Below are 113614 nucleotides of genomic sequence, written 5' to 3' on the forward strand. Positions count from 1 at the left end.
GCTGGAGGTCGCGGCGACCGAGGCGCTGGAGACCGTGCCGGAACCGCCGCATGCGGTCACTGAGCCGGCGACGGCGGAAGCCGCCCGGCAGGCGGCGGCGCAGTGAGGCTGGAGGAGGAGCGGGCGCGTCGTCCCGGCGTCGGTCTGACATCGCTGATCGATGTGATCTTCCTGCTGATCGTCTTCTTCATGCTGGTCTCCAGCTTCGACCGGCTGCAGCTGTTGCCCCTTGCGACCGGCGGGTCGGCGGAAAGCGCACCCCAGGCCGAACCGTTGATCCTGCGCCTTGCCGCCGATGGTGGGTTCGCTGGCGGGGCCGAAGATGAGGCGCGGATCGCGGCGGCGATTGCGGCCGAGCGGCCGATTGTCCTGCGGATCGGCACTGGCGTAGCCGTGCAGCAGGGGCTGGATGCGCTGGATCGGTTGCGTGAGGCCGGGGCGGCGAGCGCCGCGCTGCAGCCGGAGGCCAGACAATGAAGATCGCGCCGGAGGTGCGGCGGCGCCCGGTGGAGCCCCTGCTGCCACTGATCAATGTGGTCTTCCTGCTCTTGATTTTCCTGCTCTTGATGGGCCGTGTGGAGGAGCGGGCGAAGATCAGCGTGACGCCGGGCGAGGCCGCGCACACCGAACCGGCCGGGGCGGTGCTGCGCCTGCAGGTGGATGCCGCCGGTGCGGTCGGCTTTGGCGAGATCCTGGGCGAGGAGGCGGTGTTGGCGGCGCTGGCAGTGGCTCTTGCTGATGATGACCCGGGCGAAGGGGACCCAGCGCGCCCGGTGGCCATTCGGGCCGATGCCGGGGCGGATCTGGCTCAGGTGTTGCGGCTGGCCCGTGCCGTGCGCCGTGTGGGGGCCAGTGCCGTCATGCTGGAGGTGCGGGCAAGATGAAGGAGGCGCTGACCTGGGGCGCGGGGCTGGTGTTGGCCTTGCTGCTGCATCTGGGCATCGGGTTGGCGGTATTCTGGCTGACGACCGATGACGGCACCGGCCAGACGGACAGTGGCGGCACGCTCTCCGGTGAGATGACGGTGCTGGTTCTGGAGGACGCCGGGGAGGGCGCGGCCGGTGCCGATGCGGACCGCACCGCCGGGACGGAGACCGGCAAGGAGAAGCCGGTGGAGCCCCGGGCCGAGCCAGCGCGGCAGCCGCAGCCCAAGCAAACCCCGCCGCCAGATCCCGCGCCTTCCGAACCTCCTTCTGAAGCTGAGATATCACCGGAACCGGAAGCGCAACGCGCGCCTGAGCCCGTGCCGGAACCGGAGCTCGCGCCCGCGTCCGTGCCTGAGGCGCAACAGGTGCCGGAAGTTCCTTCAGAACCTGCAACGGACGCGCTGCCCGACCCTGCCGCAACGCCAGTTGCGCAGATGGCGCAGGCCTCCACACCTCCTCAGGTGGCGCCCCTGCCGCGTCCCGCGCCCGAGCGTCCGGCACGTAAGCCGGTCCGCGAAACCAAGAAGGCGCCGCCGCGCAAGACGACCACCCGTGCCAGCACCTCCCGGCGCGGCGATGCGCAGGTCTCCACCCGCAAGGGCAACGTGGGGACCGGCAGGCGCGCGGCGGCCGGGGGCAAGAAAGGCGAGCGGGCGTCCTATGCGCTGAAGCTGCGGCGCCGGGTGGAGCGCTACAAGCGCTACCCGCCCGGTGCAACGCCGGGGGCCTTGCGCGGTGTCGGCAAACTGAAGATCACCATTGACCGCAAGGGGCGGGTGAAGCGGGCGAGCCTGGTGCGCAAGACCGGGGTTGCCGCCCTTGATCGCGAATTGCGCAAGCTTGCCCGTCGCGCCTCGCCCTTTCCTGCCGTCCCTGAGAGTATTGCTGGCCCGACCCTGACCTTCACCGTGCCCGTGCGGTTCGGGAAGAGAAAGTAGCGCGACGTGCGGGCGCATTTGCGTCACAACCGTCCGCTAGAAAGACACTGGAAGCCCCCGCCGGTGGCCGGCAGGAACGAACATCCGATGGAGAGCCCGATGCTTCACCCCTCTACCCTCGCCGTGGTCTTGTCCTTGCCCATGCTGATCGCCGGGGCGGCTTTGCCGGCTCAGGCCGAGGGGGGGCCGTCTTTCGATTGCGCCAAAGCCGGAAGCTCGGCGGAAAAGCTGGTGTGCGAGGATACGGCGCTGGCAAGCCTCGACCGCCGGCTGGCGGAGCGCTACGCGGCGGCCGTGACGGCGGTGAAGGCCTATGACGCCGGGGCGGACGAGGCGCTCAAGCTCTTGAAGGCGACCCAGCGGGGCTGGGTCAAGGGACGCGACGAGTGCTGGAAGGCGGACGATCTGCGGTCTTGCGTGGAGGATGCTTATAGCCGCCGCGAAGGGGAATTGGTCGCCGGCTACATGCTGGAGAAACCGACCGCGGTCACCTCCTGGACCTGTGGCGGCAATCCGGCGAATGAGATCGTCACCAGCTTCTTCGACACGGAGCGGCCGAGCGTGCGCATGGAGCGCGGCGACCGCACCGTCGCTGGCGTGTTGACCAGAAGTGCGTCGGGCGCACGCTACGAAGCCCCGTTCGGCATCGTCTTCTGGACCAAGGGCAAGGACGCGTTGCTGACCTGGCAGCCGGATGAGGATCTTGCCTGCGTGGCCGCGCAATAACGTCCCATCTGCGGTCTTTCCGCCGTTCGGCCCTCGACGGCAGGGGGGCGCATGTGCATGCTTTGCGGCATCACTTGCATCTGAGTCTGTCCCTGGTGCGCCAATGGCCTGCCGGGGCACGGCCTGTTTCGGGATCTTTGCCGACCATGAGCCCTACGCGTTGCGGCGCCCGGCGCCGACAGTCATGAGCACGACCAATTCGCTGGCGCCGCAGCGCGCCGAACCGAGCTTCGCCGAGTTTTTCACCCCCAAGCTGATCACCGTCCTGCGCGAAGGCTACACGCTGGGAAACCTGCGCGCCGATGCCATTGCCGGATTGACGGTGGCCATTGTCGCTCTTCCCCTGTCCATGGCGATTGCCATCGCTTCGGGGGCGCCCCCTGCCGCCGGTCTTTATACTGCGATCATCGGCGGCTTTCTGGTCTCGGCGCTGGGCGGCAGCCGGTTCCAGATCGGCGGACCGGCCGGGGCGTTTATCGTGCTGGTCGCCACCACCGTGCAACTGCACGGTCTGGACGGGCTGATCCTGGCGACCATCCTCTCCGGTCTGATCCTCATCGCGGTCGGGTTCCTGCGGCTTGGCACCTACATCAAATTCATTCCCTATCCGGTGACCGTCGGGTTTACCGCCGGCATCGCGGTGATCATCGCCGCCAGCCAGATCAAGGAATTTTTCGGCCTGACGCTGGCCGGTCCCGAACCGGGGCCGTTTTTGGAGAAACTGCCGGTGCTGTGGCAGGCGCTGCCCAGCCTCGACCCGGCCAGCCTCGGGCTGGCATTGGCGACCATGGCGGTGATCCTCGGGCTGAAACGGCTGTCCCCCAATGCGCCGGGCATGCTGGTTGCCGTGGTTGGTGCCGGCGCCGCCGTTGCCCTGTTCGACCTGCCGGTGGCCACCATCGGCAGCCGGTTCGGCGGCATTCCCGACAGCCTGCCGCTGCCCTCGCTTCCCGCTCCGGACTTGGCCAAGGTCATGGCCGTGTTGCCGAGCGCGGTCGCTTTCGCCCTGCTGGGGTCGATTGAATCGCTGCTCTCGGCGGTGGTCGCCGATGGCATGACCGGGCGCCGGCACCGTTCGAATTGCGAACTGGTCGGCCAGGGGGTGGCCAATATCGCATCCGGTCTGTTCGGCGGCTTCTGTGTCACCGGCACCATTGCCCGCACGGCGACCAATGTGCGCGCCGGCGCCCATGGGCCGGTTGCCGGCATGCTGCATTCCCTGTTCCTCCTGCTGTTCGTGCTGGTCGCCGCGCCGCTCGCCCGTTTCATTCCGCTCGCCTGTCTCGCCGGCGTGCTCTTGGTGGTGGCCTGGAACATGTTCGAACGGCAGGCTTTCGCCACCTTGCTGCGGGTCTCGCGCGGCGATGCGGCGGTGCTGCTGGCCACCTTCCTGCTGACGGTGTTCCGCGATCTGACCGAGGCGATCATCGTCGGCTTCGCATTGGGCTCGGTGCTGTTCATCCACCGCATGTCGAAGACCACGGCCATCGATACCCACACGCCGTTTGTCGCCGAGGACCGGGCGGACGACGCCAATGGCGAACGTCAGCCCTATGACGAGGCGGATGCGGCAGATCCCAATGTGGTGGTCTACCGGATTTCCGGGGTGTTCTTCTTCGGTGCGGCGGCCTCGATCGGCGCGGTGCTCGATCGGATTTCCGACACGCATCGGGCGCTGGTGATCGACTTCGCGGCGGTGCCTTTCGTCGATTCCACCGCTGCCCATACCATTGAGGGGCTGGTGCGCAAGGCGACAAGGCGCGGGGTGCGGGTGTTCCTGACCGGCACCTCGCATGATCTGCGCAAGGACCTCTTCGCCCACGGCATCAAGCCGCCGCTGGTGCGCTACGAGGAGACCATTGCCCGCGCCCTGGCAATGGTCAATCAGCCGGCGTGATCGGCTGAAGAGGAGATGTCCGGCGGCGGAGCGCGCCGCCGGCAGGGGTATCGCGCGTCAGCGGAACATCAAGACCGGTGTCTTGCACGAGCGCACCATCTCTGAGGTGGTTGAGCCGATGATCAGCGTGCGGATCCGGGAGTGCCCATAGGCACCCATGATCAGAAGGTCGATGTCCTCTTTTTCCACGGTCTGGGTGATCACCGCTTCGGGCTGCCCGGGGGTGAGCGTCGCGGTCACCGACAGGCCGCCGCCTTCCAGCGTCGCCCGGGCGGCATCGAGCTTGGCCCGCGCCTCGGCAGTCTCGGCGCCGACCATCAAGAGGTGACAGTCGAGCCCGGCGAACAGCGGGCTGCGGGCGACATAGTCCACCGCCTTCAGCGCGCTCGGGCCGCCGTCGAAGGCGATCAGGAAGCGCTCGATCGGCTGGAACGCGCGGGAGGTGACGAACACCGGCTTGTGGCTGGAGCGAACGATCCGCTCCAGGTTCGAGCCCAGATGCAGCCGGGCGAAATCCGCCGCCTCGCCCCGCTTGCCGATGACGATCAGCGCCGCGTCGGCCTCGCTTTCGGCTACGGTCTCGACGATGTCGCCGGCGCGCAGCCGGGTGGTGACCGTCTCGGCGCCCGCCGCCTCGACCACCGCCTTGGCATCCTCCAGGATCGCCCGACCCTGTTTCTGCGCCAGCTTGGCCATCTGTTCATCGAGGCTGGACAACTCCTGCAGGAGCGCGGAACGCGCGCCAAGGGCGATGTTGCCCGACAGGTTGGCCTCGCCCTCGGCCGCCTGCCGGGGGCTGAGCACATGCAGGATTTCCACCGCCGCGCCGGTGCGTCCTGCGATCCAGGCGGCATGGTCGCACACGCTGTGCGAATAGACCGATCCGTCGACCAGGGCGATGAGTTTGGTCATTGTCTGTCCTCTTGGGCGGCCTGTCGCCCGGTTGTCGTCAGTCTTGTGAACGGCCCGCTTCAGGGGAAGCGGGCGCGAAAATTCGGTCTCAGTGGCCCATCAGCCGTTCGAGCGCGCCGGGCTTGTCGTGGATGGCGAGCTTGTCGACGATGGTTTCGCTCGCCTCGTTGATGCCGACGATCTCCACCTCGGCGCCCTCGCGGCGGAATTTCAGCACGATCATGTCGAGCGCGGCAACGCTGGAAATGTCCCAGATATGCGCGCGGCTGACGTCGATGGTCACCTTCTCCAGCACTTCCCGGAAGTCGAAGGCGGCGGTGAACGCATCCGCCGAGGCGAAGAACACCTGGCCTTCCACCACATAGGTGCGGGCGCGCCCGTCCTCCGACAGGGTCGAGGTGACGCGGAAGATCTGGGCGATCTTCCAGGCGAAGAAGATGCTCGACAGGAGCACGCCGACCAGAACGCCGATGGCAAGGTTGTGGGTGACGACGACGCAGATCACCGTCGCCAGCATGACGATGGAGGAGGAGCGCGGGTGGTCCTTCAGATCGCGGATCGAGGACCAGCTGAACGTGCCGATCGACACCATGATCATGATCGCCACCAGCGCGGCCATCGGGATCTGCCGCACCCAGTCGCCGAGCACGACGATCAGGAACAGGAGGATCACGCCGGCGGCAAAGGTGGAGAGCCGGCCCCGGCCGCCCGATTTCACGTTGATCATCGACTGGCCGATCATGGCGCAGCCGGCCATGCCGCCGATGAAGCCGGTGGCCGTGTTGGCGATGCCCTGGCCGATGCACTCCTGGTTCTTGTCGCTGGGGGTGTCGGTGAGGTCGTCGACGATGCTCGCGGTCATCAGCGATTCCAAGAGGCCGACGGCGGCGACGCCCGCCGAATAGGGCAGGATGATCAGCAGCGTCTCAAGGGTGAGCGGAATGTCGGGGATCAGGAAGATCGGCAGGGTGGAGGGCAATTCGCCCATGTCGCCGACCGTGCGCACGTCGAGGCCGAAGCCGATCGCCACCGCCGTGAGGATCAGGATGCAGATCAGCGGCGAGGGCACCGCCTTGGTCAGGCGCGGGAACAGGTAGATGATGGCAAGGCCGGCGGCGACCATCACGTAGGTCAGCCACGGCACGCCGATCAGCTCCGGCAACTGCGCCATGAAGATCAGGATGGCAAGCGCGTTGACGAAACCGGTCATCACCGAGCGGGAGACGAAGCGCATCACGTCGCCGAGGCGCAGCAGCCCGGCGCCGATCTGCAGGAGCCCGGCCAGCACCGTGGCGGCGAGCAGGTACTGCAGCCCGTGGTCCTTGACCAGCGTCACCATCAGGACGGCGGTGGCCGCCGTCGCCGCCGAGATCATGCCCGGGCGCCCGCCGGTGATCGCGGTGATCACGGCGATGGAAAAGGAAGCGTAGAGGCCGACCTTCGGGTCGACACCGGCGATGATCGAAAAGGCGATGGCTTCGGGAATGAGCGCCAGCGCCACGACCAGGCCGGACAGGAGGTCGCGGCGGACGTTGCCGGTCCACTGGTCGCGATAGGCAAAGGCTGAGGTCATGCGGTTCGGGGCTTTCCTGTTCGCATGCGGCGGGCCTGCCGGCCGACGTCCGCATGCGAGGGTCTCAAGGGTCTGGAGAATGTGTTGCCCGTTCGATAGGGGAGTTTGTTTTGCGATGCAACAACAGGGGCAGAGAAAGCAGGCGATGCGGTAGCCTTGCGGTGTGTCGGCGCGCCACTTATATAGCGGTCACGTTCTGCTGCGGCGCTGCATTGGATGCAGGCGTTCGCGGGGACAAGTCACGCGTATCGAAAAGGGGCCGGCCCGATGCCACAACGGGTCTGACCGGTCTGCTGGAAAGAGAGGACAATATGGCAAAGGTCATTGGTATCGACCTCGGCACGACCAACTCGTGCATCGCCGTGATGGACGGCAAGGAACCCAAGGTCGTCGAGAACGCCGAAGGCGCGCGCACCACGCCGTCGATGGTGGCGTTCTCCGACGATGGCGAGCGGCTGGTCGGCCAGCCGGCGAAGCGCCAGGCGGTGACCAACCCGACCGGCACGCTGTTCGCGGTCAAGCGCCTGATCGGACGGCGCTATGACGACCCGACCGTTGCCAAGGACAAGGGGCTCGTTCCCTATGAGATCGTCAAGGCCGACAATGGCGATGCCTGGGTCGAGGCGAACGGCCAGAAGTATTCGCCCTCGCAGGCTTCCGCCTTCATCCTGCAGAAGATGAAGGAAACCGCCGAGAGCTATCTTGGCGAGAGCGTCACCCAGGCGGTGATCACCGTTCCGGCCTATTTCAACGACGCCCAGCGTCAGGCCACCAAGGATGCGGGCAAGATCGCCGGCCTTGAGGTGCTGCGCATCATCAACGAGCCGACGGCGGCCGCGCTCGCCTATGGTCTCGACAAGAACGACGGCAAGACCATCGCGGTCTATGACCTTGGCGGCGGCACCTTCGACGTGTCGGTGCTGGAGATCGGCGACGGCGTGTTCGAGGTGAAGTCGACCAATGGTGACACCTTCCTCGGCGGTGAAGACTTCGACATGCGTCTGGTCGACTACTTCGCCTCCGAGTTCAAGAAGGATCAGGGCATCGACCTGAAGTCCGACAAGCTCGCCCTGCAGCGTCTGAAGGAAGCTGCCGAGAAGGCCAAGATCGAGCTGTCGTCCTCCTCGCAGACCGAGATCAACCTGCCGTTCATCACGGCCGACGCCTCCGGTCCGAAGCACCTGACCATGAAGCTGACGCGGGCGAAGTTCGAATCGCTCGTCGACGATCTGGTCCAGCGCACCATCGAGCCGTGCAAGGCAGCGCTCAAGGACGCCGGCATCGCCGCCGGTCAGATCGACGAGGTGGTTCTCGTCGGCGGCATGACCCGCATGCCCAAGATCCAGGAAGTGGTCAGCGCCTTCTTCGGCAAGGAGCCGCACAAGGGCGTCAACCCGGATGAGGTCGTGGCCATGGGCGCGGCGATCCAGGCCGGTGTGCTTCAGGGCGACGTCAAGGACGTCTTGCTGCTCGACGTGACGCCGCTGTCGCTCGGCATCGAGACGCTGGGCGGTGTCTTCACCCGTCTGATCGACCGCAACACGACGATCCCGACCAAGAAGGCTCAGACCTTCTCGACCGCGGAAGACAACCAGACCGCCGTGACCATCCGGGTGTTCCAGGGTGAGCGCGAGATGGCCGCGGACAACAAGCTGCTCGGTCAGTTCGATCTGGTCGGCATCCCGCCGGCACCGCGCGGCGTGCCGCAGGTCGAGGTCGCCTTCGACATCGACGCCAACGGCATCGTCAACGTGTCGGCCAAGGACAAGGGCACCGGCAAGGAGCAGCAGATCCGCATCCAGGCGTCCGGTGGTCTCAGCGATGCCGACATCGAGAAGATGGTCAAGGACGCCGAAGCCCATGCGGACGAAGACAAGAGGCGCAAGGAACTGGTCGAGGCCCGCAACCAGGGCGAGGCTCTGGTGCACTCCACCGAAAAGTCGCTGAAGGACTATGGCGACAAGGTTTCGGCGGAGGATAAGGGCGCGATCGAGACCGCCATTGCCGATCTGAAGTCCGCGCTCGAGGGCGAAGACCTTGAGGACATCAAGGCCAAGACCCAGGCGCTCGCCGAGGTGTCGATGAAGCTTGGCGAAGCCATGTATCAGGCTGCCCAGGCCGAGGAAGGTGCCGAAGCCGGCGCCGCCGACGAGCCGAAGGCGGATGACGATGTGGTCGACGCCGACTTCGAGGAAGTCCGCGACGACGACGACAAGAAGTCGGCCTGATCGGGTCCCCTGATCTGGCGCGGCGCCTTCCCGGCGCCGCGCCAGTTCGCGTTTCGACGAAAGGTTTGGGCCGGATCATGACCGCGCGTTCGCTCGATCCCCCTTTCGGGACCTGTGCCCTTCCCGGGCCGCTTGAGGCCCTGCGCCGCCGCGCCGCCGCCATGCCGGTGAACCGCATCGGCCGGATTGGCGTTTCCCTCATCCGCAAGCTCTGCGTCGGCAGCCGCCCCGGCCCCTTCGATGTCGAGGTGTATCCGACCGTCTTCGCCCGATTGCATCCGCAGTCCAATCGCTGTGAAAAGCGGGCGCTGGCCGGCGTGCAGTTCTTCGATCGTGAGGAGCGGCTGGCCCTCGGCGAGGCGCTTGCCGCATCGCGGTCCGATCCCTTCGTCTTTGTCGATCTTGGCGCCAATGTCGGGCTGTACAGCCTGTGGCTGGTGTCCGCAGCCCGCGCTCTGGGGCGCAAGGTGGAGGTGCTGGCGGTGGAGCCGGATCCGGTCACCCGTGCCCGGCTGGAGGCCAATCTTGCCGCGTCTTCCGCGGATATGGTCGCGGTCTCCCCTTGCGCGGTCAGCGAGACCGCCGGTTTCGGGGCGATGGTCGAACATGACGGCAATCGCGGTGAAAACCGGGTGCAGACCAGTGACGATGCCGAGGGTGCGGGCGTCGAGATCCTGCCGATCGGCGAGATCTGCCGGCGCAACGGCATTTCCCGCATCGACGCAATGAAGATCGATCTTGAGGGCCATGACGAAGCGGCGCTGCGCGGCATGTTCGCCGCCGCGCCGGAGACGCTCTGGCCGGACCTGATCGTGGTGGAAGTGGGCAAGGGGGCGGAGTTGCCGCCGGCCGTGCGCCTGTGCCTCGATCATGGGTATTCGCTCGACCAGCGCACGCGGCTGAACGCGCTGCTCCGGCGGGGCCCCTCGACAGCCGCTTCGCATGACGGGAGCCGCGATGCTCCCGCCGGAGCCGTATGACGACAAACGGTCGGAGCGGATCTTCGTTTCCCGTGAGACGAGGATCACGTTCCGTGAGCAGGTGAAAGCTGGATGGAAAAACGCGATTACTACGACGTGCTCGGAGTGGCGCGCGATGCCGACGAAAAGGCGCTGAAAAGCGCCTATCGCAAGCTGGCCATGAAATACCACCCGGACCGCAATCCGGGCGATGCGGAAGCCGAGGCCCGGTTCAAGGATGTCAGCGAAGCCTATGACACCCTGAAGGACGGTCAGAAGCGGGCGGCCTATGACCGCTTCGGTCATGCGGCCTTCGAAAATGGCGGCTTTAGCGCCCAGGGCGGCCATCCGGGTGATTTCGCCTCCGCCATGTCGGACATCTTCGACGAGTTCTTCGGCATGGGTGGCGGTGGCCGCCGGTCGGCCGGCCGCGATCGCGGCGCGGACCTGCGCTACAATCTGGAAATCTCGCTGGAAGAGGCCTTCACCGGCAAGTCGGTGGAAATCGAGGTGCCGACCTCGGTGTCCTGCGAAAGCTGCTCCGGTTCCGGTGCCAAGCCCGGCAGCGCCCCCGTCACCTGCCGCACCTGTGGCGGCTCGGGCCGGGTGCGCGCCTCCCAGGGCTTCTTCACGCTGGAGCGCGCCTGCGCCGCTTGTCAGGGGCGGGGCCAGGTGATTTCCGATCCTTGCGAGGACTGCGGCGGCAATGGCCGCAAGACCGTCAACCGCACCCTGTCGGTCAACATTCCGGCCGGCATTGAGGATGGCACCCGCATCCGCCTCGGCGGCGAGGGAGAAGCGGGCGTGCGCGGCGGTCCGTCCGGGGATCTTTATATCTTCCTGTCGATCCGCCCTCATGCCTTCTTCCAGCGCGATGGCGCGGATCTTTACAGCCGGGTGCCGATTTCGATGACCACCGCCGCGCTTGGCGGCCAGATCGAAGTGCCGACCCTGAGCGGCGACACCGCCCGGGTGAAGATCCCGGAGGGCACCCAGACCGGCAAGCAGTTCCGCCTGCGCGGCAAGGGCATGCCGGTGATGCGCTCGCAGCAGTTCGGCGACATCTACATTCAGGTGACGGTCGAAACCCCGGCCAATCTCACCAAGCGGCAGCGTGAGCTGCTCGCCGAGTTCGAACAGGAATCCTCCGGCGCGACCCATCCGGAATCGCACGGGTTTTTCTCCAAGGTGAAGGATTTTCTGGACAATTTGAGCGGATAACCGGAAACGAATGCGAGCGGACGGGGCGGGCGCCTTGAATTCGCCATCGCCCGCTCGCATTTTCAGGTCTACGCTCCAACCTGGGATAAACGATGCTCGAGGTCTCCACCCGCAAGGTCCGTGGATTCACCGCCAAGATGGCCGATGAAATCCGCTTCATCCGTAGCTGGGCGGAAAACCCCCTGACCACCGGGGCGGTGAGCCCCTCCGGGCCGGACCTCACCCGGCGGATGGCCGCCTACATCGAGCCCGAGCGTCCCGGTCAAGTGCTGGAAATCGGGCCGGGCACCGGTGTCGTGACCCATTCGATCCTGGAACGGGGCATCGGCCCGGACCGGGTGATCGCACTGGAATACAACGACAATTTCTGCCGTCTTCTGCGCCGGCGCTATCCGGATATGCAGGTGGTGGAAGGGGATGCCTATCGGCTGCGCGAGACGCTGGCCGATGTACCCGCCGGCTCGCTCGCCAGCATCGTCTCGTCGATGCCGCTGTTTTCCCGGCCGAAGGAGGAACGGCGCAGCCTGTTGTCTCAGGCGTTCGAGCTGTTGCAGCCGGGCGCGCCCTTCATCCAGTTTTCCTATGCCATGGTTGCGCCGATCGCGCTGGAGCCCGGCGTCTTTACCGTCGAGCGCAGCGGCTGGATCCTGAAGAACCTGCCGCCCGCCCGCGTCTGGGTCTATCGCAAGACCGCTTGACCACCGCTTCTGCCCCGGGCAACCGTTTTGCCGCCCGGGTGGGTCCTGAGTGTCGGATATCGGGGCGCCGCTCCAGAACGGCCCCCTCAGAGCGCCCCCGCTTAGATCGGCCCCCTCAGATCGGATTGACCAGCCGCACGGGCCGTCCCGGCGCGATTTCGGAGGCGGCGGCGACGATGGCGTCCGTGTCGATCCCGTAGTGATGGTAGAGATCGGCGACCGTGCCGGTCTGGCCGAAGTGCTCCACCCCGAGCGCCGCCGTGCGATGGCCAGCCACCCCGCCGAGCCAGGCCAGGGTTGCCGGATGGCCGTCGAGCACGGTGATCAGCGTGCAATGGGCGGGCAGGCCGCCGAGCAGCCGTTCGATATGGCTGCGGGCGCCGCGATGGCCGCGCTTGCGCATGCGCATTGCCGCGTGCCAGCCGGCGTTGAGCCGGTCTGCGGAGGTGACCGCGAGCACGCCGATGTCGCGCCGGTCGGTGCCGATCCGCCCCGCCGCTTCGATTGCCTCCGGCGCCACCGCCCCCTGATAGGCGATCACCAGCTCGCAGTTCGGTCCCGGTTCGCGCAGCCAGTAGGCGCCGTCGATCACCCCTTGGCGGAAGGCATCGTCCTCGCGCCGCGCCGGCTGTTCCAATGAGCGGGTGGACAGGCGCAGGTAGACCGAACCGCCGGTCTCGTCGCGCAGCCAGGTGCGTTCGTCCGGATCGCTGTCGCCATCCCGCTGCAGATAGTCGAAGCTCCAGTCCATCAGCACCGACAGTTCATCGAGCCACGCCGGCTCGAACGCGGCCAGCCCATCCTGGCTCATGCCGATCAGCGGCGTGGCAACCGACTGATGCGCGCCGCCCTCCGGCGCCAGCGTCACCCCGGACGGGGTGGCCACCACCATGAAGCGGGCGTCCTGATAGCAGGCGTAGTTCAGCGCATCGAGCCCGCGCGAGATGAACGGATCGTAGAGCGTGCCGACCGGGATCAGCCGTTCGCCGAACAGCGAATGGGAAAGGCCGGCGGCGCCCAGGAGCAGGAACAGGTTCATTTCGGCGATGCCCAGTTCGATATGCTGCCCGGTCGGCGAAAACGCCCATTTCTGCGCGGAGGGGATGCGCTGGTCGCGGAATGTGTCGGCCAGCATGTCGCGGGCGAACAGGCCGCGCCGGTTGACGAACGGGCCGAGATTGGTCGAGACCGTGACATCCGGCGAAGTGGTCAGGATCCGGTCGGCCAGAGGGTGATCCGATTTGGCGAGCTGGTCGAGGATCTTGCCAAAGCCGGCCTGCGTCGACAGCGTCCGGTCGTCGAGCAGCACCGGACCGGGGGTGGCGACCGGCGCGGCCTGGTGGTGGCGGCGGCCGGCGGCGAAGAACGGGGTTTCGGCGACGAGGCGCGACAGGGTGCCCGCGTCGAGGTCGAGCCCCTCCGCCGGGTCCCATTCATGCCCCTCGCGCACGCCCATCTGGATGCGGAAGGCCTCCATCTGCGCCGGGGTCATCAGCCCGGCGTGATTGTCCTTGTGCCCGGCGAGCGGGGTGTTCCAGCCCTTGATCGTGTAGGCGACGAAGGCGACCGGCCGGTCATGCCGGGCCTGTTCGGCGAAGGTGTCGGCCAGGGTTTCAAGGCAGTGGCCGCCCAGATTGCTCATCAACTCCTGCAACTCATCGTCGGAGCGGCTTTCAATCAGACGGGTGACCGCGCCCTGGTCGCCGATGTCATCAAGCAGCCGCTTGCGCCAGGCCGCGCCGCCCTGGAAGGAAAGCGCCGAGTAGAGCGCGTTCGGGCATGTGTCGATCCAGTCGCGCAAGGCCTCGCCGCCCGGTTCGGTGAAGGCGGCCCGCTGCAACGCGCCGTATTTGATCCGCACCACATCCCAGCCGAAGGCGCCGAAGATCGCCTCGATCCGACCGGCCAGCCCCTCGCGCACGACCCCGTCGAGGCTCTGGCGGTTGTAGTCGATGATCCACCAGGTGTTGCGCAGATCGTGTTTCCAGCCCTCCTGCAGGGCCTCGTAGACATTGCCCTCGTCCAGCTCCGCATCGCCGACCAGGGCGATCATCCGCCCGTCCGGGCGATCTGCGGCGAAGGGCTTGGCTTTCAGATAGTCCTGGATCATCGAGGCGAAGGCAGTGATCGCCACGCCGAGGCCGACCGAGCCGGTGGAGAAATCCACGTCATCGATGTCCTTGGTGCGGCTGGGGTAGGACTGGGCGCCGCCATAGGCGCGGAAGGCCTCCAGCTTTTCCCGGGTCTGGTTGCCAGCAAGATACTGCATGGCATGGAACACCGGCGAGGCGTGCGGCTTGACCGCCACCCGGTCCTCAGGCCGCAGGATGTGGAAATAGAGCGCCGTCATGATCGACACCATCGAGGCACAGGAGGCCTGATGGCCGCCGACCTTCATGCCGTCGGTCTTCTCGCGCAGGTGGTTGGCATTGTGCACCGTCCAGCAGGCGAGCCAGAGCAGCTTCTGTTCAATGGCTTTCAGGTCGGCCTTGCGGGAGGTGTCCATCATGCTCCTCATCCTGTCGGTTCGTGGGGCCTGGGGCCGGAGGCTTGGAGGCCGGCATCGCCGGACCCCGTGACGATAGGCAGGGGCGGCGGCATTTTCAGATCGTTCTGAACGGAAAACGCCGCCGATATGCAAAAAGATACCGCTGAAGCGGCAGGGTCGGAAAGAATATTTCGCGCGTCCCTCAGGCCGCCGCGCGGGAGGTGTCCGGCAGGGCGGCCACAAGATCGGCGATCACGTCCTCAGGCGTTTCCAGACCGACCGACAGGCGGATCAGCCCGTCGGAGATGTCATGGGCCTGCCGCTCCTCCGCCGTGTAGGTGGAGTGGGTCATGCTGGCCGGATGTTGTATCAGGGTTTCCGCATCGCCGAGGCTGACCGCCCGCTTGATCAGGCTCAGCCGGTTGAGGAAGTCGATGCCGGCCGCCATGCCGCCGGTCAGTTCGAAGGCGATCATGCCGCCGAAGCCGGGCATCTGTTGCTGTGCCAGCGCGTGCTGCGCGAAGCTCGCAAGGCCCGGGTAGTCGACCCGGGCGACCGCCGGATGCGCTTCCAGCATCTCCGCCACCGCCTGGGCGCTGGAGCAATGGCGCTGCATCCGCAATTCCAGCGTCTTCAGCCCGCGCAGGATCAGATGGGCGTTGAGCGGGGCCAGCACCGCGCCGGTCATGTCCTTCAGCCCGACAACGCGCACCTCTTGCATGTCCTCGGCACTGCCGACGGCGATGCCGGCGAGCAGATCGCCGTGACCGCCCAGATACTTGGTCGCCGAGTGGACGACGATGTCCGCTCCGAGCGTCAACGGCCGGGTCAGCACCGGGGTGGCATAGGTGTTGTCGACGATCACCCTGGCGCCATGCCGATGGGCAATTTCGGAGACAGCTGCAATGTCCACCAGCCGCATGTTCGGGTTCGCTGGCGTTTCGAAATAGACGATCTTGGTGCGCGGGGTGATTGCCGCCGCCACGTTCTGCGGATCGCGCATGTCCACATGGGTGATGGTGATGCCGAATTTCGCCAGCCCGTGCCGGAAGAAGGCGAAGGTGCAGCCGTAAAGGGTCTTGTCGACGAGGATTTCGTCGCCGGGGGAGAGGAAGGTCCACATCACTGCGGTGATGGCGCCCATGCCGGAGCCGAAGCTGATCGCCGCCTCGCCCTCTTCCAGCAGCGCCATTCGTGCTTCCAGCAGCTCGAGCGTCGGGTTGGAAATGCGCGAATAGACATGGCCGGACCGCTCGCCGGCGAAGATCTCGCCGCCCTGCTCGGCGGTCTCGAAGGCAAAGGTGGAGGTGAGATGCAAGGGCGGCGTCAGCGCGCCCTCATGGTCGGCGGGCTGGTAGCCATGATGGATGGCGCGGGTGGCGAAACCAAGCTTTCCGGTGATGCTGGTGCTCATGATGCGGATCCTCGATCGAAGGGGCCACGCCGGAAATACCGGGGCGGCGGATGGATCGACGATAGCGGTTGGCACATGCGCAAATCTGGCTTATTTTGCCAATTAGCCGAACAATATTGGTAGAATCTGCCAATCATAATGACAAAATTGGACGAAACGGACCGCAAGATCATTCGCGCCCTGCAGCGCGAGGGGCGGCTGAGCAATCAGCACCTGTCGCAGCGGGTCAACCTGTCGCCCTCGCCCTGTCTGCGCCGGGTGCGCAATCTGGAGCGCGCCGGGGTGATCGACGGCTATGCGGCGATCGTTGACCAGGAAGCCTATGGCCTGCCGGTCACGGTCTTTCTGCAAGTTCGCCTCGACCGGCATTCCCAGGACACCGTCACTGCCTTCGAGACCGCGGTGGCCGGGATCGATGAGATCATGGAATGTTATCTGATGGCCGGTGACCGGGATTATCTGCTCAGGGTGGTGGTCGCCTCTCTGGCCGACTACGAGGAGTTCATCCGCCGGCGGATCCACAAGATCCCGGGCATTGCCTCGCTCGATTCCAGCTTCGCCTTCGGCGTGGTCAAGCGCAGTCAGGTGCTGCCCGGCTAGGCTTGCCCGTTGTCGCCTTGCGTGCCGCGCTCTTGACCGGAAGGCCGAGTTCCGCCCGCTGGGCGCGGGTCAGCTTGCCGGCGATGATCTCATGCGCGGCGGTGATATGCGCGCGGATATCCTCATCATCCAGCGCCTCGCCGGTCTCCACCAGCACCCATTTCGCCCGGGCCAGATAGGGCGCGGGCGAAATCCCCGGCAGGTCGGTGAGGATCCGGTAGCTGAGGTCGCTGCATTTGAAGCTGATCCGGTCCGCTTCCCCGGCGCGCCAGCGGGAGCAGATGGCGAAGATCTTGCCGCCGACCTTCCACACCGAGGCCCCGCCCCACTGGATCACATGGGTGGCTCCGGTGAGGGTCTGGCAGAAGGCGTCGAATTCGGCTCGGGTCACGGCAAGACTCTTTCGGGACGGGCAGCGGATCGGCTATGCCAGAGGGGCAAGGCCCGCTGGTTGCGGATGGAGCGGGCAATATATCACCCTCCACCGGGATGGGGCGAGGGGCACGGTTGTCCCCGGTCCCGTCGTCTCCCCATGAAAGGTGCACCATGCAGGACGTTCGCATTCTGGTCATGTCCGGCTCGATCCGGGCCGGTTCACTGAACACCCGGCTTGCCGGGCTGGTTGCCAAATCTCTGGCGCTGGCCGATGCCGAGGTCACCCGGGTCTCGCTGGCCGACTATCCGATGCCGATCTACGATGGCGATCTGGAGCGGGAAAAGGGCGTGCCGGACAGCGCGCGGCGGCTGAAGGCCTTGATGCACAAGCACAATGGGGTCTTCATCGCCAGCCCGGAGTATAACACCGCCGTCACCCCGCTCTTGAAGAACACGATCGACTGGGTGTCGCGCCGGTCGGACGAGGGCGAAGTGCCGGGCTCCGTGTTCAAGGACCGGGTGTTCGCGCTCGGCGCCGCCTCCCCCGGCCAGTTCGGTGGCATGCGCGGCCTGATGGGCTTGCGGACGATCCTGGAGGTCGGTCTTGGCGCGCTGGTGATTCCCGATATGGCGGTGGTGCCATCGGCGGCGCATGCCTTCGATGAGCGCGGCGAGTTGAAGAACGAGCGCTCCGCCGAGCTGTTGCAGGTGATGGTGCGCCGCCTGATTGAAGAGGTTCGGCTGCGGCGATGACGCGCGCCCTGTTGGCAATCCACCGTCAACCGCCTACATAGGCGAGACCCGCCGCACGCGGCCGTTCCTATGCTGGGGGCCAGGCGGCGGACACGAAATGACAGATGTTGAGAGGCGGAATGAGCGCGCAGAACGATCCGACCGGCTGGCATGGAACGACGATCCTCGGTGTTCGTAAGGGCGGACGTGTGGTGATCGCCGGCGACGGCCAGGTCTCCCTCGGTCAGACGGTGATCAAGAACACCGCCCGCAAGGTCCGCCCGCTCGCCAAGGGCGATGTCATCGGCGGCTTCGCAGGGGCGACCGCCGATGCCTTTACCCTGTTCGAACGGCTCGAGGCCAAGCTGGAGCAGTATCCGGATCAGTTGATGCGCGCCTGTGTCGAACTGGCCAAGGAATGGCGCACCGACCGCTATCTGCGCCGGCTGGAGGCGATGATGCTGGTGGCCGACCGTTCGGTCTCATTGGTCCTGACCGGAACCGGTGACGTGCTGGAGCCGGAAGGCGGGGTGATGGCCATCGGCTCCGGCGGCAACTACGCGCTGGCCGCCGCCCGGGCGATGATCGACAGCGACCTCGACGCCGAGGCGGTGGCGCGCAAGGCAATGGCCATCGCCGCCGATATCTGCGTCTACACCAATGGCAACCTGACAGTGGAAACGCTGGAGTGCGACGACTGACCGCCGGTCGGCCGCATAGCATCCGTTTTCGATTTCTGATCCCGTCAACCGAGGGGCCAACTTTCCATGACCAATCTGTCTCCGCGCGAGATTGTCTCTGAACTCGACCGCCACATCATCGGTCAGAAGGATGCCAAGCGCGCGGTCGCCATCGCCCTGCGCAATCGCTGGCGCCGGCAGCAGCTCGACGAGAGCCTGCGCGAGGAGGTGATGCCGAAGAACATCCTGATGATCGGCCCGACCGGCGTCGGCAAGACGGAGATTTCCCGCCGTCTCGCCAAGCTCGCCAATGCGCCCTTCGTCAAGGTCGAGGCGACCAAGTTCACCGAGGTGGGCTATGTCGGCCGGGATGTGGAACAGATCGTGCGCGATCTGGTCGAGGCCGGGATCCTGCTGGTGCGCACCGCCAAGCGCAAGTCGGTCGAGGCCAAGGCCCATCTTCAGGCCGAAGAGCGCGTGCTGGAAGCGCTGGTGGGCAAGAGCGCCAGCCCCTCCACCAAGGAGAGCTTTCGCAAGAAGCTGCGCGAGGGCGACCTGGACGACAAGGAAATCGACATCGAGGTGCGGGCGCAGCCGCAGATGCCCAGCTTCGACATGCCGGGCATGCCCGGTGGCAGCATCGGCGTGATGAACCTGTCCGACATGCTCGGCAAGGCGCTGGGCGGGGCCACCAAGACCCGCCGCACCACCGTGCGCGACAGCTACCAGATCCTGATCGAACAGGAGGCTGACAGCCTGCTGGACGAGGACAAGGTGGTGGAAGAGGCGATCCATCTGGTGGAAAACGCCGGCATCGTCTTTCTCGACGAGATCGACAAGATCTGCGTGCGGTCCGAGCGTCAGGGCGGGGACGTGTCGCGCGAGGGTGTGCAGCGCGATCTGCTGCCGCTGATCGAGGGCACGGTGGTCTCCACCAAGCACGGTCCGGTCAACACCGACCACATCCTGTTCATCGCCTCCGGCGCCTTCCATGTCGCCAAGCCTTCGGATCTTCTGCCCGAGCTTCAAGGGCGTCTGCCGATCCGGGTTGAGCTGAAGGCGCTGACCAAGGACGACTTCCGGGCGATCCTCACCGACACCGAGGCCAGCCTGATCAAGCAGTATGTCGCTCTGTTGGGAACCGAGGACGTCACCCTCGAATTCACCGACGATGCCATCGATGAAATTGCCTCGATTGCCGTCGATCTCAACGCGACCATCGAGAACATCGGTGCGCGCCGACTGCAGACGGTGATGGAGCGGGTGCTGGACGAGGTGTCCTTCTCGGCGCCGGACATGTTCAACGAAACGCGGGTCATCGACGCGGAGTATGTGCGCAAGAACATTGGCGAGTTGGCGAAGAACGTCGACCTGTCGCGCTTCATTCTGTAACCCGATGCGCCGCGCGGACACTGCGGCGCCTTGCCGCTTGCCGGCCGGCCAAGCCGATGGCAGCATGTGATCATGGTCGCTATACGAAAAAGTTTCGAGGTCGGGCATCGACGGAAATTCCTGGTCGTCGTCGATGAGACGGCGGAATGCGATCGGGCCATCGTCTATGCCGCCAAGCGGGCGGAGCGCACCAATGGTGTGGTTATCATGCTCTATGTCATTGCCCCCGGCGATTTCCAGCATTGGCTGGGGGTGGAGAACATCATGCGGGCGGAAGCGCGCGAGGACGCGGACAATTGCCTGGCGCGCGCCGCCGACCGGGTACGCTCGGTCGCCCGCACCGATCCCGAACTGGTGGTGCGGGAAGGAAACCGCGCCGAGGAGATCGTCAACCTGATCGAGGAAGACGCCGACATCGCCATCCTGGTGCTGGCGGCGGGAAACAGCACGGAAGGCCCGGGGCCGCTGGTCACCGCGATTGCCGGCAAGGCTGCCGCCAGTTTTCCCATCCCGGTGACCATCGTCCCCGGAACGCTCGATGACGAGGCAATCGCGGCGCTGGCCTGACCGGGCAGTGGCCGTCGCTACTCTGGAACAATTCCAATCTGGTGCAGGCCGCCTCCTGCCTGTATACTGGGGTCAACACCGATCGCGGGCCGGGACCATGCAAGGTTGCCCGCCGCGCGACAAGAGGACAAGAGTGATGTTCATTCAGACCGAGGCAACGCCGAACCCCGCGACCCTCAAGTTCCTGCCCGGCCGGATTGTGCTGCCGGAAGGCACCATGGATTTTCGCAAGAGCGAGGATGCGGCGGCTTCGCCGCTGGCGGAGAAATTGTTTGAGGTCGAGGGGGTCGAGGGGATCTTCTTCGGTCACGACTTCATCTCCGTGACCAAAGGCGATGCCGACTGGCAGCATATCAAGCCGGCGATTCTCGGTGCCATCATGGAGCATTTCATGTCTGGCGCGCCGGTGACCCGGATGGACACCGAGGCGGCGGGCGATGAGGAGTTCTTCGAGGCCGATGACGCCGAAACGGTCGAGACCATCAAGGAGCTGATCGAGACCCGGGTGCGCCCGGCGGTGGCTCAGGACGGTGGCGACATCACCTTCCGGGGCTTCCGCGACGGTGTCGTCTATCTGTCCATGCGCGGTGCCTGCTCCGGTTGCCCGTCTTCGACGGCAACCCTGAAGCATGGCATCCAGAACCTGTTGCGTCATTTCGTCCCCGAAGTGGAGGAAGTGCGCGCGCTCTGACGCGGCATCGCCAGAAACAGGGACCGGCCCGGTCATCGACCGGGCCGTTTCGCGTGGCGGAGGCAGATGCTGGCTCCGCCGCCCGGGTGCTTGCTTCGCTCCGGTCCGGCTGTTAGCCGAAAGGGCAAGTCGACCTTTCTTCTCCCGCACGGTTTAGTCTCTTCATGCGCCTGCTTGCCATTGATACTGCCCTTGAGGCCTGCTCGGTCGCCGTTCTTGACGGAGAGGGGGAGGGCGCGCGCCTGACCGCTGCCAGCGAATTGCTGAAACGCGGCCATGCGGAGCGGCTGATGGACATGATCGGCGAGGTGATGGCCGAGGCGGGGCTGGCTTTTTCCGAGCTTGACCGGATTGCCGTCACCATCGGGCCGGGGAGCTTCACCGGATTGCGGGTCGGCCTGTCCGCCGCGCGCGGGCTGGCGCTGGTGATCGGCAGGCCGGCGGTGGGCATCTCCACGCTGGAGGCGATTGCCGAGGCTGCGCGCCGGACCGGAGCGGAGGCTGCGGCGGACGCTTCGATCTGCGCCGTCATCGATGCGCGCGGGCCGGATGTCTATGCCCAGAGCTTTTCCGCCGATGGCTCGGCCCTGACCCCGCCGCGGGTGGTGGGGGTGGAGGAACTCGCCGCCGAATTGCCTGCCGGAACCCTGCTTGCCGGCAGCGGCGCCGATAAGCTGGCGGCGGCGATCACCGGTCCGGCGCCGGTGATCCTGGATCGGGCCGGGTTCCCCGAGATCGGCGCGGTGGCCCGTCTTGGTGCCCGGGCGGAAAGCGCGGAGAATGCGCCGGAGCCGCTTTACCTGCGCCCGCCCGACGCCAAGCCGGCGGTGCGCGCTCCGGGGCTTTTGGCATGACCTTCTGGTGGTTCTGGGCACCGCCCCCGGTGGTGGAGGAGGCGACGGCGGAAGATCTCGACCGGCTCGCCGAGATCCATGCCCGTTCCTTCGACGGTGTATGGAGCAGTGAGGAACTGGCGGCGCTGCGGGCGCAGACCGGGGTGGTGATTCTGCTGGCTCGCCGCGCCAATGCCCTCGGCAGCCGCAATCCGCTGGGCTTCGTGATCCTGCGCGCCGTGGCCGACGAGGCAGAGATCCTGACCCTGGCGGTCGATCCGCGCCAGCGCGGCCGGGGCATTGGGGTGCAGCTGATGCGCGCGGCCATGAGCCGGCTTTACGCGGAGCGCACGAAGATGCTGTTCCTGGAAGTCGATGAGGCCAACGAGCCCGCATTGCGGCTCTATCGCGGGCTCGGGTTTCGCAAGGTCGGCGAGCGGCGCGGTTACTATCAGGCCGGGGATGGCGGCGGCGGTGCGCTTGTCATGCGCGCCGATCTGGCGTAATCGGCCGCCTATCAGGCATTAGGGGCCAGACCCTAGCGCGGCTCGCTTCGCAAGGAGGGACAAGGCGAAATGACCCAACACGACAGCCCCCAGTCGCTGGAGGACATCTGCGTCGCGAAGGGCATGCGCATGACCGAGCAGCGGCGCATCATCGCCCGGGTGATCGAGGGGGCCAGCGACCATCCCGATGTGGAAGAGCTCTACCGCCGCGCGGTGGAGAACGATCCGCGTATCTCCATTTCCACCGTCTACCGAACGGTCAAGCTGTTCGAGGATGCGGGCATCATCGAGCGCCACGATTTCCGCGACGGGCGCGCCCGTTACGAAACCGTGCCGGAAGAGCATCACGACCACCTGATTGACCTGAAGAGCGGCCGGGTGATCGAATTCCGCAACGAGGAAATCGAGCAGTTGCAGGAGGCGATCGCCCGCAAGCTCGGATACCGGCTGGTCGACCATCGACTGGAACTCTATGGCATTCCGCTCGGCGGACAGCCCGTGGATACGGACAGCGAGCCCTGTGCGGACACTGACGGGGAGGCCGGCTAGGCATGTCCCGCGCCCGGGCCGCGATCGTTCTTCTGGCCCTGACGGCGGTGACCCTGCCGCTCATTCCGCTGCAGTGGCTGGCCCTGCGCGGCAAGGGCAACCTGAAGCGCCGCCTGCCGGTGGTCTGGCATCGGATCGCCTGCCGCATGGTCGGCATCAAGGTGCATGAGGTGGGCCGGCCCGCGGCCGAGCGGCCGCTGCTGATCACCGCAAATCATGCCTCCTGGATCGACATCACCGTGCTCGGGAGCCGCACGCCCCTGTCCTTCATCGCCAAGACCGAGGTGGCAAACTGGCCGGTGTTCGGCCTTTTCGCCAAGCTGCAGCGTTCGGTGTTCGTCGACCGGCAGCGGCGCAGCGCCACCGCCCGCACCGCCGAGGAGATCGGCACGCGCATGGCCTCCGGCGATGCGATGGTGCTGTTCGCCGAAGGCACCTCCAACAGCGGCAACTACGTGTTGCCGTTCCGCTCCGCGCTGATCGGCGCGGCGCGTCACGCGGTCGCCGGCGAGGAGGGCGAGGTCTGGATCCAGCCGCTGGCGATCGCCTATACCGGCCTGCACGGCCTGCCGATGGGGCGCCAGTTCCGCCCGCATGTGGCCTGGTATGGCGACATGGAGATGGTGCCGCACTTCATGGAAGTGGTGAAGCAGGGGGCGATCGACGTCTGGGTCGTCTGGGGCGAACCGGTGAAGGTGCCCGCCGATGCCGACCGCAAGGCGCTGACCCGGCAGCTGGAGGAGACGGTGCGCGCCTTGTCCGCCGAAGCGCTGGCGGGACGGGCGGCGGCATCCGCGCTATTCTCAAACCGGTGAAAAACCGTTAAAGCAATCGCGATCCGGCCCGTGACGGCCGGCGGACGGCATCAGGCGCCGTCGGCGAGATCCGAGGAATTCATGAGCAACGAGACCAGAATGGCGCGCGGCGAGACGCGCCCGGCAGCAGCGGCAGCGCGCAGGCGGCGGGTGTTCGTCAAGACCTATGGCTGTCAGATGAACGTTTATGACAGCGACCGGATGACCGATGCGCTCGCCCCGGACGGCTTTGAGGCGGTGACCTCGCCGGACGAGGCGGATCTGGTCATTCTCAACACCTGCCACATCCGCGAAAAGGCTGCGGAGAAGGTCTATTCGGAGCTGGGACGGCTGCGCAAGCTGAAGGACGCGCGCGCCGCCGAGGGCGAGGAGATGATGATCGGCGTCGCCGGTTGCGTCGCCCAGGCGGAGGGCGAGGAGATCGCCCGCCGGGCGCCGGTGGTCGATCTGGTGTTCGGCCCGCAGACCTATCACCGGCTGCCGGAGCTGGTGAAACAGGCCGCCACCGGCGCGACGGTGGTGGAGACCGAATTCGAGATCGAGGACAAGTTCCGCCATCTGGCGACCCCCTCGCCGGCCGGTATCCGGTCCCGTGGCGTCACCGCCTTCCTTACCGTGCAGGAGGGCTGCGACAAGTTCTGCACCTTCTGCGTGGTGCCCTATACCCGGGGCGCGGAGGTCTCGCGCCCGGTCGAGCAGATCGTCGCCGAGGCGCGCCGGCTTGCCGATGAGGGCGTGCGCGAGGTCACCCTGCTTGGCCAGAACGTCAACGGCTGGCACGGCGAGGGGGCCGATGGCCGCGCCTGGGGCCTGGGCGAGCTGCTGTTTCGCCTGGCGGAAATCGACGGCCTCGACCGGCTGCGCTACACGACGAGCCATCCGCGCGACATGGACGATGCGCTGATTGCCGCGCACCGCGACCTGCCGCAGCTCATGCCCTATCTGCATCTGCCGGTGCAGTCCGGCTCGGACCGGATCCTCAAGGCGATGAACCGCAAGCATACCCGCGAGGAGTATTTCCGGCTGGTGGACCGAATCCGCGCGGCGCGTCCCGATCTCGCCCTTTCCTGCGATTTCATCGTCGGCTTTCCCGGCGAGAGCGATGCGGATTTCCGCGACACGCTGGATCTGGTGGAGCGGGTCGGCTTCGCCTCCGCCTTCACCTTCAAGTACAGCCCGCGCCCGGGAACGCCCGGCGCGCTGCTCGAAGATCAGGTCGCGGAAGAGGTGATGTCCGAGCGTCTGGCGGAGCTGCAGGTGCTGATCACCCGCCAGCAGCGGGCGTTCAACACGGCCATGGTCGGCCGGCGTTGTGACGTGCTTCTGGAAAAGCGCGGGCGCAATCCGGGGCAGGTGACCGGTCGCTCGCCCTGGCTGCAGCCGGTGCAGATCGAGGCGCCCGAAACCTTGATCGGCGAGATCGTGCCGGTGGAAATCACCGACACCGGTACGAATTCCCTGTTCGCCCGGCGGATCGCAGGGCAAGATGAGAAGACCGCGCGGAACGGGCGGATGGGTGCGGCCTGACATGGCGCGCCGACCGGCGTGGCTCCGCTGCGGCGGAACTGCGGTGTCTGACAATCTGGTGCCCGCCCGGTGGTGGGGCCAGCAACCACGGTGCCGGCGAGGGGCGCCAGGAGAGGCGATGCCAGGAGAATCCGTTTGACGGGTGACAGCCGGACCCAGCCGCGAGGAGGGCGCCGCGCGGCGGTCCCCGCCTCGGACATGACCCATGTGGTTCTGGCCTTCGATGACAATCGCCTGGTCGGCGATCTGTTCGGCCAGTTCGACCAGAACCTTGCCCTGATCGAGCAGCGGCTGTCCGTCGATGCAGTGGCGCGTGGCAATCAGGTGATCATCAAGGGGCCGCATTCGGCCTGCGAACAGGCGCGGCGGGCGCTGGAGGCGCTGTATATCCGCCTGCAGCAGGGGCATGAGCTTCACCCGGGCGATGTGGAAGGGGCGCTGCGCATGGCGGTGGCCGAAGAGGCGCAACTCGACCTGCCGACCATCGAGCCGAAATCCCATTTGGCCTTCGCCCAGATTTCCACCCGCCGCAAGACGGTGCTGGCGCGCACGCCCGCGCAGGATGCCTATATCCGGGCGATGGACCGCTCGGACCTGACCTTCGGCACCGGCCCGGCCGGCACCGGCAAGACCTTTCTCGCGGTTGCCTATGCGGCGGCGCTGCTGGAGCGCGGCGACGTCACCCGGCTGATCCTGTCGCGTCCGGCGGTGGAGGCGGGCGAGCGGCTCGGCTTCCTGCCCGGCGACATGAAGGAGAAGGTCGATCCCTACCTGCGTCCGCTCTATGACGCGCTTTACGAGATGATGCCGGCGGAGAAGGTCGATCGCGGCCTGCAATCGGGCATGATCGAGGTGGCGCCGCTCGCCTTCATGCGCGGACGAACCCTCTCCAATGCGGTGGTGATCCTCGATGAGGCGCAGAACACCACCACCATGCAGATGAAGATGTTCCTGACCCGTCTGGGCGAGAACTCCCGCATGATCGTCACCGGCGATCCGAGCCAGATCGACCTCCCCGCCGGCCAGCAATCGGGCCTGCGCGAGGCGCTGGCCCTGTTGCAGGAGGTGGAGGGGGTCGCCCATGTGGCCTTCACCGAGGTCGATGTGGTGCGGCACGAACTGGTGGCGCGCATCGTCAAGGCCTATGACGATGCCGCGCGCGAAGCTTCGCAGGAGCGCGAGGCGCTAGCGGCAACTGCGCCCGGGCGCGCCAAGGCGGACCGGGTCCGATGAGCGACACGGTGACCCGGCCCGAACTCGATCTGTCGATCGAGGCGGGCAACTGGCCCGGCGAGACGGAGCTGCACGAGCTGGTCGAGCGGGTGGTGGGCATGGCCTGCGATCATCTCGATCTGGAGCTTGTGCCGGGAACGGAGCTGTCGCTGGTGTTTACCGACGACGCCCATGTACGCGAATTGAACGGCGAATGGCGCGGCAAGGACACCGCGACCAACGTCCTGTCTTTCCCCGGCGGCGACGAGACCGAGCCGCCGTTCGGGCCCCTGCTCGGCGATCTGGTGTTTGCCGAGGAGACGGTCACCCGCGAGGCGGGGGATCTGGAAATTGCATTTTCCGATCATCTTTCTCATCTTGTCGTTCACGGTTTTCTTCACCTTCTGGGCTACGATCACCAAATGGAGGACGAGGCCGAGGAGATGGAGGAGACCGAGCGTCGGATTCTGTCGCAGCTCGGGATTGCGGACCCCTATCGGGAGCCGCCCTTGACCAATGGCAATACGGAGAGCAACACGCCCGTCTGAGATGGGCGCAAAACAGATATGAACGATTCCGAGGATCGAAGTCCCGAACGGCAGCCCGCATCCGATGCGAGCGCCGTGGGCGAACATGACGACCAGCCGCCGATACCACAGCGATCCCTTTTCGGGTGGGGGGTGCGGCAGGTAAAGCGGCTCGCCGGCCTGCGTCGGTCCGGCGCGATGTCGCTGCGCCAGAATCTCCAGGATGAACTTGCCCGCGACGCGGATGAGGGGGCGAGCTTTACCCCCGAAGAGCGTGTTCTGCTGTCGAACATCCTGCGCCTGCGCGAGGTGCGGGTCGACGATGTCATGGTGCCGCGCGCCGATATCGACGCCATCGAGGACACGGTCGCGCTTGGCCGGCTGATGGAGGTGTTCCGCGAATCCGGCCATTCCCGCATGCCTGTCTACCATGAAGGTCTCGATGACCCGCGCGGCATGGTGCACATCAAGGATCTGATGGCCTATTTCGCGGTTAAGGCAGGCGCGAACGAGGACGCCGCCGGAGGCGCAGAAGAGGAGGCGGAGGCCACGCACCTGTCCAATCTGGACGCCGATCTCGATCTGTCGCGGGTCGATCTGTCGCTGCCGCTGCATGAGGCCGGCATCATTCGTCCGGTGCTGTTCGTGCCGCCGTCCATGCCGGCGGCGGACCTGATGGCGAAGATGCAGGCGGACCGGATGCAGATGGCGCTGGTGATCGACGAATATGGGGGGACCGACGGCCTGGTCTCGCTGGAGGATGTGGTCGAGACCGTGGTCGGCGATATCGAGGACGAGCACGACGAGGACGAGGAGGCGATGATCTCCAAGGTCTCCGAAGGCAACTGGACCGCCGATCCCCGGGTTCCGCTGGAGGATGTGGAGCAGGCTCTGGGCACCGGTTTCCAGATCGGCGAGTTGGGCGAGGAAGTCGATACCCTTGGCGGTCTTGTGTTCACGCTGGTGGGGCGGGTGCCGGTGCGCGGCGAGCTGATCGCCGCCCGCGAACTGCCAGGTTACGAATTCGAGGTTCTGGACGCCGATCCGCGGCGCATCAAGCGGCTGCGGATCCGGGCCAAGCGTACCGATCCGCGGCATGGTGACGCGCGGCGCCGGCTTCGCCGGCCCGAGGCGGCGCCGTCCTCGGAAGGGTAGGGCATGGCTTGCTTGACCGGTCGCGCCGCAGCGGGGAACGTCGGCGCATGGGCGGGACGATTCGCACCTCTGGTGCGGGGCATTCGAAAAGGCCGGTAGAGCGGAGCGGTGATCTTGCAGCGACTGTCCCATGTGTTTCTGCTGGCCTTTGGCTGGCAGCGCTGGCTGCTTGCGGCGCTCGGCGGAGCGCTTGCCGCACTGGCGATGCCGCCTTTCGGCTGGTTTCCGGTGCTCGCCCTCTCCTTCCCCGCGCTGGTCTGGCTGCTCGATGGGGCGATTGCGCCGGGCGCGCGGCTGGCGGCGCGGCTGCGCGCTGGCTTTGTCCTTGGCTGGTGGTTTGGCTTCGGTTTTCATCTGGCCGGCCTGTGGTGGATCGGCCGGGCCTTTCTGGTCGATGCCCAGCTGCATGCCTGGATGATCCCGCTCGCCGTGCTGCTGCTGCCGGCCGGACTGGCCATCTTCACCGGGCTCGGCGTTGCGCTCGCCGCCGCCGTCTGGCGCGACGGCTGGGGGCGGCTGCTGGCCCTGGCGCTGGCGCTCGCCGGTGCCGATGCCCTGCGCGGCAAAGTTCTGTCGGGCTTTCCGTGGAACACCTGGGGCTATGCGTTCGGCGACATGCTCTGGTTGGCCCAGCCTGCCGCGCTGGTCGGCGTCTATGGTCTTGGGCTGTTGGTCACCCTGATGTTCTGCAGCCTGGCTGGCTTCGCCGAACCGGGTGGCGGGCGCCGCGCCGGGGTGGCCGGCGTCCTGCTTTTTCTCGCAGTCGGGGGCTTTGGCGCTCTTCGGTTGACGCAGGCCGGTCCGCCGACCTCCGAGCCGCTGGCTCTCAGGCTGGTGCAGCCCTCGGTGCCGCAGGAGGAAAAGTGGAAGCCGGAGAACCGTTCCCGGGTCTTCGCCACCTATCTTGAAATGAGTACCCAGCCCTGGATGGATGCCGGCGGCGGCGATCTGCCCCGGGTGGTGATCTGGCCGGAATCCGCCGTGCCCTTTCTGCTGACGAACGAACCGGGCGCCCTGTCGGCGATTGCCCGGATGCTTGGCCCGGAAGACACGCTGGTCACTGGCGCGGTGCGCCAGGGCGAGGTGGCCGGATCGTTCTACAACAGCGTTTTCGTGGTGGATGGCGAGGGGACCATCCGCGATGCCTATGACAAGGTGCGCCTGGTGCCCTTTGGCGAGTTCCTGCCCTTCGGCGACTGGCTGGAGGCCATCGGCTTGACCAAGCTCGTTGCGACGCCGGGGGAATTCCGCGCCGGCTATCGCCATCGGTTGCTGACACCGGTGACCGGCCCGGCGATGCTGCCGCTGATCTGTTACGAGGCGATCTTCCCCGAAGCCGCGACTTCCGCCGACGGGCGCCCGGGCTGGATCCTCAATGTCACCAACGATGCCTGGTTCGGCGATACCCCTGGGCCCGTCCAGCATTTCGTCCAGGCGCGGATGCGGGCGATTGAGCAGGGCGTGCCGGTGGTGCGGGTGGCGAACACCGGAATCAGCGCCGTGGTCGACGCCCAGGGGCGGGTGCGGGCGCGGCTCGGACTCGGCCAACAGGGGGTGATCGACCTGCGCTTGCCCTCAAGTGCTCCTCCGACGGTTTATTCACGGGCGGGTGTGCTCATCTTGAGCTTGCTTGTTACGGTTTTGCTTGGCCTCCTTCTGGTATCGCGTTACGTAGGGTATGCGCGTAAAGATTGACGCCGGGTCCTGTCGCACGGCATCATGACAAGCGTGTCCGCTGGTCGTGTTCGGCGGGTTGAAAAAAAACCGGGAAATGGCAAGGTGCCGGCTCGATGGATGACTGTTCCGGGGCGAAACGGAGCAACATTCGATGAGGTGGTGAAAAAGCCTCCGGAGAATAAATGAAGTGGTCACAGCAACCGATAGGCGAGAAAGAAGATCAAAAATGCCCAGCAAGAAAGCACCGAACCCCATCGATGTGCATGTCGGAAGCCGCGTGCGGCTACGGCGAATGATGCTTGGAATGAGCCAGGAAAAACTTGGTGAGAGTCTCGGGATTACATTCCAGCAGATCCAGAAATATGAGAAGGGCACCAATCGGATCGGAGCGAGCCGTTTGCAGCATATCGCGACGGTCTTGAAGGTCCCGGTTGCGTTCTTCTTTGAAGATGCCCCTGGGACACCGGATGAGGCGACTGGCTTCGGTGAAGCAAAGCCGGCATCCTATGTCGTCGATTTCCTGTCCTCTTCGGAGGGGCTTTCGCTCAACAAGGCCTTTGTCCGCATCGAGGATGCGAAGGTCCGTCGTCGGGTGGTCGAACTCGTCCGCGCTCTGGCGGGCGAGGAAGCCGACAAGGGCTGACGGGCCGAATGGCTTGACGCGCTCCGCAAAACACTGTCTTTAGTCAGCCGAAGCGGCGGGATTTCCCGCCGCTTCTTACTGTTTTCTTCCCAGAAGGACGATTGCTCGTGGCGCGTCAAAACTATCTCTTTACCTCTGAATCCGTGTCGGAAGGTCATCCGGACAAGGTTTGTGACCGGATCTCCGATGCCGTGGTCGATGCGTTTCTCGGCGAAATGCCGGAAGCGCGGGTGGCATGCGAAACGCTGGCCACCACCAACAGGGTCGTGATTGCGGGCGAAACCCGTGGTCCCTCGCACATCACCCATGACTACATCGCCCATCTTGCCCGGCTGGCGATGAAGGACATCGGCTATGAGCAGGAAGGGTTCCATTGGGAAACCTGCGATGTCCAGGTTCACCTGCACGACCAGTCCGCGCATATCGCCCAGGGCGTCGACGCGGCGGACAACAAGGACGAGGGCGCGGGCGATCAGGGCATCATGTTCGGCTACGCCTGCCGCGAGACCCCGGAGCTGATGCCGGCGCCGATCTACTACTCGCACAAGATCCTGCGGCTCTTGGCCGAGGCGCGCAAGACTGGCCGGGAGCCGGTGCTTGGCCCGGACGCCAAGAGCCAGGTTACAGTGCGTTACGAGAATGGTGTGCCGGTGGGGGTGACCTCCATCGTGCTGTCGACCCAGCATCTCGACCCGGCGCTGACCTCCGACGACATCCGCTCGATCGTCGAGCCCTACATCATTTCCGCCGTTCCTGGCGGCTGGATCACCGACGAGACGGTCTGGCACGTCAACCCGACCGGTGCCTTCGTCATCGGTGGTCCGGACGGCGATTGTGGCCTGACCGGCCGCAAGATCATCGTCGACACCTATGGCGGTGCCGCGCCCCATGGCGGCGGCGCGTTCTCGGGCAAGGATCCGACCAAGGTCGACCGCTCGGCGGCCTATGCGGCGCGTTACCTGGCCAAGAACGTGGTGGCGGCGGATCTCGCCGACCGCTGCACCATTCAGCTCTCCTACGCCATCGGCGTTGCCGAGCCCCTGTCGGTCTATGTCGACCTGCATGGCACCGGCAAGGTAGATGAGGCCAAGCTCGAGAAGGGGATCCGCAACGTCATGAACCTGACGCCGCGCGGTATCCGTGAGCACCTGCAGCTCAACCGCCCGATCTATGCCCGCACCGCGGCCTACGGCCACTTCGGTCGGGAGCCGGAGGCCGATGGTGGCTTCTCCTGGGAAAAGATCGACCTGGTCCACGCCCTGCGCGACGTCGCGGGCTGATCCGGGGCTTCAGACCAACGAGCAGCGCCGCCGGAGCCTTCCGGCGGCGTTGTCATGTCCGCTGCCCTTCGGCAGCCGGAAATTTGCCCGCGCGCGGGACGTGCCGCGCCGGCGGGATGGAAGAATGCGATGACGGATCACACCAAGGGTTCCTTTTTCGGCCGGCGCGTGGGCAAGCCGCTGCGCAAGGGGCGGCAGGAGCAGTTCGACACAGCGTTGCAGCGGTTGCAGCCGGATCTCTCGGTGCCGGCGCCCGAAGACGTGGCGACCCTGTTCGCCCGGCCGGTGAGCTCGGTCTGGATGGAGGTCGGCTTCGGCGGCGGCGAGCATCTGTTGCATGAGGCGCGGCGCCTGCCGGATGTGGGCTTCATCGGGGTCGAGCCCTTCGTCAGCAGCCTGGCCAAGGCGGTGGCCGAGGTCGACAGCGACGGGCTTGAGAACGTCCGGGTCTATGGCGACGACGCGATCAAGCTGCTGGACTGGTTGCCGCCGGCCTGCCTCGACGGAGTCTACCAGCTCTACCCGGATCCCTGGCCGAAGCGGCGCCACTGGAAGCGCCGTTTCATCAACCCGGTCAATCTCGACCGCTACGCCCGGGTGCTGAAGCCGGGCGCGTTGCTGCGTTTTGCCAGCGACATCGATACCTATGTGGATTGGACGCTGCGGCACCTTCGCGATCATCCGGCGTTCGAATGGACCGCCGAGCGGGCCGATGACTGGCGCCGTCCCTGGGCGCCCTGGTCCGGCACACGCTATGAGCGCAAGGCCGTGCGCGAGGGGCGCGTGGGGCGCTATCTGGAGTTCCGCCGCCTGTGAATCCGCTTGCCTTGGCCAGCGATTTGACTATAGTGATCGTCAAATATTCTCTGGCGGCTCATCAAGGGCAGTTTGAGAGTGGGCCCCTCCGGGACCCGCTCTTTTTGTTTTAGGGGTGCCGCCAGGCGCGCGGCGGGTGTCGCTGGCCGGCAAAGGCGCCGGAGTGACGCGTGGCGGTTTCGATGGATCCGTCGCCCGCATGCCGCACCCAGGGAAATGAGGATTTCGTGCAGGACAGTGAACCAAGACTTGTCCGCGAGGCCGGACTGGAGGCGAGGATCGCCGCCATCGTCGAGCCCGTCATCGAGGATCTCGGCTTCCGCCTCGTGCGGGTCAAGCTCTCCGGTGTCGATGGGCTGACGTTGCAGGTGATGGCCGAGCGCCCCGACGGCACCATGACCATCGATGATTGTGAGACGGTCAGCCGTGGCATCACGCCGGTGCTCGACGTCGAGGATCCGATCGATCGCGAATACAATCTCGAACTGTCCTCGCCCGGGGTTGACCGGCCGCTGGTGCGCGCTGGCGATTTCAGCCGCTGGCTCGGTCATCTGGCGAAGATCGAACTTTCGGTGCCGCTCGATGGACGCAAGCGCTTTCGCGGCGTGCTGATCGCCGCCGACGCGGACACGGTGACGCTGCGGCTCGAGGAAGAACTGCCCAACGGCCAGCGGGACGTTGAGCTGGCGCTGGCCGACGTCGGCGATGCTCGCCTGGTCCTGACCGACCTTCTGATCGAGGCGGCGCTGAAGGCCGAAAAAGCCGCGCGCCAGGCTGAGAAGGCGGCGCGTCAGGCGGAACGGGCCGCGCGCCGGGGGCGGGGCAAGGGGCCTCGCGCCGGGGCTGCGACAGCAACTGACGCGGATCGCGGATCCGGCCGCGGGCCGGGCGAATAGTGAACATCCGGAGCGCCGGCCAAGCGTTCCTTCAGGAAGACAGAGGGCGCGCCGAGATTTCCGGCGCCAGAGGAGTTGAGCGAGATGGCAATCAGTGCGAACCGGCTTGAACTTCTGCAGATCGCCGATGCGGTGGCGCGGGAGAAGTCGATCGACCGTCAGATCGTGATCGCGGCGATGGAGGACGCGATCCAGAAGGCGGCGCGTTCCCGCTACGGATCCGAGACCGAGGTCCGGGCCGAGATCAATCCGCGCACCGGCGAGATCAAGCTTCAGCGGCTTCTTCTGGTCGCCGAGGAGGTGGAGAATGTAGCCACCGAGATCGGGCTTGAGGAGGCGCTGCGGCGCAACCCGCTGGCGCAGATCGGCGATTTCATCGCCGAGCCGCTGCCGCCGCTCGATTTCGGCCGCATCGCCGCCCAGTCGGCCAAACAGGTGATCGTGCAGAAGGTTCGCGAGGCCGAGCGCGATCGCCAGTATGACGAGTTCAAGGACCGCATCGGCGAGGTCATCAACGGCGTTGTCAAGCGCGTGGAATACGGCAATGTGGTCGTTGATCTCGGTCGCGGCGAGGCCGTGGTCCGGCGCGACGAACTGATCCCGCGCGAAATGTTCCGCACCGGCGACCGCATCCGCGCCTATATCTACGACGTGCGCCGCGAGCAGCGCGGTCCGCAGGTGTTCCTGTCGCGCACCCATCCGCAGTTCATGGCCAAGCTGTTCGCGCAGGAAGTGCCGGAAATCTACGACGGCATCATCGAGATCCGCGCCGTCGCCCGCGATCCGGGCTCGCGCGCCAAGATCGCGGTGATCTCCAAGGATTCCTCGATCGATCCGGTTGGCGCCTGCGTCGGCATGCGCGGCAGCCGCGTGCAGGCGGTGGTTGGCGAGTTGCAGGGCGAGAAGATCGACATCATCCCCTGGAACCCGGATGCGGCCACCTTCATCGTCAACGCCCTGCAGCCGGCCGAGGTCGCCAAGGTGGTGCTCGACGAGGATGCGGAGCGGATCGAGGTCGTGGTTCCGGACGAGCAATTGTCGCTGGCCATCGGCCGGCGCGGTCAGAATGTGCGCCTTGCCTCGCAGCTGACCGGCTGGGCAATCGACATCATGACCGAGCATGATGAATCGGAGCGCCGTCAGCGTGAATTCGCTGAACGGACGCAGCTTTTCGTCGATGCGCTCAATGTGGACGAGGTCGTCGGCCAGCTTCTTGCCTCCGAAGGATTTGCCTCGGTGGAGGAAGTGGCGTATGTCGAGCGGGACGAAGTCGCGACCATTGAGGGCTTCGACGAGGAAACCGCCGACGAAATTCAGGCGCGTGCCCGCGAATATCTCGAAGAGGTCGAGACGAAGCTGGACGAAGAGCGCAAGGCGCTTGGGGTTGCCGACGACCTGCGTGCGGTTCCAGGCGTGACCACCGCGATGATGGTTGCGCTCGGCAAGGACGAGGTTCGGTCCGTCGAGGATCTGGCCGGCTGCGCCACCGATGACCTGGTCGGCTGGACCGAGCGGTCGGCGGGCGAGACGGTGCGCCACGAGGGCGCGTTGTCCGGGTTCGATCTCAGTCGCGCCGAGGCCGAGGAGATGATCATGGCCGCGCGCGTCGAGGCTGGATGGGTCAGCGCCGAGGAGCTTCAGGCCGCGGCCGAGGACGAAGAGGCCGGCGAGGCCGACGAGACGGGGGACGAGGAGGCCGAAGCGCCGGCGTCCGAGGAAGTTGTCGCGACGGGTGTCGTGCACGAGGTGTGACGTCCCGACGCGCCTGATCCGCCAGAGGCGGGGCGCGTGGGGATCGGCGGAGTAAAAACGTGCCGAGACGGAACGAGCCGCTGGAGCGGTGCTGCGCCCTGACCCGCGAGACCCGGCCGGTGACGGAACTGATCCGGTTTGTCGCGGACCCTGACGGGAAGATCGTTCCTGATCTCAAGCGTCAGCTGCCCGGGCGCGGTGTGTGGGTGAGTGCGACACATGCGGCGGTTGCCGCCGCGCAGAAGAAACGGGTGTTCGCCCGCTCGCTCAAGGAGCAGGTGACCGCCGATGAGGACTTGGCAGAGCGTGTGGACGCTCTGCTGGAACGTGCGGCACTGAATTCGGTGTCGCTGGCACGCAAGGCGGGGCAGGTCCTTGCTGGGTTTGCCAAGGTCGAAGCGGCTTTGAAGAGCGCGGATGTGATCGCGCTTCTCCTGGCGGCGGACGCGGGCGAGGACGGTGTCAGAAAGTTGTCGGCGATCGCGAAGGCGCGATTCGCCGGGTCCGGCGGGTGCCGGACGGTACGGAGTTTTGCGTCGACTCAATTGGATTTGGCATTGGGTCGGTCAAATGTGATACATGCTGCACTGCTCGCGGGATCCGCGAGCGAAAATGCGCTGATGCGGATAGACGCATTGGAGCGTTTCCGAGCCAACCCGGATGAGCAATCCGGCGGCGTTGCGGGCGGTGCGGCGACCCAGGACTGAAGGCGATATGAGCGAAACGAAAAATCCCGGCGACAAGACAATCAGCGTTGAACGCAAGACGCTTGGACTGAAGCGGCCCGGCGTGGAGCAGGGCACCGTGCGTCAGAGCTTCTCGCATGGGCGCAGCAAGGCTGTCGTCGTCGAGAAGAAGAAGCGCCGGGTCGTCGTGCCGGGGCAGGAAGGCAAGCCGGAGGCGGAAGCGCCGGCTCCGCGCGCGCCCGCTCAGCAGCAGCGCGAGCGTCGCCCCGACATCGAAAAGGGCGGTTCGGTCAAGGCCGATACCGCAGCGGCGCGCCGTGCGGCCTCCGGCCAGCGGCCGCGTGGCGGCAATATTTTGCGCACGCTGACCAGCGAGGAAGCGGCCGCACGTCAGGCCGCCCTGCGCGAGGCGCAGCTGCGTGAGGTCGAGGACCGCAAGCGCCGCGAGGAAGAAGAACGCCGCCGCATCGCGGAAGAGGCCCGCCGCAAGGCCGAGGCCGAGGAGCGCGCCAAGCGCGAGGCCGAAGAGGCCGCCAAGCGGGCCGCCGAGGAGGCGGAACGTGCCAAGCGCGAGGCCGCGGAAGCGGCTGCCAAGCCGGCGCCGAAGCCCGCGCCGGCCAAGCCTGCGGCGACGCCCGCCCCGGCGCGCCGGCCCGAGGCGGCCGCACCTGCCGACGAAGGCGAGGCACGCAAGAGCCTGAAGGCGGTCAAGCGCCCGAAGGCGGCGCCGCCGGCCCGTACTCCGGCCCGCAGTGGCGACGACCGTCGCCGGTCCAAGCTGACCATTTCCTCGGCCACGGGGGATGGCGAGGGCCGGAGCCGTTCGCTCGCCTCGCTGCGCCGTCGCCGCGAGAAGGAAAAGCGCGCCGGCCAGCAGGTGGTGCGTGAGAAGATTTCGCGTGAAGTGGTACTGCCCGAGGCGATCACCATTCAGGACCTGGCGAACCGCATGGCGGAGCGCGCGGTGGATGTGATCAAGCTTCTGATGAAGCAGGGGCAGATGCTCAAGATCAACGACGTGATCGACGCCGATACGGCGGAGCTGATCGCCGAGGAGATGGGCCACACCGTCAAGCGCGTGTCCGAAGCCGATGTCGAGGACGGTCTGTTCTCCGACGAGGTGGAGGCGGATGAGCTGCTGCAGCCCCGTCCCCCGGTGGTCACCATCATGGGCCATGTCGATCACGGCAAGACCTCGTTGCTCGACGCGCTGCGCCGCTCCAACGTGGTGTCCGGCGAGTCCGGTGGCATCACCCAGCACATCGGCGCCTATCAGGTCGAGCAGGGCGGTCACAAGATCACCTTCATCGATACACCGGGCCACGCCGCCTTCACGCAGATGCGTGCCCGCGGCGCCAAGTCGACGGATATTGTCATTCTGGTGGTGGCTGCCGACGATGGCGTGATGCCGCAGACCCGGGAAGCGATCTCCCACGCCAAGGCGGCCGGTGTGCCGATGATCGTCGCGATCAACAAGATGGACAAGCCGGCGGCCGATCCGACCCGGGTGCGCACCGAACTGCTCCAGGACGAGATCGTCGTGGAATCCATGGGCGGTGACGTGATCGAGGTCGAGGTCTCCGCGCTCAAGGGCACCAATCTCGACAAGCTGCTGGAGATGATCCTGCTGCAGGCCGAGGTGCTGGAGCTGAAGGCCAATCCGGATCGCACCGCCGAAGGCACCGTGATCGAGGCACAGCTCGACAAGGGCCGTGGCCCGGTGGCGACCGTGCTGGTGCAGAAGGGGACGCTCAAGGTTGGCGACATTCTGGTGGCCGGGTCCGAGTGGGGCCGCGTGCGCGCCATGCTCGACGAGAACAGCGAGCAGGTGAAGGAGGCGGGTCCCTCCAAGCCGGTCGAGGTTCTGGGCTTCCAGGGCACGCCGGAAGCCGGCGACATGGTGGCCGTGGTCGAGAACGAGGCCCGCGCCCGTGAGATCGTCGACTATCGCCAGCGTCAGAAGCGCGAGAAGGCAACCCTGCGGGACATCGGTTCGCGTGGCTCGCTCGAGCAGATGATGAACCGGCTGCAGGAAAACGGCGCCAAGGAAACGCCGCTGTTGATCAAGGGCGACGTGCAGGGCTCGGTCGAGGCAATCGCCGGCGCGCTGGAGGAACTGGGCACCGACGAGGTCAAGGCCCGGGTGCTGCATGCGGGCGTTGGCGGCATCACCGAGAGCGATGTCACCCTGGCCGCCGCCTCCAATGCGCCGATCATCGGCTTCAACGTGCGTGCCAACAAGCAGGCGCGGGAAGCCGCCGAACGCGAGGGCATCGAGATCCGCTACTACAACATCATCTACAACCTGGTGGATGACGTGAAGGCGGCGATGTCGGGCCTCTTGTCGCCGGAACGGCGCGAGACCTTCCTCGGCAATGCGGAGATCCGCGAGATCTTCAACATTTCCAAGGTCGGCAAGGTCGCTGGCTGCCTGGTCACCGAGGGCATCGTGGAGCGCGGCGCGCAGGTGCGCCTGATCCGCGACAATGTGGTGATCCACGAGGGCAAGCTCGGCACCCTGAAGCGCTTCAAGGACGAGGTGAAGGAAGTTCAGTCCGGTCAGGAATGCGGCATGAACTTCGAGAACTATCAGGACATGCGTCCTGGCGACGTCATCGAGTGTTACCGGGTCGAGGAAGTGGCCCGCTCGCTCTAAGAGCCGCCGCGTGGCGAAATGGGGACGCCGGTGGAGCTCATCCGCCGGCGTTTGCCTTTTCGCGAGCGTGTTGCGTGAAACTGTCTGGATCTGAACATGGCGCCAACGAACAGGCCGCAGGCCGGAATGCCGTCGCAACGTCAGTTGCGCGTGGGGGAACTGGTGCGCAAGGAGGTCTCCGACATCCTGTCGCGCGGCCATCTGGCCGATCCGGCGCTGGAGGGCGTGATCGTCAGCGTGCCCGAGGTGCGGATGACGCCGGACCTGCGTCTGGCCAGTTGCCTGGTCATGCCGCTTGGCGGACAGAACGCGGACAAGGTGGTGGATGCGCTGAACCGCAGCTCTCGCTTCATCCGCCGCGAATTGTCGCGGGGCTGGACGATGAAATACCTGCCGGACGTGCGGTTCGTGCTGGATACCCGGTTCGACGACGATGACCGCATCACGCAGTTGCTGAACCGGGACGATGTCCGCCGCGATACCGCCCACACCGACAGCGACGACGACGAGTAAGCCGATGAGCCGGCAGCGGAAGAAGCCGCGCAACCGCATCGACGGTTGGCTGGTGCTCGACAAGCCGGTCGGGCTCTCCTCCAACGATGCGCTGACGCGGATCAAGAAGATTTTGCACCCGGAGAAAGTCGGCCACGCCGGCACGCTCGACCCGCTGGCCTCCGGCTGCCTGCCGCTGGCCTTTGGCGAGGCGACCAAGACCGTGCCCTTCGCCATGGACGGGCGCAAGGTCTACCGGTTCACCGTGCGCTGGGGCATCGAGACGGCGACCGACGACACCGAGGGCGAGACGGTCGCGGTCAGCGATGTGCGCCCGGAGCCGGACGACATCGCGGCGGTCTTGCCGGAGTTTACCGGCACCATCTCGCAGGTGCCGCCGAAATTCTCCGCGATCAAGGTGGAGGGCGCCCGCGCCTATGATCTGGCGCGCAGCGGCGAGGCGGTGGAGCTCGAAGCCCGTCCGGTCGACATCCATCGGCTGTGGCTGGTCGAGTGTCCGAGCGCCGACGAAGCGGTGTTCGAGGTCGAATGCGGCAAGGGCACCTATGTCCGGGCGCTGGCCCGGGACCTGGGGCGCCGGCTTGGCACCTGCGGCCATGTCACCGCGCTGCGCCGGCTCCTGGTGGGGCCCTTCGCGGAAGAGGACATGATTCCGCTGGAAACTCTGGAAGACTTGGGGCAATGTGCGCCCGGCATGGGCCTCGATGAGGCGCATGCATCTGTCATTTTGCCTGTAGCGACCGCGCTGGACGACATCCCGGCGCTGGCCGTCTCCCGGCAGGATGCCGCCCGCCTGAGAAATGGGCAGGGCGTTTTGCTACGCGGGCGGGACGCGCCGGCGTTCAAGGGTCTGGTCAGTGTCACCGCTCATGGCGAGTTGGTGGCGCTTGGCGAGATCGAACGCGGGGAACTCCGGCCACGGCGTGTTTTCAATATCGCTCCGGTCATGACCGGGGCGACTGTCATCGAAAGGAACTGACCGATGTCGATTACCGCAGAACGCAAGGCGGAACTGATCAAGGAATACGCGATCAAGGAAGGTGACACCGGCTCTGCCGACGTGCAGGTCGCCATTCTCACCGAGCGGATCGTCAACCTGACGGAACATTTCAAGGGCCATGGCAAGGACAACCACTCCCGCCGCGGCCTGTTGAAGATGGTGAGCCAGCGCCGGTCGCTTCTCGACTACCTGAAGAAGACCGACATGGAACGCTACCAGAACCTGATCAAGCGGTTGGGTCTGCGCCGCTAACACGGCAATGCGAAGGCGCGGTGCCCAGTGGGCGCCGCGTTTTCAAATCCGGTCCCCCATGGACCCGGCAAGCAAATGACGGTCATGGGGCAGGATAGCAAGCGGCTTGGCCGACAGCGGAGCTTACCGTTCCGAACCGCTTGCTGTCTTGCCCGTGGCACGTCCCAGGAAGGGCCGGCGCGGCAGAGTGCCTGTGCCGGGCCTTCAAAGACCGCGCCGCGCCGCCTCGTTTCGGAGGTGGACGGGCGACTGAACGCTAGGAAAGAAATATGTTCGATATTCATCGTGTAGAGGTCGAGTGGGCCGGACGCCCGCTGACGCTGGAAACCGGCAAGATCGCCCGTCAGGCCGACGGCGCCGTGCTGGCCACCTACGGCGAGACCAAGGTGCTGGCGACCGTGGTCGCCGCCAAGGCCCCCAAGCCGGGTCAGGACTTTTTCCCGCTGACCGTGAACTACCAGGAAAAGGCGTTCGCCGCCGGCAAGATCCCCGGTGGCTTCTTCAAGCGCGAGGGCCGTCCCTCCGAGCATGAGACGCTGACCTCGCGCCTGATCGACCGGCCGATCCGTCCGCTGTTCGTCGACGGCTTCAAGTGCGACACCCAGGTGGTGATCACCGTCCTGTCCCATGACATGGAAAACGCGCCGGACATGCTGGCCATGGTCGCGGCTTCCGCGGCTCTGACCATCTCCGGCATCCCCTTCATGGGCCCGATCGGCGGCGCTCGCGTCGGCTACATCAACGGCGAGTATGTGCTCAACCCGCTGATCGACGACATGCCGGAATCCTCGCTCGACCTGATCGTGGCGGGCACCGGCGACGCCGTGCTGATGGTCGAGTCCGAAGCCAAGGAGCTGACCGAGGAGCTGATGCTCGGTGCGGTGATGTTCGGCTTCAAGGGCTTCCAGCCGGTGATCGACGCCATCGTCAAGCTGGCCGAGACCGCCGCGCGCGAGCCGCGCGAGCTGAACCTGCCGGATCATTCCGAGCTGGCGGCCCGGGTCAAGGCGCTTGCCGCCGAGGAACTGACCGCCGCCTATGCGATCCGCGAGAAGACCGAGCGCAAGAACGCGGTCGATGCGGTCAAGGCCAAGGTGATCGAGACCCTCACCGCCGAAGCCGGCGAGGAGGGCATCGACACGGTGGTGGTCGGCGGCCTGTTCAAGGAAGCCGAAGCAGCGATCGTCCGCGGCGCGATCCTCGACAACGGCCAGCGGATCGACGGGCGTGACCTGAAGACCGTGCGTCCGATCGTCTCCGAAGCCGGCATCCTGCCGCGCGCACACGGGTCGGCGCTGTTCACCCGCGGCGAAACCCAGGCGCTGGTCGTGGCGACCCTCGGCACCAACGACGACGAGCAGTTCGTCGATGCGCTGGAGGGGACCTACAAGTCGACCTTCATGCTGCACTACAACTTCCCGCCGTATTCGGTCGGCGAGACCGGTCGCATGGGCTCGCCCGGCCGTCGCGAGATCGGCCATGGCAAGCTGGCCTGGCGGGCGGTCCATCCGCTGCTGCCGCCGCACCACGAGTTTCCGTACACGCTGCGCGTGGTGTCCGAGGTCACCGAATCCAACGGCTCCTCGTCGATGGCAACGGTCTGCGGCACCTCGCTGGCCCTGATGGATGCCGGCGTTCCGCTGAAGGCTCCGGTGGCGGGTATCGCCATGGGACTGATCAAGGAAGACGACCGCTTCGCCGTCCTGTCCGACATTCTCGGTGACGAGGATCATCTCGGCGACATGGACTTCAAGGTGGCCGGCACCGCCGAAGGCGTGACCTCCCTGCAGATGGACATCAAGATCGATGGCATCACCGAGGAGATCATGAAGGTGGCGCTGGAGCAGGCCCGCGACGGCCGCATTCACATCCTTGGCGAGATGAGCTCGGCGCTTTCCGAAGCGCGTGCCGAACTGGGCGAGCACGCTCCGCGCATCGAGGTGATGAAGATCCCGGTCGACAAGATCCGTGAAGTGATCGGGTCGGGCGGCAAGGTGATCCGCGAGATCGTCGAGAAGACCGGTGCCAAGGTCAACATCGAGGACGACGGCACCGTCAAGATCGCGTCCGCCGACGGCAAGGCGATCAAGGCCGCCGTCAACTGGATCAACTCGATCGCGGCAGAGCCCGAGGTCGGCGTGATTTACGAAGGCCGGGTTGTGAAGACCGTCGATTTCGGCGCCTTCGTCAACTTCTTCGGCGCCAAGGACGGTCTGGTCCACATCTCGCAGCTCGCACCGCAGAAGGTTGCCAAGACCACCGATGTGGTCAAGGAAGGCGACAAGGTCTGGGTCAAGCTGATGGGCTTCGACGAGCGCGGCAAGGTTCGCCTGTCGATGAAGGTGGTCGATCAGGAGACCGGCAAGGACGTCGCCGCCGACGCGTAATTCCAGGCTCGGCACGGGGCGGCGCGGGTTATCCTCCGCGCCTTTCCGGATGCCGGCAGGACGCGACAAGAACAAGGGCCGGGGACGCCAATCCCCGGCCCTTCTTCATGGATCACAGAGCATTCTGAGCAACGTCTTCCCGGACGCTACCAGGCGGCGGACAGGCCCTTTCGCCCTTCGCTCGCACCCACCCCTTGCCGGTTTCGAAACCGCTCCTCAGGCGGCCCCTACATGAAGCCGACCGGCATGGTCGGGCTGGTCCAGATAGGCAAGAAAATCGGCCTCCGGCATTGGCCGGCCGAGGTGATAGCCCTGGATCTGGCGGCAGCCGAGCGCCAGCAGGGTCTGGCACTGGCCTTGCGTTTCGGCGCCTTCGGCGATGACATTGATGCCGAGGCTGGCGGCCATGGCAATAATCGCTTTCACCAGCGCCCGGTTTTCCGGGTCGGTTTCCAGATCCCGAACGAAGGACTGGTCAATCTTCAGGGTGTCGATCGGGAAGCGCTTGAGGTTGCTCAGCGAGGAATACCCGGTGCCGAAGTCATCGAGCGACAGGCGCACGCCGAGATCGCGAATGGCGTTCAGCGTCTCGATCGGGCTGGCCCCGGTCTCGTCGAACATGACGCTCTCGGTGATTTCCAGATGTAGGCAGCGGGCGGGCATTCGGGTGCGTTTCAGGGTACCGCGCACCATGTCGACGAAGGTTTCATCCCTGCATTGGCGCGGAGAGACATTGACGCTGATTACCGGCAGCGACAGTCCCTTTTGCGCGCAGGCGCGCTGAAAGCGGCAGGCTTCCTCCAGAACCCAGGCGCCCAGCGGGACGATCAGGCCAGTGTCTTCGGCGATCGGGATGAAGTCCGCCGGCGGGATCGGCCCCTTTTCCGGATGGTTCCAGCGGACCAGCGCCTCGCAGCCGATCACGTGACCTTTGGCGACATCGACGAAGGGCTGGTAATGCAGGCGCAGCTCCTGGGTCTCCAGCGCCCGGCGCAGGGAGCTTTCGATCTCCATGGAACGGGCCAGATGGTCGTTCATGCTGGAGGAGAAAAAGCGCAGCTTGTTCCCGCCCTCCGCCTTGGCGTGATACATCGCCGTGTCGGCTTGGCGCAGCAGCACCTCGTCATCGTCGCCATCGTCCGGCGACACGGTGATGCCGATGCTGGCGGTGGAAAATACCTCGGTGTTGCCATTGACCATCACCGGGCGGGCGAGCTGTTCGAGAATGTGCGCCGATTGCGTTTCGATTTCCCAGACATTGCGAGCATTGGCGAGGATGATGGCGAATTCGTCGCCGCCCAGCCGCGCGACCGTATCGTGATCGTCGAGCACGCAACTGATCCGTTCGGCCGCAGCCTTGATCAGCATGTCGCCAGCGCTGTGACCAAGGCTGTCATTGATGTTCTTGAAACGGTCGAGGTCAACGAACAGCAGGGCGAAAACGCCACCGTTCCACTGGGTCCGGGCAATCGACTGCAGCAGCCTGTCGCGAAACAGGGTGCGGTTCGGCAAGCCGGTGAGCATGTCGAAATTCGCTTGCCGGATGATCAGCTCTTCCTGCCGCTTGCGTTCGGAAATGTCGGTGATGGTGACGTAATGGGCGTCGCGGTCATCCCAGCGGGCGGGGCGCACATGCAACTCGATCCAGAGCCGCTCGCCGGTCTTGCTCAGGCCCTTGGCCTCGAACACGCCGGGCGCCGAGGCGCCCTGTTTTCGGGCGCGCAGATAGGATTTCATCCGGTCGTGCTCTTCCGGCGCAACGAGCGCCAGAACGCCGCGCGAGACAAGGTCTGCCCGGTCGGACGGGGTATAGCCGAGGATGTTCAGCAGTGACCTGTTGAGGTAAAGGACTTCCAGGTCGGCGTGAATGCAAACCCCCTGGAAGGAGCCGTCGATCAACTCACGGAACTGCCGGTCCGTATCCCGCAGATCGGTGAAGGCGTGCTCCAGATTGCGGCCGAGATCGTTGAACTCCTTCACCGCGCCGGGGTGATAGGTGAGATCAGAGCTGTCCCGGCGAATGCGCGAGGCATAGGCAAGCAGACGCTGCAGCGCGGGGCTGGTAAAGCGATGCAGCACATAGGCGGCGACCAGCGCGGCGGCGAGGATGTAAAGCAAGAATGGGCCGAACAGCTCCACATAGGTGGAGCGAATGTTCTCGATCGCCTCGCTCGGGCGCTCGGTGACCACGTAGAGAGGGTGGCCGTGCCGGTCGACCTTCAGTTCGCTGCGGACCAGAAGCTGGTCTCCGGTCAGCATATGAGCATCTTCGGTCAGGGTCGCACGGGTGTCCGGATCGAGGGGAGACGAGCCCAGATGGCCGACGCTGGCGATGGCGGTGGTGTCGTGAAACAGGGCAAGGCTGTCGGTCTCAAGGGCGCGGGACAGCTCGCCCAGCAACGCGATGGTGTCATTGAGGACAAAACCGCCGACCAGGTGACCCAGCACCTTGCCGCTGCGCTCATCCACCACCGGGATGGCTTCGGCGGCGACCAGGGTGCCATCGGGGCGTGTTTCGTCGGCCAGGATCATCCAGCTGCCGAGCGGCAGTGATTTGCGCCGGTCCGCCGGCAACACGCGGTGAAGGTCGAAGATCGAGAAGCTGGCATCTGCCCAGTCCGGTGCCTCCGGCCGGTCGAGCAGCAGCATCTCGAATTGCGCCCCCAGGGGAGTGTCTGTCGCGGTGCCGAGAATGCGGGTTGCGGCCGCCTTGTCGCCGATCCGCAGCGCCTGTTTCAGTTTGGTATCCTTCGACAGGGCCCGGAGGTAGGTGTCGAGGCGGGAGAGATTTTGCTCGAATACCAGCCGGGCGAGGGTCTGTTCGCGCTTGGCGAAGCGCTCCAGCTCGTGATCGACAATGGCGAGGCTGCCGACATAGCTGATGGAAAACAGCGCGGCCGAGGTCGCCAGCAGAGCTACCAGAAACAGGCCGAGCACAAACCGGTTGAAGCTGAAGTCGCGCCTGTCTTTCATTGCGAATACCGGAAGGCTTTGCGTTTCAAGGTCTCGATGCGCTGTGGGTCGTCCCGGGACGTGATCAGCGCGAAGTCTCCCGAATAGACCTGGGGCACCTCATGCCCGCGCCCCTGAAGGTCGAGCGAAATCGCCTCGGCCATGGCCACCCCGTTGTCGTCGTTCATGCGCATGACGGTGGCTTCCAGCGCGCCCTTGGCGATCTGTTCCAGCTCGGCGCTGCCACCGCCCCAGCCATTTGTGTGAACCTGACCTTCGCGTCCCAGCTCGCGGATGGCATCGAGCACACCGAGCGCGATGTCGGTGGAGCAGGAGAAGATGTAGGAGAGCTCCGGATCCTCCAGCAGCAGGGTTCGGGCGGTGGCGTGGGCGCTTTCCCGATCGAAGCCGACGAAATAGGAGGTGGAGAGGGTCTTGGAAGGGTGCCCGGCCATCGCCAGACGGAAGGTTTCGCCACGGGCGTGGCTGACATAGCCGCGCGAGCCATAAAAGATGGCATAGCGCTCCGCCTCTGGGTGGTGGGCGAGATAGTGCTGCACCAGGGTTCTGGTGCCGGTGGCATGGTCGAAGCCAACATAAAGAAACGGCTGGTTCCGGGACCAGGCGCGCAGCGGCGTGGTGATGTTCTGCAGGATGACCTTGGGTCGGCCTCGGGCGATCAGCCGTTCGATGATGCTGCGATGGCGGAACGCGTCGAGCGTGAACACAAGGTAGTCGGGGTCTGATTTCAACGCCTCGCCAATATACTGCATCTGCAGGCGGACTTCGGTCGCCGGCGCGGTGAAGTGGGAGTCCAGCTCGTAGCGAAGGCCGATTTCATCGAGACGGGCGGTGAATGATTCGATGCTGCGGCGCCAATAGTCCGACGCCTGTTTCCCCGGATACACCGCCGCGATACGCACCGGCGGCAGGCTCTGCGTCACGCGCTGGCCAGGCCCCTGAACCCGGTCGTGGAAACGGGAAGCAATCTCAGGTTGTTCAGGTCTGGTGGCGAGAAAATCCTCAAGGTCCCAGTATTCGGCCCGTGGGCCGGTGCCTGCCTGGGTTGGGAGCGGGAGGGAAAGCACAAGGAATGCAATCGCAAGTAATGCATGCTGGAGATGGGGCCGGCATTGTTTCATGTTGCTTTCCAGGTTTTACGCCTTCACCGCAAGTCTGAATCAGGGAAGATTCTCATTCAAGTATCAACACCGCATTGAAGAAGCGTGAAGATTGGCGGTGGCGGCGATAAATTCAGGGAAGAGAAAGAAGGACTGGTCGAGTACTTGGCAATTGTTGCAATGAAACGCGTTTCTCCGAAAGAGTCGCTTTTGGCGCGGCCCCTTTCTGACGTCGCGGCCGCGGGGAGTGATTGCCCTTGTGTTGCGCGGGGCGGGCAAGCTGCTATACCGCCTTGCATGGTCTGGGGTTGGAGAAACACATGAGCGATATGCGTCTTGCCGTTGTTGGCGCCGCCGGGCGAATGGGGCGGGCGTTGATACGCGCGCTACACGAGATGGATGGGGTCTGTCTGGGCGGCGCCATCGAACGTCCGGGCGTGCCGGAGCTTGGCGAGGACGCCGGGGTGCTCGCCGGGGTGGGGCCGCTGGGGGTGCCGGTGAGCGATGACCCGCTCTCGGTGATTGCCGCGACGGAAGGGGTGCTTGACTTCACCGCGCCGGCGGCGACCCGGCATTTCGCGGAGCTGACGGCGCAGGCGCGGGTCGTGCATGTGATCGGCACCACCGGCATGAGCGAGGCCGATCTGGCCGAGATCCGCCCGGCCGGTCGTCATGCCCGCATCGTGCGCTCCGGCAACATGAGCCTTGGCGTCAATCTCCTGGCCGCGCTTGTCCGGCAGGCGGCGGCGGCGCTGGACGCCGACTTCGATATCGAGATTCTGGACGCGCATCACCGCAACAAGGTCGATGCCCCCTCTGGAACCGCGCTGCTTCTGGGCGAAGCGGCGGCCGAGGGACGGGGCATCCCGCTGGCGGAAAACGAGCTGCGTGACCGCGACGGCATCACCGGGGTGCGTCCGCGTGGCAAGATCGGCTACGCGGCCCTGCGCGGCGGCACGGTGATCGGTGATCATTCGGTGATGTTCGCCGGGCCGCTGGAAACGCTCACCCTGTCGCACCATGCCCAGGATCGTCAGATCTTTGCCCATGGCGCGGTCAAGGCCGCGCTTTGGGCGCGCGATCAGAAGCCCGGGTTCTATTCGATGGCCGATGTTCTCGGATTGGCCGACTGATCCTCCTCCTCCCTCCCTCCCTACCTACCCCAAGCTGGAGCACGCTATAAATGGAACGCCTGCTGGTACTCGTTCGTCATGGCCAGAGCGAGTGGAATCTCAAGAACCTCTTCACCGGGTGGAAGGACCCGGACCTGACCGAACGGGGCGTGGCCGAAGCCCGCGCGGCGGGCGGCAAGCTGAAGGATCTGAAGCTGACCTTTGACGTCGCCTACACCTCGGCGCTGAGCCGGGCGCAGCGCACCCTGGCGCTGCTTCTGGAGGAGCTCGGCCAGCCGGATCTGGAGACGATCCGCGACGAGGCGCTGAACGAGCGCGACTATGGCGACCTGACCGGCATGAACAAGGATGAGGCGCGGGAGAAGTTCGGCGAGGAGCAGGTGCATGTCTGGCGCCGCTCGTTCGACGTGCCCCCTCCAGGCGGTGAAAGCCTGGAGATGACCGCCGAGCGGGTCCTGCCCTACTACCGGTCGGAAATTCTGCCGCGGGTGATCGCCGGCGAGCGGGTGATCGTTGCCGCCCATGGCAACTCGCTGCGGGCGCTGATCATGGATCTGGAAGGGCTTTCCCCGGAGGAGATCCTGAAGCGGGAACTGGGCACCGGCGCGCCGATCGTCTACCGGCTCAGCGACGATGGCAGCATCGCCTCGGTGCAGGACCTGAAGGACTGACCAGGACCTGAAACCCGGGGCATGGCGGCGCGTGTTGCGCCGCCGCCCCCATGCGGACAAGAAAACGGCCGGAGCCTGAAAGGGCGTCCGGCCGTTTTGCGTTCTTCGTGTGCCGTGGGCTCAGACGGCGAAGCCCTGCTGCAGCGCGGCCTGCTTTAGCGGCTTCTCCGGCCGGGCGCCCACATGGGCGATCACCTGCGCCGCGCACAGGCAGCCCAGTTCCAGCGACGTGGTCAGGTCGAACTCGCGGGAGCGACCGAACAGGAAGCCGGAGGCGAACAGGTCGCCCGCCCCGGTCAGGTCGACCACATCGGCGACCTCTTCCGCCGCCACATGCACCGTTTCGCCGCGCGAGATCGCCATTGCGCCCTTCTCGCCGAGGGTCAGCGCGGTCAGCGCGCAATCCTCGCGCACAGCGGCAATCGCGGTGTCCAGGTCGGCAGTCTCATAGAGCGCCTTCAGCTCGTGCTCATTGGCGAACAGGAGATCAATGGTGCCGGCCCGCATCATCGACAGGAACTCGTCGCGGTAGCGATCGACGCAGAAGGAATCGGACAGGGTCAGGCTCACCTGGCGGCGATGGGCATGGGCGATCTCTGCGGCCTTGAGGAAGGCGTCCTTGGCTGCGGGCGGATCCCACAGGTAGCCTTCCATGTAGGTGATCGCCGAGCGAGAGACGACGTCCGCATCAATGTCGCCCGGCGACAGCTCGGTGCAGGCGCCCAGATAGGTGTTCATCGTCCGCTCGCCATCGGGCGTGATCAGGATCATCGAGCGCGCGGTGGGAAGCCCGTCGGCCAGCGCCGGGGTCTCGAAATGAACGCCGGTGCCGCGCATGTCGTGGCGATAGGCGGTGCCCAGCTCATCGGCGGCCACCTTGCCGAAATAGGCCGACTGGCCACCGAGCGCGGCGATGCCGGCGGCGGTGTTGCCCGCGCTGCCGCCGGACATGCGGGTGGTCTGGCCCATCTTGTCGTAGAGCCGCACCGCCTCGTCGGTGTCGATGAGCCGCATGGCTCCCTTGATCAGGTTTTCCCGAACCAGGAAGTCTTCCTCGACATGGGCGAAGACGTCGCAAATGGCATTGCCAATGCAAAGGGTGCTGAAGGTCATGGTGCCTCGTGGGTGTGGTCGTCGTCAGATGCCGGGTGTCGGGCGCAGCGCCCGATTGGCCTCCGGCTCGCGGATCTTTTCGCGGAACGGGTCCGCACGGTAGACGCCAAGCATCTTCAGCTCGGCGGAGTAGAACTGCAGCTCCTCCAGCGCCAGCGCGACGGAGCGCTCATCCGGATGCCCCTCCACATCGGCATAGAACATGGAGGCGAAGAACTGGCCTTCGAGCTGGTAGGATTCCAGCTTGGTCATGTTGACGCCATTGGTGGCGAAGCCGCCGAGCGCCTTGTAGAGCGCGGCCGGCACGTTGCGCACCCGGAAGATGAAGGTGGTGATCACCGGCTGGCCGTTGTTGGCCGCCCGCAGGGAATCGCGCGACAGGATCAGGAAGCGGGTGGTGTTGTGCGCCTCGTCTTCCACGTTGGTGCGCAGGATGTCGAGCCCATAGGCGTCGGCCGCCATCTGCGGCGCCAGCGCCGCCGCGCTGAGGTCGCCCTTTTCGGCAACCTGACGGGCGGAGCCGGCGGTATCGGCGCCGGTGATCGGCGTCAGGCCAAGCTCGCGGATGATCTTGCGGCATTGGCCGAGCGCCATCACATGGCTCTGCACCGAGCGCAGGCCCTCAAGGGTTGCCCCGCGTGGCGCCATCAGCTGGAACCGGATCGGCAGGAAATACTCACCGATGATATGCAGGCTGGAGCGCGGCAAGAGGTGATGGATATCGGCGACCCGTCCGGCCACCGAATTCTCCACCGGGATCATGCCGAGATCGGCCTCACCGCTTTCCAGCACCGAGAAGCAATCCTCGAAGGTGGCGCAAGGGATCGGCTGGTAATCCGGGTAGACATTGCGGCAGGCGGTGTGGGAGTTGGCGCCCAGCTCACCTTGAAAGACGATTTTCTTCTGTTCGGACATGGGATCTTCGGGACCGGTTGGGAGGATCAGGAGTGCGGCAGCGCCGAGGCCGTGCGCGAGGCGGCGCCGCGTCTTGTCAGGACGGCCCGCACCGCTTCGATGTCTTCCGGGGTGTTCACATCCATCGGCACGCTGTCGATCAGGCTGACGTCGATGCGCATGCCCGCTTCCAGTGCGCGCAGCTGCTCCAGCCGCTCGCGAATTTCCAGCGGCGAGGGCGGCAGCGCGACGAACGCCTCAAGGGCGGCCCGGCGAAAGGCATAAAGACCGATGTGCTGATAGAGCGGACCGGGGCCGGTGGGGGCCGTCGCCCGGGTGAAATAGAGCGCGCGCAGGCGCTTGGCGCCGGTCGGCGTGCCGACGGTCTTGACCGCGCCGGGATCGTCGCGCAACGCCGGGTCGCGGATTTCCGTGGCGATGGTGCCGATGTCGACCGCTGGATCGGACAGGGGGGCGAAGGCGGCACGGATCGCCGCCGGATCGATCAGCGGCACGTCTCCTTGCAGGTTGAGCACCACCGGGAAGCGCCCATCGGGATCGACGGCGTTGGCGGCGACCCGCACCCGGTCGGAGCCGCTGGCCAGATCCGGATCGGTGAGCACCGCCTCGCCCCCGGCCGCCTCGACCGCCGCCTTGATGCGCGTGTCGTCGCAGGCGACCACCACAGGGCCGATATCCGCCGCGCGGGCCTGCTCCAGCACATGCACGATCATCGGCTGTCCGGCGATGTCGAGGAGCGGTTTGTCGGGCAGGCGGGTGGAGGCCATGCGCGCGGGAATGACGACGAGAGCGCCGCTCATCGTTGTATCTCCGCCTGCGGGCGGGTGCGCGCGCAGGGTGCGGCTGCGGAATTGGTCGACTGGAACATGGATTGCTCTTTTATACCTATGGACACGGGCGTCAAAAACTTTGTAGTTTCCGGCGACTTTTTCACGATGCGCAATGTTGCGCGGGGCCGCGCCCGACGCAACCCGAAGCAACCGACGAGTTGGAGCCCGCAGGAATGAACTCCTCCAAGCTAAACACGATTGCCGGCGCCGTCCTGTTCGCACTGTTGGTGACGATGGGTCTTGGCATCTTGTCGGACATCATCTTCTCCAAAGCTCCGCCGGAGACGCCCGGCTACGAGATCGTTGTCGCCGATGGGGAAGGCGAGGCCGAGGAGACAGTGGCGGAAGAGCCGCAGATCGAGCCGATCGCCGTTCGCCTTGCCAGCGCTTCCGCCGAGAATGGCCAGAAGCTCACCCGCGCCTGCGCCGCCTGTCACGACTTCACCAAGGGCGGCAAGAACAAGGTCGGCCCCGCTCTGTGGGGTGTGGTCGGGCGCAAGCCGGCCTCCCATGAAGGGTTCAAGTATTCCGGCTCCATGACGGAATACGCCGAGGGCACCGATGCCTGGCTCTACGAGAACCTCGACGTGTTCCTGACCAAGCCGAAGGACCTCGTTGCCAAGACCTCGATGAGCTACAACGGCATGAAGAAGCCGGAGCAGCGCGCCGACGTGATCGCCTATCTGCGCTCGCTCGCCGATGAGCCGATGCCGCTGCCGAGCCCGGAAGCCGCAGCCGAAAGCAGCACGGAAAGCACCACGGAAGCCGCGACCGAGGCCGTCGAGGGGGCTGCCGAAGCCGTGACCGAGACCGCGACGGAGGCGACTGAAACGGTAACCGAAGCTGCCGACAGCGCCGCGGAGACCGTGACCGAAGCGGCCGACAGCGCGAAGGAGACCGTGACCGAAGCGGCCGAGAGCGCTGGGGAGACCGTGACGGACGCCGCCGAGACGGCGACCGACGCTGCTGAAAGTGCTGCCGAGACGGTCAAGGATGCCGCAGACAGTGCCGCGGAAACGGCCTCCGATGCGGCCGAGAAGGTTAAGGACGCGGTTGTTGGCGAGGAAGCGCCGGCGGCTGACACCGCTCAGTAAGGTCCGGTCCCACGCGGGCTTCGGTCCGGAAAAGCGAAGGCAAGGCCGGGTTCGTCCCGGCCTTGTTGCGTTTCGGGAACGGAACCCTGGGTGGGTGGTCTCTCTCGATCCTTTTCAGTAACTTGATCGGTAGCTTTCCCCCTGCCCGGCGGTTCAGCAACAAGGAAAATGCGATCGGCGCGAAACGCTCCCGTCCATCGGGAGGCGGTGGGGGCTGGTCGGCACCCGGTGGCGGTATCCGATTGAAGGAGTATGGCGTGTTGGCGTGGCGCGGTGGAGATGCTCGGAAGATGACTGGCAATCGCCGCTGGACAGTTGAAGGGGAGGCTGCGGATATTGAGTGCCGGCCCCGTTCGGGCGGTGGCCGATGACGACGGAAGGCGTGCCTGGGCACGTGTTGAACCGCTGGAGACGTCGCGCCCTGGTAGGTGCCGTGGTGGTGCTGGTCATGCTGCTGGGACTCGGTTTGACCTCCTATGTCGTGCGCCTTTTGGAGCAGAATGCGCGGGAGAGCCAGCAGGGGGAAAGCCTCGCCCGTCTTTCCGAGGTTCGGGCGCGGATCGAGGGGGAGCTGAATGGCACGCTCTACATCGCGCAAGGATTGCTCGGTTTCGTGGCGGTGCAGTCCGACCTGACCGACGACCAGTTCCGCAGCTTTGTCAGTGAAATCACACGGGTCGATCAGAACATTCGCATCATCGCGCTCGCCCCGGGCAACGTGGTCCGCTTCATCCATCCGCTGAAGGGCAATGAAGCGGTGGTTGGCCTCGACTACAGCAAGAGCGAGCAGCAATGGTCCGGCGTTCGCCGGGCGATGCAGTATCTCAGTCCGGTGGTCGCCGGCCCGGTCGATCTGGTGCAGGGCGGTCGGGCCTTGATTGCCCGTATTCCGGTGCTGGTGCCCACCGGCGGGGGCGGGCATGGGCTGGAGCGTGGCTATTGGGGCATGGCCTCGATCGTCATCGACAGTGACCGGCTGTTCACGCGTGCCGGCTTGCAGCCCGAGGTGGATGGACATCTTTTTGCGCTTCGTGGCGTCGATGGCGCCGGCGCCCAGGGAGGGACAATTCTCGGTGATTCGGCCCTGTTCGAAGGAGACGCGGTGACCCTGCCGGTGACGCTGCCGGACGGGTCATGGCAGCTTGCCAGCCGACCGGTCGGCGGTTGGGATGGAACCTCGCACGAGGCGCGGGTCGCCCTGGCGATCGGTATTGTGGTGAGCATGGTGGTGGCGGCCCTGTCGGCGCTGGTGGTGTCCGCCCAGCAGCGATCCCGGTCGATGGCGCTGCACGATCCGCTGACCGGGTTGCCGAACCGCCGGTTGCTTGTCGGCCGGATGGAGCAGCTTGCGGACATGTCCGATCGCACCGGGTTGGGCTTTCAGGTCTTTTTCGTCGACCTCAATGGCTTCAAGCCGATCAACGACACCTATGGCCATGCGGCCGGAGATGCGGTGCTGCAGGAGGTGGGGGCCCGGCTGCAGCGGGAAACCCGGGACGTGGACACCATTGCCCGGATCGGAGGGGACGAGTTCGTGGTGGTGGTGCCCGGAGGCATCAGCCAGACCACGGTTCGTGCCATTGTCGAACGGCTGCGTGAGGCGGTGTGCGCGCCGGTGCAGGTGGGCGAGCATCGGATCGTTATCCGGGCAAGCATCGGCTACGCCTTCTATCCGGACGACGCGGCCACCATCCCCGAACTGCTCGAGCTTGCCGATCAGCGCATGTATCGCGCCAAGGTCGAGGTGCCGGCCTGACGACGCTTGCGCAAGGGAACGGGCGACGACCGGGCAAGGGCGACGCGCAGCCCTGCTGGAGGGGGCGGCGTCCGTTTTGCCAGGAATTTCAATTAAACTTTGGTCATGAAGCGTTTCACCGCTGTCGGGATTCCCTTGAAGCTCCTAATATAAGACAAATTACCAAGGTACCGCGTTGCGCCTGCAGGCGCGCCTTGAGGGTGCCGACGAGGGAAACAGGGAGCCGCTATTTCGTCATGTCGCAGCCATACACGCCATTGTCGACCATTCGCCGGGCCGCGCTTGCCTGCGTGGCCGCGCTTGTTCTGGCCGGACATCCGGTGCGCGCCGAGGAGCCGGCCTGGACCCATGGCACTGCGCTGACGGGCGAGCCCACCTATCAGCAAGGCTTTACCCATTTCGACTATGTCGACCCGCAGGCGCCGAAGGGCGGCACGGTGCGTCTTGCCGTCTCCACCGGCTTCGACACCTTCAATCCGATCCTTTCCAAGGGCAATCCGGCGCCGGGCCTTGGCCTTCTTTACGATCAGTTGATGGAAAGCTCGCTGGATGAGCTCGACACCAGCAGCACCTATGGCCTGGTCGCCGAGGCGGTGCGCTCGCCCGCCGATCATGCCTGGGTCGAATACCGGCTCGATCCCGCCGCGCGCTGGCATGACGGCACGCCGATCACCGCCGAGGATGTCATCTGGAGCTTCGAGAAGCTGCGTGAGGTCAATCCGAGCCAGGGCTTTTACTATCGCCACGTGGTCAAGGCGGAAAAGGTCGGCGAGCGAACCGTGCGTTTCACCTTCGATGCGCCGGGCAACCGCGAGTTGCCGCATATCGTCGGCCAGGTGCCGGTGCTGCCCAAGGCCTGGTGGGAAGGCACGGATGCCAACGGCGTCAAGCGCGACATCGCCAAGGGCACGCTCGAGCCGCCGCTCGGCTCCGGTCCCTACCGGATCAAGTCGTTCGAGCCGGGCCGCCACATCGTCTATGAGCGGGTGGAGGACTATTGGGCCAAGGACCACCCGGTGCGGGTTGGCACCAACAACTTCGGTGAGATCCGCTACGACGTCTTTCTCGATTCCGCTGTCGAGCTGGAGGCATTCAAGGGCGACCAGTACGATTTCCGCGAGGAGCTGAGCGCCAATGTCTGGTCCAAGGCTTATGACTTTCCGGCGGTGAAGGACGGGCGCGTGGTGCTGGAGGAGTTTCCCTCGCGCGCCTCCGGCCGGATGCAGGCCTATGTGCCCAACCTGCGCCGGGAAAAGTTTCAGGATCCGCGCGTGCGCCGGGCGTTGAACCTTGCCTATGACTTCGAGACCACCAACCAGGTGGTGTCCGCCGGGCTGCACAAACGGATCGGCTCCTATTTCGCCGGGACGGATCTGGCGGCCTCCGGCCTGCCGGAAGGGCTGGAGCTGGAAATCCTGGAGACCGTGCGCGATGAGGTGCCGCCGGAGGTGTTCACCACCCCTTACGAGAATCCGGTCGGCGGGTCGCCGAAAAAGGTGCGCGACAACCTGCGTCAGGCGGTGAAGCTGTTCCGCGAGGCAGGCTACAAGCTCGATGGCCGGCGCATGGTCGACGCCAACACCGGCGAGCAGTTCACCATCGAGTTCATCTACTTCGACCGTTCCGCCGAGCGCGGGTTGCTGCCCTACACGAAGAACCTGGAGAACATCGGCGTCAAGACCGTGCTGCGGCTGATCGACGTGCCGCAATACATCAACCGGGTGCAGAGCCGCGATTTCGACATGGCGACGCTGGTCTGGGGGCAGTCGCTGTCGCCGGGCAACGAACAGCGCGACTTCTGGGGCTCGGAGGCCGCCGACCGTCCCCAGTCGCGCAACTACGCCGGCATCAAGGATCCGGCGGTCGACAAGCTGATCGAGCGGATCATCTACGCCAAGGACCGGGAAGAGCTGGTCGCCGCCACCCACGCGCTCGACCGGGTGCTGTTGTGGAACCACTTCGTGGTGCCGCAGTTCTATTCCGATGTCGACCGCACCGCCCGCTGGGACCGGTTCGGCCGTCCGCAAACCCTGCCGGAGTTCTCCCACGGCTTCCCGACGATCTGGTGGTGGGACAAGGACAAGGCCGCGCGGGTCGGAGGCCGGGGATGAAGAAGCCCATGGAGACAAGCCGCCGGACGCTGCTTCAGGGTGTTGCCGCGTTTTCCGCAGCAAACCTGTTGCCGCTCTCCGTCTCTCGAGCACAGACACAAGACGCGCAAGCGCCGGCCGCCGCGACCCCGGCGGACGGCACCGGGCCGCGCCATGGCCTGTCGGTGTTCGGCGATCTGAAATACCCGGCGGATTTCCAGGCGTTCGACTATGTGGATGCGGATGCGCCGAAGGGCGGGCGCATGTCCTTTTCCGCGCCCTCCTGGGGGTACAATCAGAACGCACAGACCTTCAACAGCTTCAACACGTTCATTCTCAAGGGCGATGCACCGCCGCGCATGGAACTGTGCTTCGACAGCCTGATGGTGCGTGCGCTCGATGAGCCGGATGCGGTCTATGGCCTTGTCGCCGAGACGGTGGAGGTCTCCGCCGATGGCAACACCTATACCTTCAATCTGCGGCCCGAAGCCCGGTTCCATGACGACAGCCCGCTGACCGCCGAGGATGTCGCCTTCTCGCTGATGACGCTGAAGGAGGAGGGGCATCCCTCCATCCGCCAGATCATGGGAGAACTGGCCGAGGCGGTGGTCCTGGCGCCGCACCGGCTGGCCGTGCGCTTTACCGGCCGGCAGACCCGCAAGGTGCCGTTGCTGGTCACCGGCCTGCCGATCCTCTCCAAGGCCTATTATACCCGCTACGATTTCGCCCAGACGACCCTGACTCCGCCGCTCTCCTCCGGCCCCTACAAGGTCGGCCGCCATGAGGTCGGCCGCTATGTGGAATACCAGCGGGTGGAAGACTGGTGGGCAAAGGACCTGCCGGCGGTGCGCGGCATGTTCAATTTCGACCGGGTCCGGCTGGAGTTCTTCCGCGACCGCCAGGTCGGCTTCGAGGCTTTCAAGAAAGGGGTGATGACCTTCCAGGAGGAATTCACCGCGCGGGTTTGGGCGACCGAATACAATTTCCCCGCCGTCCTCGACGGGCGTGTGGTGCGGCGCGAATTCCCTGACAGACGTCCCGCCGGCGGGCAGGGCTGGTTCATGAACACCCGCCGTGCGCTCTTCGCCGATCCGCTGGTGCGCCGGGCGATCGGCTACGGTTTCGATTTCGAGTGGTCGAACAAGGCGCTGTTCTTCGGTGCCTACCATCGCACCCAGTCCTTCTTCCAGAATTCGCCGATGCTGGCGACCGGCCTGCCGACCCCGGCGGAGCTGGCCCTTCTGGAGCCCTTGCGAGCGCAACTGCCGGAAGCCGCCTTTGGCGAGGCGGTGCTGGCGCCGGTCTCCGATGGCTCCGGCCAGGACCGCGCCATGCTGCGCGAAGCGAACCGGCTGCTGCGCGCCGCCGGCTGCACCCGTGATGGCAAGGTGCTGCTGCGCCCTGACGGGGAGCCCTTTACCTTCGAGATCATGTCGAACTCGCCGTCCTTCGAGCGGGTGGCGCTGCCTTTCGTGAAGAACCTGGAGCGGCTCGGCATCGCCGCCACCTTCCGGGTGGTCGATCCGGCGCAGTATCAGGCGCGGCTCAACGACTACGATTTCGATATGGCTTCGCGGCGCTTCGCCCTGTCCCCGACCCTTGGCGAGGAGATCCGCGAGATGTGGAGCTCGGCGGCGGCGGATATCCCGGGCAGCGGCAATCTGGCCGGCATCAGCTCGCCGGCCGTCGATGCCTTGATCGAGGCGGTGTTGCAGGCGACAAGCCGGGAAGAGATGACCACCGCCGCCCGTGCGCTCGACCGGGTGCTACGCGCCGGCTACTACTGGGTGCCGCACTGGTACAAGCCCGTGCACACGGTGGCGCTCTGGGATGTGTTCGGCATGCCGGAGGCGTCGCCCGCCTATGACTTCCGGCCCGAACTGCACTGGTGGTTCGACAAGGAGAAGGCCGAGCGGATCGGCGTTCGCGGCTGAGGCGGACGTCCGGCGGGGCTGCCCGAACGAGACTGAAGGATTTCCGCCGCCCCAGGCCCATCCCAGGATGGCGGGCGGCCTTGAAACAAGGACGAAGACCACGATGGGCGCCTATATTCTGCGGCGACTGCTGCTGATCGTGCCGACCCTGGTCGGCATCATGGCCATCAACTTCGTGATCATCCAGTTCGCGCCCGGCGGGCCGGTCGAACGGGTGATCGCCCAGTTGCAGGGCACGGATGTGTCCGCCACGGCCCGGATCAGCGGAGGCGGCGGCGATTTCAGCGGCGCCGGGGCCAGTACGGGCGCCGATGCCACCACCTCCAAATACCGGGGCGCGCAGGGGCTCGACCCGGAATTCATCAAAGACCTGGAGCGCCAGTTCGGCTTCGACAAGCCACCGCTGGAGCGCTTCACCTCGATGCTGTGGGACTATGCGCGGTTCGATTTCGGCGACAGCTATTTCCGTGATATCGCCGTGCTCGATCTGGTCCTGGAAAAGATGCCGGTGTCGATTTCCCTCGGCCTGTGGATGACGTTGATTTCCTACGCCATTTCCATTCCGCTGGGCATTCGCAAGGCGGTGAACGACGGCTCGCGCTTCGATGTCTGGACCTCGGCGGTGATCGTCGTCGGCTATGCGATCCCCGGCTTCCTGTTCGCCGTGCTCTTGATCGTCCTGTTCGCCGGCGGTTCCTTCCTCGATCTGTTCCCCTTGCGCGGGCTCACCTCGGACAATTGGGAGCAGCTTTCCTGGCCGGCGCGGATCCTCGACTATTTCTGGCACCTGGCGCTGCCGCTCACCGCCATGGTGCTTTCGGCCTTTGCCACCGTGACCCTGCTCACCAAGAATTCCTTCCTCGACGAGATCCGCAAGCAATACGTCCAGACCGCGCGGGCCAAGGGCCTGAGCGAGCGCCAGGTGCTCTATGGCCATGTGTTTCGCAATGCCATGCTGATCGTCATCGCCGGCTTCCCGGGCGCGTTCATTTCCTCGTTCTTTGCCGGCTCGCTGCTGATCGAGACGATCTTCTCGCTCGATGGCCTCGGGCTGCTCGGCTTCGAGGCGGTGATCAACCGCGACTACGCGGTGGTCTTCGCCACCCTTTACATCTTCTCGCTGCTGGGCCTTTTGGTGAATCTCATCTCCGACCTGACCTACACCTGGATCGATCCGCGTATCGATTTCGAAAGCCGGGAGGTCTGAGGGATGGAACATCGCTTGACCGAAAACGGCTCCGCTGCCTCCGCAAGCCGCGCTGACAACCCGCCGCCGCGCCGAGGCTGGCTGTCGCCGATCAACCGGCGGCGGCTGACGAATTTCGCCGCCAACCGGCGCGGCTTCTGGTCGCTGTGGATCTTTCTCGTTCTGTTCGGCCTGTCGCTGGTCTCGGAGCTGCTGGTCAACGACCGGCCGATCATCGCCGTCTACAAGGGCGAGGTGCTGGCGCCGGTGCTGTTCGATTATCCGGAGGAGAAATTCGGCGGCTTCCTGGCGGTGACCGACTACCGCGATCCGTTCATTCAGGAAGAGATCAACGCCAATGGCTGGATGCTCTGGCCGCCGGTGCGCTATTCCTACCGCACGGTGAACAACGAAATCCCGGTGCCGGCGCCGGCCCCGCCCTCCTGGATGCTGGACAAGCAGGAGCGCTGCGTTCGCTATCCGCTCGGGGCCGAAGATCCCAATTGCGTGATGGGCAACTGGAACTGGCTCGGCACCGACGATCAGGGCCGCGACGTGGTCGCCCGGCTGGTCTATGGTTTCCGCATCTCCGTGTTGTTCGGTCTGGCGCTGACCTTGGCCTCCTCCGTGGTCGGCATCGCCGCCGGCGCGGTGCAGGGCTATTACGGCGGCTGGGTCGACCTGCTGTTTCAGCGTTTCATCGAGATCTGGACGGCGATCCCCACGCTCTACCTGATCCTGATTGTCTCCTCGGTGCTGATCCCCGGTTTCTGGACCCTGTTCACCATCCTGCTGGCCTTCTCTTGGGTGGCGCTGGTCGGGGTGGTGCGGGCGGAGTTCCTGCGCGCCCGCAATTTCGAATACGTGACGGCGGCGCGCGCGCTTGGCGTTGGCAACCGCACCATCATGTGGCGGCACATGCTGCCCAATGCGATGGTGGCGACGCTCACTTTCATGCCCTTCATCCTCAACGGCTCGATCTCGACCCTGACGGCGCTCGATTTCCTCGGCTTCGGCCTGCCGCCCGGATCGGCCTCGCTTGGCGAATTGCTGGCGCAGGGCAAGAACAACCTGCAGGCCCCCTGGCTCGGCATCACTGGTTTCATCGTGATCTCGACCATGCTCAGCCTGCTGATCTTCATCGGCGAGGCGGTGCGTGACGCCTTCGATCCCCGCAAGAGCTTTGCCTGAGGCGTCCATGACGAAGACCGATACCGCTCACACCGCCGCCGCCCGCGCAGAGGCTGCCCCGTTGCTGGAAGCGCGCGATCTCTCCGTTGCCTTCACCCAGAACGGCGTGACGCAAACCGCCGTCGACCGGATTTCCTTTCAGATCGCCCCCGGCGAGACGCTGGCGCTGGTCGGCGAAAGCGGCTCCGGCAAGTCCGTCTCCGCCCTGTCGGCGGTGAAGCTGCTGCCCTATCCGGCGGCCTCGCACCCCTCCGGCGAAATCCTGTTCAAGGGCGAGAATGTGCTGACCGCCGATGAAAAGGCACTGCGGCGTATTCGCGGCAACGAGATCTCGATGATCTTCCAGGAGCCGATGACCTCGCTCAATCCGCTGCACACAGTGGAGCGGCAGGTGGCGGAGATGCTGAAGATCCACCGCGGCATGAGCGACAGCGCTGCCCGGGCGCGGGTGCTGGAGTTGCTCCATCAGGTCGGCATTCGCGAGCCGGAGCAGCGGCTGCAAAGCTATCCGCACCAGCTCTCCGGCGGACAGCGTCAGCGGGTGATGATCGCCATGGCGCTGGCCAACGAGCCGGATCTTCTGATCGCCGACGAGCCGACCACCGCGCTCGATGTCACCGTTCAGGCGCAGATCCTGCAATTGCTCAAGGATCTGCAACGCGAGACCGGCATGGCGATGCTGTTCATCACCCATGACCTGGGCATTGTCCGCAAGATCGCTGACCGGGTCTGCGTCATGACCGGCGGCAAGATCGTCGAGACCGGCCCGGTGGCCGAGATCTTCGACAATCCGCAGCACAGCTACACCCGCCACCTTCTGGCGGCCGAGCCGAAGGGCGCGCCGCCGGTCTCCGACACCTCGCGGCCGGTGGTTGTCGAGGCGGAAGACGTCAAGGTGTGGTTTCCGGTCAAGCGCGGCTTTCTGCGCCGCACCGTCGATCACATCAAGGCGGTGGACGGCATCGACGTGACCGTGCGCGAGGGGCAGACCCTCGGCATCGTCGGCGAAAGCGGCTCGGGCAAGACAACGCTTGGGCTGGCCCTCTTGCGGATGATTTCCTCGACCGGGCGGATTCGCTTCGAGGGCAATGAGATCCAGGATCGCTCCTGGCGCGACATGCGCCCGCTGCGCCGGGATATGCAGGTGGTGTTTCAGGATCCGTTCGGCTCGCTCAGCCCGCGCATGTCGGTCGCCGATATCGTTGGTGAGGGTCTGGGCGTTCATTTCCCGGGCCTGTCGCTTGACGAGCGCGACCGCAAGGTGGCGGCGGCGCTGGAGGAGGTGGGGCTCGATGCGACGACCCGCTTCCGCTATCCGCATGAGTTTTCCGGCGGCCAGCGCCAGCGCATTTCCATCGCCCGGGCGATGGTGCTGGAGCCGAAATTCGTCATGCTCGACGAGCCGACCTCGGCGCTGGACATGAGCGTGCAGGCGCAGGTGGTCGATCTCCTGCGCGATCTGCAGAAGCGGCATGGGCTGGCCTATCTCTTTATTTCTCATGATCTGAAGGTGGTGCGGGCGCTGGCCAATGATGTGATCGTCATGCGCGCCGGCAAGGTGGTGGAGGCCGGCTCCGCCGATGCGGTGTTCGATGCGCCGGAGACCGAGTACACAAAGGCGCTGATGGCCGCCGCCTTCCGGCTGGAAACGGTGGATGCGGGGGTGGTCAGCGAGTGACCGCGTCGAGTTGGCGAGGAGGATCGACGCGACAGGGTAAAGCGCTATGATCGAAGCGGCCTGAGCTGCGATGGGGGAGAACGACATGACTGCAAAGCCGGCGCTCTTGATCGCTTCCCTGACGCTTATTGCGGCCATCGGCCTTTGGGGCGTATTCGATTCCGACGGTCTCGTCGCCATCGCCTCGGTGATCGTCGACGAGTATTTCCGCAGCCGTGGCTGGTTCCTGATGCTCACTGTTACGGGGATGCTGGTCTTCTGTTTCTGGCTGGCGTTTTCCCGGTTTGGCGATATTCGCCTCGGCGCCGATGACGACCGGCCCGAGTTTTCCACCCCGTCCTGGATTGCCATGCTGTTCGCCGCCGGCATGGGCGTCGGCCTTCTGTTCTGGGCCGTGGCCGAGCCGCTGACCCATTTCGAATTCGCGCAAGGCGCCTTGGGCGGACCGGTGGCAGCCGAGCAGGCGCTGGTGACGACGATTTTTCACTGGGGCATTCACGCCTGGGCGATCTACGGAACCACCGCGCTGATCATCGCCTATTTCGCCTTTCGGCGCGGCACGCCGATGCTGGTGAGCGCGCCGATCACCTATCTCTTCCCGCAGGAGCGCTGGGCGCGGCTCCTCGGCTGGATGTCGGATTTCCTGGCCATCGTCGCCATTGCCATCGGCGTTGGCGGCTCGATTGCCATGGGCGTGTTTCAGGTCGCCGACGGCATTGATGTGCTCGCTGGCGGTAACGGCGCCGGGGCGGCGCTGGTCGGTATCGTGTTCGTTGCCATGGTGGCCTGCTATCTCCCGGCGCTGATGACGGACCTGGGCAGCGGCATGTCGAAGCTGTCCAACCTCGCCATGCTGCTGGCAATCGGCCTTGTGGTGTTCGTGGTGATCTTTGGCCCGACGGAAGTGCTCCTGAACTCGGTACTCGGCAGCTTCGGCCAGTATCTGACCAATGCGATCCCGCGCGGCTTTCAGACCTTCACCTTCTTCGACAATGAGGTCGCGTCCTGGTTCAAGAGCTGGACGCTGACCTACATGGTCTGGTGGATCGCCTGGGGGCCGTTTGTCGGCGTCTTCGTCGCCCGGATTTCGAAAGGCCGCACCATCCGGGAGTTCGTGCTTGGGGTGCTGATCGGGCCGACGCTGTTTTCGGTGATCTGGTTCGGCGTGTTCGGTGGTATCGGCCTTTATGAAGCGCTGCAGGGCGCGGGCGAACTGGCGACCGTGGCGGCCACCAACGCGGAGCGGGCGACCTTCGCGCTGCTGGAGCGCATGCCCTTTCCGGTGGTCACGACCCTCGGGACCATCGTTGCCGCCTTCCTCTTCATCGTCACCAGCGTGGTCAGTGCCGCCTTCGTGCTCGGCACCTTTTCCACCGGCGGCGATCCCGATCCCAAACCGCGCATTCGCCTGATCTGGGGCGTTCTGCTTGGCGTCGTCGGCTACGCCATGATCCTGTCGGGATCGATGGACGCGGTGAAGAAGCTGATCGCGCTCGGCGCCCTGCCCTTCGTCTTCATCACCGTGGTGCTGATGATCTGCCTTGTCCGCGCGCTTGCCGAGGAGACCGCGACATGATTACCGGCGATCTCCTTGATACGGTTCTCAACCTTGGAACCTTCGTCTTTATCGGCTTCGCCGGCTGGCTGCTGGTGCGCAAGCTGCCGAACCGGGATGATACGCCCGATTGAGGGCTTCGCCCCCCCTCACTCCAGCCAGCAGGTGGCGGGTTTGCCGGCCTTCTCCTGTGCGGCGCCGAGCGAGCGGCGGGTCTTGAAGCCGATCAGCCCGTCGGCTCCGCCCACGTCATGGCCTCTGGCCTCCAGCTGGAGCTGGATCTTGCGCACCGCGCCGCGCGAGCGGGTTTTGATCGGCCGCCAGTCCTGCACGAAGCCGGTGTTGTTGCCGTAGCGGTCGGCGAGATGGCCGACGAACAGGGCGTAGACGTCGGATTCATTGTAGGATTTCAGCACATAGAAATTGTCGGTGGCGATGAAGGCCGGGCCGAAGCGGCCCGCCGGCATCAGCAGGAAGCCGGGCTGTGGGACCTCATGGGCGGGAAACGGCCGCTCCTTCACCCGTCGCACGCCCTCGGCCGTCCAGGCACTGATCGGCTGGCCGCGATCCGGCCCCTCGCGGGTGCAGGAAACGGAGGCCGGAACGACGGCCTCATAGCCCCAGTCGCGCCCCTTTACCCAGCCGTACCAGTTGAGATAGGCGGCGATCGAGGCGAGCGTGTCGGGCGCTGAATTCCAGATGTCGCGTTTGCCATCGCCATCGAAATCGACCGCATGACGCAGGAAGCTGGAGGGCAGGAATTGCGGCTGGCCGAGCGCGCCGCCCCAGGAGCTTTTCATGTCCTGTCGCCGGATATGGCCATCGGCGAGGATCTGCAGCGCGGCGACGGTCTCTTTTGCGAAGAAGTCGCGCCGCTGGCCCATATAAGCGCGGGTGGCCAGGGTGCGCAGCGCATCCTTGGGGATCCGCGCGGCGCCATAGCCCGATTCGCGCGCCCAGATTGCCAGCACGATCCGGCCCGGCACCCCGTAGCGCTGTTCGATCCGCTGCAGCGTCGATGCGTGTCGGCGAGCAAGGGTGCGCCCCTTGGCCACCAGCCCGTTGAACTGGCTGTCGCGGAAATAGCCGCCGGGGGCGCGAAACTCCGCCTGGTAATTCACCGGCGGCGGGGCGCCCTTGCCGCCCGGCTTGCCGAGTCCGGGCAGGGAGGTGTCCGGCGTCATACCGGCAAGCTCGCGCGCAATCACCGCCGCCGGAACCCCGGCTTCGCGGGCCGCGGGCGCAATGGTTCCGTCGAGAAAGGCGCGAAAGCCGGCATCGTAAGGGCCGGCGCTCGCCGGCGCGGCCAGCAGTGACAGGGCGGCGGCAAGGAGAAGCGGAACGCGGCGCATGGCATGTCTCCGGTGGCGCGACGGGAGGCTCGGGGCAACCCTAGCAAACCCCGGCGGGCCGGCGAAACAGGCAAGCGGGGAAGGGGCGTCAGAACTGGGTGCGGGCCTTCATCGCCTGCGCCAGCGTGCCCTCATCGAGATAGTCGAGCTCGCCGCCGACCGGCACGCCATGGGCCAGCCGGGTAACGGAGACATCAAGGCCACGCAGCCGGTCGGTGATGTAATGGGCCGTGGTCTGGCCCTCCACCGTGGCGTTGACCGCCAGCACGATCTCGCGGATGCCGCCGGCGGCGACCCGTTCGAGCAGCGCGGTAATGGTCAGGTCGTCCGGGCCGATGCCATCGAGCGGCGACAGGGTGCCGCCGAGCACGTGATAGCGGCAGTTGAGCGCCCCGGCCCGCTCCAGCGCCCACAAATCGGCCACATCCTCGACGACGACGATGGTGCCGGTGTCGCGGCGCGGGTCCGAGCAGATGGTGCATGGGTCGGTGGTGTCGACCGTGCCGCAGGTGGAACAGACGCCGATGCTGTCGACCGCAACGCCCATGGCCCGGGCGAGCGGGATCAGCAACTGATCCTTCTTCTTGATCAGATGCAGCGCCGCGCGCCGGGCCGAGCGGGGCCCGAGCCCGGGCAGCTTGGCCAGCAGCTGGATCAGCTTTTCGATTTCCGGCCCGGCGACCGCCCGGTTCGACATGGGGTCCGTCCGCCTTCGCGCGCCGTCAGAACGGCAGCTTCATGCCGGCGGGCAGGCCAAGGCCGCCCATCAGCTCCTGGGTCTTTTCCTGCATGGCGGCTTCCGCCTTGCCCTTGGCGTCCTGATGCGCGGCGAGAATGAGGTCCTCCAGGATCTCGATCTCGTCGGCCTTGGCCAGCGACGGGTCGATCTTCAGGCCCTTCAATTCGCCCTTGCCGGACATGGTGACCTGCACCAGCCCACCGCCGGAGCTGCCTTCGACTTCCAACTCGGCGAGCTTTTCCTGCAGCGAGCCCATCTGCTCCTGCATCTGCTTCGCCTGCTTCATCATCTTCAAGAAATCCATCTGCGGTCTCCATCGCGTGAGTGGGGCGGCTTGCGCGGCCCGTGTGTCCAGAATGAGCCGGCCGCCGGGAGGGCCACCGGTCCGGTCCGGCGGTCCCGGTTCAGGGTGCCGGGATCGGCGTGTCAAAGGTCAAGGTGCCGGGTTCTCGCTGTCGATGTCGTCCTCGACCGGCGGCATGTCAAGCGCTTCGTCGGGCGCCTGCATCCTGACGTCGACCACCTTGGCGCCGGGAAAGGCCTCCAGCAGCGCGGCAACCGCCGGCTCGGACTTCGCGTCTGAGAGGAGCTGGCGTTGGTTGGCCTCCCGCTCCTCATGCAGGGTCGGGCGCCCTTGCGTCCGGCTGACCGAGACGATCCAGCGCCGCCCGGTCCATTCGCCAAGCTTGCGGCCGAAGCGCCCGGCCAGATCCGGATCGGCCTCCGGCACCGGTTGGATCTCGATCCGGCCAGGCTCGAAACGCACCAACCGCATCTGCCGTTCGATCTCCACCTTCAGGCGGATGTCGCGCTTTTCCGCAGCCAGCGCCGCGCAATCGGCCAGCGATCTGAGCGGAACCGCATCCGTTTGCGGTTCGGCATGACCCGGGGTCGGGGCATTCTCGGCTTGGGGGACGGGCTGGGCCGCAGCGGCCGGACCGCCGGCGGCACGACCGCCGGCCAGCGCCTGAAGTCGTGGCTCGCCGCCAACCGGGGCAGAGGAGGGCGCCGCGGCTTGTTGCGGCTGGGAAACCGCTGGCGCAGCCATCTGCGGCGCCGAAGAGGCGTTCGGTCCGCCCGCTGGCGCCCCGCCGGAGGGGCCGGTCTGCGGCGCGCCCGGCGTGGGCGCGGCCACGGGCAGCGGCTGACCGCTTTTCAGCAGCTTCAGCGCCTCTTCCGGGTCCGGCAGGTCGGCGGCATAGGCAATGCGCACCAGCACCATGTCCGCCGCCAGATGCGGCTTCGGCGCGGCCTGCACCTCGGCAACGCCCTTCAGCAGGATCTGCCAGGTGCGCGACAGGATGCGCAGCGACAGGGTATCGGCCAATTCGCGCCCGCGTCGCCGTTCCGCCTCGGTGACGGAGGCTTCGTCGCCGGCGCTCGGCACGATCTTCAGCCGGGTGACCAGATGGGTGAATTCGGCAAGGTCCGAGAGCACCACCACCGGATCGGCGCCGCTGTCGTACTGCGCCCGGAACTCGGCCATGGCGGCGCCAGCGTCGCCCTTCATCAAGTGCTGAAACAGGTCGATGACCCGCGCCCGGTCGGCAAGGCCGAGCATGTCGCGCACATCCTCGGCGGCGACGGGGCCTTGTCCATGGGCGATCGCCTGATCGAGCAGTGACAGGGAATCGCGGGCCGAGCCCTCGCCGGCCCGGGCGATCAGCGCCAGCGCCTCGTCGCTGATCTCGACCGATTCGGCGGCGGAGATCCGGCGCAGCAGCCCCACCAGCTTGTCGGCGTCGATGCGGCGCAGGTCGAAGCGCTGGCAGCGCGACAGCACCGTCACCGGCACCTTGCGGATCTCGGTGGTGGCGAAGATGAACTTCACATGCTCCGGCGGCTCTTCCAGCGTCTTCAACAGGCCGTTGAACGCGGCCTTGGAGAGCATGTGCACTTCGTCGATGATGTAGACCTTGTAGCGCGCCGACGCCGGACGGTAGCGCGCCGCCTCGGTGATCTCGCGAATGTCGTCGATGCCGGTGTGCGAGGCGGCGTCCATCTCGATGACATCCACATGGCGCCCGTCCATGATGGCTTCGCAGTGGATGCCCATCTTGTCGAGCTGCACCGTGGGACGGCTGCTTTCGCCGGGAATTTCGTGATTGAGCCCGCGCGCCAGGATCCGCGCCGTCGTCGTCTTGCCGACGCCGCGCACGCCGGTCAGCATCCAGGCCTGGGCGATCCGGCCGGTCTCGAAGGCGTTCTGCAGGGTCCGCACCATCGCCTCCTGCCCGACGAGATCGTCGAAGCTGCGGGGGCGATACTTGCGCGCCAGAACGCGATAGCCGCCGGCTTCAAGGCTGGAAGCCGGATGTGCCGGGTCGTGCCCGTCATCGGGGCCGAGGTCTGTGTCGGTGTGCGAAGGTCCGTCCATGTCGTCCAACTTAACGGCGCTTGGCCGCAATGTAGAGGGCTATCCGTGCCAAAGGCGGATTTGTCCATGACAGATCGCGCGCAAGGCGATCACCGAAGATGATGCCGGAAACATGCACATCGGTGCTCCCGCGAGCGGGAAGCGGAGACTGGAGGGGGGTTAAGCTGAGGTGGGAGGCTGGCACGATGACCCGTGCCGCGACTCGTTGGGGCTGCTTCCTTCCGGACCTGACCCGGTTGGCGAGTGGCTCGTCCACCACCAACCTCCCGGGCGCATATATCGGCGTTCATCGCCCCGTTTGCAAGGGGAAATCCGGACAAATACGCCTCGGCTGTCCCGATTCGCCGTCCGTGCACAGCCTTGTCCCCATTGCAGGGGGTGGATCAGGGCGCATGCGTGGCCTCATCCTCCGCCTGCCGGCGCAGGGTCTTGCGGATGATCTTGCCGGTGGTGGTCATCGGCAGAGCGTCGACGAAGGCGATCTCGCGCGGGTATTCATGGGCGGCGAGACGCTGGCGGACAAAGGCCTGAAGCTCGGCGGCCAGCGCCGCATCCGCCGCATATCCCTCGGCAAGCACCACATAGGCCTTGACGATTTCCGTGCGCGCCGGGTCCGGCTTGCCCACCACTCCGGCCATCTGCACCGCCGGATGGCCGATCAGGCAGTCCTCGATCTCGCCCGGGCCGATCCGGTAGCCGGAGGAGGTGATCACATCGTCGTCGCGGCCGATGAAGCGGATCCAGCCATCCGCGTCGCGGATGCCGGTGTCACCGGTCAGAAGATAGTCGCCGGCGAATTTCGCCTCCGTCGCCTGCGGGTTGTTCCAGTAGCGCAGGAACATCACCGGATCGCCCCGCCGTACGGCGATCGCCCCTTCCTCGCCATCGGGCAGTGGCCGGCCCTCGGTATCGACGATAGCCAGATCGTGACCGGGCACCGCCCGCCCCATAATGCCGGGGCGTGGCGGCATCAGCGCGCCGCAGGAGGAGACGATCATGTTGCACTCGGTCTGGCCGTAGAACTCGTTGATGGTGACACCAAACACCCGGAGGCCCCAGTCGAGCAGCTCCGCGCCGAGGGTTTCGCCGCCGCTGGCGATGGTGCGCATGTCGAGGCGCCAGCGTGCTCCCGGATCGTCGAAGGCGCGCATCATCTTCAGTGCCGTCGGCGGCAGGAAGGCGTTGCGGATGCCCTCGCTGGCAATCAGCTCGAAGGCGGCCTCTGCGGTGAACTTGCCAAAGCGCCGGGCGACGACCGGCACGCCGTGGTGCAGCGCCGGCATCAACACGTCGAGCAGGCCCCCGATCCAGGCCCAGTCAGCCGGGGTCCAGATCCGGTCCCCCGGGCGGGGAAAGAAGTCATGGCTCATTTCCACGCCCGGCAGATGGCCAAGCAGCACCCGGTGCGCATGGAGCGCGCCTTTCGGCTGGCCGGTGGTGCCGGAGGTGTAGATCAGGATCGCCGGGTCTTCCGCGCTGGTCTTCACCGGCTCGAAGGTGTCCGGAAGCCCCTTTGCTTCCGCGTGGAGATCGCGGGTGCCGGGATGGGCGCCATCGATGGTGAAGACCTCGGCAAGGTCCGGCAGGTCCGGACGAATCGCCGCCAGTTTGGCCGCCCCGGCGGCGTCGGTGATGATCGCCCGGGCGCCGGAATCGCGCAGGCGGTAGGTCAGCGCCTCCTCGCCGAACAGCAGGAACAGCGGCAGGGAAATGGCGCCGAGCTTGAAGGCGGCAATATGGGTGGCGGCGGTCTCCACCGCCTGTGGCAGCAGGATCGCCACCCGGTCGCCGCGCGTCACGCCGCTGGCGCGCAGCAGCCCGGCGATCCGGTTGGACAGGCGGCGCAAGCCATCGAAGCTGACGGTCTGGCGGGTCCCGTCCTCGGCGATGCAGATCAGCGCGTCGCGCGTCGGGTCGCGCTCCGCCCATTTGTCGCAGACGTCGCGGCCGATGTTGTAAAACTCGGGGATCTGCCAGCGAAACCGCGTCGTCAGATCATCGTAACTCTCGGCCGCTGGCAGCATGGATCCCCCCTCGGCGCGCTGGTGAGACATGCTGGCATCGTGCCGTCCTCCCCCAACGTCGCCCTCCTTTGAAAAAGACAGGCGAATGGAACGGCAGGGACGCGCGCTTGGCAAGTCTCAATCGGTGTCGTGTGCCTTTGCCGCCCGTGGTGGAGCGGCGCGCGTTGGGGGTGGTGCGACGGCAAGGGCGCGATATAGTGCCTGGGAACCTCAATGGATGGCCCTTGAATGACGCCCTTTGTGCTTGATCCCCGGCTTGCGGCGGACACATTGCCTGTCGGCCTTCTTGGCCTGTGTGCAGTGCGGCTGATGAGCGATGCCCGCTTCCCCTGGCTGATGCTGGTGCCGCAGCGCCCCGATCTGACCGAAATCCTCGACCTCGACGAGGAGGAGCGCGTGCTGCTGATGCGCGAGATCGCCGCCGCCAGCTCGGCACTGCGGGCGGTGACGGTCTGCGACAAGCTGAATGTCGGCGCGCTGGGCAATCTGGTGCCGCAACTCCATGTGCATGTGATCGCCCGGTTCCAGGGCGATGCCGCGTGGCCCGGCCCGGTCTGGGGGCAGGGTGTGCCGCTGCCCTATGAAGAGGATGTGGCGGGAATGCTGATCCGGCGCCTGCGCGACGCGCTGGGCATGGCCCCCTCCGGGCCGGGGGCGTGATACGTCCCGCCGCCTGCGACCGTCACCCATTGTTCTTCCGCCGGGATCTGACCCTTTCATGACCTTGTGTTCCGCCACTCTTCCCGCCGCCGGTTTCGCCTTTCACGGCAATCCGCTGGAGCGCCTGTCCGAGCATCGCGGCGATGCGGACTGGCTCGCGCGCCACTTTTCGGCGGAGGCGGCCCGTTTCGTGCTGTTCTGCGACAAGCGCCCGGTGGTGGATGTGTCGGACCAGGGTGCGGGGCGCCCCTTGTCGGTGCTGCATCGGCGGGACCGCGCCGACCGGTTGTCGATGCGGACGGAAGACAGTCTGCTGTTGGGCTTTGCTCCGGATGATGGCGCCCCGGTGTTCGCCGCGCCGCTGAAGATCGACGCGGACAAGCTGGAGACGCTGGGCGAACCGCTCAAGCCGATCGACCTGCGCTCGCTCGCCCTGCAGGGCGTGCTGGAGCCGGGCATGCTGGGGATGCTGGCACAGGCCAGTGCGCTGCTTCACTGGCATGACACCCACCGGTTCTGTTCGCGCTGCGGCAGCCCTTCGGTGATGACGCTCGGGGGCTACCGGCGCGATTGTCCCGCTTGCGGCGGCCTGCATTTCCCCCGCACTGATCCGGTGGCGATCATGCTGGTGAGCGACGGTGAGCGCTGTCTGATGGGACGCACGCCGCAGATCGCGGAAGGGGTTTATTCCACCCTGGCCGGTTTCATCGAACCGGGCGAGACGGTGGAGGAGGCGGTGCGCCGCGAGGTGTTCGAGGAAGCGGGCATTCACGTGGGTGCCGTCACTTATCGCGCCAGTCAGCCCTGGCCGTTTCCGGCCTCGCTGATGATGGGCTGCCACGGGACGGCGACCAGCCGCGAGATCCACATGGATGAAAGCGAACTGGAGGATTGCCGCTGGTTTTCCCGCAAGGAGGTGCGGTCGATGATGGTGGGCACTCATGCCCAAGGGCTGATGATCCCGCCGCCGCTGTCCATCGCCCACTGGCTGATTCGCTGTTGGGTCGAGGAAACCTGAGCCGCCCGGCAAAAACGCTTGTGATCGCCGCAAGCTGCACCTACCTGAGGCGATGACGTTCACCAACCGGGACCCTCGCGCCTCATGATTTCCTCCGCGCTGCGCGCGCTCACGCAGATTTTCCAGCCCGAGCTGCGGGCGATCTTCTGGAAGACGCTGGGCTACACGCTGGCCCTGCTGCTGCTGGTCTGGATCGCGCTCAACGGCGCCGTCGCCTGGTTCGTGGCGCTGCCCTATCCCTGGCTCGATACCGCCCTGTCGATCCTGACCGGCATCGGTGTGATCTTCGTGCTCGGGTTCCTGGTGGCGCCGGTCACCGCCATCATCGCCGGCCTGTTGCAGGACGATATCGCCGAGGTGGTGGAGCGCGGCGACTATCCGGCCGATCCGCCGGGGCGGGCCCTGCCGATGGCGCAGGCGGTGCCGCAGGCGATCAAGTTCACCGGCATCGTCATCCTCGGCAACCTCCTGGCCCTGTTCCTCCTGTTGGTGCCGGGCGTCAACCTGGTCGCCTTCCTGCTGGTCAACGGCTATCTGCTTGGCCGCGAGTTCTTCGAATTCGCCGCCATGCGCTTCCGCTCGCCGGAAGAGGCAAAGGCCTTTCGCCGCGCCCATCGCGGCACGGTGTTTCTCGCCGGTCTGGCGATTGCCGGGTTCCTCGCCATCCCGCTGCTCAATCTGCTGACGCCGATCTTCGCCACGGTGATGATGGTGCATCTCAACAAGCGCATCACCGCTGGCAACCAAACCCGGTCGGCGCGGGCAGGGCGGCTGGGCAACCAGTCATGAATTGGTCGCCGCATTGCGATCGAGCTGACGCGGCATCCGTCTGCTGCAACGTCCCGCGTCAGCTCTCGTCTGGTGCAAGCAGCCCGGACTTGAACAACAGACCCGCCCCTGCCGCGCCAAGCAGTGGGGCAACGATGAAGAGCCAGAGTTGCACCACGGCCTGCGGGTTGGAGCCTGCGCCGATCAATGCCGGACCGATGGAGCGGGCCGGATTGACCGACACCCCGGTAACGTTGATGCCGACAATGTGGATTGCCGTTAACGTCAAGCCGATGGCGAGGCCGGCCAGGTGGTTCGGGGCGCCCTTCTGAGTGACGCCGAGGATGCACACGAGGAACAGGAAGGTTGCAACCGTCTCGAAAACGAGGGCGGACACCACACCATATTCCCCAAGATAGCCCGCTCCCCAGCCGTTCTGGCCGAGGCTTCCGTCCCAGCCGCTGGTCTTGCCGCTCAGAATCAGCGCCAGCACAGCGGCACCCGCGATGGCACCCAGAACCTGGCTGACGACATATCCGACAAGCTCCGACAGCGGCATGCGGCCGGCGAGAAAGACGCCAAAGCTGACCGCCGGATTGACATGGCAGCCGGAGATCATACCGATGCCATAGGCCATGGCGACGATCGCAAGACCAAAAGCGAAAGCAATTCCAAGGATATCAATTGCGGTTGGCCCCGTCCCCATTCCGGCGATAACAGCTGCGCCGCAACCAAAAAACACTAGAGTGAATGTTCCTATGAATTCGGCGATTGGCTTCTTCATGAGGAATCTCCGATACTCGAGGAATCCTTTGAAATTTGCGTCAATAATATTTGGGTTTTTAGCCCTAACGCTACGGTATCATGAGTGCCGTGGTCACTCCAGTGGCAACAACAAAGCGTCAATCTGGCCAACAGGATACTTTGACGCCGCCCGATGTTGGCGCTAGAAGGCGGGGATACAAGGCCCTGATATAGCTACCGTTTACGTAAACGTAAGGCGGCTTAGGGGAGACGGGAGAACAACCCATGTCGGACGTCGGGATGAAGAACAGCCGGCCGCTGTCGCCGCATATCCAGATCTACAAACCCATTCTCACCATGGTCATGTCGATCCTGCACCGGATCACGGGTGCGGCGCTTTACGTCGGCACGATCCTGGTTGCCTGGTGGCTGGTCGCCGCCGCCGCCGGACCGGAGTACTTCGACTTCGTCAACGAGCTGTATGGCTCGCTGTTCGGGCGGCTGGTGCTGTTCGGCTTTACCTGGGCGCTGGTGCACCACCTGATCGGCGGTCTGCGCCATTTCATCTGGGACATGGGCTACGGCTTCGGCCGCGAGGCACGCGAGTGGCTGGCGCGGGCGACGATCATCGGCTCGGTCGCCATCACGATCCTGCTCTGGGTCATCGGCTACGCGGTTCGCTGAGGGAGAATGACGATGAACGACATGCGCACCCCTCTTTCCAAGGTCGAGGGCCTCGGCTCGGCCAAGGAGGGCACCACCCATTTCTGGCACCAGCGGGTCACCGCCGTCGCCAATGTGTTCCTGATCTCCTTCTTCGTGATCCTGATCGTGGCGCTGCAGGGCGGCGATCACGAGGACGTGGTGGAGACCCTCGCCAACCCCCTCGTCGGGGTGCTGATGGTGCTGGTGATCCTGTCCTCCGTCTATCACATGAAGCTCGGCATGCAGGTGATCATCGAGGACTATGTCCACGGTGAGGGCGCCAAGCTGATGGCGCTGATGGGCAATACCTTCTTCTCGGTTTTCATCGGCCTTGCGTCGGTGTTCGCCGTTCTCAAGATCAGCTTCGGAGGCTGAACAAAATGGCAGGACAAGCCTACTCCTTTGTCGACCACAAATATGACGTGGTCGTCGTCGGTGCCGGTGGCGCCGGCCTGCGCGCCACCCTCGGCATGGCCGAGCAGGGCCTCCGCACAGCCTGTATTTCCAAGGTGTTCCCGACCCGCTCACACACGGTCGCGGCCCAGGGCGGTATCGCCGCCTCGCTGCAGAACATGACGCCGGACTGCTGGCAGTGGCACATGTACGACACGGTGAAGGGCTCCGACTGGCTCGGCGACACCGACGCCATGGAGTACCTGGCCCGCGAGGCGCCCAAGGCGGTCTACGAGCTGGAGCATTACGGCGTGCCGTTCTCGCGCACCGAGGATGGGCGCATCTACCAGCGTCCGTTCGGCGGCCACATGCAGAATTACGGCAACGGTCCCCCGGTGCAGCGCACCTGCGCCGCCGCAGACCGCACCGGCCATGCGATCCTGCACACGCTCTACGGCCAGTCGCTGCGGCACAACGCCGAGTTCTTCATCGAGTATTTCGCGCTCGATCTGATCATGTCCGAGGACGGGGTCTGTCAGGGCGTGATCGCCTGGAACCTCGACGACGGCACGATCCACCGCTTCTCCGCCAAGATGGTGGTGCTGGCGACCGGTGGCTATGGCCGCGCCTATTTCTCCGCTACCTCGGCGCATACCTGCACCGGCGACGGCGGCGGCATGACCGCTCGCGCGGGTCTGCCGCTCCAGGACATGGAGTTTGTGCAGTTCCACCCGACCGGCATCTATGGCGCCGGCTGCCTGATCACCGAGGGTGCGCGCGGCGAAGGCGGCTATCTTGTCAACTCCGAGGGTGAGCGCTTCATGGAGCGTTATGCGCCCTCGGCCAAGGACCTCGCCTCGCGTGACGTGGTCTCGCGCTGCATGACCATGGAAATCCGCGACGGGCGCGGTGTCGGCAAGCAGAAGGATCACATCTTCCTGCATCTCGACCACCTCGATCCGGATATCCTCGCCGAACGCCTGCCGGGCATTTCGGAATCGGCGAAGATCTTCGCCGGCGTCGATGTCACCAAGGAGCCGATCCCGGTGCTGCCGACCGTCCACTACAACATGGGCGGCGTCCCCACCAACTACTGGGGCGAGGTGCTGAACCCGACCAAGGACGACCCCAATGCGATCCAGCCGGGCCTGATGGCCGTCGGCGAGGCGGGCTGCGCCTCGGTGCACGGCGCCAACCGGCTTGGCTCCAATTCGCTGATCGACCTGGTGGTCTTCGGCCGCGCCGCCGCCATCAAGGCTGCCGAAGTGGTCGATCCGAAGTCCGCCGTTCCGACGCCGAACGAGGCGTGCTGCGACAAGATCATGGCCCGCTTCGACAAGCTGCGCCATGCCAATGGCGGCACCCCGACGGCCCGTCTTCGCGAGAAGATGCAGCGGGCGATGCAGGAAGACGCCGCCGTGTTCCGCACCCAGGAAAGCCTGGAGCAGGGCTGTCAGCGCCTGACGGCGATCTGGGGCGAGCTCGCCGATCTCAAGGTCACCGACCGGTCGATGATCTGGAACTCCGATCTGGTGGAAACACTGGAGCTGGAGAACCTGATGGCCAACGCGATCACCACGGTCCATGGCGCCGAGGCGCGCAAGGAAAGCCGTGGCGCCCATGCCCGCGAGGACTACAAGGATGGTCCGATGGGCGGTCGCGACGACGAGAACTGGCGCAAGCACACGCTGGCCCGCGTCGACGAGGCCGGCAAGGTGACGCTCGACTATCGCGCGGTGGTCACCGAGCCGCTGACCACCTTCGAGGAAGGCGGCATCGACATGGCCAAGATCGCGCCGAAAGCGCGCGTCTACTAAGCCGATGACCCAGCGCCGGGCACAGCAGGGACGGGACACCTTCGGCAGGAGCGCCCTTGCGGCGACCCTGTCGGCGGCGTCGGTCCCTCCGACTGTGGCCGGCGTACCAATGCCGCGCCGTGACGATGGCTGGTCCGCGCGGAACGACGCAAGCCTTGCCGGTTCCCTGACGACAGTCGCGGGCGGGATCGGCGGGCCTCTCAACCCGGGCGCGCTGTAGGACGCGATGTGCGCATGGCGGCCGTGACTTTCGACATCGACACCACGTCTCCTTTCGGCACCTATCCGGCCGAGGGGATCGGGCGTTTCGCCTGGCGCCTGGCGGACCGGCACGAATTGCCGGACCGGCTGCGCAAGCGCGTGCGTGCGCTCGTGGCCCGCTGCTTTCGCGGCCCCTATGACGCGGAGGCCGATGGCCTGCGGTTTCGCCTTTACCCCGGCAGCAACTACGACGATCGCAAGATCTTCGCCCGTAGCCGGCTGCCGGAGAGAGCCGAACATGCGCTGCTGGCGCCGCGGTTTCGTGCCGGCGTGACCTTTGTCGATGTCGGGGCCAATGTGGGCAGCTACAGTCTCGATGCGGCCCGGCGCGGCGCCCGGGTTCTGGCAATCGAGGCCAATTCCGACACGGCGGAGAGGCTCGCCTACAATGTCGCCGCCAATGGCGCGACGACGGTGGAGATCGCCAATGTAGCCATTGGCGCGGAAGCGGGGACGCTGGCGCTCTGGCAGGAGCCGTCGAACTGCGGCTTCGCGACCCTTGTGCCTGATCTGACAACGGGAAAATGGGCCGGCGACTGGCGGTCGCGGCAGGTGACGGTGCGCCCCTTGCGCGATGTGCTGGCCGATCACCGGATTGCCCGCGCCGACGTGCTGAAGGTCGATGTCGAGGGCTTCGAGGACAGGGTGTTGATGCCCTTCGTGACCAGTGCACCGCGTCAGGCCTGGCCGCTGGCCATCCTGCTGGAGACCAACTGCCGGGAGCACTGGCAGGAGGATTGCCTGGCCGCGCTGATCGGCTGCGGCTATCGCCCCGCCGGCGAAACGGCGGACAACATTCTTTTGACACTGGTGGATGAGGAGACCGGCACGTGACCTGCGTCTTGCCTCGCCCCTGTTCCCCGCTTTCCGTAAGTGGCCCGATTTCGGCCTGCTCTTGCCCCGATTTGCGCATAAAAGTGCCGTCGCTCTCAGATTTGCTCGCTTCGGTTGAATCTCGCGATCTGGAGTGTGACGTATGAGCGAAGCGAACGCCGGTGCCGCCGGACGGTTGTTGTCAACGCGGCCAAGGGTGAACTCCCCGGGCATGAAATTCGTGCTGATCGGGTTCGTGACCCTGCTCCTGTTCATCCCCAGCCTGATGATCTGGGCGCTGGTTGAGGAACGGGAGAGCCGGGCGCGCGGCGTTGCCGAGGAGATCGCTCGCGGATGGGGCGATGCCCAGATGGTCAACGGCCCCTATTTGCTGGTGCCGTATCTGACCACCCGCGAAGTCCGCAGCGGCGGCGAGACCTTTCGGCAAACCGACCGCAATTACCGGCTGTTCTATCCCAAGACGCTGACCAACAAGGTCGAGGCCAGGGTCGAGGAGCGGAAGAAATCCATCTACACGCTGCCGGTGTTTCAGGGCCAGCTCGATCTGTCCGGCCGGTTCGAGCCAGCAGATATGGCCGCCTTTGAGCAGGAGGCGGACATTACCGTTCTTGCCGATCAGGCAACGCTGGTCATCGGAATCAGCGATATGCGCGCGGTAAAGAACGACGTGTCGCTTCAGCTCGACGGCGCCTCCGCCCGTCCCTTCCAGCCGGGGCTTGGCGCGCTTGACGCTTCTGGTGCCGTAGCGGGAAGGCGCCGCGCCGCATCGGGCGTCCATGTGCCGATTTCCGAGACGGAATGGCGTTCCGGCTTTGCCTTCCGGGTCGATCTTGCGCTGAATGGCTCCCAGTCACTGCATTTCGCGCCCGCCGGCCAGAGCACCAATCTTCAGATTACCTCAGCCTGGCCGCATCCGGGCTTTACCGGGGCGTTCCTGCCCGACACCCGCAGCATCTCCAAGGACGGGTTCACCGCCTCCTGGTCGATCCCCTTCCTGGCGCGCGGTGTCCCCAAATCGCAGACCCTGACCCGCCTGCCGCTGACCGATCAGCCGCTGGGCGTCAGGTTCGTGCAGCCGGTCGATCTTTACCAGATGGTGGCCCGCTGCCTGAAATATGGTATCGGCTTCATCGCGCTGACCTTCCTTGCCGTGTTCATTCTGGAGCTTCGGGCAAGCTGGAGCATGTACTGGATCCAGTATCTGCTGGTCGGGTTCGCGCTGATGATCTTTTACCTGCTGCTGCTCGCCTTCGCCGAGCAGATCGGCTACGACTGGGCCTATCTTGTTGCGGCGACAGCGATCACGTTGCTGGTTGCCGCCTATGTGTCCGCCAATGGACGGGACCGGCGCGCTGGCGCGGTCATGGCCATTGTGCTTGCGACCATTTACGGGGTTTTGTATCTGCTGATGCGGGAGCAGGACTATGCCCTGCTGGTCGGTTCGGTCATTGCCTTCCTGGCGATTGCCGTGACGATGTTCGCCACGCGGAATGTGGAATGGTCCGGCGCTGCCGGACAGGCGCTTGAAGAATCTGCGAAAGAGGCTTGAGGGTATGGTACAGCTGACGCTTCCCAAGAATTCCAAGGTTGCTGTGGGCAAGGTCTGGGACAAGCCGGCCGGCGCCAGCCAGTTTCACGAGTTCCGGATCTACCGCTGGAACCCGGATGACGGGCGCAATCCGCGCATCGACACCTATTTCATCGACAAGGATGATTGCGGGCCGATGGTGCTCGACGGGCTGATCTACATCAAGGACAAGATCGACCCGACGCTGACCTTCCGCCGCTCCTGCCGCGAGGGTATCTGCGGTTCCTGCGCCATGAACATCGATGGCACCAACACGCTCGCCTGTACCAAGGGCATGGGCGAGATCGGCGAAGGGCCGGTGAAGATCTATCCGCTGCCGCATATGCCGGTGGTCAAGGATCTGGTGCCCGATCTGACTCGGTTCTACGCCCAGCATCGTTCGATCGAGCCATGGCTGAAGACGACGACGCCGGCGCCGGAGAAGGAATGGCGCCAGAGCCACGAGGACCGGGCCAAGCTCGACGGGCTCTATGAGTGCATTCTGTGTGCCTGTTGCTCCACCTCCTGCCCGAGCTACTGGTGGAACGGCGACCGCTATCTCGGCCCGGCCGTGCTGCTGCAGGCCTATCGCTGGCTGATCGACAGCCGCGACGAGGCGACCGGCGAGCGGCTCGACAATCTCGAGGATCCGTTCCGGCTCTACCGCTGCCACACGATCATGAACTGCTCGCAGGCCTGCCCGAAGGGGCTGAACCCGGCCAAGGCGATTGCCGAGATCAAGAAGATGATGGTCGAACGCCGGGTCTGACACCGGACGTCCCGTCGGCCGCGCCGGCGGACCGCAAAGCGATGAAAGGCCGTCCCTCGGGGGCGGCCTTTTTGCGTTGGGGCTTGCGCCTCCGTCCTGTGCATGCTTGAGTGTTCATTGTTTGTTCTTGGCGGCGGGGGGGAGTTATGCACAAGAGCCGGTTGGCCTGTCTGGTGATCGATTGCGAGGGAACGGATGCGGGAACGCATGAGGCCTTTTGGGCCGCAGCCCTGGGGCGTGAGCGCGAGGCCGATCCGATTGATCCGAAATACCGCGATCTGACGGGCCCGCCGGGCGAGCTGCGGGTGCTGGTGCAGGCGGTCGACCATCCCTCGCGGGTACACCTTGATATCGAAACCGACGATATTCCGGCGGAGGTCGCCCGGCTGGAGCGGCTCGGCGCAACTCGCCTCCGGGAGATCAAGGGCTGGGTGGTGATGGAGGCGCCGAGCGGCCACCGCTTCTGCGTGGTCAAGCCGCAACGACCGGATTTCGCTGAGAATGCAACGGTCTGGAACGACTGAGGCGGCGGTGTGCCTTTAGGCGCGGTGCGACAAGCCCGCGTGCACCAAGAAAAAGCCCTTCAACCGGGGCCGATTGAAGGGCTTTGGGGCGCTTAAGTGGGGCGGTGTTCGTCAGCTCCACAGCGGGCTGGTGAAGATGGCGATGACGGAGGCAAAGCCCAGCCCCCAGCTTAGCGAACGCAGATTGGCCCGGTCGGTCCAGTAGCAGAAGATGTAGATCAGCCTGAGGCCGATGAAGAGGCCGGCGAGCCGGTCGATCCATTCGCCATCGCCGCCCTGCCACAAGCCGGCGATCACGGCAACGGCGAAGAAGGGGAAGGCCTCGAAGCCATTGGCCTGGGCGCTGGCGGCGCGGGCGCGGAACCCTTCGCGCCAGAAATCCGGATTGCGCGGGTTGGCGTTGTCATAGCCCTTGTCGAACTTGGCCGGCAGGGCGGACAGCATGGGCAGCAGGGCGGCAATGAGGACGCACCAGAGGGCGATGGGCATGAAAGCGTTTCCTTGATGGGAAAGGGGCGGGAGGAGCCGTTCGCGGCAGGTGGCGCAACCTGTCTTGCGCTCCGGCCCGCGTCAAGGCGGCGAAGCGGCGCGGGCAGGCTTTGATCTGGCGCATGGCGGCGAGCGGTCCGGCGGCTCTAGGGTCTGTCCGGACCGGTCGGCCGAGCGATGCAGAGGCCGGCCCGACGACCCATCACCCGCGAGATCATCGCGCGACATGTCAAGGAGACTGGATTATGGCTGTGAGCGACTGGCAGGCCTTCATCACGCAAACCGATGCGCGGATGGGAGAGCTGCGCGGCGGCATCCCAGGGGTTGCCAAGGGCTTTCACGAGATCGCTCGTTCGGCGATTGGCGCGGGCGCGCTTGATTCGCGCACCAAGGAACTGATCGCGCTGGCGATCGGCATTACCGTGCGCTGCGATGGCTGTCTTGCCTACCACGCCCGGGCGGCGGCGAAATATGGCGCGAGCCGGGAAGAGATCATGGAAGCGATCGGCGTGGCGGTCTACATGGGCGGCGGCCCGTCGATGATTTACGGCGCCGAAGCCCTTGCGGCCTATGACAGTTTCACCGAGGGCGACAAGGGCTGAGCCCGTTGCCACGATATTGTCGCGACAAAGCCAGATACACTCTCCGGTTTCGTCACACTGACGTTTTTCAATCGGCGTAAACCCCCTGTCACGGGCGGGGACGATTCGATTTGAATGACGGAATGTGACGATGGCGAAGACGGTTCTCTTTCTTTGCGATGACAATTCGGTGCTGAGCCCATTGGCCGAGGCCTATCTGAATGCCTTGGACAATGGCGCGATACGGGCCTTTTCCGCAGGCCTCGATCCGGCGCCGCGCCTTGCGCCCGGCGTCGGGCGCATCCTGTCCGAACATGGCATTCCCGCCGCCGGGCTGGAGCCCAAGCCCTGGGAGCTGTTCCTGCTGCCGCACGCACCGGCCCCGGATGTGGTCATCAGCCTGGCACCGGGCGTCGTTGAGCGCACCCGGCGGGCCTGGTCACCGCGCACGCGCACCTTCGAATGGCCCTTCGCGGCGGGGCCTTCGGCGGGCAAGGCAACGGGATCCGAAGCGGTGCGCGAAGCGTTCCGCAGCGTCCGCCGGGCGATCAATCGGGCTCATGACACCTGGTTGGGCGAAGCGGATGGCTGGCGCATCTCCGCATGATGAATACCGCGTGCTTGCCGATCGGATCAACGTCGGGCCTGCAGGCCCGGCCGGTCCGCCAGCGCGCCGAGAAATCCGAAGACATCTGCGATCTGCTCGCGAATCAGGCTGAACGGCGAATAGGCACGTGGCGCGATGCGGCCAACGATATCTCCCATCTCGAACGAAAGATCGGAGGTGAACTTGCGCGCCAGCTGCTGCATTGCCCGATTGGTGGCAAGGCAGTTCATGTAGATGTGACGGCAACCGCGATTGCGCGCGGCGATCAGGGTCAGCTCCATCAGCCGGGTGCCGACGCCGGTCTGCTGCCAGTCGGCTTCGACAGAAAACGCCGCTTCGGCGGTGGTGCCATCGGGAAACATCCGCAGCTCGGCGACCGCGCGCAGGTATCCGTCCACGAAATAGCCGTGGATCAGCGTTTCCAGCGTGAAGCTGGTCTGGGCATAGCAGCGCAGGAAGGCATCGCTCGCCGGCATGGCGAAGCGGGACCGACGCCCTTCGGGCGTCAACCGCAGCAGATGATCGCGAAACTGCGCTTGATCGGCGAATGTAAGTTTTCGGTAATATCCGGTGTGCTGGGTGGTGTCGGCGTTGCGCGGCATCTCTGCGCTCCTTGTTGTTCGGGCGCGCCGCTTCTTGGGTCTCCCCAGACCATGGGGCACAAGATTGCCGCTCACTACGGCCTTTTCAAGGCCACCTGCCTTGCATTGGCCGCTATCAACCCTTTGGTTACCAAAAAACGACAAGGATCGGCATGGGCAGCGGGGAGCCGCCTGCGCTAGGATGCCGGCCGCCGGGCCGAGGAAACAAGGCCGAAGAAACAAGGAAGTGAACGAGATGATCCGTACCGCGCCCGTGACCGCCACACTCTGTCTGGCCCTGGCTCTCGCCGGCTGTCAGCGATTGGGCTATGGCGGCAACCGGCCGGCGGCCCTGCCGGCGACCCCAACCCCGCCGGTCAGCAGCCAGCCACTGGAGCCGCTGGACCCGGTGCAGCAGGGCCAGATGGGTGCGCCTCTCGATGGAACCATGCCGGACGGCAGCGGCACGCAAGTTGCCGGCGGCGCGCCCTTGTCCACCACCGCACCGGCTGGCGCGCGGGAGATCGGCCGCAGTGACATGCTGGGCGGCTGGTCGCTGGCCTCCGGGTCGGACAATTGCAAACTGTTCATGACGCTGACCACCTGGAGCGGCGGCTACCGTGCCAACTCGCGCGGCTGTACCTCGCCGGCAATGCAGAAGATTTCCGCCTGGGATCTTCAGGGCAAGCAGGTGATCCTGAAGGACGACACCGGGGCGACGGTTGCCCAGCTCTACGCCACCAGCGCCGAGAGCTTCAACGGGCGGGCCTCGACCGGCGCGCCGATTTCAGTCTACCGCTGACGCAGATCGAGGCGGGGGCCGGCGAGGGAGCGCCGGTTCTCCGTCACAAGATCGCGGCACGACGGAGAAGGTGGGCGCTGTCGGGAAAACAGCGCTCCGCTCGGGGCGTTCCGCCCCCGGTGGGGTGCGTTGTTTCTCCAAGGGCGTGTTCCGCCGCCACGAGGGGGGAGAGCCATGTCGATCTGGCCGGTGTTGAAGGATGAGGAGCTGTCGCCGCGGGCGGCTGCGGTGTTCGCCGACATCAAGGCGGTCCGCAAGACCGATTTCATCAACAATTTCTGGCGCGTGCTCGCCAGTGATCCGGCTTTGCTGGCGCGCACCTGGGACAGCCTGAAGCAGGTGATGGCCCCGGGCGCGCTCGATCCGCAGGTCAAGGAAATGCTCTATGTGGCGGTGTCGATCGCCAATGGTTGCGAGTATTGCATTCGCTCGCATACGGCGGCGGCTCGGGCCAAGGGCATGAGCGAGGCGCAGCTCGGCGAGTTGCTGGCGGTGGTCGGCATGGCGAGCGAGACCAACAGGCTCGCCACCGGCCTGCAGGTGCCGGTGGACGAGGCCTTTCTTCCCGACCCGAAAACCGACTGACCTTTTGCCCGGACGGAGGTCTGCGGGGAGCCTTTCTGGGGCGCTTTCTGGAGACCGGGTGTTGCATGCCGGGGGCCGGATTGGCTATCAGCGGCAAAACACCTCTTGCGGGGAGACATCGTGACCTCTTCTTCCATCCGCAAATCGTGCAGCGCTGTCCGCGCCGTGCCGACCCTTGTCTGGACCCTGGCCCATGGATGAGCTGCAGCGCCGTTCCGAATCGCAGCGCAGTGAGGCGATCCCGGTCGCCCACACGGTGGCCGGCCGCTACGGCGCGCTGATCGCCGCTGGCGAAATCGAGCATGATTCGGCCCAGGACAAGGTGGTGCACGCCCTCGATGCGCTGAACGAGGTGCTGGCGGAAACCGGTCCGGCCTCGAAGAAAAGCGCCCTCGGCTGGCTGTTCGGCCGGCGCGGCGCGGCGAAGGCGCCGGTGCGCGGGCTTTATGTCTGGGGCAAGGTCGGCCGTGGCAAGACCATGTTGATGGACCTGTTCTTTGACATTGCCGTGCCGCGCAAGAAGCGCCGGGTTCATTTCCATGAGTTCATGGCCGATGTGCACGAGCGGGTCCATGCGGTGCGGGCGCAGATTCGCGATGGGGAAATTTCCGGCGATGATCCGATCCCGCCGGTGGCCGCGGCGATCGCCGAGGAAACCCGCCTGCTGTGCTTTGACGAATTCACGGTGACGGACATCGCCGACGCGATGATTCTCGGCCGCCTGTTCACCCGCCTGTTCGAACTCGGCGTGGTGATGGTCGCCACCTCCAACGTCGATCCGGACGATCTTTATCGCGACGGTCTCAATCGCGGCCATTTCCTCGGGTTCGTGGCGCTCTTGAAAACCCGGGTGGATGTGCTCTGTCTCGATGCGCGCACCGACTACCGGATGGAGAAGCTGGCCGGGGCGCCGCTCTACCTGACCCCGCTTGGGCCGGAGGTGGAGGCCGGGCTGGAGGAGCTCTGGCGCAAGCTGACCCACGGTCTGCCCGCCCATTCGGAGGAGCTGGAGGCCAAGGGGCGCCGGATCCCGGTCACCCGGACGGCGGCGGGCGTCGCCCGCTTTACCTTCGCGGAACTGTGTGAGCAGCCGCTTGGCGCCGCCGACTTCCAGCGCATTGCCTTGTCCTATCACACCATCGTGCTGGAAGGCGTGCCGGTGATGGATCTGCCACAGCGCAATGCGGCCAAGCGCTTCATCAACCTGATCGACACGCTCTACAACAACCGCAACAAGCTGGTGCTGTCGGCGGCGACCGAGCCGGACGGCCTTTATATCGCGCGAACCGGCACGGAATGCTTCGAGTTCGAGCGCACGGTCTCGCGTCTGATCGAGATGCGCTCGCGCGAATGGTTGCAGGACCCGGCGGGATAGACCCGTTACGTGCCACGAAAGGTGAGGCGGCAAGGCGGGGCCGCAATCGCGTAAAATTGACTGCAATGGTATGAATGAATTTGTTCGGATGCGAGGCGAAAAGCTGCAGGAAACCGTCCGGTTTTCAAGGCTTTGCAACGCTGCAGGCGGGCCAAATTCATCATATCCTCGCTTTGCCTCAGCCTCTTGCTCGTTTGTGCGGGGACGCTCAACCGGCTTCGATCTGCTGCGTCAACCCGCTCAACCGAGCGGCACGCCCGCTCTTCGCGTCTTTTCTGGCAGCTCATCGCCGGTTGAACGCCATTTGCAGCCCATTTTACGGGTTTGCGGCCTAATCCTTCGATTAGCTTGCGCCTCGGGCGCAAAGAGGTTAGTGCCATGCCCGACCGTCACGAACGGCCGATGCTCCATTTTACGTAAAGGGAAGCAATAGGATATGGCTCGGAACAAGATCGCTCTGATCGGCGCGGGACAGATCGGCGGCACGCTCGCCCACCTCGCCGGCCTCAAGGAACTTGGCGACATCGTTCTCTTCGACATCGCCGAAGGAACCCCCCAGGGCAAGGCGCTTGACCTTGCAGAATCCTCCCCCGTCGACGGCTTCGACGCGGCGCTCTCCGGCGCCAACTCCTACGAGGCGATTGCCGGTGCGGATGTGGTGATCGTCACCGCCGGTGTGCCGCGCAAGCCCGGCATGAGCCGCGACGACCTGCTCGAAATCAATCTGAAGGTGATGGAACAGGTCGGCGCCGGCATCAAGGCCAACGCCCCGGATGCCTTCGTCATCTGCATCACCAACCCGCTCGACGCGATGGTCTGGGCCCTGCAGAAGTTCTCCGGCCTGCCGGCGAACAAGGTGGTCGGCATGGCCGGCGTGCTCGACAGCGCCCGCTTCCGCTATTTCCTGGCCGAGGAGTTCAACGTCTCGGTCGAGGACGTTACCGCCTTCGTGCTTGGCGGCCACGGCGACACCATGGTGCCGCTGACCCGCTACTCCACTGTTGCCGGCATTCCGCTGACCGATCTGGTCAAGATGGGCTGGTGCACGGCCGAGCGTCTGGAAGAGATCGTCCAGCGCACCCGTGACGGCGGTGCCGAGATCGTCGGCCTTTTGAAGACCGGTTCGGCCTTCTACGCACCGGCCTCTTCCGCCATTGCCATGGCCGAGAGCTACCTGAAGGACAAGAAGCGCGTGATGCCTTGCGCGGCGCATCTGTCCGGCCAGTATGGCCTCAGCGACACCTATGTCGGTGTGCCGGTCGTGATCGGCGCCGATGGTGTCGAGCGGGTCATCGAGATCGAGATGAACGGCGACGAGAAGGCGATGTTCGACAAGTCGGTGGCCTCGGTCGACGGCCTCGTTGAAGCCTGCCGCAAGATCCAGCCGGCCCTGGCCTGAGGGATTTGACCGGGAGGCCGAACGGCCTCCCGTTTCGTATGACGCGAACAGTCTCCAACCCAACGGGGGGATAGACGCATGAACATTCATGAATACCAGGCCAAGCAGGTCCTGAAGGCCTATGGCGCGCCGGTCGCCGAAGGCGTTGCCATTTTCACCGCCGACGAGGCGGAAGCAGCGGCCAAGGCGCTGCCGGGTCCGCTCTGGGTCGTCAAGTCGCAGATCCACGCCGGCGGCCGCGGCAAGGGCAAGTTCAAGGAACTGGGCCCGGACGCCAAGGGCGGCGTGCGCCTTGCCTTCTCGCTCGACGAGGTCAAGGCCCATGCCGCCGAGATGCTCGGCAACACGCTGGTGACTAAACAGACCGGCCCGGCCGGCAAGGTCGTCAACCGCCTTTACATCGAGGACGGCGCGGACATCGAGCGTGAGCTTTATCTCTCCATTCTCGTCGACCGCACCTGCGGCCGGGTGGCCTTCGTGGTCTCCACCGAGGGCGGCATGGACATCGAGGCCGTTGCCGAGGAAACCCCGGAGAAGATCCACAATCTGCCGATCGACCCGAGCACCGGTGTCACCGAGGCGGATGCGGCCAAGCTGTGCGACGCGCTGGAGCTGACCGGCGCGGCCCGCGAGGACGGCATGAAGCTGTTCCCGGTGCTGTACACCGCCTTCATCGAGAAGGACATGAGCCTGCTTGAGGTCAACCCGCTGATCGTCATGAAGGACGGCCGGCTCCGGGTGCTCGACGCCAAGGTGTCCTTCGACGGCAACGCCCTATTCCGTCATGACGACATCATGGCCCTGCGCGACGAGACCGAGGAAGACGCCAAGGAAATCGAGGCGTCCAAGCACGACCTTGCCTATGTGGCGCTCGACGGCGACATCGGCTGCATGGTCAATGGCGCCGGCCTTGCCATGGCGACCATGGACATCATCAAGCTCTACGGCGCAGAGCCGGCGAACTTCCTCGATGTCGGTGGCGGCGCCTCCAAGGAGAAGGTCACGGCCGCGTTCAAGATCATCACCTCCGATCCGAACGTGAAGGGCATTCTCGTCAACATCTTCGGCGGCATCATGCGCTGCGACGTTATCGCCGAGGGCGTGGTCGCTGCGGTGAAGGACGTCGGGTTGCAGGTGCCGCTGGTCGTGCGCCTGGAAGGCACCAACGTCGAGCTCGGCAAGAAGATCATCAACGAAAGCGGACTGAACGTCATCGCGGCGGATGATCTCGACGATGCCGCCCAGAAGATCGTCAAGGCCGTGAAGGAGGCCGCCTGATGTCCATCCTCGTCAATAAAGACACCAAGGTTATCGTTCAGGGCCTGACCGGCAAGACCGGTACGTTCCACACCGAACAGGCTCTGGAATACTACGGCACCAAGATGGTTGCCGGCGTGCATCCCAAGAAGGGCGGCGAAACCTGGTCGTCCGGCATGGAAAGCGCGGCGGAGCTGCCGATCTTCGCCTCCGTTGGCGAAGCCCGGGACGCGACCGGCGCCGATGCCTCCGTGATCTACGTGCCGCCGGCAGGCGCCGGGGCCGCGATCATCGAGGCGATCGATGCGGAAGTGCCGTTCATCGTTTGCATCACCGAGGGTATCCCGGTGGCCGACATGGTCAAGGTCAAGGCGCGGCTCGAGAAGTCGAACTCGCGTCTGCTCGGTCCGAACTGCCCGGGCATCCTGACCCCGGAAGAGTGCAAGATCGGCATCATGCCGGGCTCGATCTTCAAGAAGGGCTCGGTCGGCGTCGTCTCGCGTTCGGGCACGCTGACCTATGAGGCGGTGTTCCAGACCACCAATGCCGGCCTTGGCCAGACCACGGCGGTGGGCATCGGCGGCGATCCGGTCAAGGGCACCGAGTTCATCGACGTTTTGGAGATGTTCCTCGCCGACGACGAGACCCAGTCGATCATCATGATCGGCGAGATCGGCGGTTCGGCCGAGGAAGAGGCCGCCCAGTTCCTCAAGGACGAGGCCAAGAAGGGCCGCAAGAAGCCGATGGCCGGGTTCATTGCCGGTCGCACGGCGCCTCCGGGCCGCACCATGGGCCACGCCGGCGCGGTGATCTCCGGCGGCAAGGGCGGCGCGGAAGACAAGATCGCGGCGATGGAAGAGGCGGGCATCCGCGTCTCCCCGTCTCCGGCGAAGCTTGGCGAGACGCTGCTTGAGGTTCTCAAGGGCTGAGGAAAAGATTTTCGCGATCACCGCATTTTAACCGTGATCGCGGGAGCATATGCGGGCACGGGTGCTTCCCCACGGGGAATTTCCCGTGTACCGATTGAAGGAGACCTGCGCGGGACACGCCCCGCGCGGGTCTATTCCATATCCGTTCTCTGGGGCGCTGCGTGAAAGGGCTCCCCTCAAATAGGCGGGCGGGGCAAAACCTCGCTGTGGAGATGGCTCGGCAAGACGTGAACAATGCCTTCGCGATGACGTCGTTCTTGTACGGTGGCAACGCGGCTTACATCGAAGATCTTTATGCGCGCTACAAGGAGGATCCCGGATCCCTCGACGAGACGTGGCGGGCATTCTTTTCCAACCTTGCCGACGAAAAGGCGGATGTGCTGAAGGAGGCGCGCGGCGCGTCCTGGAAGCGCGCCGACTGGCCGGTCGCCGCCAACGGGGACCTGGTCAACGCCTTCGATGGCAACTGGGCGCCGGTGGAAAAGGCGCTCGGCGACAAGATCAAGGACAAGGCGAAGGCACGCGGTGAGGTGATCACCGAGGCCGATGTGCAGCAGCAGACGCGCGATTCGGTGCGCGCGCTGATGATGATCCGCGCCTATCGCATGCGCGGCCATCTGCATGCGGACCTCGACCCGCTGAACCTCAAGGAGCCGGAGAGCCACGAGGAGTTGCACCCCTCCACCTACGGCTTCGCCGAGGCGGACTGGGACCGGCCGATCTTCATCGACTACATGCTGGGCCTTGAGTTCGCGACCATCCGCGAGATGCTCGAGATCCTCAAGCGCACCTATTGCTCCACCCTTGGCGTGGAGTTCATGCATATCTCCAATCCGGCCGAGAAGGCCTGGATCCAGGAGCGCATCGAGGGGCCGGACAAGCAGGTCTCCTTCACCGCCGAGGGCAAGCGGGCGATCCTCAACAAGCTGGTCGAGGCCGAGGGCTTCGAGAAGTTCCTGGACGTCAAATACACCGGAACCAAGCGCTTCGGCCTGGATGGCGGCGAGGCGCTGCTGCCGGCGCTGGAGCAGATCATCAAGCGCGGCGGCGCGCTCGGCGTGAAGGAAATCGTGCTGGGCATGGCCCACCGCGGCCGGCTCAACGTGCTGGCCCAGGTGATGGGCAAGCCGCTGCGCGCGATCTTCCACGAGTTCAAGGGCGGGTCCTTCACCCCCGATGACGTGGAAGGCTCCGGCGATGTGAAGTACCACCTCGGTGCATCCTCCGACCGCTCCTTCGACGACAACAACGTCCACCTGTCGCTGACGGCCAACCCTTCGCACCTTGAGATCGTCGATCCGGTGGTGCTGGGCAAGGCGCGGGCGAAGCAGGATCAATTGTCGGCGGTGGACGGCAAATGGGTCGAGACCACCGACGTGGACCGCTCCAAGGTGCTGCCGCTGTTGCTGCACGGCGATGCGGCCTTCGCCGGTCAGGGTGTGGTCGCCGAGTGCTTCGGCCTGTCGGCGCTGCGTGGCCACCGCACCGGCGGTTCGATCCATGTGATCATCAACAACCAGATCGGCTTCACCACCAATCCGCGTTTCTCGCGCTCCTCGCCATATCCGTCCGATGTGGCGAAGATGATCGAGGCGCCGATCTTCCACTGCAACGGCGACGATCCCGAATCAGTCGTTTACGCGGCGAAGATCGCCACCGAGTTCCGGCAGATGTTCGGCAAGCCGGTGGTCATCGACATGATCTGCTACCGGCGGTTCGGCCATAACGAATCCGACGAGCCGGCATTCACCCAGCCGATCATGTACCGGCAGATCCGCAAGCACCCGACCACGCTGCAGATCTACGCCGAGCGGTTGGTCAAGGACGGGGTCCTGAGCGCCGAGGAAGTCGAGGCCATGCGCGCGGAAGTGCGTGCCCAGCTCGACGCCGAGTTCGAGGCGGGCAACGGCTACAAGCCGAACAAGGCCGACTGGCTCGACGGCAAATGGGCCGGCATGAAGCAGGCCAAGGATCTCGACGATCCGCGCCGGGGGCAGACCTGCATTTCCGAGGATGCCATCAAGACCATCGGCAAGGCGCTGACCCAGGTGCCGGAGGGCTTTAACGCCCACCGCACGATCCGCCGCTTCCTCGACAACCGCAAGAAGATGTTCGAAAGCGGCAAGGGCATCGACTGGGCCACGGCCGAGGCGATGGCGTTCGGTGGCTTGCTGCTGGACGGCCACGCGGTGCGCCTGTCCGGTCAGGACTGCGAGCGCGGCACCTTCTCCCAGCGCCATTCGGTGCTCTACGATCAGGAGGATGAGACCCGGTTCATTCCGCTCAACCACCTGCGCGAGGGCCAGGCCCGCTACGAGGTCATCAACTCGATGCTCTCCGAGGAGGCGGTGCTCGGCTTCGAATACGGCTATACGCTGACCGAGCCGAATGCGTTGACCCTCTGGGAAGCTCAGTTCGGTGACTTCGCCAACGGCGCCCAGGTGGTGTTCGACCAGTTCATCTCCTCCGGCGAGCGCAAGTGGCTGCGCATGTCCGGTCTGGTCTGCCTGCTGCCGCATGGCTACGAGGGGCAGGGACCGGAGCATTCCTCCGCCCGCCTGGAGCGCTTCCTGCAGATCTGCGCGGAAGACAACATGCAGGTGGCGAACTGCACGACGCCGGCCAACTACTTCCACATCCTGCGGCGGCAGATGAAGCGGGACTTCCGCAAGCCGCTGATCCTGATGACGCCGAAGTCGCTGCTGCGCCACAAGCGCGCGGTCAGCAAGATCGACGAGTTCACCAACGGATCGACCTTCCATCGCCTGCTGTGGGACGATGCGCAGATGGATCCGGAGGCCGGCATCCGGCTGGTTGAGGACGCGAAGATCCGGCGGGTGATCCTGTGTTCGGGCAAGGTCTACTACGACCTGCTGGAAGAGCGGGAGAAGCGCGGCATCACCGACGTTTACCTGCTGCGTGTGGAACAGCTCTACCCGTTCCCGACCAAGGCGCTGGTGACCGAGCTGGCCCGCTTCAAGGATGCGGAGATCGTCTGGTGCCAGGAAGAGCCGAAGAACATGGGGGCCTGGTTCTTCATCCAGTCCTATGTGGAGTGGGTGCTGGCGCAGATCGATGCCAAGCATCAGCGGCCGCGCTACGTCGGCCGCGCCGCCTCGGCGGCCACGGCGACCGGGCTCATGTCCAAGCATCTCGCCCAGCTTCAGGCGTTCCTCGACGAGGCCTTCGCCGAATAGGTGGAGCGGTTCACAGATTAGCGCGGCCGGGCGCGTCCCGCGCCGCTGTCCGATGAAAGAGAAATGATCATGGCGACCGAAATTCGAGTTCCCACTCTGGGCGAATCCGTTACCGAGGCGACCATCGCCCAGTGGTTCAAGAAGCCGGGTGACGCGGTCAACGCGGATGAGCCGATTGTCGAGCTGGAAACCGACAAGGTGACCGTGGAAGTCCCCGCTCCCGCCTCCGGAACCCTTTCCGACATCCTCGTCAAGGAAGGGGATACGGTCGAGGTTGGCGCCCTTCTGGGGCAGATCGCCGAAGGTGCGGGTGCCGCGGCGCCGGCCAAGGCCGCGGCCCCTGCGGCCGACAAGCCGGCGGCGAAGAGTGCGGCTCCGGCGGCCGAGACCATCGACGTGCTCGTGCCCTCCGCAGGTGAGAGCGTCACCGAGGCCGAGGTCGGCGAATGGTTCGTCAAGGTCGGCGACAGCGTCAAGGTCGATGAGACCCTGGTGGAGCTGGAGACCGACAAGGCGGCCCAGGAAATTCCGGCTCCGCAGGCTGGCACCGTGGTGGAAATCAGCGCCAGCACCGGTGACACGGTGACCCCGGGCCAGCTGCTGGCCCGCATCGCCGTTGGCGCCGGCGCAGCCGCCGCCGCTTCGGCTGCCGCGGCTGCGCCTGCACCGGCCGCCGCTGCTGCCGGTTCGTCCATGCCGCCGGCTCCCTCCGCTGCCAAGATGATGGCGGAAAAGGGCTTGTCGGCCGATCAGGTTGCCGGCTCCGGCAAGCGTGGCCAGGTGCTGAAGGGCGACGTGATTGCCGCCGTTGCCGCCGGCATGACCGCGCCGGCACAGGCTGCCGCCCCGGTTGCCGCCCGGCCGGCCTCGCTCCCCGAGGACGAGGTCCGCGAAGAGCGGGTGCGGATGACCAAGCTGCGCCAGACCATCGCCCGCCGGCTCAAGGACGCCCAGAACACGGCGGCCATGCTGACCACCTACAACGAGGTGGACATGGGCCCGGTGATGGAGCTGCGGAAGACCTACAAGGACCTGTTCGAGAAGAAGCACGGCGTCAAACTCGGCTTCATGGGTTTCTTCACCAAGGCGGTCTGCCATGCGTTGAAGGAAATCCCGGCGGTGAACGCCGAGATCGACGGCACCGATATCATCTACAAGAACTACTGCCACGTCGGCGTGGCGGTGGGCACCGACAAGGGCCTGGTGGTTCCGGTGGTGCGCGATGCGGATCAGATGTCGATCGCCCAGATCGAGCAGGAGATCGGCAACCTCGGCCGCAAGGCGCGCGACGGTAAGCTCGGTATGGCCGACATGACCGGCGGCACTTTCACCATCTCCAACGGTGGTGTCTACGGCTCGCTGATGTCCTCGCCGATCCTCAACGCGCCCCAGTCGGGCATCCTGGGCATGCACAAGATCCAGGAGCGTCCGATGGTGGTCAACGGCCAGATCGTGGCCCGGCCGATGATGTATCTGGCGCTCAGCTACGATCACCGCATCGTCGACGGCAAGGAAGCGGTGACCTTCCTGGTGCGCGTCAAGGAGAGCCTGGAAGACGTGCAGCGGCTGGTGCTGGATCTCTAAAGCATGTTCCCGAGAAGCGTGTACGGTTTTCGGGAAAGAACCTGCGCAAGAGGCTAAGGGCGCGGCTCCTTCAGCGGCCTTCTTTCGCTGAAGGAGCCCCGACACCTGCCGGCGACGGAGGGGACGATGGGGCTGGAATTCCTGATCACCGCGCTGGTCGTGGTTCTGATACCGGGCACCGGCGTCCTCTACACGCTCGCCACCGGCCTTGCCTTCGGGCAGCGCCACGGGATCGCGGCAGCCTTCGGCTGCACGCTGGGAATTCTGCCCGCGATCCTCGCTTCCGTGCTTGGCCTGGCGGCGCTGCTGCACACCAGCGCGCTGCTGTTTCAGGCGCTGAAATACGCCGGGGCGGCCTATCTTTTGTATCTGGCCTGGCAAACCTTGCGGGAAACCGGACCGCTGCGCCTTGGCGCTGCGGCCGGCGCTGCCCCCGGGCTCGCGGCGGTGGTGCGCACCGGCGCGCTGATCAATGTTCTCAATCCAAAACTGTCGGTGTTCTTCCTGGCCTTCCTGCCGCAATTCGTGGACACAGGGCGCGCCGGGATGACCCTTGAGATGCTGCGGCTCGGCGGCGTCTTCATGGCGCTGACCTTGGTGGTTTTCACCGGCTACGGCATCTTCGCCGCGGCCGTTGGCGCGCGGCTCTCGCGCTCCGCGTGGCTGCTGGCCTTTATGCGCCGCACGGTCGCCGTTGCCTTCGCCGGCTTCGGCCTGCGGCTCGCTTTGGCCGACCGTTGACCGCCTGACCTCCGCCCGGTGTTCCGGGCGCCGACAGCAAGCTTGAATGAAAAGGCGAACGAAATGTCACAGTTTGATCTTGTCGTCATCGGCACCGGCCCTGGTGGATATGTCTGCGCCATCAAGGCGGCCCAGCTCGGCCTGAAGGTGGCCGTGGTGGAAAAGCGCACCGTGCGTGACGGCGACAGCGCCGCCCATGGCGGCACCTGCCTCAATGTCGGCTGCATTCCCTCCAAGGCGCTGCTGCACACCTCGGAGCTGTTCGAGGAAGCGGGCCATCATTTCGAGGGCTTCGGCATCAAGGTCGGCAAGCCGAAGCTCGACCTGAAGGCGATGATGGCGCACAAGGACAAGACCATCGACGCCAACGTGTCCGGCATCGATTTCCTGTTCAAGAAGAACAAGGTCACCGTTTATCAAGGCACCGGTCGCATTCTCGCCGCCGGCCAGGTGGAAGTGACCGCTGCCGATGGATCGACCCAGACCGTTGAAAGCCGCTCCATCGTCATCGCCACCGGCTCCGATGTTGTGTCGCTGCCGGGGATCGAGATCGACGAAAAGCGCGTGGTGTCCTCCACCGGCGCGCTGGAGCTGGAGAAGGTGCCGGGCAAGCTGGTGGTGATCGGCGCCGGTGTCATCGGCCTGGAACTGGGCTCGGTCTGGCGCCGTCTTGGCGCCGAGGTCACCGTGGTGGAGTTCATGGACAAGATCCTCGGCCCGATGGACGCGGATGTGTCGAAGAACTTCCAGCGGATGCTGAAGAAGCAGGGCATGGACTTCCACCTGTCGTCCAGGGTGACGGCGGTCGATACCTCCGGCAAGACGCTGAAGGTCACGGTGGAGCCCGCTGCCGGCGGTGAGGCAAAGACGCTTGACGCCGATGTGGTGCTGGTGGCGATCGGTCGCCGTCCGGTGACCGAGGGGCTTGGCCTCGATGCGGTCGGTGTCGCCCTTGACGAGCGCGGCCGGGTGAAGACCGACGGGCACTACCAGACCAATGTTCCGGGCATCTATGCCATCGGCGATGTCATTGCCGGTCCGATGCTGGCCCATAAGGCCGAGGACGAGGGCGTCGCGTTGGCCGAGATCCTCGCCGGCCAGGCCGGGCACGTGAACTACGGCGTGATCCCGGGCGTGGTCTACACCAGCCCGGAGGTGGCCGAGGTCGGCCGCTCCGAGGAGCAGCTCAAGGCGGATGGGGTCGACTACAAGGTCGGCAAGTTCGCATTCATGGCCAATGGCCGGGCCAAGGCGATGGGGCACTCGGACGGCTTCGTCAAGGTGCTGGCCGACGCGAGCACCGATCAGGTTCTCGGGGTGCATATCATCGGCCATGGCGCCGGCGAAATGATCCACGAGGCGGCCGTTCTGATGGAATTCGGCGGCTCCTCGGAGGACCTGGCGCGTACCTGCCACGCCCATCCGACCATGAGCGAAGCGGTCAAGGAGGCGGCGATGGCCGCCTTCGACAAGCCGATCCACGCTTGAGCCTGATCTGACATTCCCGGGCCGGTCTTCTGCCGGCTCGGGCCTTTCTTGCCTGTGTCTGCATCCTCTCAGTCGCGCATCATGATCGCGCGGTGAAAGGCTTTCGGCTCCCTAGGGTCATGTGGGACGGTGGTGACCCGCGCCTCGATGCGCTCGCCCATGCGGACGATGACGATTTCGCGGGCACTGAAAAAGCCTTCGAAACGCGCGAACAACCGCCCATCGGCCCGGCGGGAGGCCTCGGTCCAGCCCCATTTGCAGTCGCGCGGGGCGCAGTGGGTAAAGGCACGCATTCGCGCCATGACCTCACCGTCGATACAGGCGCTGGTGACCTCGATCCGTCGAATCTGGCGGGTTTGCGCCGCCGGATTGACCCAGCTTCCCGCTTCGGGAATGCGGCAATGCTCCTCATCCGCCAGAGCTGGCGTGGTCAGCAGCAGGCTGAGTAGGGGAAGAGCCGAAACGCGCATGCGCGATTCTGTTCTACCCTCACGTGTTCCGTCAATCGTCATCTCGCCGGTTTGCCGGCACCGGCGCGCGGATGCGCCCGGTCATAGACATCGAGCAGCCGCGCCGCATCGACCTCGGTGTAGATCTGCGTGGTAGAAAGGCTCGCGTGGCCGAGCAGCTCCTGAATGGTCCGCAAATCGCCGCCGCCGGCCAGAAGGTGGGTGGCGAAGGAATGGCGCAGGGCATGCGGGGTGGCGCTGTCGGGCAATCCCAGGGCGCTGCGGAGCCGGGCCATGGCGTATTGAACGATGCGTGGATTGAGGGGCCCGCCGCGCACGCCGAGAAACAGCGGCCCATCGGGCGCGGGCGTGTACGGGCAGGCGGCGAGATACGCCTCTACCGCCTCGCCGACGATCGGCAGCAGCGGCACGATCCGCTGGCGCCCACCCTTGCCGGTGATCCGCAAGGAACGGCTTTCCTTGCGCGGTGCGCTGGCACCGGTCAGCGACAGCGCCTCGCCCAGCCGCAGGCCGCAGCCGTAGAGCAGGGTGAAGACGGCTGCGTTGCGCGCGGCCACCCAGGGCGCGGTATCCAGGCCGCAATCGGCATCGACAATGGTCAGGGCATCGCTGGCGGCAACCGGCTTGGGCAGCGAGCGCGGCTGGCGCGGAGGGCGGACGGCGGCGGCCGCCGCCGCATTGACGTCGCCGCGCCGCTCCAGAAATCCAAGGAAGGAGCGGATGCCGGCAAGGCCGCGAGCGAGGGTCCGGCTCTGGCTGCCGCCCTGGCGACGCCGAGCGAGAAAGGCACGGAAATCAGCCGGGCGCAGCTCGGCAAGATGGGTGAGCGCGGGCGGTTCGCCCTGATGACCGGTGAGGAAGCGCAGGAATTGCCGCACATCCCGCTCGTAGGCGATGAGCGTCTTGTCGGCGAGCCGGCGCTCTGACCCGAGATGATCGAGCCAGTCGTCGATTGCCGCATTTACATCGGCACGGGCACAGACAAGGAGCGAATCATCGTCGGTCATGCGGACAATGGTAGCACGCTGACGGACCGGCGGCGGGTGCCACCGCCGGTCCACGCTTTCAGGGGAAAGGGCGCTTAGAGGATGCTCTGGCCGGTCTTGGCCCAGTCGGCGAGGAACTGCTCCAGCCCCTTGTCGGTAAGCGGATGCTTGACGAGGCCCTTCAGCACCGCCGGCGGCACCGTGGCGACATCGGCGCCGACCAGCGCGCATTCCTTGACGTGGTTGGCGGAGCGGATCGAGGCGGCTAGAATCTCGGTCTCGAAGCCGTAATTGTCGTAGATCACCCGGATTTCCCGGATCAGATCCATGCCGTCGGTGTTGATGTCGTCGAGCCGGCCGATGAACGGCGAGATGAAGGTCGCCCCGGCCTTGGCGGCGAGCAGCGCCTGATTGGCGGAAAAGCACAGGGTGACATTGACCATCCGGCCTTCGCCCGTCAGCACGCGGCAGGCCTTCAGCCCATCGAGGGTCAAGGGCAGCTTGATGGCGATGTTGTCGGCGATCTCGGCGAGCTTGCGCCCCTCGGCGATCATGGCCTCGGCGTCCGTGGCGGTGACTTCGGCGGAGACGGGACCGTCGACCAGCGCGCAGATCTCGGCAATCACCTCGGTCATCGGCCGGCCGGCCTTGAGGATCAGCGAAGGATTGGTGGTCACGCCGTCGAGAAGCCCGGTCGCGGCCAGTTCCTTGATGTCCGCTGTGTCCGCGGTGTCGACGAAGAATTTCATGGCGTGTCTGGCTCCTTGGCTGAACGGTCCGGGCTCTGGCGGCCGGACGCATCAGGGTCGCACCGCCGCGGGCGGCCGGTGTGATATGTCTGGGTGGCCGGTCATCCCCTCGGGCGCCGGCTTTTGCCTGCATATCGCAGGACGGCCAGCGGCGACAGCCCCGATTCGTGCGAAAAGGGCGAAACCGCCTCGTCCTTGCCCCGGATTTGCGACATTGTGGCCCGTCCCGATTCGCGGGCGGGCCCTAAAGGTGCGTCCGCCGCGCCGCCAATGGACCCTTGCAAGCGACCCAGATGACGCAGACGCCTCTTCCGAAAGCTCAAGCCCGCACCATGGTGCAGGACCTGTTTGGCGGGTCGGCCCGTCCGCTGGTGCGGGTGCTTTTGCCGGTCGCGGTCGCCGAGCCCTATACCTACCGGGTGCCGGAGGGGATGGCGCCCGGCCTCGGATCGATCGTCCGGGTGCCGCTTGGGCCGCGTGAGGTGATCGGCGTCGTCTGGGCGGTGGATGTGGCCACACCCGTCTCACCCGGGCGGCTGAAGGATCTGTTGCATCACTATGATCAGGCACCGCCGCTCGACGACGCCTTGCGGGCGCTGATCGATTGGGTCGCCAACTGGACGCTGGCCTCGCCGGGCATGGTGCTGCGCATGGTGCTGCGGTCGGAGGAGGCGCTGGAGCCGGAGGCGCCGGTTCCCGGCGTACGGCGGATCGAGGCGGCGCCGCCGCCCGAGCGGCTGACTGCCGCCCGCAAACGGGTGCTCGACACCATGGAGGATGGCTTCGCCTGGTCGAAGAGCGGGCTTGCCCACGCTGCCGGCGTCAGCGCTTCGGTGATCGACGGGCTGATCGCCCATGAGGTGCTGGAGGTGGTGCAGATGCCGGCGGTCCCGCCGGTGCCGGCTCCGGATCCGGACTGGGCGCCGCCAACACTGACGGCAGCGCAGCAGGTGGCCGCCGACCGGCTTGTCAAGGCTGCTAGCGGCGGGTTCCAGACCTTCCTGATCGATGGTGTGACCGGCTCGGGCAAGACGGAGGTCTATTTCGAGGCGGTCGCCGCCGCGCTGCGCGCCGGGCGGCAGGCGCTAATTCTGATTCCCGAGATTGCCCTGACCAGCGCGTTTCTGGAGCGATTCGAGCGCCGTTTCGCTGCCAGGCCCGCCGAATGGCACTCGGAAATCTCGCCGAAGCAGCGTGCTCGTGTCTGGCGCGGCGTTGCCACGGGCGATGTCCGGGTGGTGGTCGGCGCCCGCTCGGCCCTGTTCCTGCCGTTCCGCGAACTGGGCCTGATCGTCGTCGATGAGGAGCATGACGGCGCCTACAAGCAGGATGACCGGGTTCCCTACAACGCTCGAGACATGGCGGTGGTGCGGGGCCATCTCACCGGTTTTCCGGTGATTCTCGCCTCGGCCACCCCCTCGGTGGAAAGCCAGGTGAACGCGGAGGCGGGGCGCTATCAGCGGCTGGAGTTGCCGGAGCGTGCCCTCGGCGCCAACATGCCGGAGATCGTGGCAATCGACATGCGCCAGGACGGACCGGAGCGCGGCCAGTGGCTGGCGCCCACCCTGCGCCGGGCCATCGCCGAGGCGCTGGCCGACGGGGCCCAGTCGCTCTTGTTCCTGAACCGGCGAGGCTATGCACCGCTCACCCTGTGCCGCTCCTGCGGCCATCGCTTCCAGTGCCCCAATTGCAGTACCTGGTTGATCGAACACAGGTTTCGCGGCCAGCTCGCTTGCCATCACTGCGGCCATGTGGAGCCGAGCCCGGATCACTGCCCTTCTTGCGGCGGCACGGACTCGCTGGTGCCCTGCGGGCCGGGGGTGGAGCGCATTGCCGAGGAGGCCGGCGATCTGTTTCCCGATGCCCGGGTGCTGGTGCTGTCCTCCGATCTGCCGGGCGGCGCCGAACGGATGAAGCGGGAAATGAAGGTGATCGAGGAGGGGGGCGCGGACATTGTCGTCGGCACCCAGTTGGTCGCCAAGGGGCACAATTTTCCGCTGATGCGGCTGGTGGGCGTGGTCGACGCGGATCTCGGCCTTGCCAATGGCGACCCGCGCGCCGCCGAGCGGACTTTCCAGCTTCTGGCACAGGTGACGGGGCGTGCGGGGCGGATCAGCGGCCAGGGCCACGGGATGCTGCAGACCTACGCGCCCGAGCATCCGGTGATCCGGGCGTTGGCGCGCGATGACCGCGCCGCCTTCTACAGGGCGGAGATCGCCGCCCGCCGGGCAGCACATCTGCCGCCTTTCGGCCGGATGGCGGCGTTGATCATCTCTGGCCAGGACAAGGCCGCCGCCGCCGCCCATGCGCGTGCGCTGGCGCTGTGTGCGCCGCGTGATCCCGCCCTGACTGTGCTCGGTCCGGCGGAGGCGGCGCTGGCGCTGGTACGCGGGCGCCACAGGTTCAGGTTGCTGGCGATGACCCCCCGCGCGACCGACCTGCAAGGGTTGTTGCGGGCGTGGCTGAAACAGGCGCCCAAGCCCCGGGGCAGCGTGCGCCTCCAGGTTGATGTCGATCCGCAGAGCTTTCTTTAGCCATGATCGAAAATGGCAAATGCCGTTGAGTCCGCTGCATTTGCGGGGCGCGTGGCGGCATTTCCGGCTGCATGAGCGCGAAATCAGCCATGCGGCTATGTTGCGCCGCTCGGAAGCCTGTGCTAATCGGAGCGCGGCTTTGCGGGGGCGAAAAGCCTTTGGCTGCTCCCCGATCCAAGAAAGTTTCAGTTTTCCAAGGCCTTGCAATCAGCATTGCTGAGAGCTTCGGCTGCAAACCTGCGTCAGAGAGCACGGACCCTGTGACCGACAACGTATCTCTCATTTCAGGTGTGGCTTCCCGCTACGCGGCGGCACTGCTCGATCTGTCAGAGGAGCAGGGCTCCGTGGCAGACGTCGAGAAGGCCCTGACCGCTTTCGAGAAGCTGCTCCAGGACAGCGACGACCTCAGCCGTCTTGTCACCAGCCCCGTCCTGACCGCCGATGCGCAGCTGAAGGCGTTGACGGCGGTTCTGGACAAGGCCGGCATTGGCGGGCTCGCCGCTAACTTCCTCAAGCTCGCGGCGCAGAACCGGCGGTTGTTCGCCGTGCCGTCGATGATCGCCGCTTTCCGCGTCGATCTGGCGCGGCGGCGTGGTGAGCTTTCGGCGGACGTGGTTTCGGCCAGCGAGCTGTCCGATGCGCATGTTGCGGCGCTGAAGGAAGCGCTCAACGCGGCGACCGGCAAGTCCGTGACGATCACGGCGAAGGTGGATCCCTCCCTGATTGGCGGCCTGGTCGTCAAGGTCGGGAGCCGGATGATCGATACTTCGCTCAAGACAAAACTCAATTCCCTCAAGTTCGCGATGAAAGAGGTCGGCTGATGGATATTCGGGCAGCGGAAATCTCCGCCATCCTCAAGGACCAGATCAAGAACTTCGGCCAGGATGCCGAAGTGACCGAAGTCGGTCAGGTTCTCTCCGTGGGTGACGGTATCGCCCGTGTTTACGGTCTGGACAACGTTCAGGCTGGTGAGATGGTCGAGTTCCCCGGCGGCCTCAAGGGCATGGCGCTGAACCTCGAATCCGACAACGTCGGTGTCGTGCTGTTCGGTTCCGACCGTGAGATCAAGGAAGGCGACACGGTCAAGCGGACCGGCGCCATCGTCGAGGTGCCGGTCGGTAAGGGCCTTCTCGGCCGCGTCATCGACCCGCTCGGCAATCCGCTGGACGGCAAGGGTCCGATCGAGGGTGCCGAGATGCGCCGCGTCGACGTCAAGGCCCCGGGCATCCTGCCGCGCAAGTCGGTGCATGAGCCCATGTCCACCGGCCTCAAGGCCATCGATGCGCTGATCCCGATCGGCCGCGGCCAGCGTGAGCTGGTCATCGGTGACCGTCAGACCGGCAAGACCGCGATCATTCTCGACACGTTCCTCAACCAGAAGCCGCTGCATGCGGGTGACGATGAGGGCGCCAAGCTCTACTGCATCTACGTCGCTGTCGGCCAGAAGCGCTCGACCGTCGCGCAGTTCGTCAAGCAGCTCGAGGAATCCGGTGCGCTGGAATACTCGGTGATCGTCGCCGCGACCGCTTCGGACGCCGCGCCGCTGCAGTTCCTGGCGCCGTTCTCCGGCACCGCGATCGGCGAATTCTTCCGCGACAACGGCATGCATGCGGTGATCGGTTATGACGATCTGTCCAAGCAGGCCGTGGCCTATCGTCAGATGTCCCTGCTGCTCCGTCGTCCGCCCGGACGTGAAGCTTTCCCGGGCGACGTCTTCTACCTGCACTCCCGCCTGCTCGAGCGTTCGGCCAAGCTGAACGAGGCCAATGGCTCCGGTTCGCTCACCGCGCTTCCGGTCATCGAGACCCAGGGCAACGACGTGTCGGCGTTCATTCCGACCAACGTGATTTCGATCACCGACGGTCAGATCTTCCTGGAGACCGATCTGTTCTTCCAGGGTGTCCGCCCGGCCGTGAACGTCGGTCTGTCCGTGTCCCGCGTGGGCTCCTCGGCGCAGATCAAGGCGATGAAGCAGGTTGCCGGCAAGATCAAGGGCGAACTGGCCCAGTACCGCGAGATGGCGGCCTTTGCCCAGTTCGGTTCCGATCTCGATGCCACGACCCAGCGGCTGCTGAACCGCGGCGCGCGTCTGACCGAGCTTCTGAAGCAGGCGCAGTTCTCGCCGCTGAAGACGCAGGAACAGGTTGCGGTGATCTACGCCGGCGTCAACGGCTACCTCGACCAGATCGAAGTCGGTCAGGTCAAGGCCTTCGAAGAAGGGCTGCTGCTCAACCTGCGTGGCGAACATGCCGATCTTCTGGATGCGATCTGGGAGAAGAAGGCGCTCGACGACGAACTCGAGGGACGCCTGAAGGCGGCTGTCGAGGCGTTTGCCAAGAACTTCGCCTGACGCATCACTGACGGCACCTGGAACAAGGGGCGGCCATGCCGAGCCTGAAGGACTTAAGAAACCGGATCGCCTCCGTGAAGGCGACGCAGAAGATCACCAAGGCCATGCAGATGGTGGCCGCGGCGAAGCTGCGTCGCGCTCAGGAGGCGGCGGAGGCCGCGCGGCCCTATGCGGAACGCATGGAAGCCGTGCTGGCAAATCTCGCCACCGCGTTCGAGGGACGCGAGGATGCGCCGGCACTGCTCGCCGGAACGGGTCGTGACGATGTGCATATGCTGCTCGTCGCCACGGCGGAACGCGGCCTGTGCGGCGGCTTCAACTCCTCGATCGCCAAGCTGGCGCGCGACCGTGCGCGCTCGCTAATCGCTGCTGGCAAGACGGTGAAGATCGTCTGCGTCGGCAAGAAGGGCTTCGACAGCCTGAAGCGCGATCTTGGCGCCCATATCGTCAAGACCGTCGAGCTGCGCCACATCAAGCGCGTCGCCTTCCACGATGCCGATGAGATCGGCACCATGGTCCGGCAGATGTTCGCCGATGGTGAGTTTGACGTCTGCACCGTGTTCTACTCCCGGTTCCAGTCGGTGATCAGCCAGATCCCGACGGCACAGCAGCTCATCCCGGCCACCTTCGAGGGCCAGGGCGAGAGCGGTGCGGACCGTGGAGTGGTCTACGAATACGAGCCGGACGAGGGGGAAATCCTCGCCGAATTGCTGCCGCGCAACATCTCGGTGCAGATCTTCCGCAGTCTTTTGGAAAACGCGGCCTCCGAGCAGGGCGCACGGATGAGCGCCATGGACAACGCCACGCGCAACGCGGGCGAAATGATCGACAAGCTGACGCTGAACTACAACCGCCAGCGTCAGGCTCAGATCACCAAGGAGCTGATCGAAATCATCTCGGGCGCCGAGGCGCTCTGACCGGATCGAGACGAGGATAACACTATGGCTGACACCAAAGTCGGACGAGTTACCCAGGTCATCGGCGCCGTTGTCGACGTCCAGTTCGACGACCACCTTCCGCCGATCCTGAACGCATTGGAAACCGAGAACAACGGCGCCCGCCTTGTGCTCGAGGTTGCCCAGCATCTGGGTGAGCGCACCGTGCGCACCATCGCCATGGACGCCACCGAGGGTCTGGTGCGTGGCCAGGAAGCCCGCGACACCGGCGAATCGATCTCGGTTCCGGTTGGCGACGGCACGCTCGGCCGCATCATGAACGTCATCGGCGAGCCGGTTGACGAAGCCGGCCCGATCCCGCATGACGCCAAGCGCGGCATTCACCAGGAGGCTCCGGCCTTCGTGGAGCAGTCCACGGAAGCGGAAATCCTCGTCACCGGCATCAAGGTCGTTGACCTCCTGGCGCCTTACGCCAAGGGCGGCAAGATCGGCCTGTTCGGCGGCGCCGGCGTGGGCAAGACCGTTCTGATCATGGAACTGATCAACAACGTCGCCAAGGCGCACGGTGGTTACTCGGTGTTCGCCGGTGTCGGCGAGCGTACCCGTGAGGGCAACGATCTCTACTGGGAGATGATCGAGTCCGGCGTGAACAAGGAAGGCGGCGGCGAAGGCTCCAAGGCCGCGCTGGTCTACGGCCAGATGAACGAGCCCCCGGGAGCCCGTGCCCGTGTCGCGCTGACCGGCCTGACCGTTGCCGAAGACTTCCGCGACAAGGGGCAGGACGTGCTGTTCTTCGTCGACAACATCTTCCGCTTCACCCAGGCGGGTTCGGAAGTGTCGGCGCTGCTCGGCCGTATTCCTTCTGCGGTGGGCTATCAGCCGACCCTGGGTACGGACATGGGCGCGATGCAGGAACGCATCACCACCACCACCAAGGGCTCGATCACCTCGGTGCAGGCCGTGTACGTGCCGGCCGATGACTTGACCGACCCGGCGCCGGCGTCGACCTTCGCCCACCTTGACGCCACCACGGTGCTCAACCGTTCGATCGCGGAAAAGGGCATCTATCCGGCCGTGGATCCGCTGGACTCCACCTCGCGTATGCTCGACCCGCGCATCATCGGTGAAGAGCACTACGAGACGGCCCGTGCCGTGCAGGCGACCCTGCAGCGCTACAAGGCGCTTCAGGACATCATCGCCATTCTCGGCATGGACGAGCTCTCCGAGGAAGACAAGCTGGCGGTGGCCCGCGCCCGTAAGATCGAGCGCTTCCTGTCGCAGCCGTTCTTCGTCGCCGAGGTCTTCACCGGTTCGCCGGGCAAGCTGGTTTCGCTCGAAGACACCATCAAGGGCTTCAAGGGCCTGGTGGAAGGCGAGTACGACCATCTTCCGGAAGCGGCCTTCTACATGGTCGGTTCCATCGACGAAGCGGTCGAAAAGGCTCAGAAGCTCGCAGCGGAAGCTGCGTAAGGCAACGAAGGATCGAGGCACGACATGGCGGGAGCATTCCAGTTCGAGCTCGTCTCCCCGGAGCGGCTTCTTCTCTCCGAGGAAGCCACCGAGGTTGTGGTGCCGGGCGCCGAGGGCGAGTTCGGCATCATGGCGGGACACGCTCCGGTGATGTCGACCATGCGCCCGGGCGTCCTTCGGGTCGTCCGTGCCACCGGTGGCACCGAGCGTTACTTCATTCGCGGCGGTTTCGCCGAGGCTGGTCCGAAGGGGCTGACGGTTCTGGCGGAAATGGCCGTGCCGGTCGAGGATTTGAAGGCAGATGAGATCGCCTCGCAGATTCGCGATGCCGAGGAAGACGTGCGCGACGCCAAGGACGACGCAAGCCGCGAGAAGGCGGCAACGGTGCTGCAGCAGCTCCGCGATGCCGAGAATGTCCTGAAGACGCTCTGAACGACGCGACGGCGACGTCACAAGGATTGATTAACGCCCGGTGCCACGCGCCGGGCGTTTTTCGTTGCTGAGGGGCCGATATAGGATGGGGCCGCGGCTCCCGGCGCGCAGGGAGCGGGAGCAGGGAGTTTAGGCATGAACGCCGGCCCTCTACCGGAAGGGTTTCGCTTGCTGCCGGGCTATTTCGACCGGGCGGGGCAGGAGGTGCTTGTTGCCGCCATCCGTGAGGTCGTGGCGGCTGCCCCGCTGTTCACGCCTGTGATGCCGCGCACGGGCCGTCCGTTCTCGGTCCGTATGTCGAATTGCGGCCCGCTTGGCTGGGTGTCGGATCGTGAGGGCTACCGCTATCAGGCCCATCATCCGGCGACGGGCAGGCCCTGGCCGCCGATGCCCGGGCAACTTCAGGCTTTGTGGGCGGCGCTGGCGCCGGACCAGGCGCCAGCGCAGGCCTGTCTGATCAACTATTATCCGCCGGGCGCCCGGATGGGGTTGCATCAGGACCGGGATGAACGTGACTTTTCGGCGCCGGTGGTGTCGGTGTCGCTGGGCGCAACCGCACTCTTTCGCCTCGGCGGCACGACCCGCAAGGCGCCGACCCGCTCGTTCCGCCTGTCGTCGGGCGATGTGATGGTGCTGGGCGGGGAGGCAAGGCTCGCGTTCCACGGCGTTGACCGGATCCTTCCCGGCACCTCTACCCTGGTCAAGGACGATGGGCGGATCAACCTCACCCTGCGGCGGGTGGATTGACCGCACAGCACCAGGGCCCTCTGCTTGGGACGCGGTCCATGTGCGCAAGCGGCATCCATTTCGGGAGGCTGGAGCAGAATGACGTTGGACGACCTTGAGGATGGTCTACGGAAGTTCGACGGCACGGCGATTTCGAGCCTGTCCGAAATACGGGCGGCCTGCCGAGGCCGCGCGGGCTATCTCAACGAACTGGCCGCGTTTTGTGCTGATGCGCGGGCCTCGGTCTCCGCCGGTGCGACGTGGTTGCTCAAGGCGGAGTTGGCCGAGGGTGTGGAGCTTGCGCCAGAGGTGACGGCACAGATCGTCGGCGCGCTGGACAGGGTCGTCGGCTGGCAGGCGGCGCTTCATCTGTGCCAGTCGGTCGAAATGCTGGAGCTCACCTCGGCGCAGGCCGGGCGCTTTCTCGAGTGGGCAAGGGGCTATGCCGATCACGCCCGGCCGTTCCTGCGTGCCTGGAGCCTTCACGCGAGAGCGATCCTTGGACACAGATTTCCCGAGTTTGAAGATGAGGCTGCGATCGCACTGCGGACGGCCGAGGCGGATGCCGCCGCGTCCGTGCGTGCGCGGGCGCGGAACCTGCGCAAGCTGCTGGGCGCGAAGTGAAGATTAGATCAGCCTGGCTCGGGCGGTGGGGCAACGCTCCCTGAAAACGATGAGGCCGCCGCCCGCACGTGGGGCGTCACCGGGCGCTACCACCGCGCGATAGCTCCCTTGTCTGTCTGTCAACCGACTGAGACGTCACACCTAGGTCAAGACGGCGATGGCCAGCAGGCCGGCGATGATCCAGAGGGCGATTCGGCCCGAACGGGTGTGCCGGGCTTCCGCCTTGCCGATGGCCTCGGCAGTTTCCGCGTCGAACCGGAGCCCCTTTTCCGTCATCCGCTCGATCTCCCCGGAGAGCCGTCCGGCCCGGTCGGCGAGCAGCGGCAGGTCGGCGGCAAGGCGGCCGAGGGCGGCAAAGCCGCTGGCGGCATCCTGCAAGCGGCCCGTCGGTCCGAGATTGCGCTCGATCCAGCCGCGCACCACCGGTTCGGCCGTGTGCCACATGTCGAGATGCGGGTTGAGCGTGCGGGCGACCCCCTCGACCACCACCATGGTCTTTTGCAGCATGATGAGCTGGGTCTGGGTGCGCATGTTGAACAGCTCGGTGACCTCCAGCAATTGGGTCAGCAGCCGGGCCATGGAAATCTCGGAAGCATCATGGCCGTGGATCGGCTCGCCGATAGCGCGAATCGCCTGGGCGAACACCTCCATGTCCTGATCGCGCGGCACGTAGCCCGCCTCGAAATGCACCTCCGCCACCCGTCGGTAGTCGCGGGTGATGAAGCCGAACAGGATCTCGGCAAGGAACCGCCGTTCCGCCGGGCTGAGCCGGCCGGTGATGCCGAAATCGACCGCCACCAGCGTGCCATCGGCTTCGAGGAACAGGTTGCCCTGATGCATGTCGGCGTGAAAGAAGCCGTCGCGCACCGCATGGCGCAGGAAGGACTGGATCACGGTGGCGCCGACCGCCGGCAGATCGTGGCCATCGGCTTCGATGCCGGCCACATCGGAGAGCTTGCGGCCCTCGATCCACTCCATGGTCAGAACCGATTTCGCCGTGCGCGGCCAATTGACCTCGGGCACGCGGAACCCGGGATCCTCGCGGGTGTTCTCGTTCATTTCCGAAAGCCCAGCGGCTTCCAGACGGAAATCCATTTCCAGTTCGACCGAGCGGGCGAGGGTATCGACGACGGCCACCGGACGCAGCCGCCGTGAGGGCGGATGCAGCCGCTCGATCGTTCGCGCGACCAGGTAATAGCTCTTCAGATCCCGGCGGAACCGCTCGGCAACGCCCGGACGCAGGATCTTGACGGCCACCTGGCGCAGTTCGCCATCATGGTCGCGGATCTTGGCGCGATGGACCTGGGCGATCGAGGCGGCGGCCACCGCCTCGCCGAAGTCCTCGAACAGCGTCTCCACCGGCTGGCCGAGTTGCTCCTCGACCACGCGCCGGGCCTCCGCCATCGGAAAGGCCGGCAACTGGTCCTGCAGCGAGGTCAGGTCGGTGGCGATCTCCCGGCCGACCACATCGGGCCGGGTGGCGAGGAACTGGCCGAGTTTCACATAGGAGGGGCCGAGACGGTTGAGCGCATCGGACAGGCGCTTGTCGGCGGTCTTCCTGCGCACCGAGCGGCGTTCCAGCAAGCGGATGGTGCGAAGCGCCATGCGTTGGGCCGGCGGCAGATCGGGCAGGTCGACGATGCCGAACACCCCTTCGCGGGCCATGACAAGGCCCGCGCGGGCCAGACGGAAGACTGCGATCAGCGGCATTGGTTTCTCAAATGGCCCAGGCGGAATGGAGGCAGGCGATGCCGCCGGAGTAATTGCGATAGGTGACCCGGGAGAACCCGGCCTCGCGGATCATCTCGGCGAAACGTTCCTGATGGGGAAACTTGCGAATCGATTCCACCAGATAGCGATAGGGTTCGCCATCGCCGGTGATGACCCGGCCGATCGCCGGAATGGCATTGAAGGAGAACTGGTCGTAGATCCGGTCAAGACCAGCCACATCGACCTGGGAGAACTCAAGGCAGAGGAACCGGCCACCGCGTTTCAGCACCCGGCGTGCCTCGCGCAGCGCCTGGTCGATGCGCGGCACATTGCGGATGCCGAAGGCGATCGTATAGGCGTCGAAGCTGGCATCGGGAAAGGGCAGGTCCTCCGCATTGCCTTCGACGAAGCGAAGCCGATCGGCAAGGCCGGCCTTTTCCGCCCGGTCGCGGCCCACCGACAGCATCGAGCCGTTGATGTCGCAGACGACGGCCCGGGTGGCGGCGCCGCCCTGATTGACGATCCGGGTGGCGATGTCGCCGGTGCCGCCGGCCACGTCGAGCACCTTGAACCGGCGCCCTTGTGCGCGCGGCGGGGCCAGGGCCGCAACCATGGCGTCCTTCCACAGCCGGTGCATGCCGCCGGACATCAGATCGTTCATCAGGTCGTAGCGGTCCGCCACCTGGTGGAAGACGTCGTTGACGAGCGTCTGTTTCTGCTCGCGCGCCACGTTGCGAAAGCCGAAGCTCGTCGCCATTTCCGGCCCGCGCGTGCGCGACCGGTCGCCCTGCGTGCTGCCCGCCATGTTCGGTCTCCGCTGAGGTTGTCCGGCCATGCGCCGGACCGATTGTTCCCGGACGGGCGGCCTGGCCAGAGCCCGGCCTCGTCCCGTCCGCCGATGCCTTACAGCATTTTGCCCAAGAGGTCACGAAGGCACCACCTTTCCCCTGGCGACTGCGGCAATCCGCCGGCGGCCCGATGGTGCTTGAAGGAGAGTTTTCCCCGGGCGGTGCTTCCTGTATGCACGGGGCTTGAGGTCGGCGCCACAGCACGGGCGGCGGAGCCGCGTGGCTGGCGGAACAGGGGGACACCATCAATCATGCCAGAGTTGCCCGAGGTCGAAACGGTTCGCCGTGGTCTTGCGCCGGTGTTCGAGGGGGCCGAGATCGCCAGCGTCTCGCAGAATCGGCCCGATCTGCGCTTTCCTTTCCCCGAGGACTTCGCCGCGCGGCTGACCGGCCGGCAGGTGGTGTCGCTCGGTCGGCGGGCGAAATATCTGCTTGCAGATCTCGACGATGCGGCGGTGCTGGTGATGCATCTGGGCATGTCCGGCGCCTTTCGCATCGAAACCGGCGAGGGGCGCGCGGATGCGGTGTCGCCCGTTCCGGATCTTGGTGCCTTCCGGGTCTATCCCCCCGCCGAGGCGCGCGCCCATGATCATGTGGTGTTTCATCTGCGGTCGCCGACCGGCCAGGGCGCGCGGGTTCCCATGCGCATTGTCTACAATGATCCTCGGCGCTTTGGTTTCATGACCCTGATCGAGCGCAGCGCGGTGGAAACCCACCCCTATTTCGCCAAGCTGGGGGTGGAGCCGACCGGCAACCAGCTCGATGCGGATCTGTTGGCCGCGCGCCTTGCCGGCAAGGCGACCTCGCTGAAGGCGGCGCTGCTGGACCAGCGGGTGATCGCCGGCCTCGGCAATATATATGTGTGCGAGGCGCTCTATCGCTCCGGCCTATCGCCGACCCGCGCCGCAGGCAGTCTCGTCACCGCCAGGGGCCGGCCGACAGCCGCAGCGGGGCGGTTGGCGGTCGCCATCCGCGAGGTGATCGCCGAGGCGATTGCCGCCGGCGGCTCCACCTTGCGCGACCATCGCCAGGCCGATGGCTCGCTTGGCTACTTCCAGCACAGCTTTGCGGTCTATGGCCGGGAGGGGGAGCTCTGTCGCACCCCCGGCTGTACCGGAACCATCGCCCGGATGGTGCAGGGCGGGCGGTCGACCTTCTACTGTCCACGTTGTCAGAAGTAGCCAGAATCCGGAAGCGACCTCGATGAGGGGGGGCGTCCCGGGGCCGGCGCGGGCCCTTGTGCGGACTGGCCGAAGGGCGCGGTTGCGACGGCTTCGTGCATCCGCTACCCCTAGTCGCTGTAGCAGGAGCGGCGTCGGTGCCGCGCAAGATCCGCCGGGAGGTCTCATGGGATACGAGAATATTCAGGTCGAGAAGCGGGGCCGCGTCGGCCTTGTCACGCTGCATCGGCCGAAGGCGCTGAATGCGCTGAATTCCGCCTTGATCGCAGAGCTGAACACGGCGCTTGCCCAGTTCGAAGGCGACGACAAGATCGGCTGCGTGGTGCTGACCGGCTCCGAAAAGGCCTTTGCCGCCGGTGCCGATGTCAAGGAGATGAGCACGCTCTCCTTCGTCGAGGCCTACAAGACTGATTTCATCACCAGCTGGGATCAGGTCTCGCGCTTTCGCAAGCCGATCATTGCCGCGGTCGCCGGCTATGCGCTCGGCGGCGGCTGTGAGCTGGCGATGATGTGCGATTTCATCCTGGCCGCGGACAATGCGCGGTTCGGACAACCGGAGATCACGCTTGGGGTGATGCCCGGCGCCGGCGGCAGCCAGCGGCTGACCCGCTTTGTCGGCAAGTCCAAGGCGATGGAAATGTGCCTGACCGGCCGGATGATGGACGCGGCCGAAGCGGAGCGCTCCGGGCTGGTCAGCCGGGTGCTGCCGGTGGACGAACTGGTCGACGAGGCGCTGCGGGTGGCGGAGAAGATCGCCGATTTCTCCATGCCGATCGTCATGATGACCAAGGAGAGCGTCAATCGCGCCTATGAGACGACCCTTGCCGAGGGCGTGCGGTTTGAACGGCGGATGTTCCACTCCATGTTCGCGACGGAAGACCAGCAAGAGGGCATGACCGCATTCGTCGAAAAGCGGGCGCCGCAGTTCAAGAACCGCTAGGCGGCGGATTAGCTGGCCGCCGGGGCGGTTTTCGCATTGACGGCGGCCAGGTGTCCGACTATAAGCCTTGTCGACCGGTGGCGGCTCGTTTCGCCGCCGCTTTCGTTTGGCAGAGCTGGTTTCTCCAGGGTTCCTGTTGGAAGCCGCTCCGGCCGGACACAGTGTTCACGTAACGCATCAGGACAGATAATGGCCAACACCCCTTCGGCCAAGAAGGCGGCGCGGAAGATCGAGCGTCGCACGGCCATCAACAAGGCCCGCCGGACTCGGGTGCGCACGCACCTGCGCAAGGTTGAGGAAGCGATCGCTTCCGGTGACCAGTCGGCGGCGAACGACGCTCTCAAGACCGCGCAGCCCGAGCTGATGCGGGCCGTGACCAAGGGTGTCTTTCATCGGAACCTGGCGGCCCGGAAGATCTCCCGGCTGAACGCCCGGATCAAGGCGCTCAGCGCCTGATATTTCCGACCCGCGCGAATTCAAGAACCCGGCCCTTTGGCCGGGTTTTTCTTTAGCCGGCGCCTGCACGTCCTGCGCGTGACCGTCTAAATATCACCGCCGATTCGATGTGGCCGAATGAGACCGCAATTGTCATGGAAAGAATAATAAAAACAATGACATACATAGAGGTAGCGGCCACGGTTCTGGCTCGATGCGCGTTTGCCGGGAGTCAAGATTGATCTGTTAATTTTTTTTTTGATGCACATGTTTGTTGTTGGTTTCCCGGGTGAAGGGCGCAAAACGCGTTGAGTCCAAACGCCTTCCAAAAGCCCTTTCAAGCGGGCAGCGGTGAATCAAGCTCGGCTGCATGGCGCTGGTTAATGCTTCGGTAACCATGTCCTGTTGCAGGCGGTCTGGGGCATGTGTATGTTCTTTTCATCGGGCGCCCGCCCGGGTAAATCGAACAAGAAAAAACGCGAGGGCCTCTGGAAGAGCAATGCTATATTTGTGCCGAAAATCAGATTGCGCAATGTATCATGTGTTCTCAGGGTCCCTGTATGATGGATCCTGTGATCTGAGACTGGAAAGTCTCATTTCGTCCGGCTAACTGGCGATATCCATTACAATTCGATGTTTTTCAGCTTGCTGAAGTCTTTTGGCAAGGGGTGGGTTATTTTGTCTGGTCAAGGTGAATATCACGCGTGGCCGGTATGTCCGATGAGGGGGCTGACCCGGAGCGGGGGAACCCGTAAAGGGGAGGCGGAATGTTCGATCGACCGAACGTCGGGTCATCCTAGGGGAATGGCGGATGGGCCGGTCGATTGGCAGGAAGGTGCGACGATGAGGGGCTTGACGATGACAGCGCAATGGACTTTCTGTGCCGCTCCGGCGAGGTCGACCGCACTTGCGGACCTTGCCATGACCTGAGCGCGAGGGTCTTCCCCGGCACGCGCCGGCGCGGGATCCGCAGCCGATCACGACATAACTCCCGGGTCACATCGGCACCGGGCGGGACAAGGGCTAGCGCCCTGATCGCCCGCGTATTTCCGGTGGCAGAACCCGAAAGGGAAACAAGGCAACGGGGCAGGGTTCTCCCGCCCCGACGGCCGATGTCGCGCTTGCGACAGACATCAGACGCCGCATTCGCGGCGAACACAAATGGGCCAAAACGGCGG

At 65.7% G+C, this 113614-nt stretch carries 102 protein-coding genes and 1 other RNA gene (1 of these 103 only partly in view); 79 read left to right on the plus strand and 24 right to left on the minus strand.

Annotated elements, in window-relative coordinates:
• The 6 genes from IEV83_RS15615 to IEV83_RS15640 all read left to right on the plus strand — a co-directional run.
• Nucleotides 1–106 carry the 3' portion of a MotA/TolQ/ExbB proton channel family protein gene (locus IEV83_RS15615; protein WP_181761265.1) on the plus strand. Its footprint begins 536 nt before the window's first position, so only the last 106 of its 642 coding nucleotides appear in the window; its start codon lies beyond the left edge, outside the window; it ends in the stop codon at nucleotides 104–106.
• Nucleotides 103–477, plus strand: coding sequence for an ExbD/TolR family protein (locus tag IEV83_RS15620; protein ID WP_209003198.1), 375 nt, complete (start codon nucleotides 103–105; stop codon nucleotides 475–477). Before IEV83_RS15615 ends, IEV83_RS15620 begins: the two co-directional genes overlap by 4 nt.
• Nucleotides 474–884 carry a biopolymer transporter ExbD gene (locus IEV83_RS15625; protein ID WP_181761264.1) on the plus strand — a complete coding sequence of 137 codons (411 nt, stop codon included), beginning with the start codon at nucleotides 474–476 and terminating at the stop codon, nucleotides 882–884. Before IEV83_RS15620 ends, IEV83_RS15625 begins: the two co-directional genes overlap by 4 nt.
• Nucleotides 881–1864, plus strand: a complete 984-nt coding sequence (locus IEV83_RS15630; RefSeq protein ID WP_181761263.1) for an energy transducer TonB family protein — start codon at nucleotides 881–883, stop codon at nucleotides 1862–1864. Before IEV83_RS15625 ends, IEV83_RS15630 begins: the two co-directional genes overlap by 4 nt.
• A gap of 99 nt (nucleotides 1865–1963) precedes the next feature.
• Nucleotides 1964–2590, plus strand: a complete 627-nt coding sequence (locus tag IEV83_RS15635; RefSeq protein WP_181761262.1) for an MliC family protein — start codon at nucleotides 1964–1966, stop codon at nucleotides 2588–2590.
• Between the two features lie 184 nt (nucleotides 2591–2774).
• Entirely contained in the window at nucleotides 2775–4487 is a 1713-nt protein-coding gene (locus tag IEV83_RS15640; RefSeq protein ID WP_181761261.1) for a SulP family inorganic anion transporter, read from the plus strand.
• A 57-nt stretch (nucleotides 4488–4544) separates the two neighbouring features.
• On the opposite strand, the gene IEV83_RS15645 is transcribed toward IEV83_RS15640, so the two are convergent.
• Together IEV83_RS15645 and IEV83_RS15650 are read right to left on the minus strand one after the other, a co-directional pair.
• Complete coding sequence (locus IEV83_RS15645; protein WP_181761260.1) at nucleotides 4545–5399, minus strand: universal stress protein; 855 nt, start codon at nucleotides 5397–5399, stop codon at nucleotides 4545–4547.
• 88 nt (nucleotides 5400–5487) lie between these two features.
• Nucleotides 5488–6972 (minus strand): SulP family inorganic anion transporter, encoded by a 1485-nt coding sequence (locus tag IEV83_RS15650; RefSeq protein WP_181761259.1) that lies wholly within the window; start codon nucleotides 6970–6972, stop codon nucleotides 5488–5490.
• A 311-nt stretch (nucleotides 6973–7283) separates the two neighbouring features.
• On the opposite strand from IEV83_RS15650, the gene dnaK reads away from it, so the two are divergent.
• From dnaK to IEV83_RS15670, 4 genes are all read left to right on the plus strand, one after another.
• Nucleotides 7284–9200 carry a molecular chaperone DnaK gene (gene dnaK, locus IEV83_RS15655; RefSeq protein WP_181761258.1) on the plus strand — a complete coding sequence of 639 codons (1917 nt, stop codon included), beginning with the start codon at nucleotides 7284–7286 and terminating at the stop codon, nucleotides 9198–9200.
• A gap of 77 nt (nucleotides 9201–9277) precedes the next feature.
• Nucleotides 9278–10180: an FkbM family methyltransferase gene (locus tag IEV83_RS15660; protein ID WP_181761257.1), complete on the plus strand. Its 903-nt coding sequence runs from the start codon at nucleotides 9278–9280 to the stop codon at nucleotides 10178–10180.
• A 72-nt stretch (nucleotides 10181–10252) separates the two neighbouring features.
• Nucleotides 10253–11380, plus strand: a complete 1128-nt coding sequence (dnaJ, locus tag IEV83_RS15665) for a molecular chaperone DnaJ (RefSeq protein WP_181761256.1) — start codon at nucleotides 10253–10255, stop codon at nucleotides 11378–11380.
• A 92-nt stretch (nucleotides 11381–11472) separates the two neighbouring features.
• Nucleotides 11473–12078 (plus strand): class I SAM-dependent methyltransferase, encoded by a 606-nt coding sequence (locus tag IEV83_RS15670; protein WP_181761255.1) that lies wholly within the window; start codon nucleotides 11473–11475, stop codon nucleotides 12076–12078.
• A gap of 115 nt (nucleotides 12079–12193) precedes the next feature.
• Here the strand turns inward: IEV83_RS15670 and IEV83_RS15675 are convergent, their stop codons facing one another.
• Both IEV83_RS15675 and IEV83_RS15680 read right to left on the minus strand, forming a co-directional pair.
• Complete coding sequence (locus IEV83_RS15675) at nucleotides 12194–14596, minus strand: thiamine pyrophosphate-binding protein (protein ID WP_371873473.1); 2403 nt, start codon at nucleotides 14594–14596, stop codon at nucleotides 12194–12196.
• A 172-nt stretch (nucleotides 14597–14768) separates the two neighbouring features.
• A complete protein-coding gene (locus IEV83_RS15680) occupies nucleotides 14769–15980 on the minus strand; it encodes a methionine gamma-lyase (protein ID WP_181761254.1) in 1212 nt (403 codons plus the stop codon).
• Between the two features lie 138 nt (nucleotides 15981–16118).
• Here IEV83_RS15680 and IEV83_RS15685 point away from each other — a divergent pair, with 138 nt between their 5' ends.
• On the plus strand, nucleotides 16119–16580 hold the full coding sequence (locus IEV83_RS15685; protein ID WP_209003199.1) for an Lrp/AsnC family transcriptional regulator: 462 nt from the start codon (nucleotides 16119–16121) through the stop codon (nucleotides 16578–16580).
• Here the strand turns inward: IEV83_RS15685 and IEV83_RS15690 are convergent.
• Entirely contained in the window at nucleotides 16552–16971 is a 420-nt protein-coding gene (locus IEV83_RS15690) for an MmcQ/YjbR family DNA-binding protein (RefSeq protein ID WP_181761253.1), read from the minus strand. The genes IEV83_RS15685 and IEV83_RS15690 overlap by 29 nt on opposite strands.
• 155 nt (nucleotides 16972–17126) lie before the next feature.
• On the opposite strand from IEV83_RS15690, the gene IEV83_RS15695 reads away from it, so the two are divergent.
• The 25 genes from IEV83_RS15695 (at nucleotide 17127) to pnp (ending at nucleotide 42699) form a co-directional block, all read left to right on the plus strand.
• Nucleotides 17127–17708 (plus strand): NADPH-dependent FMN reductase, encoded by a 582-nt coding sequence (locus tag IEV83_RS15695; protein WP_181761252.1) that lies wholly within the window; start codon nucleotides 17127–17129, stop codon nucleotides 17706–17708.
• Between the two features lie 119 nt (nucleotides 17709–17827).
• The gene (hslV, locus tag IEV83_RS15700; RefSeq protein ID WP_181761251.1) at nucleotides 17828–18388 is read left to right on the plus strand and encodes an ATP-dependent protease subunit HslV; all 561 of its coding nucleotides are present in this window, start codon (nucleotides 17828–17830) and stop codon (nucleotides 18386–18388) included.
• Nucleotides 18389–18454: 66 nt separating this feature from the next.
• Nucleotides 18455–19759: an ATP-dependent protease ATPase subunit HslU gene (gene hslU / locus IEV83_RS15705; RefSeq protein WP_181761250.1), complete on the plus strand. Its 1305-nt coding sequence runs from the start codon at nucleotides 18455–18457 to the stop codon at nucleotides 19757–19759.
• A gap of 72 nt (nucleotides 19760–19831) precedes the next feature.
• Nucleotides 19832–20326, plus strand: coding sequence for a universal stress protein (locus IEV83_RS15710; protein ID WP_181761249.1), 495 nt, complete (start codon nucleotides 19832–19834; stop codon nucleotides 20324–20326).
• A gap of 136 nt (nucleotides 20327–20462) precedes the next feature.
• Complete coding sequence (locus IEV83_RS15715) at nucleotides 20463–21017, plus strand: NifU family protein (RefSeq protein ID WP_181761248.1); 555 nt, start codon at nucleotides 20463–20465, stop codon at nucleotides 21015–21017.
• Between the two features lie 164 nt (nucleotides 21018–21181).
• Nucleotides 21182–21871 carry a tRNA (adenosine(37)-N6)-threonylcarbamoyltransferase complex dimerization subunit type 1 TsaB gene (gene tsaB, locus IEV83_RS15720; RefSeq protein WP_181761247.1) on the plus strand — a complete coding sequence of 230 codons (690 nt, stop codon included), beginning with the start codon at nucleotides 21182–21184 and terminating at the stop codon, nucleotides 21869–21871.
• Nucleotides 21868–22356, plus strand: a complete 489-nt coding sequence (rimI, locus tag IEV83_RS15725; protein WP_181761246.1) for a ribosomal protein S18-alanine N-acetyltransferase — start codon at nucleotides 21868–21870, stop codon at nucleotides 22354–22356. Before tsaB ends, rimI begins: the two co-directional genes overlap by 4 nt.
• Before the next feature lie 69 nt (nucleotides 22357–22425).
• Entirely contained in the window at nucleotides 22426–22905 is a 480-nt protein-coding gene (locus tag IEV83_RS15730) for a Fur family transcriptional regulator (protein WP_181761245.1), read from the plus strand.
• Nucleotides 22906–22907: 2 nt separating this feature from the next.
• Nucleotides 22908–23720: a lyso-ornithine lipid O-acyltransferase gene (gene olsA / locus IEV83_RS15735; RefSeq protein WP_181761244.1), complete on the plus strand. Its 813-nt coding sequence runs from the start codon at nucleotides 22908–22910 to the stop codon at nucleotides 23718–23720.
• 81 nt (nucleotides 23721–23801) lie between these two features.
• Complete coding sequence (miaB, locus tag IEV83_RS15740) at nucleotides 23802–25247, plus strand: tRNA (N6-isopentenyl adenosine(37)-C2)-methylthiotransferase MiaB (protein WP_181761243.1); 1446 nt, start codon at nucleotides 23802–23804, stop codon at nucleotides 25245–25247.
• Between the two features lie 198 nt (nucleotides 25248–25445).
• Nucleotides 25446–26480 (plus strand): PhoH family protein, encoded by a 1035-nt coding sequence (locus IEV83_RS15745; RefSeq protein ID WP_181761309.1) that lies wholly within the window; start codon nucleotides 25446–25448, stop codon nucleotides 26478–26480.
• Between the two features lie 8 nt (nucleotides 26481–26488).
• Nucleotides 26489–27007: an rRNA maturation RNase YbeY gene (ybeY, locus tag IEV83_RS15750; RefSeq protein WP_181761308.1), complete on the plus strand. Its 519-nt coding sequence runs from the start codon at nucleotides 26489–26491 to the stop codon at nucleotides 27005–27007.
• A 132-nt stretch (nucleotides 27008–27139) separates the two neighbouring features.
• Complete coding sequence (locus tag IEV83_RS15755) at nucleotides 27140–28141, plus strand: hemolysin family protein (RefSeq protein ID WP_244628208.1); 1002 nt, start codon at nucleotides 27140–27142, stop codon at nucleotides 28139–28141.
• A gap of 108 nt (nucleotides 28142–28249) precedes the next feature.
• A complete protein-coding gene (gene lnt, locus IEV83_RS15760; protein WP_181761241.1) occupies nucleotides 28250–29836 on the plus strand; it encodes an apolipoprotein N-acyltransferase in 1587 nt (528 codons plus the stop codon).
• Nucleotides 29837–30044: 208 nt separating this feature from the next.
• On the plus strand, nucleotides 30045–30461 hold the full coding sequence (locus IEV83_RS15765) for a helix-turn-helix domain-containing protein (protein ID WP_181761240.1): 417 nt from the start codon (nucleotides 30045–30047) through the stop codon (nucleotides 30459–30461).
• Nucleotides 30462–30568: 107 nt separating this feature from the next.
• Complete coding sequence (gene metK, locus IEV83_RS15770; protein WP_181761239.1) at nucleotides 30569–31741, plus strand: methionine adenosyltransferase; 1173 nt, start codon at nucleotides 30569–30571, stop codon at nucleotides 31739–31741.
• A 129-nt stretch (nucleotides 31742–31870) separates the two neighbouring features.
• Nucleotides 31871–32557, plus strand: a complete 687-nt coding sequence (trmB, locus tag IEV83_RS15775; RefSeq protein WP_181761238.1) for a tRNA (guanosine(46)-N7)-methyltransferase TrmB — start codon at nucleotides 31871–31873, stop codon at nucleotides 32555–32557.
• Between the two features lie 227 nt (nucleotides 32558–32784).
• The gene (gene rimP / locus IEV83_RS15780; protein ID WP_244628209.1) at nucleotides 32785–33453 is read left to right on the plus strand and encodes a ribosome maturation factor RimP; all 669 of its coding nucleotides are present in this window, start codon (nucleotides 32785–32787) and stop codon (nucleotides 33451–33453) included.
• A gap of 84 nt (nucleotides 33454–33537) precedes the next feature.
• Entirely contained in the window at nucleotides 33538–35205 is a 1668-nt protein-coding gene (gene nusA, locus IEV83_RS15785; RefSeq protein WP_181761237.1) for a transcription termination factor NusA, read from the plus strand.
• Nucleotides 35206–35264: 59 nt separating this feature from the next.
• Nucleotides 35265–35912, plus strand: coding sequence for an RNA-binding protein (locus tag IEV83_RS15790; protein WP_181761236.1), 648 nt, complete (start codon nucleotides 35265–35267; stop codon nucleotides 35910–35912).
• Between the two features lie 7 nt (nucleotides 35913–35919).
• Nucleotides 35920–38547, plus strand: a complete 2628-nt coding sequence (gene infB, locus IEV83_RS15795) for a translation initiation factor IF-2 (RefSeq protein WP_181761235.1) — start codon at nucleotides 35920–35922, stop codon at nucleotides 38545–38547.
• A 126-nt stretch (nucleotides 38548–38673) separates the two neighbouring features.
• Complete coding sequence (gene rbfA / locus IEV83_RS15800) at nucleotides 38674–39060, plus strand: 30S ribosome-binding factor RbfA (RefSeq protein WP_244628211.1); 387 nt, start codon at nucleotides 38674–38676, stop codon at nucleotides 39058–39060.
• Between the two features lie 4 nt (nucleotides 39061–39064).
• Complete coding sequence (gene truB, locus IEV83_RS15805) at nucleotides 39065–40039, plus strand: tRNA pseudouridine(55) synthase TruB (protein WP_181761233.1); 975 nt, start codon at nucleotides 39065–39067, stop codon at nucleotides 40037–40039.
• A gap of 3 nt (nucleotides 40040–40042) precedes the next feature.
• Nucleotides 40043–40312, plus strand: a complete 270-nt coding sequence (gene rpsO / locus IEV83_RS15810; RefSeq protein ID WP_181761232.1) for a 30S ribosomal protein S15 — start codon at nucleotides 40043–40045, stop codon at nucleotides 40310–40312.
• 269 nt (nucleotides 40313–40581) lie between these two features.
• Nucleotides 40582–42699 carry a polyribonucleotide nucleotidyltransferase gene (pnp, locus tag IEV83_RS15815; RefSeq protein WP_181761231.1) on the plus strand — a complete coding sequence of 706 codons (2118 nt, stop codon included), beginning with the start codon at nucleotides 40582–40584 and terminating at the stop codon, nucleotides 42697–42699.
• 216 nt (nucleotides 42700–42915) lie between these two features.
• Here the strand turns inward: pnp and IEV83_RS20375 are convergent, their stop codons facing one another.
• Together IEV83_RS20375 and IEV83_RS15825 are read right to left on the minus strand one after the other, a co-directional pair.
• A complete protein-coding gene (locus IEV83_RS20375) occupies nucleotides 42916–45672 on the minus strand; it encodes an EAL domain-containing protein (RefSeq protein WP_181761230.1) in 2757 nt (918 codons plus the stop codon).
• Nucleotides 45669–46595, minus strand: a complete 927-nt coding sequence (locus IEV83_RS15825; protein ID WP_181761229.1) for a substrate-binding domain-containing protein — start codon at nucleotides 46593–46595, stop codon at nucleotides 45669–45671. Before IEV83_RS15825 ends, IEV83_RS20375 begins: the two co-directional genes overlap by 4 nt.
• A 506-nt stretch (nucleotides 46596–47101) precedes the next feature.
• Between IEV83_RS15825 and dapB the strand changes: the two genes are divergently transcribed.
• Nucleotides 47102–47905: a 4-hydroxy-tetrahydrodipicolinate reductase gene (gene dapB / locus IEV83_RS15830; RefSeq protein ID WP_181761306.1), complete on the plus strand. Its 804-nt coding sequence runs from the start codon at nucleotides 47102–47104 to the stop codon at nucleotides 47903–47905.
• A 50-nt stretch (nucleotides 47906–47955) separates the two neighbouring features.
• Entirely contained in the window at nucleotides 47956–48576 is a 621-nt protein-coding gene (locus IEV83_RS15835; protein WP_181761228.1) for a 2,3-bisphosphoglycerate-dependent phosphoglycerate mutase, read from the plus strand.
• Nucleotides 48577–48696: 120 nt separating this feature from the next.
• On the opposite strand, the gene IEV83_RS15840 is transcribed toward IEV83_RS15835, so the two are convergent.
• Genes IEV83_RS15840 through IEV83_RS15850 form a run of 3 tightly spaced genes read right to left on the minus strand, consistent with a single transcriptional unit; the run spans nucleotide 48697 to nucleotide 51404 of the window.
• Nucleotides 48697–49689: an adenosine kinase gene (locus tag IEV83_RS15840; protein WP_181761227.1), complete on the minus strand. Its 993-nt coding sequence runs from the start codon at nucleotides 49687–49689 to the stop codon at nucleotides 48697–48699.
• Between the two features lie 24 nt (nucleotides 49690–49713).
• On the minus strand, nucleotides 49714–50604 hold the full coding sequence (locus tag IEV83_RS15845; protein ID WP_181761226.1) for a prephenate dehydratase: 891 nt from the start codon (nucleotides 50602–50604) through the stop codon (nucleotides 49714–49716).
• 26 nt (nucleotides 50605–50630) lie between these two features.
• Nucleotides 50631–51404 carry a 3-deoxy-manno-octulosonate cytidylyltransferase gene (locus IEV83_RS15850; protein ID WP_181761225.1) on the minus strand — a complete coding sequence of 258 codons (774 nt, stop codon included), beginning with the start codon at nucleotides 51402–51404 and terminating at the stop codon, nucleotides 50631–50633.
• A 203-nt stretch (nucleotides 51405–51607) separates the two neighbouring features.
• Between IEV83_RS15850 and IEV83_RS20095 the strand changes: the two genes are divergently transcribed.
• From IEV83_RS20095 to IEV83_RS15890, 8 genes are all read left to right on the plus strand, one after another.
• Entirely contained in the window at nucleotides 51608–52528 is a 921-nt protein-coding gene (locus IEV83_RS20095; RefSeq protein ID WP_209003203.1) for a c-type cytochrome, read from the plus strand.
• Between the two features lie 448 nt (nucleotides 52529–52976).
• A complete protein-coding gene (locus IEV83_RS15860) occupies nucleotides 52977–54284 on the plus strand; it encodes a diguanylate cyclase (RefSeq protein ID WP_181761224.1) in 1308 nt (435 codons plus the stop codon).
• Between the two features lie 236 nt (nucleotides 54285–54520).
• The gene (locus IEV83_RS15865) at nucleotides 54521–56395 is read left to right on the plus strand and encodes an extracellular solute-binding protein (RefSeq protein WP_181761223.1); all 1875 of its coding nucleotides are present in this window, start codon (nucleotides 54521–54523) and stop codon (nucleotides 56393–56395) included.
• Nucleotides 56392–58308 (plus strand): extracellular solute-binding protein, encoded by a 1917-nt coding sequence (locus tag IEV83_RS15870; RefSeq protein WP_181761222.1) that lies wholly within the window; start codon nucleotides 56392–56394, stop codon nucleotides 58306–58308. Before IEV83_RS15865 ends, IEV83_RS15870 begins: the two co-directional genes overlap by 4 nt.
• A 103-nt stretch (nucleotides 58309–58411) precedes the next feature.
• Entirely contained in the window at nucleotides 58412–59515 is a 1104-nt protein-coding gene (locus IEV83_RS15875; protein WP_181761221.1) for a microcin C ABC transporter permease YejB, read from the plus strand.
• Between the two features lie 3 nt (nucleotides 59516–59518).
• The gene (locus IEV83_RS15880; protein WP_181761220.1) at nucleotides 59519–60685 is read left to right on the plus strand and encodes an ABC transporter permease; all 1167 of its coding nucleotides are present in this window, start codon (nucleotides 59519–59521) and stop codon (nucleotides 60683–60685) included.
• Nucleotides 60686–60692: 7 nt separating this feature from the next.
• A complete protein-coding gene (locus IEV83_RS15885; protein WP_181761219.1) occupies nucleotides 60693–62363 on the plus strand; it encodes an ABC transporter ATP-binding protein in 1671 nt (556 codons plus the stop codon).
• 85 nt (nucleotides 62364–62448) lie between these two features.
• Nucleotides 62449–63939: a BCCT family transporter gene (locus IEV83_RS15890; protein ID WP_181761218.1), complete on the plus strand. Its 1491-nt coding sequence runs from the start codon at nucleotides 62449–62451 to the stop codon at nucleotides 63937–63939.
• Nucleotides 63940–64067: 128 nt separating this feature from the next.
• Here the strand turns inward: IEV83_RS15890 and IEV83_RS15895 are convergent, their stop codons facing one another.
• The 6 genes from IEV83_RS15895 to IEV83_RS15920 all read right to left on the minus strand — a co-directional run bounded on the left by IEV83_RS15895 (nucleotide 64068) and on the right by IEV83_RS15920 (nucleotide 70410).
• Complete coding sequence (locus IEV83_RS15895) at nucleotides 64068–65270, minus strand: lytic murein transglycosylase (protein ID WP_181761217.1); 1203 nt, start codon at nucleotides 65268–65270, stop codon at nucleotides 64068–64070.
• A gap of 88 nt (nucleotides 65271–65358) precedes the next feature.
• On the minus strand, nucleotides 65359–65967 hold the full coding sequence (gene recR / locus IEV83_RS15900; protein ID WP_181761216.1) for a recombination mediator RecR: 609 nt from the start codon (nucleotides 65965–65967) through the stop codon (nucleotides 65359–65361).
• Nucleotides 65968–65992: 25 nt separating this feature from the next.
• The gene (locus tag IEV83_RS15905; RefSeq protein ID WP_181761215.1) at nucleotides 65993–66313 is read right to left on the minus strand and encodes a YbaB/EbfC family nucleoid-associated protein; all 321 of its coding nucleotides are present in this window, start codon (nucleotides 66311–66313) and stop codon (nucleotides 65993–65995) included.
• A gap of 129 nt (nucleotides 66314–66442) precedes the next feature.
• Complete coding sequence (locus IEV83_RS15910) at nucleotides 66443–68386, minus strand: DNA polymerase III subunit gamma/tau (RefSeq protein ID WP_181761214.1); 1944 nt, start codon at nucleotides 68384–68386, stop codon at nucleotides 66443–66445.
• 169 nt (nucleotides 68387–68555) lie between these two features.
• An RNA gene (gene ffs, locus IEV83_RS15915) (signal recognition particle sRNA small type) lies at nucleotides 68556–68653 on the minus strand.
• 116 nt (nucleotides 68654–68769) lie between these two features.
• Complete coding sequence (locus tag IEV83_RS15920) at nucleotides 68770–70410, minus strand: acyl-CoA synthetase (RefSeq protein WP_181761305.1); 1641 nt, start codon at nucleotides 70408–70410, stop codon at nucleotides 68770–68772.
• Nucleotides 70411–70638: 228 nt separating this feature from the next.
• Between IEV83_RS15920 and IEV83_RS15925 the strand changes: the two genes are divergently transcribed.
• From IEV83_RS15925 to IEV83_RS15935, 3 genes are all read left to right on the plus strand, one after another.
• Nucleotides 70639–71070 (plus strand): HIT family protein, encoded by a 432-nt coding sequence (locus tag IEV83_RS15925; RefSeq protein WP_181761213.1) that lies wholly within the window; start codon nucleotides 70639–70641, stop codon nucleotides 71068–71070.
• Nucleotides 71071–71128: 58 nt separating this feature from the next.
• Nucleotides 71129–72088, plus strand: coding sequence for an NAD(+) diphosphatase (gene nudC / locus IEV83_RS15930; protein ID WP_181761212.1), 960 nt, complete (start codon nucleotides 71129–71131; stop codon nucleotides 72086–72088).
• An 84-nt stretch (nucleotides 72089–72172) separates the two neighbouring features.
• Nucleotides 72173–72877, plus strand: coding sequence for a sulfate transporter family protein (locus IEV83_RS15935; RefSeq protein ID WP_181761211.1), 705 nt, complete (start codon nucleotides 72173–72175; stop codon nucleotides 72875–72877).
• 58 nt (nucleotides 72878–72935) lie between these two features.
• Here IEV83_RS15935 and IEV83_RS15940 read toward each other — a convergent pair whose 3' ends face one another.
• Nucleotides 72936–73640 (minus strand): aquaporin, encoded by a 705-nt coding sequence (locus tag IEV83_RS15940; RefSeq protein WP_181761210.1) that lies wholly within the window; start codon nucleotides 73638–73640, stop codon nucleotides 72936–72938.
• Nucleotides 73641–73885: 245 nt separating this feature from the next.
• Between IEV83_RS15940 and sdhC the strand changes: the two genes are divergently transcribed.
• The 7 genes from sdhC to IEV83_RS15975 all read left to right on the plus strand — a co-directional run bounded on the left by sdhC (nucleotide 73886) and on the right by IEV83_RS15975 (nucleotide 80470).
• Nucleotides 73886–74284 carry a succinate dehydrogenase, cytochrome b556 subunit gene (gene sdhC, locus IEV83_RS15945; protein ID WP_181761209.1) on the plus strand — a complete coding sequence of 133 codons (399 nt, stop codon included), beginning with the start codon at nucleotides 73886–73888 and terminating at the stop codon, nucleotides 74282–74284.
• Between the two features lie 12 nt (nucleotides 74285–74296).
• Nucleotides 74297–74680, plus strand: a complete 384-nt coding sequence (gene sdhD, locus IEV83_RS15950; RefSeq protein ID WP_181761208.1) for a succinate dehydrogenase, hydrophobic membrane anchor protein — start codon at nucleotides 74297–74299, stop codon at nucleotides 74678–74680.
• Nucleotides 74681–74685: 5 nt separating this feature from the next.
• Nucleotides 74686–76515, plus strand: coding sequence for a succinate dehydrogenase flavoprotein subunit (sdhA, locus tag IEV83_RS15955; protein ID WP_181761207.1), 1830 nt, complete (start codon nucleotides 74686–74688; stop codon nucleotides 76513–76515).
• A 234-nt stretch (nucleotides 76516–76749) separates the two neighbouring features.
• Nucleotides 76750–77610, plus strand: coding sequence for an FkbM family methyltransferase (locus tag IEV83_RS15960; RefSeq protein WP_181761206.1), 861 nt, complete (start codon nucleotides 76750–76752; stop codon nucleotides 77608–77610).
• Nucleotides 77611–77752: 142 nt separating this feature from the next.
• Nucleotides 77753–79159, plus strand: coding sequence for a cell envelope integrity protein CreD (creD, locus tag IEV83_RS15965; protein WP_181761205.1), 1407 nt, complete (start codon nucleotides 77753–77755; stop codon nucleotides 79157–79159).
• Between the two features lie 4 nt (nucleotides 79160–79163).
• Entirely contained in the window at nucleotides 79164–79946 is a 783-nt protein-coding gene (locus IEV83_RS15970) for a succinate dehydrogenase iron-sulfur subunit (RefSeq protein ID WP_181761204.1), read from the plus strand.
• Between the two features lie 146 nt (nucleotides 79947–80092).
• Entirely contained in the window at nucleotides 80093–80470 is a 378-nt protein-coding gene (locus IEV83_RS15975; protein WP_181761203.1) for a VOC family protein, read from the plus strand.
• A gap of 111 nt (nucleotides 80471–80581) precedes the next feature.
• Here IEV83_RS15975 and IEV83_RS15980 read toward each other — a convergent pair whose 3' ends face one another.
• Complete coding sequence (locus IEV83_RS15980) at nucleotides 80582–80959, minus strand: MAPEG family protein (protein WP_181761202.1); 378 nt, start codon at nucleotides 80957–80959, stop codon at nucleotides 80582–80584.
• A gap of 245 nt (nucleotides 80960–81204) precedes the next feature.
• Here IEV83_RS15980 and IEV83_RS15985 point away from each other — a divergent pair, with 245 nt between their 5' ends.
• Both IEV83_RS15985 and IEV83_RS15990 read left to right on the plus strand, forming a co-directional pair.
• Entirely contained in the window at nucleotides 81205–81561 is a 357-nt protein-coding gene (locus IEV83_RS15985; protein ID WP_181761201.1) for a carboxymuconolactone decarboxylase family protein, read from the plus strand.
• 130 nt (nucleotides 81562–81691) lie between these two features.
• A complete protein-coding gene (locus IEV83_RS15990) occupies nucleotides 81692–82147 on the plus strand; it encodes an arsenate-mycothiol transferase ArsC (RefSeq protein WP_181761200.1) in 456 nt (151 codons plus the stop codon).
• A 26-nt stretch (nucleotides 82148–82173) separates the two neighbouring features.
• Here the strand turns inward: IEV83_RS15990 and IEV83_RS15995 are convergent, their stop codons facing one another.
• The gene (locus IEV83_RS15995; RefSeq protein ID WP_181761199.1) at nucleotides 82174–82749 is read right to left on the minus strand and encodes a GNAT family N-acetyltransferase; all 576 of its coding nucleotides are present in this window, start codon (nucleotides 82747–82749) and stop codon (nucleotides 82174–82176) included.
• Nucleotides 82750–82984: 235 nt separating this feature from the next.
• On the opposite strand from IEV83_RS15995, the gene IEV83_RS16000 reads away from it, so the two are divergent.
• The 10 genes from IEV83_RS16000 to lpdA all read left to right on the plus strand — a co-directional run bounded on the left by IEV83_RS16000 (nucleotide 82985) and on the right by lpdA (nucleotide 96085).
• The gene (locus tag IEV83_RS16000; RefSeq protein ID WP_181761198.1) at nucleotides 82985–83530 is read left to right on the plus strand and encodes an AprI/Inh family metalloprotease inhibitor; all 546 of its coding nucleotides are present in this window, start codon (nucleotides 82985–82987) and stop codon (nucleotides 83528–83530) included.
• A 174-nt stretch (nucleotides 83531–83704) separates the two neighbouring features.
• Nucleotides 83705–84115, plus strand: coding sequence for a carboxymuconolactone decarboxylase family protein (locus IEV83_RS16005; protein WP_181761197.1), 411 nt, complete (start codon nucleotides 83705–83707; stop codon nucleotides 84113–84115).
• A 193-nt stretch (nucleotides 84116–84308) separates the two neighbouring features.
• Nucleotides 84309–85490: a cell division protein ZapE gene (gene zapE, locus IEV83_RS16010; protein ID WP_181761196.1), complete on the plus strand. Its 1182-nt coding sequence runs from the start codon at nucleotides 84309–84311 to the stop codon at nucleotides 85488–85490.
• Nucleotides 85491–85926: 436 nt separating this feature from the next.
• Complete coding sequence (gene mdh / locus IEV83_RS16015; protein WP_181761195.1) at nucleotides 85927–86889, plus strand: malate dehydrogenase; 963 nt, start codon at nucleotides 85927–85929, stop codon at nucleotides 86887–86889.
• Between the two features lie 78 nt (nucleotides 86890–86967).
• Nucleotides 86968–88167 carry an ADP-forming succinate--CoA ligase subunit beta gene (gene sucC, locus IEV83_RS16020; RefSeq protein WP_181761194.1) on the plus strand — a complete coding sequence of 400 codons (1200 nt, stop codon included), beginning with the start codon at nucleotides 86968–86970 and terminating at the stop codon, nucleotides 88165–88167.
• Nucleotides 88167–89075, plus strand: coding sequence for a succinate--CoA ligase subunit alpha (sucD, locus tag IEV83_RS16025; RefSeq protein WP_181761193.1), 909 nt, complete (start codon nucleotides 88167–88169; stop codon nucleotides 89073–89075). The genes sucC and sucD overlap by 1 nt, the downstream gene beginning before the upstream one ends.
• Before the next feature lie 212 nt (nucleotides 89076–89287).
• Nucleotides 89288–92272, plus strand: coding sequence for a 2-oxoglutarate dehydrogenase E1 component (locus tag IEV83_RS16030; protein ID WP_181761192.1), 2985 nt, complete (start codon nucleotides 89288–89290; stop codon nucleotides 92270–92272).
• A gap of 69 nt (nucleotides 92273–92341) precedes the next feature.
• Nucleotides 92342–93856, plus strand: a complete 1515-nt coding sequence (gene odhB, locus IEV83_RS16035; RefSeq protein WP_181761191.1) for a 2-oxoglutarate dehydrogenase complex dihydrolipoyllysine-residue succinyltransferase — start codon at nucleotides 92342–92344, stop codon at nucleotides 93854–93856.
• Nucleotides 93857–93982: 126 nt separating this feature from the next.
• Nucleotides 93983–94597, plus strand: a complete 615-nt coding sequence (locus tag IEV83_RS16040) for a LysE family translocator (RefSeq protein ID WP_181761190.1) — start codon at nucleotides 93983–93985, stop codon at nucleotides 94595–94597.
• A gap of 63 nt (nucleotides 94598–94660) precedes the next feature.
• Nucleotides 94661–96085, plus strand: a complete 1425-nt coding sequence (gene lpdA / locus IEV83_RS16045; RefSeq protein WP_181761189.1) for a dihydrolipoyl dehydrogenase — start codon at nucleotides 94661–94663, stop codon at nucleotides 96083–96085.
• Nucleotides 96086–96153: 68 nt separating this feature from the next.
• On the opposite strand, the gene IEV83_RS16050 is transcribed toward lpdA, so the two are convergent.
• The 3 genes from IEV83_RS16050 to fsa form a co-directional block, all read right to left on the minus strand.
• A complete protein-coding gene (locus IEV83_RS16050; RefSeq protein WP_181761188.1) occupies nucleotides 96154–96555 on the minus strand; it encodes a hypothetical protein in 402 nt (133 codons plus the stop codon).
• Between the two features lie 38 nt (nucleotides 96556–96593).
• On the minus strand, nucleotides 96594–97562 hold the full coding sequence (locus IEV83_RS16055; RefSeq protein ID WP_188478614.1) for a tyrosine recombinase XerC: 969 nt from the start codon (nucleotides 97560–97562) through the stop codon (nucleotides 96594–96596).
• Nucleotides 97563–97636: 74 nt separating this feature from the next.
• The gene (gene fsa, locus IEV83_RS16060) at nucleotides 97637–98290 is read right to left on the minus strand and encodes a fructose-6-phosphate aldolase (RefSeq protein WP_181761611.1); all 654 of its coding nucleotides are present in this window, start codon (nucleotides 98288–98290) and stop codon (nucleotides 97637–97639) included.
• Nucleotides 98291–98622: 332 nt separating this feature from the next.
• On the opposite strand from fsa, the gene IEV83_RS16065 reads away from it, so the two are divergent.
• The 8 genes from IEV83_RS16065 (at nucleotide 98623) to IEV83_RS16100 (ending at nucleotide 107322) form a co-directional block, all read left to right on the plus strand.
• Complete coding sequence (locus tag IEV83_RS16065; protein WP_181761684.1) at nucleotides 98623–100824, plus strand: primosomal protein N'; 2202 nt, start codon at nucleotides 98623–98625, stop codon at nucleotides 100822–100824.
• Nucleotides 100825–101084: 260 nt separating this feature from the next.
• Nucleotides 101085–101645, plus strand: a complete 561-nt coding sequence (locus IEV83_RS16070; protein ID WP_209003204.1) for a F0F1 ATP synthase subunit delta — start codon at nucleotides 101085–101087, stop codon at nucleotides 101643–101645.
• Nucleotides 101645–103174: a F0F1 ATP synthase subunit alpha gene (gene atpA / locus IEV83_RS16075; protein ID WP_181761612.1), complete on the plus strand. Its 1530-nt coding sequence runs from the start codon at nucleotides 101645–101647 to the stop codon at nucleotides 103172–103174. Before IEV83_RS16070 ends, atpA begins: the two co-directional genes overlap by 1 nt.
• 35 nt (nucleotides 103175–103209) lie before the next feature.
• The gene (locus tag IEV83_RS16080; RefSeq protein ID WP_181761613.1) at nucleotides 103210–104091 is read left to right on the plus strand and encodes a F0F1 ATP synthase subunit gamma; all 882 of its coding nucleotides are present in this window, start codon (nucleotides 103210–103212) and stop codon (nucleotides 104089–104091) included.
• Between the two features lie 24 nt (nucleotides 104092–104115).
• Complete coding sequence (gene atpD, locus IEV83_RS16085) at nucleotides 104116–105540, plus strand: F0F1 ATP synthase subunit beta (RefSeq protein ID WP_181761614.1); 1425 nt, start codon at nucleotides 104116–104118, stop codon at nucleotides 105538–105540.
• A 24-nt stretch (nucleotides 105541–105564) separates the two neighbouring features.
• Nucleotides 105565–105972 (plus strand): F0F1 ATP synthase subunit epsilon, encoded by a 408-nt coding sequence (locus IEV83_RS16090; RefSeq protein WP_181761615.1) that lies wholly within the window; start codon nucleotides 105565–105567, stop codon nucleotides 105970–105972.
• A 135-nt stretch (nucleotides 105973–106107) separates the two neighbouring features.
• The gene (locus IEV83_RS16095) at nucleotides 106108–106719 is read left to right on the plus strand and encodes an alpha-ketoglutarate-dependent dioxygenase AlkB family protein (RefSeq protein WP_181761616.1); all 612 of its coding nucleotides are present in this window, start codon (nucleotides 106108–106110) and stop codon (nucleotides 106717–106719) included.
• Between the two features lie 84 nt (nucleotides 106720–106803).
• Nucleotides 106804–107322 (plus strand): hypothetical protein, encoded by a 519-nt coding sequence (locus tag IEV83_RS16100; protein ID WP_181761617.1) that lies wholly within the window; start codon nucleotides 106804–106806, stop codon nucleotides 107320–107322.
• 141 nt (nucleotides 107323–107463) lie between these two features.
• On the opposite strand, the gene ubiB is transcribed toward IEV83_RS16100, so the two are convergent.
• Together ubiB and ubiE are read right to left on the minus strand one after the other, a co-directional pair.
• On the minus strand, nucleotides 107464–109032 hold the full coding sequence (gene ubiB, locus IEV83_RS16105) for a 2-polyprenylphenol 6-hydroxylase (protein WP_181761618.1): 1569 nt from the start codon (nucleotides 109030–109032) through the stop codon (nucleotides 107464–107466).
• Between the two features lie 7 nt (nucleotides 109033–109039).
• Complete coding sequence (ubiE, locus tag IEV83_RS16110) at nucleotides 109040–109789, minus strand: bifunctional demethylmenaquinone methyltransferase/2-methoxy-6-polyprenyl-1,4-benzoquinol methylase UbiE (protein ID WP_181761686.1); 750 nt, start codon at nucleotides 109787–109789, stop codon at nucleotides 109040–109042.
• A 342-nt stretch (nucleotides 109790–110131) separates the two neighbouring features.
• On the opposite strand from ubiE, the gene mutM reads away from it, so the two are divergent.
• The 3 genes from mutM to rpsT all read left to right on the plus strand — a co-directional run bounded on the left by mutM (nucleotide 110132) and on the right by rpsT (nucleotide 112457).
• On the plus strand, nucleotides 110132–111061 hold the full coding sequence (gene mutM / locus IEV83_RS16115) for a bifunctional DNA-formamidopyrimidine glycosylase/DNA-(apurinic or apyrimidinic site) lyase (protein WP_181761619.1): 930 nt from the start codon (nucleotides 110132–110134) through the stop codon (nucleotides 111059–111061).
• Between the two features lie 166 nt (nucleotides 111062–111227).
• Nucleotides 111228–112001, plus strand: coding sequence for an enoyl-CoA hydratase (locus tag IEV83_RS16120; RefSeq protein WP_181761620.1), 774 nt, complete (start codon nucleotides 111228–111230; stop codon nucleotides 111999–112001).
• A 189-nt stretch (nucleotides 112002–112190) separates the two neighbouring features.
• Nucleotides 112191–112457 (plus strand): 30S ribosomal protein S20, encoded by a 267-nt coding sequence (gene rpsT / locus IEV83_RS16125; RefSeq protein ID WP_181761621.1) that lies wholly within the window; start codon nucleotides 112191–112193, stop codon nucleotides 112455–112457.
• Nucleotides 112458–113614 lie beyond the last annotated feature (1157 nt).

Source organism: Stappia taiwanensis, assembly GCF_014635285.1.
GTDB classification, from domain to species: Bacteria; Pseudomonadota; Alphaproteobacteria; order Rhizobiales; family Stappiaceae; genus Stappia; species Stappia taiwanensis.

Excerpts from the sequence above, each read along its gene's own strand:
- pnp (WP_181761231.1), top strand. The coding sequence starts at position 40,582 with ATGTTCGATATTCATCGTGTAGAGGTCGAGTGGGCCGGACGCCCGCTG.
- nudC (WP_181761212.1), top strand. The coding sequence starts at position 71,129 with ATGACCTTGTGTTCCGCCACTCTTCCCGCCGCCGGTTTCGCCTTTCAC.
- creD (WP_181761205.1), top strand. The coding sequence starts at position 77,753 with ATGAGCGAAGCGAACGCCGGTGCCGCCGGACGGTTGTTGTCAACGCGG.
- miaB (WP_181761243.1), top strand. The coding sequence starts at position 23,802 with ATGAGCAACGAGACCAGAATGGCGCGCGGCGAGACGCGCCCGGCAGCA.
- IEV83_RS16120 (WP_181761620.1), top strand. The coding sequence starts at position 111,228 with ATGGGATACGAGAATATTCAGGTCGAGAAGCGGGGCCGCGTCGGCCTT.
- IEV83_RS15895 (WP_181761217.1), bottom strand. The coding sequence starts at position 65,270 with ATGCGCCGCGTTCCGCTTCTCCTTGCCGCCGCCCTGTCACTGCTGGCC.
- IEV83_RS16090 (WP_181761615.1), top strand. The coding sequence starts at position 105,565 with ATGGCGGGAGCATTCCAGTTCGAGCTCGTCTCCCCGGAGCGGCTTCTT.
- IEV83_RS15730 (WP_181761245.1), top strand. The coding sequence starts at position 22,426 with ATGACCCAACACGACAGCCCCCAGTCGCTGGAGGACATCTGCGTCGCG.
- IEV83_RS16080 (WP_181761613.1), top strand. The coding sequence starts at position 103,210 with ATGCCGAGCCTGAAGGACTTAAGAAACCGGATCGCCTCCGTGAAGGCG.
- olsA (WP_181761244.1), top strand. The coding sequence starts at position 22,908 with ATGTCCCGCGCCCGGGCCGCGATCGTTCTTCTGGCCCTGACGGCGGTG.
- nusA (WP_181761237.1), top strand. The coding sequence starts at position 33,538 with ATGGCAATCAGTGCGAACCGGCTTGAACTTCTGCAGATCGCCGATGCG.
- IEV83_RS15835 (WP_181761228.1), top strand. The coding sequence starts at position 47,956 with ATGGAACGCCTGCTGGTACTCGTTCGTCATGGCCAGAGCGAGTGGAAT.
- recR (WP_181761216.1), bottom strand. The coding sequence starts at position 65,967 with ATGTCGAACCGGGCGGTCGCCGGGCCGGAAATCGAAAAGCTGATCCAG.
- IEV83_RS16055 (WP_188478614.1), bottom strand. The coding sequence starts at position 97,562 with ATGACCGACGATGATTCGCTCCTTGTCTGTGCCCGTGCCGATGTAAAT.
- IEV83_RS15850 (WP_181761225.1), bottom strand. The coding sequence starts at position 51,404 with ATGAGCGGCGCTCTCGTCGTCATTCCCGCGCGCATGGCCTCCACCCGC.
- infB (WP_181761235.1), top strand. The coding sequence starts at position 35,920 with ATGAGCGAAACGAAAAATCCCGGCGACAAGACAATCAGCGTTGAACGC.
- IEV83_RS15670 (WP_181761255.1), top strand. The coding sequence starts at position 11,473 with ATGCTCGAGGTCTCCACCCGCAAGGTCCGTGGATTCACCGCCAAGATG.
- IEV83_RS15865 (WP_181761223.1), top strand. The coding sequence starts at position 54,521 with ATGTCGCAGCCATACACGCCATTGTCGACCATTCGCCGGGCCGCGCTT.
- ubiB (WP_181761618.1), bottom strand. The coding sequence starts at position 109,032 with ATGCCGCTGATCGCAGTCTTCCGTCTGGCCCGCGCGGGCCTTGTCATG.
- sdhC (WP_181761209.1), top strand. The coding sequence starts at position 73,886 with ATGTCGGACGTCGGGATGAAGAACAGCCGGCCGCTGTCGCCGCATATC.
- IEV83_RS20095 (WP_209003203.1), top strand. The coding sequence starts at position 51,608 with ATGAACTCCTCCAAGCTAAACACGATTGCCGGCGCCGTCCTGTTCGCA.
- IEV83_RS15695 (WP_181761252.1), top strand. The coding sequence starts at position 17,127 with ATGCAGGACGTTCGCATTCTGGTCATGTCCGGCTCGATCCGGGCCGGT.
- truB (WP_181761233.1), top strand. The coding sequence starts at position 39,065 with ATGAGCCGGCAGCGGAAGAAGCCGCGCAACCGCATCGACGGTTGGCTG.
- IEV83_RS15985 (WP_181761201.1), top strand. The coding sequence starts at position 81,205 with ATGGCTGTGAGCGACTGGCAGGCCTTCATCACGCAAACCGATGCGCGG.
- IEV83_RS16050 (WP_181761188.1), bottom strand. The coding sequence starts at position 96,555 with ATGCGCGTTTCGGCTCTTCCCCTACTCAGCCTGCTGCTGACCACGCCA.
- IEV83_RS15910 (WP_181761214.1), bottom strand. The coding sequence starts at position 68,386 with ATGGACGGACCTTCGCACACCGACACAGACCTCGGCCCCGATGACGGG.
- rimI (WP_181761246.1), top strand. The coding sequence starts at position 21,868 with ATGACCTTCTGGTGGTTCTGGGCACCGCCCCCGGTGGTGGAGGAGGCG.
- hslV (WP_181761251.1), top strand. The coding sequence starts at position 17,828 with ATGAGCGCGCAGAACGATCCGACCGGCTGGCATGGAACGACGATCCTC.
- IEV83_RS15880 (WP_181761220.1), top strand. The coding sequence starts at position 59,519 with ATGGAACATCGCTTGACCGAAAACGGCTCCGCTGCCTCCGCAAGCCGC.
- IEV83_RS16030 (WP_181761192.1), top strand. The coding sequence starts at position 89,288 with ATGGCTCGGCAAGACGTGAACAATGCCTTCGCGATGACGTCGTTCTTG.
- IEV83_RS15885 (WP_181761219.1), top strand. The coding sequence starts at position 60,693 with ATGACGAAGACCGATACCGCTCACACCGCCGCCGCCCGCGCAGAGGCT.
- IEV83_RS15660 (WP_181761257.1), top strand. The coding sequence starts at position 9,278 with ATGACCGCGCGTTCGCTCGATCCCCCTTTCGGGACCTGTGCCCTTCCC.
- IEV83_RS15935 (WP_181761211.1), top strand. The coding sequence starts at position 72,173 with ATGATTTCCTCCGCGCTGCGCGCGCTCACGCAGATTTTCCAGCCCGAG.
- IEV83_RS15845 (WP_181761226.1), bottom strand. The coding sequence starts at position 50,604 with ATGTCCGAACAGAAGAAAATCGTCTTTCAAGGTGAGCTGGGCGCCAAC.
- sdhA (WP_181761207.1), top strand. The coding sequence starts at position 74,686 with ATGGCAGGACAAGCCTACTCCTTTGTCGACCACAAATATGACGTGGTC.
- IEV83_RS15635 (WP_181761262.1), top strand. The coding sequence starts at position 1,964 with ATGCTTCACCCCTCTACCCTCGCCGTGGTCTTGTCCTTGCCCATGCTG.
- IEV83_RS15990 (WP_181761200.1), top strand. The coding sequence starts at position 81,692 with ATGGCGAAGACGGTTCTCTTTCTTTGCGATGACAATTCGGTGCTGAGC.
- odhB (WP_181761191.1), top strand. The coding sequence starts at position 92,342 with ATGGCGACCGAAATTCGAGTTCCCACTCTGGGCGAATCCGTTACCGAG.
- atpA (WP_181761612.1), top strand. The coding sequence starts at position 101,645 with ATGGATATTCGGGCAGCGGAAATCTCCGCCATCCTCAAGGACCAGATC.
- IEV83_RS15715 (WP_181761248.1), top strand. The coding sequence starts at position 20,463 with ATGTTCATTCAGACCGAGGCAACGCCGAACCCCGCGACCCTCAAGTTC.
- fsa (WP_181761611.1), bottom strand. The coding sequence starts at position 98,290 with ATGAAATTCTTCGTCGACACCGCGGACACAGCGGACATCAAGGAACTG.
- IEV83_RS16095 (WP_181761616.1), top strand. The coding sequence starts at position 106,108 with ATGAACGCCGGCCCTCTACCGGAAGGGTTTCGCTTGCTGCCGGGCTAT.
- IEV83_RS15890 (WP_181761218.1), top strand. The coding sequence starts at position 62,449 with ATGACTGCAAAGCCGGCGCTCTTGATCGCTTCCCTGACGCTTATTGCG.
- IEV83_RS15650 (WP_181761259.1), bottom strand. The coding sequence starts at position 6,972 with ATGACCTCAGCCTTTGCCTATCGCGACCAGTGGACCGGCAACGTCCGC.
- sucD (WP_181761193.1), top strand. The coding sequence starts at position 88,167 with ATGTCCATCCTCGTCAATAAAGACACCAAGGTTATCGTTCAGGGCCTG.
- IEV83_RS15875 (WP_181761221.1), top strand. The coding sequence starts at position 58,412 with ATGGGCGCCTATATTCTGCGGCGACTGCTGCTGATCGTGCCGACCCTG.
- IEV83_RS15925 (WP_181761213.1), top strand. The coding sequence starts at position 70,639 with ATGACGCCCTTTGTGCTTGATCCCCGGCTTGCGGCGGACACATTGCCT.
- IEV83_RS15940 (WP_181761210.1), bottom strand. The coding sequence starts at position 73,640 with ATGAAGAAGCCAATCGCCGAATTCATAGGAACATTCACTCTAGTGTTT.
- mdh (WP_181761195.1), top strand. The coding sequence starts at position 85,927 with ATGGCTCGGAACAAGATCGCTCTGATCGGCGCGGGACAGATCGGCGGC.
- zapE (WP_181761196.1), top strand. The coding sequence starts at position 84,309 with ATGGATGAGCTGCAGCGCCGTTCCGAATCGCAGCGCAGTGAGGCGATC.
- ubiE (WP_181761686.1), bottom strand. The coding sequence starts at position 109,789 with ATGGCGACGAGCTTCGGCTTTCGCAACGTGGCGCGCGAGCAGAAACAG.
- IEV83_RS15995 (WP_181761199.1), bottom strand. The coding sequence starts at position 82,749 with ATGCCGCGCAACGCCGACACCACCCAGCACACCGGATATTACCGAAAA.
- IEV83_RS15645 (WP_181761260.1), bottom strand. The coding sequence starts at position 5,399 with ATGACCAAACTCATCGCCCTGGTCGACGGATCGGTCTATTCGCACAGC.
- IEV83_RS15860 (WP_181761224.1), top strand. The coding sequence starts at position 52,977 with ATGCTGCTGGGACTCGGTTTGACCTCCTATGTCGTGCGCCTTTTGGAG.
- dapB (WP_181761306.1), top strand. The coding sequence starts at position 47,102 with ATGCGTCTTGCCGTTGTTGGCGCCGCCGGGCGAATGGGGCGGGCGTTG.
- IEV83_RS15765 (WP_181761240.1), top strand. The coding sequence starts at position 30,045 with ATGCCCAGCAAGAAAGCACCGAACCCCATCGATGTGCATGTCGGAAGC.
- IEV83_RS15630 (WP_181761263.1), top strand. The coding sequence starts at position 881 with ATGAAGGAGGCGCTGACCTGGGGCGCGGGGCTGGTGTTGGCCTTGCTG.
- IEV83_RS16040 (WP_181761190.1), top strand. The coding sequence starts at position 93,983 with ATGGGGCTGGAATTCCTGATCACCGCGCTGGTCGTGGTTCTGATACCG.
- IEV83_RS15840 (WP_181761227.1), bottom strand. The coding sequence starts at position 49,689 with ATGACCTTCAGCACCCTTTGCATTGGCAATGCCATTTGCGACGTCTTC.
- IEV83_RS15975 (WP_181761203.1), top strand. The coding sequence starts at position 80,093 with ATGCACAAGAGCCGGTTGGCCTGTCTGGTGATCGATTGCGAGGGAACG.
- IEV83_RS15745 (WP_181761309.1), top strand. The coding sequence starts at position 25,446 with ATGACCCATGTGGTTCTGGCCTTCGATGACAATCGCCTGGTCGGCGAT.
- IEV83_RS15905 (WP_181761215.1), bottom strand. The coding sequence starts at position 66,313 with ATGGATTTCTTGAAGATGATGAAGCAGGCGAAGCAGATGCAGGAGCAG.
- IEV83_RS15685 (WP_209003199.1), top strand. The coding sequence starts at position 16,119 with ATGACAAAATTGGACGAAACGGACCGCAAGATCATTCGCGCCCTGCAG.
- sdhD (WP_181761208.1), top strand. The coding sequence starts at position 74,297 with ATGAACGACATGCGCACCCCTCTTTCCAAGGTCGAGGGCCTCGGCTCG.
- dnaJ (WP_181761256.1), top strand. The coding sequence starts at position 10,253 with ATGGAAAAACGCGATTACTACGACGTGCTCGGAGTGGCGCGCGATGCC.
- IEV83_RS15980 (WP_181761202.1), bottom strand. The coding sequence starts at position 80,959 with ATGCCCATCGCCCTCTGGTGCGTCCTCATTGCCGCCCTGCTGCCCATG.
- dnaK (WP_181761258.1), top strand. The coding sequence starts at position 7,284 with ATGGCAAAGGTCATTGGTATCGACCTCGGCACGACCAACTCGTGCATC.
- IEV83_RS15970 (WP_181761204.1), top strand. The coding sequence starts at position 79,164 with ATGGTACAGCTGACGCTTCCCAAGAATTCCAAGGTTGCTGTGGGCAAG.
- IEV83_RS15675 (WP_371873473.1), bottom strand. The coding sequence starts at position 14,596 with ATGAGGAGCATGATGGACACCTCCCGCAAGGCCGACCTGAAAGCCATT.
- IEV83_RS15680 (WP_181761254.1), bottom strand. The coding sequence starts at position 15,980 with ATGAGCACCAGCATCACCGGAAAGCTTGGTTTCGCCACCCGCGCCATC.
- IEV83_RS16065 (WP_181761684.1), top strand. The coding sequence starts at position 98,623 with ATGGTGCAGGACCTGTTTGGCGGGTCGGCCCGTCCGCTGGTGCGGGTG.
- IEV83_RS15920 (WP_181761305.1), bottom strand. The coding sequence starts at position 70,410 with ATGCTGCCAGCGGCCGAGAGTTACGATGATCTGACGACGCGGTTTCGC.
- rbfA (WP_244628211.1), top strand. The coding sequence starts at position 38,674 with ATGCCGTCGCAACGTCAGTTGCGCGTGGGGGAACTGGTGCGCAAGGAG.
- IEV83_RS15710 (WP_181761249.1), top strand. The coding sequence starts at position 19,832 with ATGGTCGCTATACGAAAAAGTTTCGAGGTCGGGCATCGACGGAAATTC.
- mutM (WP_181761619.1), top strand. The coding sequence starts at position 110,132 with ATGCCAGAGTTGCCCGAGGTCGAAACGGTTCGCCGTGGTCTTGCGCCG.
- IEV83_RS16005 (WP_181761197.1), top strand. The coding sequence starts at position 83,705 with ATGTCGATCTGGCCGGTGTTGAAGGATGAGGAGCTGTCGCCGCGGGCG.
- atpD (WP_181761614.1), top strand. The coding sequence starts at position 104,116 with ATGGCTGACACCAAAGTCGGACGAGTTACCCAGGTCATCGGCGCCGTT.
- rpsO (WP_181761232.1), top strand. The coding sequence starts at position 40,043 with ATGTCGATTACCGCAGAACGCAAGGCGGAACTGATCAAGGAATACGCG.
- IEV83_RS15640 (WP_181761261.1), top strand. The coding sequence starts at position 2,775 with ATGAGCACGACCAATTCGCTGGCGCCGCAGCGCGCCGAACCGAGCTTC.
- IEV83_RS16000 (WP_181761198.1), top strand. The coding sequence starts at position 82,985 with ATGATCCGTACCGCGCCCGTGACCGCCACACTCTGTCTGGCCCTGGCT.
- sucC (WP_181761194.1), top strand. The coding sequence starts at position 86,968 with ATGAACATTCATGAATACCAGGCCAAGCAGGTCCTGAAGGCCTATGGC.
- IEV83_RS15625 (WP_181761264.1), top strand. The coding sequence starts at position 474 with ATGAAGATCGCGCCGGAGGTGCGGCGGCGCCCGGTGGAGCCCCTGCTG.
- lpdA (WP_181761189.1), top strand. The coding sequence starts at position 94,661 with ATGTCACAGTTTGATCTTGTCGTCATCGGCACCGGCCCTGGTGGATAT.
- IEV83_RS20375 (WP_181761230.1), bottom strand. The coding sequence starts at position 45,672 with ATGAAAGACAGGCGCGACTTCAGCTTCAACCGGTTTGTGCTCGGCCTG.
- hslU (WP_181761250.1), top strand. The coding sequence starts at position 18,455 with ATGACCAATCTGTCTCCGCGCGAGATTGTCTCTGAACTCGACCGCCAC.
- trmB (WP_181761238.1), top strand. The coding sequence starts at position 31,871 with ATGACGGATCACACCAAGGGTTCCTTTTTCGGCCGGCGCGTGGGCAAG.
- IEV83_RS15960 (WP_181761206.1), top strand. The coding sequence starts at position 76,750 with ATGGCGGCCGTGACTTTCGACATCGACACCACGTCTCCTTTCGGCACC.
- rpsT (WP_181761621.1), top strand. The coding sequence starts at position 112,191 with ATGGCCAACACCCCTTCGGCCAAGAAGGCGGCGCGGAAGATCGAGCGT.
- tsaB (WP_181761247.1), top strand. The coding sequence starts at position 21,182 with ATGCGCCTGCTTGCCATTGATACTGCCCTTGAGGCCTGCTCGGTCGCC.
- IEV83_RS15870 (WP_181761222.1), top strand. The coding sequence starts at position 56,392 with ATGAAGAAGCCCATGGAGACAAGCCGCCGGACGCTGCTTCAGGGTGTT.